Here is a 115,343-nt window from a genome sequence, read left to right on the forward strand (position 1 = left end):
CCTTGCGCCTGAGACGAGGCTATTTCTTAATTTACGCGATGCGCTTCGACAAGCACAAAGAACCGATCCGCGATGACTCTGTTACAAAAATCCGTGCGGGGAGTTAACGAACAGTTCCGTCACAAGGTTTTCGTTCGACGAGGTCTCGAGGCAGTTCATGGTAGGTTCAGGGATTGTCATTATCCTAATACTATTTCCCACTACGTTGAGTGACATTGCAAGATAACTTATTGAGAAACGGTATAAGGCCATCGCTAGGTGTCGATGGGACGCGCTTCCACCACGGTCGAAGGAGATCGCGATGAGCATGCAAGAGAACCAGCATCCTCCCGCTTCGGCGGGACGGGGACACCGCGCGATGCGGCGCGGTGCAGTCGCAGTGATCGTTGCAGTCCTGGCGAGTGGCGTGCTCGCCCTGCAACCCGCCACGGCTCAGAGACATTCTGGTGGACCGGACGGGCGACCCTTCCCACCCCACGGCGATGGGAGACCGGGCGGGCGACCCTTCCCACCCCACGGCGATGGGAGACCGGACGGGCGACCCTTCCCACCCCACGGCGATGGGAGACCGGGCGGGCGACCCTTCCCACCCCACGGCGACGTGGGTAGGCCCTGGTCGTCGCGCCCCAAGCCTCCTGGCGGTTGGCGGCATGCGCCACCGCCCCATTATGGCAGACCCTGGTCCGATCACCGCCGTTATTACTATTATTACGGCTGGGGTTGGCCCTGGTTTTGGCTGTCGTCGCCGCTCTATTACAGTCCTTGGCCACCGCCCTACCCCTATTATGAATACGAGCCTGATTACGGGTACGAGCCTGATTACGGGTACGAGCCTGATTATCAGCGTGTCCCTGACCCCTTACCACCCGACGACCAACGTGCGCCCGAGCCGGCGACGCCCCCACCTGAATACCCCCGTGAGCCTGAACCAATGTCATCTCCCAACGGTTGGAGCAGTCGGTAAAATTCCACGGCGGCTGTCGCACGGCAGTCGATAAGATAGCATCAGATGCCCGGAGATCCGGGCATCCCTACTCCACGACTGTTAGAGACTGTCGAAAAATTCCTCATTGATTTTTCTGAAAATTTTACATGGAGCCAGCCTTCGACCGGCTAGATCGGCCAAAAACCGGCTGGAAGCCATATCAACATTCATATTAATCAATGACTTATTTTTTAGACAGCTTCTTAGCCTGCGTCGCTGCCCATCGGTGAAACAACCCACCGTCTTCCCGTGAAATGGCCTGCCGTCATCCTGCGAAATACGCAAAAAGATCGCCAGATTCGTGACTTTGTCATCAACGTCTTACCGAGTGTCGGATGCACTGCTTCTAACCCGGCTTCGATTTCTGCCGTCAACGGCCGAACCGTTCCCCTCAAACGCCAAGCACAACGCACTAATTTAGTGCATAGTATCAAACGAATGATCTATCATAGCGCCTAGCCTGCGCGTTTTTTGCGCCAAACTAGCACATTAAGTTAACTGGTTCGATTATTGCTTAACCTATTCGATACTCACCGGGAGACCGAGCAAGGTGTTAAAAGACTACTACTATCGCCGGGTGGTGGAAGGTTTAAGCATCGCGGTGCTGGTGCTGGATCAACGCTTACGCTTGCTGTTCATGAATCCGGCAGCCGAAACGCTGTTTGAACTCAGCTTTCGCAAGGCCTGCAATCTCGCCTTATCGGAACTCATCGTTGGCGCCGAAGCCTTTATCACCGGGTTACAGCACTGTCTGGAGAGCGGCCATCCCTACATTGAACGGGAGTTGCAACTGACCTTCCTGCCAGACCGCGTGGTCACCGTGGACTGTACCGCCGCGCCCTTACTGGAACGCGATCCCACACGCGAACTGTTGCTGGAGCTGCGTCAGGTAGACTGGCGATTACGCATCAGCCGCGAGGAACACATTCTGGCCCAACATCATACGACACGCGCCCTAGTGCGTAATCTGGCGCACGAGATCAAAAATCCCCTGGGCGGCTTGCGCGGCGCGGCGCAATTGCTGGAGCGGGAATTGCCCGATCCGGCGTTGCGGGAATATACCGGCATCATTATTGGCGAAGCGGACCGGCTGCGCAATCTGGTGGATCGGCTGCTGGGTCCAAACCAGTTGCCCAATCACGGCGAGGTCAGCATTCATGAAATCCTGGAGCGAGTCTGTGGACTCGTGCAAGTGGAAGCCGATCCGGGCATTCGTATCGAGCGGGACTATGATCCGAGCATCCCGTCGCTGTGGGGCGATGCGGACCGGCTGATTCAAGCCGTACTCAATGTGGTGCGCAACGCCGCACAGGCCCTGAGTGGATGTGAGCAGGGCGTGATTACCCTGCGCACTCGCGTTCAGCGCCAGTACACGATCGGCGCTAAGCGCCACAGGCTGGTCGTCCGTCTGGACATTATCGACGATGGCCCGGGCATTCCGCCTGAACAACAGGAACAGATTTTCTATCCGATGATCAGCGGTCGGCCTGACGGCACCGGCCTGGGTTTATCCATTGCCCAGAGCATCGTTAACCAGCATGGAGGACTGATCGAATGCGTCAGCCGGCCGGGTGAGACGCTATTTACCCTGTTGCTGCCCCTGGAAAAAACCGGATGAGCAGGAAAGAACATATATGGGTCATTGACGATGACCACGCGATTCGCTGGGTGCTGGAAAAAGCCTTGCAGCGTGAAGAAATGATGGTGAACACCTTCGAGAGCGCAACCGGGGTGATTGAAGCCTTGCGCCAGGGCAAACCGGATGCAGTGATCGCCGATATCCGGATGCCGGGCATGAGCGGTCTGGAGTTGCTGTCTTCCCTGCGCGAGCGCCTGCCGGATTTGCCAGTGATCATCATGACCGCGCATTCCGATCTGGACAGTGCGGTTTCCGCCTATCAGGGCGGCGCGTTCGAGTATTTGCCCAAACCATTTGACGTAGACGACGCGGTAGCGCTGGTGCGTCGGGCCTGTTTAACCCATCGCCAGCAGAGCAGACCCAATGAACCGGCGGAACCCCCGCCGGAGATTATTGGCGAAGCGCCGGCGATGCAGGAAGTTTTTCGTGCGATTGGTCGGTTGTCGCGCTCCAACATTACGGTATTGATTACCGGCGAATCGGGCACCGGTAAGGAATTGGTCGCCCGAGCGTTGCACCGCCACAGTCCGCGCGCGGATCAACCGTTTATCGCAATCAATACCGCCGCTATCCCCCGCGATCTGTTGGAATCCGAATTATTCGGCCATGAACGCGGCGCGTTCACCGGCGCGCAAGCGGCTCGCCAGGGGCGGTTTGAACAGGCGAATGGCGGCACCCTGTTCCTCGACGAGATCGGTGACATGCCCGCGGAATTGCAGACTCGCTTGTTGCGGGTGCTGGCCGAGGGCGAATTTTACCGGGTGGGCGGCCACACGCCGACCCGGGTTGATGTGCGGGTCATTGCCGCGACTCACCAGAATCTGGAGCAACGGGTGCGTGATGGATTATTCCGCGAGGATTTGTTCCACCGCCTGAATGTAATCCGTATTCAACTGCCGTCGCTGAATCGGCGGCGCGAGGATATTCCGCTACTGAGCCGGCATTTCCTGGCGCAGGCGGCGCGCGAATTGGGCGTTGAGTCCAAGTTATTACGACCGGAAACCGAGAGCTATTTAGGCCGACTGGACTGGCCGGGCAATGTCCGACAATTGGAGAATCTGTGTCGCTGGCTGACGGTGATGGCCTCGGGACGAGAAATCCACCTGGAAGACCTGCCCGTTGATCTGCGTGAAAAAACACCTTCTGCAACCGATGGGTATAATTGGGAAACCGCGTTGCGGCTGTGGGCGAGCCAGACGCTGGCGCGTGGTGCGCAGGCTTTATTGGACACTGCTCTGCCCAATTTTGAACGGGTGTTGATTCGCGTGGCGCTGGAGCAAACCGGAGGACATCGTCAGGACGCGGCTCGTTTGCTGGGCTGGGGACGCAACACCCTGACTCGCAAGATCAAGGAATTACGAATGGAGTAACAGGTTGACAGAAAACAGGCGTTAGGAATAGAAAATTGCTGATTTCTGCCGGCTATTTTCTATGTTCTGTTTTGCTGTTTTCTTGAGAAATCGCCCCATGTTCGAGGTCATTCTGTTTGAGCCGGAAATTCCGCCCAATACCGGCAATATTATCCGCTTGTGCGCTAATACTGGGGCCAGGCTCCATCTGATTCAGCCGCTGGGCTTCCGGCTGGAGGATCGCCGGTTACGTCGGGCGGGGCTGGATTATCATGAATGGGCGCGAGTGCGCGAATATCCCGATTTGGCCGAGTGCCTGGCGGCGCTGGGTTCGCCGCGCCTGCTGGCCTTTACGACCCGGAGCGACCGTGCTTACCACAAGATGGTTTACCGGCCCGGCGATGCCTTGCTGTTCGGCCCGGAAACGCGCGGTCTACCCACGGAAATCCTGGAATCTCTCCCCGAAGAGCAGCGTTTGCGCATTCCCATGCTGACCGCAGGACGCAGTTTGAATCTGTCGAATACCGTAGCGATTGCGCTGTACGAAGCGTGGCGGCAGTACGATTTTCCAGGGGCGTGGTGAATTTCTCGCTTATGGGAGAGGATGAGGATGGAAACCCTTGTTGGGTTACGCTGACTAGGCCGGGCAGATGCGGCCAAATCGGATGGTCTTTTGTTGATCAATGATAAAGTATATACTTACTCGTATATATTTTATGGAGATCCTTCATGAGTACTGCCCGTATTTTCAAGTCTGGCAATAGTCAAGCGGTTCGTTTACCCAGAGAATTCCGTTTTAATGCTTCGGAGGTGGAAATTTTCCGTCGAGGCGATGAGTTGGTATTGCGTGAGAAGCGACGCGGCGCGGCTGAAATTCTGGAGATTCTCGAAGCCTTTTCCGCGGATTTCATGGCGGATGGCCGACAGGACACGCTTCCTCAGCAGCGAGAGGCATTGTGAAAAATCTCGTTTATCTGCTGGATTCCGATAGTTGTATTTATCTGATTAAGCAACGCCCGGTTGCCGTGGCGCAGCGGTTGGCGGACTTGCCGTCCGGGCAAGCGGGTATTTCGGTCATCAGCCATGGAGAATTATGGCGGGGGGCATTACGCAGCCAGCAACCGGAACGCAATTTGGCGGCGTTGGCGCAACTGGTTTCGGTATTGCCGGTACAATCTCTGCCGGTCGAAGCCGGAATGGCGTATGGTCAGATTCGCGCTGTGCTCGAAGGCATGGGTACGCCTATCGGCAATAACGACTGCTGGATTGCGGCGCATGCCGTTGCCGCTGAACTGATCCTGGTCACTAACGATATCCGCGAATTTGCGCGAGTCGAGAATTTGCGGTTGGAAAACTGGGTCTCATAGGACCAGAGCCATTCTGCCTGAAGGAACTGAGCTATGCTGGCAAAGCCGATGGCGAAGTAAGGTTCCGGTCGTTCGCCCCGGTCGAGGCTTTCCATGAGGTGGGCGGTGCGCTCAAGGTTTTCTTCGGGTAATTTTCCGACTTTGATATTTGAGAGTACGTTCGTCCATTGCCTAGATTATCTGATATCAGTCACCCGATGATGATTTCGATAAAGCCAGCACCGTAAGCGTCTTTGGTGCGGAAAAGTTCGATAGCTTTCATAGAGTATGTTACATCATAGGAAAATGGCGCTGTTAAGAACCTCGACTAGGGCATCGCCAGTCCGGCTCGATAGTTTGGCGCATTAACCAATGACGCTGTAAAATTTTTCAACTATCCCGCTTGAGCATTAGCGGGATTCGGGGTAGGTCATAGCCTGAACGAAGACAAAAAATATCACAAAAACAATTACTTAAATTTGCATAGTTGCTACTTAAAGACTTAAACTCAGAGCAGACTGTCTAAGTAGGTGTCGAATTTTTTTACAGCCCCGATTCCCTAAATGCTTAAAGAGTCTTATTTAATATAATGATTTATTTAGATTGTCTTCTCCAAGGACTGGATGTTTACTGTCAGAATTTTTTACACTTAGACTGAATATCTCTATAGTTGTTATTTAAGGTATTGATAATATTATTAATTTTTTTTGGAACGGAAAAAGCATAAATTTCAACACTTGAATGATTTGGCTGAGGTAATCTAATGAATACTAAATTTACAAAGCTCGCCGGAGTGCTGGTCTTAAGCGGTATGAGTTTGGCTTGGAGTCAAGGTGCTTTGGCGGTGCCTTCTACGACACCAGCTCCTCCGTGCGCGGTGAATGACGTCAAGTTTGGTGTGTATGACGATTCTACTCCAGCAGTCGAAAATCCAGCAGATGCCTGCTATGGGCCTACCTCAGGAAACGATCCTTGGAATGACCCATTCGGTCTTTATGGTTTTAGCGGCGATCCTTGGTCATTCAGCCTTGCAAAGTGGGATTTCGGTACTGGCTATACAGCGGGTTCTGCAATTACTATAAAAGCTGATACTAATAACGATACCGTCCTAGAGGATATTGGAAATATCGCTTTTACCCTGTCAGACGGAGTCCAAGACCTCGTAAATGGATACAATACTTTTAAACTAAATTGGACATATACGCTGTTTGATCCGAAGACTATAAATATTGGCTATATTCCCGTTACTATGGATCTGAATATCGTTACAAGCCAAGGTAGCGGTTATGCACAATACCTCTTTAGTGACGAAACACTTTCGGCGCAGCTAAACAGTGATCCGATTCTTGGTTATGGCACCGGGTCATTTGAAATTAATTATAAATGTACAGGTAACACTGGTCCACAGGCTGATTGCCAAAGTCAAAGCGATACTAATGCATTCTCTCATCTATCCATCTATGGGCGGAACGTAACAGCGAACACGCCCCCCAACCCAGACTCAGACCCAGACCCAGACCCAGACCCTATTCCCGAACCGGCTAGTCTAGGCTTGCTTGGTCTAGGACTCTTGGCTATGAACGCGATTCGTCGTCGGAAGGTAGTTCGGGGCTGAGTCATTAATTTCTTGTCATGCTTTGTGAAATGATGGCGCCTGATGGCGCCGTTTTCATGTAAGACCCTTCTATCCAAATGCTGGCTTAAGCTGGCTCAATTCCTGCCTCATTATTTTCGATACTCTAAGAAGAAACATTGTCAACTCAAAATTGCAGAATAGAGTCTCTTGCGGAGAAAATTGATGAGCACTAATAGATTATTGAAACCTTCTCTGGGCGTGGGCCTGGGGACACTCTTTTTACTAGCCAGCGGACCAGCTCTTGCGCAGGCTGGCGCCGGGCAAACCTCTGATCTTTTGTTTCGGTTATACAACCTGCCGGACTGGCTGCTGGTTGCCTTGGTCGTGGTTCTGTGCATGGGTCTGTCCTGGCTAGGACTTGCCCTTTATCGCTGGTTTCAACGCGGCGCGGCGGCCCAGCACAATCCCCGCGCCGGTTACTACGCCATCGCTGGCGGCGCGATAGCCGGCATCGTCGTCGCCCTGATAGCGGCTGGACCCTGGCAGAACTATATGTACGACCAGATTACCCGCCTGCCGCCCACCGCCGCCGGACCTTCGGCGAAGGCCCCCCAGGATCTTCTGGAAGAACCAGACGCCGTGGATGCCGGCAAGATTCCCGACAAACCACTCAAGGTGCGCAATGGTCGTGCCCGCCATGCGAAAGTCAGGATGAGCGCTCTTGATGCAGAAACGCTCAACCTCAATCTGTTCGACGACACCCACCTGACCGCTGTTCGCGATCGCGTTGTCGAGAACTTTCAAGGTAGCTCGGTCTTGGCAGCAAACCTATTCCCCTTAGCTTTCAAACGGACCGTTGTCGAGAACTTGCGAGGCGGTTTGGCCTGGGTGGGCCATATCGATGGCGAGAAAAACAGCGAAGTCGTGCTAGCGGCCAAAGGCAATGTCCTCATGGGCACAGTCAGAACACAAGATCGCTTCTTCGAAATCGTTTACGTAAACGGCAACACCCACGCCGTGCGCGAACTCGATCCGAACAAAATACCCGCGCAGTTCGAACCGCAAGAAGCGTTAATCCCTGCCGAAGAAGGCGATAAATCTGCTTCCACCGACTCGGTTACTACCAGCGGCGATATCACGACCAGCACCGGCCAGGTGATCGATATTGCAGTCGTGTACTCGCCCCAAGCGCGCAATAATGCCGGAGGCGCCACGGGCATCGAAACCAAGATCATGAATGCAGTGACCCGGGCCAATCAGGCTTATCTGAACAGCCAGATCGACATGCAGTTGAACCTGGTCTATATGGGCGAGGTCGCCTATACCGAAACCGGCAATATGTCAGATGCCTTGTCCCGTCTGAGAAGCACGACCGATGGCTATATCGACGATGTCCATAGCTTGCGTGACCAATATGCCGCCGATCAGGTGGTGCTGATTAGCGCCGATAGCAACTACTGTGGCATCGCTTACACCATGAACTCGTCCTGGATTTCCACGGCCTTTGCACCCTATGCCTTTGCCGTACTACATGACGATTCCGTTTATAACTGCTTGGGCAGCTACGACAGTTTTGCCCATGAACTCGGACATAATCAAGGCAATGCACATGATCCTGACAGTTCCAGTTCACCAGGCGCTTACCCCGACTCCTACGGCTACCGCATCTGCGGCCTATTTCGCGACATCATGTCCTATAATTGCAGCGGCGAACCACGCATCCCCTACTTCTCTAATCCGGATGTTCTCTACAATGGCCAGCCCATCGGCGTTCCAGGCTTTAACGACACCGCCCGCTCGATGACCGAAACGTCGCCGATCGCCGCCAGTTTCCGGACTCCGGCGAACATGCCAACGGTGCCGGCGACGCCGAGCAACCTGGCGGCAAGTACGGCGACGGCAGACTCGATCCAGGTGACCTGGAACGATGCCGCTACCGACGAAACTGGCTACAAACTACAACGGTCGATGAATGGCGGAACATGGACCGAAATTGCCGCTCTGGGTCAGAATGTGACCAGTTTTACTAACACTGGTCTTAGCGAAGGACAATATGCCTACCGGGCCTACGCCTACAACAGCGTCGGCAATTCCGGCTACTCCAACATGGACTCCGCGACCATCCAGGCGCAGGAACCCATCGCTCCGCCGCCAGCAGACACCACCGCCCCGGTAGTCACGATCGCCGACCCCAAAAATGGCGATCAAGTCAGCAAGAACGTCGCGATCAGCGTCATCGCTACGGATGAAGGTGGGATCAGCATGCTAAGGCTCTACATCGACAATGAACTGGTCAGTGCGACTAATAGCAGCTCCACGACCTATCGTTGGAACACCAACAAGATGTCGGGCAGCCATACCCTCCGCGCCGAAGCCGTCGATACCTCCAACAACGCCAGCAGCACGTCGATCACGGTGTCGATCAAGTAAATCTGGCGTAATCGTTCAGTTCTCCTCACACCAACCCTTCCTCCAAGGGGCTCCTCTCTCCTCTCCTACCGGGAGAGGGGATTTTTGTTTTCCGCACAGGACCGCATGGCATGTCATTATCCAGGCAACTACTGCTCTTGATCTCGGTGCTGTTCCTGCTGATCTTCAGCGGCAATTTCATCGCCAGCGTCAATAAAATTCGCGACTATCTGCAAACTGAAGCCAAGGTCCACGCCCAGAATACCGCTACTTCCCTCGGCCTGTCCCTCAGTCCGCACATCGCCGACCCCCACGACCCAATCCTGGAAACCATGATCAAAGCTATCTATGACATGGGCTATTACCAGGAAATCAAACTCACCGATATCGACGGCAACGCCTTGGTCTTACTGAACGACAGCAAAATTTTCGAGCAGGTGCCCAGAATATTTATCGAACTGCTGCCCATTGAAACCGCGACGGCCATGAGCGAAATCAACTCGGGCTGGAATATCGCCGGCATCGTTTACGTCACCAGCAATCCCGGCTATGCCTACCTCAAGCTTTATCAACAAATCAAAAACAGTTTCTACTACTCCTTCGCCGCCTTCCTCCTGTCTGTAGCGCTCCTGTTTCTGGTGCTGCGCTTCACCCTGCAACCGCTCAAAAAAATCGACCAGCTCGCCAAAACCATCGCCTCGGGAAGATTTGCCCGAATTGAAAAACTGCCCTGGACCCACGAAGTACGCAACGTCGCCCGCTCCATGAACTTCATGGCCGACAAAATCCAGGGCGTCATCGACAACCTGCATCAGAAACTGGAAACGCTCAGCCACAACTTGCTGCTCGACGAACTGACCGGCCTGCACAAAAAAGGCAGCCTGGAAACTGACATGGAGCAACTCCTCGCCACCCAGGAAGACGGCTACCTCTTCTACCTAAAAATTAACGAGTTCGCCGAACTGGCCAGAAACCGGGGCAATGCCGCGACCGACCGCCTCCTGCAAGCGTTCTCGGCCACTCTCAAGGAATGCGCCAGGGCACAACACCCCACAGCCCGCGCCTACCGCTTCTACGGCTCAGAGTTCGCCCTCCTGATGCCCGGCCTGCGCGCACCCGACGTAGAACCGGCCGCCCACGCGCTCCAGCACCAGATTAACGAACTCGGCGCGCAATATCGGCACACCGACATCGTCCACATCGGCATCGCGCCGCTCAACCCCCAGGGCAGCCCCACTGGCATCCTGGCCGCCGCCAACGACGCCTACGAACAGGCCACACTCATCGGCGCTAACAGCTACTTCATCCGCCCTAGCAATGAACAGGGCAAAAGCGACGAGGAATGGCGCGATCTGGTGTTCGACATCATCGACCGCCAGCGCTACCAAGTGTCCTATGTCGGTCCGGTCGAAGACTTACACAGCGGCGGCATTATCATGGAAGAAGCTTTTACCCAAGCCCGCGACGAGGCCGATCAACCCATCCCCATCGGCGTTTTCGTCGCCATCGCCGAAAAATTCAACAAAATCGTCGAACTCGACCAAGGCGTAACCCGCAAGGTCACTGAACATATTATCGAAGGCTCGCTAATCCACGGCATCATCGTCAACCTGTCTATGACGACCCTGAAAAACGCCGACTTCCGTTTCTGGCTCATCGATTTCCTGCGCCAGAACGCCCTACTGGCCAACCAGTTGGTCTTTAGCGTCACTGCCTACGCCGCGGCCAAGGACATCGAACTGTTCAAAAACTTCACCGACTTTGTTCGCCAACATGGGGCGCGCATTATGCTCAAACGCTACGACGCGCAATTCATTTCCGTGGAAGCCCTCAAGTCCCTGAAACCCGACTACATCCGTCTGACTCGCGAGCTGACGGTCGGCATCAGCACGGAAAACGGCAAAAAAGCCCTGGTCGAGGCCATCAAGGAAGTCGGCGAATTACTCGATATTTTCGTTATCGCCGAAGACGTTCAGACCAAAAGCGACTTCGATGTGGTGAAAGAAATTGGTCTCCCTGGAGCGATTATTAATCTTCGTAAATAACTCTGTTTTCTCTTGAAACTTAAAAATTAAAACTCATAAAAATCAGAAAGATTAACGCATTGCTAATACTGCCAAAGCAATTATGGGTAGCCCTGCTGTCCTGTTCCATGTTTACCCTGGCTTCGGCGGCGCTGGAAATCGGGCCGGAACTGTTTGCGCGCATTGAAAAAAAATACGGCGCACCCGCCGGCGAGCGAATCAGGAGCTGGCAACAGCTCATTACAGCGTCGAAGAATCTGCCGGAAGAAGAGAAACTCAAAGTCGTCAATGATTTCTTTAATCAGCTGGAATTCGTTGATGACCTGAAAAAATGGGGCGCCGAGGACTATTGGGCCACGCCACTGGAATTCATAGCTGTGAATGGCGGCGATTGCGAGGATTTTTCCATCGCCAAATATTTCACTCTGCTGGAAATAGGCGTTCCGGAAGAAAAACTGCGCATCACTTATGTCAAGGCATTGCAATATAATCAAGCACACATGGTGCTCACATATTTTTCTTCGCCGCAGACCACGCCCTCGGTGCTGGATAATCTGAATCCGCACATCCTGCCGGCCACCCAGCGCAAGGATTTATTGCCTGTTTACAGCTTCAATGGCGCTGGCCTGTGGCTCGCTAAATCCATTGGTAGCGGCAAGTCGATAGGGAGTCCGGAGCGCCTGAATCTTTGGCAGGATCTTAAAGCGCGAATGCAATCAAAAACAGGTGATATCCATATCAAATAGCGTGCTAGCGCAACGCAAGGTATGCCGCTTCGATCTCGTGGGCGAGTTATGCAGATCAACGCTCCACGATAAAGTTCGTAACCGGCGTTGCCTTGCGGGGTTGGGCTATACCCTTGAAGACTTTCTCCTGGTTATTGCGAATCAATCGGACTTGAAAGGGTGTTGGCCGAGGTTGCTGTTCATCCTTGCGCGGCGCGTAACGGACAATAATCCGATACACGCCTGGCGTTGCCCGGCCCGCTGGCCAGAACGCATTTTCCACTGGACGATTGCTCAAACTGTCACGGGCGGTGTTGGCATCCACATCCAAGGCGCCGCCACATTCCCGAGGATTCTGGTAGTCCATCATTTCACCCGACGGACACAACACGACCAGATCCAGATCGGCATTACCGTTCCACAGCAGCGTCGCGGTAATTTCGCCAGTCGCCGCGCCAGTGGCGGACAGACGGTTAGTAAACTCCTGACGCTCCTCGGGCGTGGGGTCGGACTGCGCCAATTCGACGGACGGTTGGGGCATTGGGACACTTAAAGGAGTTCCAGTGACTCCTACGGCGCTTACGGCAGGCCGAGAACCTTGCAACTCTTCTTCCAGGGTCCGCACTGGGGATGCTACCGGCGCTGGAGGCAGCGATGCGGCGCTCGCAGGCGCTCGGCTCCCGTCTAACGGACGATTGGCGTTGTTTGGCAGAAGCGTAGCCACGCCAGACCGAGCTTCAGGATTGGACGGAACAGGCGTAGTCACAGGTTCCTGATCTGACACGCTGTTTGGTTTCAGGGCAGTTACAACTTCTTTCATTGAAACGGGTGGCTTGACGTCAGTTTCTGAAAGGGAGGTCTCGGGCGCGGTTTGCGCTTCGTCCCGAGAAGTTGATTCCGCAGCGATAACACGGTCATTGCCCAGTGCTGCAACCGTGGGCAACCGAGAAGTTGATTCCGCAGCGATAACACGGTCATTGCCCAGTGCTGCAACCGTGGGCAACGTGGAGGCGCGCAACATCTGTTCTGTTTGCCCGGCCTGCTTCATCGCAGCATCAGGGGGGACGTCCGGCACTGCTTGCGCCGATTCGTCGATCAGCGGCGGCGTGGGAGTTTGGTTCGAAACCCAGAGAAAAATTCCCAGGGCAAGCAATATGGCCAGCACGGCCAGGCCCCAGAAATATCGAGAATGAGTTGCGATATAACGCGGCTCATCCGATTGTGGCGCGGCTGGAGAGGGATTCGATTTGAGGAGTGAAGGCGGTGGCTCGTCATCGGGCTCTAGCATCGGTTCTTCAGACGGCTTTCGGGGTTCGGAAATCGGCGGCGGTGCGGCGCTGGACGCCAGTTCAGGTATCGCAATGTCCGGCATGGCTACAGCCTGGAAGGTTTCAGCGGGTAGCGGCGGCCTAGGCGAACGGCGGCCCGTTCCGCCCATTTCCCAAGGGCGGTCGGTGGTAAAACCCCAGTGCGCCAACATCGGACGATCCCCAAGTAAAAAGATGTCGGTTTCCGTTGGCGATGATCCAAGGGCAGCCTTAAGCATCGCCCCCAGTTGCATTCGCTGAGGATCGCCGGAAGTTGTGTAACGCTCCGCCAGTTCCTGCCCGCGTTGCAGTTGCGCCTGGACCTGAGCCAGAATCGGCGGGCGCTGCTCTTCGGGCAAATCGCTTAACACGATGGGCTTACACTCAGGATCACCCTCGGTATACCAGTCAATCCGATCATGAGCGCGATCCACTACCGGTTCCGCTAAAAAATGCGCGGCGTCAGGTCCCAGTTCGTTAGCCAGCACTGCCTGGATTTGTGGGTAAAGCGTATGCAGCGGTTGGCCGAAACCACCCATTTCCCGTACTCGGTCAAACGAACCACTGCTGAGAAGAATTTGCTCGATCATGGGTTGCCGCGCCTCGCGGACTTTGAGAAATTGATATCCGTGGCGCCATCTATGGCGCAGAAGCTTTCTCCATCATTGCCGGAGAAGGTTCGGCGACGGACTCCGGTTCATCCAGCGTAATCGAGAATCCGCCGCCGCCCAAGGTTAGATCGAGACCATATTGCAGATTCTGTAAGTAGAGCATGACGCCCTTGCCGTTGCGCAACAGGGCGCTGCCTCCACCATGAACCAGGGTCAGTCCCCCCTCGACTACGGCATAGTTTCCAGAAAAATCAGTAATCTCCTGCAATCCATAAACCTGGCCGAGAGCGTTGACCCGGCTAACCCCTAAAGTGGCGACCTTCAGGCCGGAAACCGAGAAGGGGTATTGCCGTTCCTGGAAAAGCAAGGTTCCTTTGCCCTGGCTGTAACCCAATAAGAGGCCGAACGAGGTGCTGGAAAATTCCAGGCGCGCATCCGGCGGTTTATCCTGGGCCAGCGTCATATTCGTTCCAATCATGAGCATCAGCGTCAAAACCATCGCAGTGAATCGCATCAATTTTCTCCCTCAAGTCATAAAAACAGGGTTCAGGCTGCCGGAGTCATTCGGTACGGCCATTCTTGCCGATTCAGCAATATTTTTTCCAATTCGCGAGTGAGATCAATCTTCGAGTCGCCGCTTTTGGCCGAATCCCGCGAACAGGAGTCCAGCGACCAGATCCCAACTTTCTCATTGAGATTGACTTCCTTCCACTTAGGATGACCAGTTTGCTGCAGCGCGTCGAGATTGGCGCGGATCGCTTGGCCCAGCTTCGCCAATTGTTGGCAGCGTTGCGCGAAGTAGGCGCTGTGCTTGCCGGAAAAGTCAAAGCTCATCAGCACCGCTTTCACCGCAATCGTTGGCGTTTCACGATCCAACCATTCGTAATCCGACGGCCCAATCCGGGTGGCCACATATTCACGCAACATTTTGGGATCATCAAGCGGTACGAAATGGACATTCGCCAGCATCGCTGCAAATTCCGGTTTATTAATCAGATTACCTACTTTGGTGAACAGACTGACCGGCTTGCCGGCTACGTAAAACATCGCATCCGCCTCGCCCTTGAGAACGGCGGTCACCCCCGACAACGGCGCAATTTGCAGCAATTCCGCCGGCTTGACTCCGGTCAACTGTAAAAGGTTGATGGCGGTCAACCAGTTCCCACTACCTTCCTCACCGACGACGACTCGCTTACCCTGGAGATCGCCAAAAGATTGAATGGACTTGTTGGCAAACAAGTGGATTTCTTCATTGTAAAAAGGAAAAATCAAACGCAACCGCCCGGCGAGTTGGCGCATTTCCGGATTTTCGGAGCGACTCAGGAAACCCAGCACATCGGATTGCACAATCCCCAGCGCGGCATTTTCCTTGCTGTTCATGCGCCGGATATTGTCGATGGAACCCTTGGAGTCCTTCACCAGAATATCCAGACCCACTGTTTTCGCAACTCCGGCAATATCATTGCCAAATTGAATGTAGGTGCCGGTCTTGGAACCCGTGACCATGCCGACCGGTTGCGTGTTGACGTCAGCAGCCATGGCCAGCGTTCCAACGATCAGATTGAGCAGTAACAGCAGACGGCCAATGAGCAAACGATTCATAAAGATAAGGACTCCTGGAACGGGGAACAGCGAGTAGTGGGCAGTAATTTCCTGAAGCCTGATTTTCTCACACTCTCAAGGCGTTTTTCGACGTAACCGCTGCTCCAACTCTTGTGTGGTCGAATCGAATTGTGAGCTTAATTCTTCCTCCAGACTATGTTTGGAATCGGGGCGTGGCTTTGCCGTCGGCACAGGTTCCGGCGCAGGCGTGGGTTCCGGCGCAGGCGTGGGTTCCGGCGCAGGCGTGGGTTCCGGCGCAGGCGTAGGCTCTGGCGCAGGCGTCAGTTTCAAAGGTTCCCTCTGGATATCTACGGAATGCTCCGCAGGTTGGATCGCGAAGGCCGGCGCGGTGGCGTCACGCTGACCAAACCACCACCATCCGGTTACGCCCACCGCCGCCAGCACCGCTGCGGCGGCCAAGCCAGGGAACAGCCATCCGGTTTTACCGCGTGGCTTCCTGCTCCCATCTGCTGTACCCGGCGGTGGCGCGACTGGCAGGGGAGAGGGCGCTGGCGTGGAGGGCGGCAAAGGCGTAGCGGGTGACGGTGGCGACTGAGACGGGCGAAATTCCTTCACCAGTACTTCCGGCGCGCCGGTTGGCTTGCCAAAAACCCGTTCCTCGCTGCCTAAAGGTGTTGAGACAATTCGCCCATCCACTCGCCGGGTGGGTGTGGCGTCCCTGATCGCATCAGGATCCAAGGAAGACCGTTTGGATTCATGCGCTTTTATGCGGGTCGGCAGTTCCTCTCCTTCTGGGGGCGAGGACAAGGGGGGAACTGGACGAGTCGTTTCATCATCGTCCACATACTCCAGGCCGCAACCTAGCTCGGGGATCGGTAGATCGGGGATAGGCAGATCGACGTTTCGCATTTCCGGCAACGCAGATTCTGACACAGTTTTTGGACGCAGTTTAGGACGGGAACCCACGCGAGCGCCGCTTACTACGAGCCGTCGAGTCGTGGTTGCCATGTCTTCTTCGATCGCCAATTCCAAAGGCCAGACGAAAGTCACAGCAACGGTTTCATTCAATCCCTCACCGCGCACCGCTAGCTGGTAAGGCATGTTTTCCAACTGAAACGCCAGATCGGGATTGATCACGAATTTCAGAGAGTCACCGTCGTACCAAGCCTCTTCCGGTTGCAGCCAACATTCCGCGCCTTGCCAACCGTCTGTCCCAAGATGATTAGCGGCAAAACCATGGCGGTTAAGGGCGAATACGAAGGTCTCAAGAGTATGTGGCAGGCCATCAATTGTCACAATAGCATGCCCGAGTGGGCGATGGGGATCCTCCGAGACGCGAACCGCAAGCGTGGACATCGTCAATCTCCATAAGTCCGGACAAACAACGGGAAACCGGGGATTCGGTTCCCAAACCTTGTCTAATTGTAGGTTACTAGCCCGGTTTTTGCTGTAAGCAGACCTGCCGGTTTATTGATCCTTATAAGCTTTAATCAAGTCCAATATTATTGTATTAGACTCGTAAGCGTTCACCTCCCCCCTTTGGAAAAAGGGGCCGGGGGAGATTACGCACGAGCGACAGGGCCAAAATCCCCCCTCACCCCCCTTTGCTAAAGGGGGGGACTGAACGGTTACTTAGAGTCCAATTCGGGATAAGAACAGCGATGCCGGATTCGCCAAACATTAGTAATTATGCTGAAATACAAACACACCTTCACATTTCATTTATGAGGTCGTCCATGTCTTCGCCAACGCAACGCCCTGCTTCGCCTGATCTACCCACGGGGACGTTGCCGCAGGCGACTGACCCAGCGACCCCGCAGCATAAGGTTAATTCCGGTGAATCGCCCACCGTTCGCCTGGAAACCGCGTCCGTCGATTCCCAGGCAACTCTGCCTACTGTTCGCCTGGAATCAGCGCCCAATAAACCGCTTTCCGCCAACGATACCGGTTTGGAAATCGCCAAATTTCTGGTTGAAGACGGAATCATTACCGATCAGCAGTTGGCCTACGCGATGCGGGTGCGCGCCAAACTTTCCACGGAAAAACCCTTGCTTGGCGTTCTCAATGAAATTGGTTATGTCAGCCTGGAGCAACAGCGCAATACACTGCGCAAGCATCGGATTTTGGTGCGAATTGGCGCTTTGCTGGTGGAGCTGGGTTTCCTGCGGGAACAGGATCTGCGAGCCGCTCTGGCGTTGCAGCGAGAGTCTGGAAAAGGCAAGAAACTGGGCGATATCCTCCTGGAAAACCACTTTATCGAGGAAAACAAGCTGATTGATGTATTGGCTGATCAACTGGGGTTCCCCCAGGTCAAGCCCGACTTGAGCGACGTCGACCGCAAGTTGATGGAGAAAGCCAATCCCAACTGGTTTCTGCAACGTCATTTTCTGCCGCTGCACGTCAAGGATAACCAGGTTCTGGTCGCTTTTGCCGACCCTCTCGACCAACGCGCCCGTCGGGAAGCCGAGCGGCTTTTCGGATCTGACCTGACGCCATTGATTGCCAGCAAGCGGATTATTCGCGAAACGATCGAAGCGTATCAGCGGCATTACCAAGTATCGACAAGACCGACGATTCAAACTGATGATACTAGCCAGGTCATTGAACTGGTCAATACCATGTTGCTGGATGCGGTCCAGACCCAGGTCAGCGACATTCACATCGAACCGATGAAGAATGATCTGCGCATCCGGTTTCGCTGCGATGGCGTCCTGGGCGGTTACAAAACCATTAATAAGAAACTGGCCTCGGCGTTCATTAATCGCATCAAGATTCTGAGCAGAGCGGATATTGCCGAACGGCGGCGTCACCAGGACGGCCATATTACTTTCGAAGATCCGAATACCGGGCGAAATATTGATGTCCGGGTTTCCATCTATATCACGGTCTACGGTGAAAAAATCGTTCTGCGTCTACTGCGCAAGACCCAGTTGGTGCCATTGGATCAGCTTAATATGTTTCCGCGTACCCTGAATCATTTCTATGAGGATGCGCTTGAGTTGCCCAGCGGTATTATCCTCATCACCGGCCCCACCGGCACCGGCAAAACCACCACGCTCTACAGCGCCGTGAATTATCTGAATAGCATTGATCGTTGCGTGACCACCGCGGAAGACCCGGTAGAATTCGTCATTGAAGGCATCGCGCAATGTTCGCTCAATCCAAAAATCGATCTGACCTTTGAGACAACCCTGCCGCATATCATGCGTCAGGATCCGGACGTGATTGTTCTGGGTGAAATTCGTGACCGCTTCTCGGCGGAAGCCGCGATCCAGGCGGCGCTGACCGGCCACAAGGTGCTCACGACCTTCCATACCGAAGACAGCACTGGTGCTTTGTTGCGGCTGATGAATATGAATATTGAAACCTTCCTGATTGCCTCGACTGTAGTCGCCGTGCTAGCCCAGCGGTTGTTGCGCCGGGTTTGTCCCCATTGCGCCGAACTCTATCAGCCCAACTCCGGTGAACTGCAACGCTTAGGCTACAAGTATCATGATCTGAAGGGAACCAATTTCCAGCAGGGAAAAGGTTGTCCGGCCTGCCGGCACACCGGCTACCGAGGCCGCATCGGGATTTTTGAGTTGCTTATTCTGAATATCGCCGTCAAGGACGCTATGCTCCAGAAAAGCACGGCTCATGACATTCGCCGGATTTGCCTGGAGGAAGCGGGCATGGTGACCCTGCTGGAGGATGGTTTGGCCAAGGCGGCCCGGGGCGAAACCACCCTGACCGAAGCGTTCCGTTATTTGCCGCGTCTTGAAAAGCCTCGACCGCTGGCGGAAATCAAGCGCCTGGTAGGAATTACATGAAAATCAATCAACAGCGAAACAGCAGCACACGCATTGATGGGTGAGAATGAACACATGGCCCAGCATTCACTGCAAGACATGATCATCCAAGCGCTGATCACGGATACGCTGCAATTGCCGGCTTTCCCGGCGGTCGCGATGAAATTGCAAAAAGCCTTGCACGATGGCAACGTCCGGGTCGCTGACCTTGAAAAAATGATTATCGGCGACCAGGCGTTGGCCAGCCAAATCCTGCGCGTCGCCAATTCATCGTTCTACAAGGGATTGCAGCGAATTAACACCATTCAGAAGGCAATTATTCGTCTCGGCATCCGCAAGGTGGCCATGCTGGCGATGGCGGTTTCGCAACGCAGCCTCTATCTTACCCGCAGTCCACTATTGAGCCATTACATGGAGAAACTCTGGCAGCACGCTTTTGCTTCGGCCCTGAGCAGTCAATGGCTGGCCTATCACAGCGGCTGTAAACAACAGGCCGATGATGCGTTCATGGCCGGTTTGCTGCATAACATCGGCCAATTGGCGATTCTGCGCGTGATCGACGAGCTGTCGGCTACAAAACAGCTGACCGGCGCTCAAATGCAGAAAAATCTGGTGGAAGAATTGTTGGATAGCAACATGCATAATGCCCAAGGTTATGTGCTCATGAAGCGCTGGAACCTGCCCAATGAATACTGCGTTGTGGTCCGCGATCATCATAAGGAGCCTTACGATAGCGACAATATGTTGCTGGTCATTGTCCGCCTGGCCGATCAGGCTTGTGAAAGACTGGGAATCGGCCTGCATGCGGATCCAAATATTGCATTGGCCGCGTTGCCAGAGGCGCACACCCTGGGTTTGGGGGAAATTGCATTGGCTGAGGTAGAAATTTTACTTGAAGATAGTGTGATCATAGCGGGTTAAGTTCAACGGGGGCTTGAAAATCCCCTGCTCTTGTTAGAACAAATGCCTATACTCAAACCATAAAACGACTACGGTTGACTCTGACCCTTTGGTGCTTTTGTCATGACCGAACTAACCCTCCGTGAAGCTGAAATCACCCGCGCCAGCCTGCTGAACCGCACCATGTACAATCTCCGTGAAGCCTGGCGGGAAATGGCCGACTGGCGCGAAGGGCTGTTTTCAGCCGCCCCTGGCCCCAGCCTTCCCGAAAAGGACGCGGAAGCGCTGAGAGTCCAGATGCGGGACTGTCTGGAGGCGCGGGGCGGCGAGGTATCCGCCCGGGCGCGGGCTGCTAATCTGGGGCGCGCTTATCTGTCGCTAAATGCCCAAGGCCGACAGCGGTTTCTGCAAATTCTGGCGACTGAATTCGATATTGACCGCAAGGCGGTCGACAAAGCCGTCGCCGCCGTGCAACAGGCCGGGGATGACAGCAGGGAGCGCGCTAAAGCGGAGCGGGCGTTGCGTCAGGCGTTGCAACCGCCGAGAGTGCGGTTGCTGGCGCAGCTCAACGCTCTGCCCGAGGGATTCCTGTTTCTGGTCGATCTGCGCGAAGAATTGTTGAGCTGGAGCCGGGATGACCTGGCGCTGGCCGCGCTGGAACGGGATTTATTGTCGTTGCTGACCTCCTGGTTTGATGTCGGGTTCCTGGAACTGCGGCGTATTACCTGGGATTCGCCGGCCTCGTTGCTGGAGAAAATGATTGCCTATGAAGCCGTGCATCCGATCACCGGCTGGGGTGATCTGAAAAACCGGCTCAGTTCCGATCGGCGCTGCTTCGCCTTCTTTCATCCGCGCATGGCCAGTGAACCGCTGATCATCGTCCAGGTCGCGCTGGTGAATGGCATTGCCGACAATGTGCAAACCTTGCTGGATGAGACTGCGCCAGTGCTCGATCCACACATTACGGACACCGCCATTTTCTATTCAATCTCCAACGCCCACGATGGCCTGAGCGGGATCAGCTTCGGCAATTTCCTGATTAAGCGGGTGGTGGATGAACTGGCCAGTGAGTTCAAAAACCTCAAGACCTTTGCGACTCTATCACCCATTCCCGGGTTCCAGCGCTGGCTGGATCGCAAGTTGAGCGACTCGGACCAGGATGTGGAAGCGGAATGGTTGACCGCCACGGAACGCAAGGCGCTGGCCAGCGCGGCGGGAACCGGCAAGGAGCCGGCTTCTCTGAAAACCCTCCTGCAAACCCCGGACTGGTCGCAAAAACCGGAGCTGGTCAAGGCGCTCAAGCACCCGCTAATGCGGTTATGCGCGCGTTATCTGGTCAAGGAGAAGCGCGATAGCCTCACCGTTCTGGACCCGGTGGCCCGCTTTCATCTGGCTAATGGCGCCCGCATTGAGCGGCTCAACTGGTCAGGTGATACCTCGACCAAGGGCCTGGCTCAGTCCGCGGGCATGATGGTGAACTATCTGTACAAGCTTAACGATATTGAAGCCAATCATGAAGCGTATCGTGGCGAGGGCAAGGTCACGACTTCGTCGGTCATTCGTTCGTTGCTGAAAACCTGATTGTGGGTCGCTAGAACTTGACAGGCCGCTTGGCCAGCTTGCGTTGCAAGGTGCGGCGGTGCATCCCCAGTTGCCGGGCGGTCGCCGAGATATTGCCGTCGTTTTCACATAGCACCCGCTGAATATGCTCCCATTCCAGGCGATTCACACTCAGAGGACGCAGGTTGACCGAAGCGGCAGGATTGCCACGGGTCGATGCGAAGGCGGCTAAAACCTGATCGGCGTCCGCCGGTTTCGCCAGGTAATTCACGGCACCAAGTTTAATAGCTTCCACAGCGGTAGCGATGCTGGCGTAGCCGGTGAGCACCACGACGCGGGTCATGGAATCCAGCGCCAGCAGTTGCGGAATGAGGCTGAGACCTGAATCGCCGGCCAGGTTGAGATCGACCACCGCATAGTCCGGCGTCGTCCCTTGCGCCAATTGCAGGGCCGCTGCACAATCGTGAGCCGTTGCCACGGTAAAGCCCCGTCGCCTTAGCGCCAGTCCCAACACCCGGCAAAATGTGGCGTCATCGTCCACTAGCAGCAGGCAGGCAGGCTCAGACGGCGTGGTCCGGGATTCTATCGGCTCCATCAGGCGATGCCCATTCGCACCGGCAGGTCAATACGAGTGCAGATTCCACCTTGTGGATGGTTTAGTAAACTCACCTGTCCTCCCAGGCGCTCCAGCGCCGCATTCGCCAACAGTAACCCAATGCCAGCGCCGCCGTTCTTAGTGGAGAAAAAGGCTTCGCCAGCGCGGTCTTCCGCCTCTTCCGACAGACCCGGTCCCTGGTCGCGGATTTCGATGATAACGCGCTGCTGATTCCAGCGCCCGGTCAAGTCCACCCCGGTAGGGCAGGCGTCAGCCGCATTATTGAGCAAACTGATCAAGGTCTGGCCGATGGTCTGCGGCGCGGTGATAGCGGGGAGCGGGGGCGCACCGGCGCAACTGACCCGCAGCGGCACCTGGGGACGGAGCAACTGCCAGCGGTTGCGAGTGCGTTCCAGCAGCACATCCAGCGTCTGCGCGGCCTCGCGGTCAGACGCCAGATCGGCGCTGCGCAGCAAATCGCCAAGAATGGATTTGCACACTTCCACTTGCTGACGCAGGGTGCGTAAATCCTCCCTGAGCGGCAGGTCTTCCTCGCCATGCAACAGTTCCAGTTCCCGCGCCAGTATGGCGATGGTCGATAACGGGGTGCCCAGTTCATGAGCCGCGCCCGCCGCGAACATGCCCAGGGTCAGGATTTGCTCATCGCGCAACGCGCGTTCACGCAGTTGCGCCACCTGACGATCCCGGTTTCGCAGGGCCATCGCCAGTCGCGCGACGAAACCGGCAATCAGCAAGGCGCTGATGACAAACACCAGCCACATTCCCCACAGATGGGTCTCAAAGCCGGAGCCATGACCGCTGAGCGCGCCGGGCAGCGGTAAATGGTAAAACATCAATGCGGTGTAGATCACTACAGTAACGGCGGCAGTCGCCCAGACCTGCCCAGCGGGCAATAAGGCGGCGGCGATGACCAGTGGCAACAATAACAGTGAAACGAACGGATTGCTCGCGCCACCGCTGAAAAATAACAGCAAGGCCAGCGCTAGCGCATCGAATTGCAGGTAGGCGAACAGTTCCCAGGCAGTCACTGGCTTCTCGCGCCGGGCACTGCGGTGCAACGCGACGAACGCCAGCAGCGCCCACCCGAGAAACAGCGCTACCGGCCATCCTGGCATCGGCGCGGGCGGCGTCAAACCGAACCGCAGCCATAACAACATGATGCCCGGTCCCAGCACCACCAGGATGCGCAACAACAAGAGCCGTCTCAAATCTTCCATTTATTCAGTTCCGTTCATGCGGCAACAACGACCGTTGATAATTGGCGAGTGTGACAATATGCCGCATTCCTCATTAATCCATGATTGCATAGGATGCGCTGACTGTTTCATGCAATGGCAGCGACCGTTGCTATCCTGGAGATGACCCGGATGCCTGATATTTACCGACCCCTTCCCTTGCATCGTTTGGAAACCGGCGCTCAATACTTCCACCCCCAACAGCAATGGCCTATTGCTGTGACTCTCGACGATCCCGCCCAATGCGTCATGACCGATCTTGGCCAAGTGACCGCCTGTACCGTTGAACGAACCACATTGCTTAAGAAAGCATTGGAAATCATGATCAAGCGGCGGGTGCGAATGCTACTGGTGCGTAATGCGGACCAGCAGATCATCGGCGTACTCACCAGCCGCGACCTGGAAAGCGACCGGCCCCACCGGATTCTGACGAAAGCAGGCGGAAGTTGGGACGATTTACGGGTTGCCGACATCATGACGCTCAGACCAAAAATACAAGTTCTCCAGATACAGGATGTATTACAAGCACGGATAGGAGATATCATCGCCACCTTGCGGCAAGTCAATCGCCAACATGCGCTGGTCGTGGACACCGATCCCGAAACCGGCGTCCAGGCAGTGCGCGGTATCTTTTCGTTATCGCAGATTGCCCGACAGCTCGGCTTGACCATTGACCCCGCCCGGCGCCCGACGACATACACTGAATTTGCGCAAGCAGGCGGCGCATTATAGCGGTCACTTCTCGCATCAATCCGATAACCGGTTCTGTCGGTTCGCGCCAGCGAGAAATTCGTCATTAAAAGTCGGTTAGCAGGTGAAACTCCCCGACATAAGGCGTTTCACCGATCACAGCGACCGTGACCCGCCAATCCCGCCGTCCTGCTGAACAAACCGGCAAAATCGCCTGTCCCCGCCAGGTCTTTTCCGCCTGTCGACGTAGATCGAAACGGTTAAAGCCCATATCCATGTCCTGCATGGCGAAAGACACTGTGACTTTTTCAGCCTTAGAGGCGTCTTCTCCGCCAAGGTCAACCTGCACCGGAAATGCAGTCAAGGGTTGGATGCGATCTCCCAGGCCAAGCGTCACGGTCAATGCCGTATCCTTCACCAGACATGTTTTGCCCACCGGATTGCAGGCAGGATCAGCGTTTAAAACGATAGCATGAGTAGGAACAGGCTGTAGCTCCTGTTTCAAGCGGGGATAAAGCAGGCTTGCCAAGCTGCCCAACAAGAAAAACCCGGTCATAGTCCCGACCATTATCAGCCCGTCTCGCCGGGTCATCTTCATTAATTATCGCTTCATTGATCGCCAATTTGAATTGTAGCGGTTTTCCCGGTTCCGTGGATGCGACAATTTGTCGCATTCTCATACTGCTCCCAGCGATTTAGCATAAAAAGATGACCCCAGGCGGCGTGCTTGGCGAATCCATTTCATGGTGAATTGACTCAGGAGAATCCCTGCATGATTGATCCACGCAACCGGCGTTCATTACCTGCGCTGCGCAACGCTCTGATGGTCGGCGTCATTGGAGCGCTGGCGGCAGGCTGCGGCGGCGATGACGATGACGACAGTTCGTCGGCAGTGCGCCGCGCAGCGATCCAGTTCCAGGGCCAGGTTAACGGTCAGGACTTCGTTTGTGGGGCGACCTATGAAAACGTCGGCATCGGCCAACCTGGAACCTACCAGGTAACGGACTGGCGCTTCTACGTCCACGATGTGGAGTTGGTCAAGGCCGATGGCGCGCGGCGGACGCTCGATCTGGATCAGGACGGGGTCTGGCAATATGAAAACGTCGCCTTGTTGGATCTGCGCCGGGATTGCGGCAGCGGGGCGTTGCCGAGCAACGCTGAGCTGGTGGGCGCCGTATCTAACGAAAACTACACCGGCATCTGTTTCAAGGTCGGCGTACCCTACGCGCTGAACCATGTCAATGACGCCACGGCGCCTTCGCCTCTGAACAATTCCGGGATGCTGTGGAACTGGCGCGGCGGACGCAAGTTTATCCGGGTCGATGGCATGGGCGCGCCCGGCGACGGCGATAACGCTGTAGCTTTCGTCATACATCTGGGCAGCACCGAATGTCCTGGCCCTGATCCTAACTCGCCCCCTACCGCCGCCTGCGGTTATCCGAACGTCGCCGAGTTCTGCCTGGATAACTTCGACGCCGATCAAGATCGCATTGTCATGGATATGGGCGCGGCGCTGGAGGCATCCGATGTAGCGTTCAACACCCCCGATACAGCATCAGGTTGCATGTCTGGCAACGCCGATCCCGAGTGTATCGCCATCATACCGCGCCTGAATCTGGACTTCACCTATGTCGCCGGGGCGGGAGCAACGCCCGAGCAATATCCCAAAGTGGTCCCCCAGCGGCTGTTCCGCGTGCATAAACCATGAACTGGAGGTTGGGCGGTATCCTAGCGCTAGGTCTGGCGCTGGCGGTTGGGGGCAGCGCTGCGGTCGCTCAGGATCACCAGTCGCCCGCAGCGGCGCGAGCCAATCCTGCTCGTTCCACCTACGTGTGGTCCTTGCCAAAGGGTTTTCCAAAACCTCGGATGTTTAAGAAAAACCGACTTTCCGAGGCTAAGGTGGAATTGGGACGCCATTTGTTCTACGACCCGCGAATGTCGATCAATCAGACCATGGCCTGTGCTTCTTGCCATCAGCCGGCGCGGGCATTCAGCGATGGCCGCGTTACCGCGATCGGCGCTACCGGCGAGGCGCATCCACGCAACGCCATGAGTTTGACCAACGTGGTCTACAATGCCGCGTTCAATTGGGCTAACCCAGTCCTCACTAAACTTCATGTGCAAGCGTTGATCCCGATATTCGGCGAATTTCCGGTGGAACTCGGTTGGAGTGATCACGAAATGGAGATTCTGGATCGTTTTCGCCATGACGCTCTGTATCAAAAACTATTTGCCGAAGCCTATCCGGGTGAAACCGACCCCTTCAATGCGGGCCAGGTCGCCAAGGCTATCGCCGCTTTTGAATCCATCCTGATTTCGGGCAACTCACCTTTTGACCAGGCGACTTTTCAGGGCAATCGCGACGCCATGAGCGAAGCCGCGCGACGCGGGCAGGAGTTGTTTTTTTCCGAACGCATGGAGTGCTTTCACTGTCACGGCGGTTTCAATTTCACCCAGTCTGTGAGTCATTCCGGCACAACGATCTCCCAAGCAGAGTTTCATAATAATGGTCTCTACAATATCGGCGGTACAGGTGACTATCCACTAGACAATCGGGGACTGTGGGAATTTACCCAACGACCTGCGGACATGGGACGGTTTCGCGCCCCGACTTTGCGCAATATTGAACTCACCGCGCCTTACATGCATGACGGATCTATCGCTACTCTGGAAGAAGTGATCGATCACTACGCCCGTGGTGGACGGTTGATCAGCGAAGGACCATTGGCAGGGGACGGCGCCCGGAGTCCCTTTAGGAGCGAACTGATTGTGGGCTTCTCTCTGACTCCTCAGGAAAAGCAGGATGTTATCGAATTTCTCAAGAGCCTGACGGACTGGGAATTTCTCTGCGATACGCGCTTTGCTGACCCCTTTGGCAATTTCGAACGCCATCCCCGCTGCTATTGATCATTCTGGAACTCAATACCCATGTTTAACCTCCGCTCGCTAATTTCATCGCATCTATCCTTTCGGACGAACTGCCGCTCTAGCATTGCGGCGCCCTGTCGGGTAGCAGGAATCATTTTGGCTTTCGCTCTGCTCATGCCATTGCCGCATAATCCGCTCACCTTACCCGCAGCTTATGCCCATCATGGCGGCGGTGGTGCAGGCAGCGGCGGTAGCGGCAGCGGTAAGGGTGGTGACGGTGTCCAATCGGCAAAGCCGGGGGTTATTCGCGCAGTACCCGACGATGGTTACGGCAAAGCCGGACGTGGCAGTACGGGCCTTAAACCATGAAAAAGCGACCATCACGGGGCATGTGGTTGTTTTGGGCGCCGATCTGGGTTCTTGGGGGCTGCGCGAGCATCAATACACCAGCCCCGATCAATACAAATGGAGGAGACAGTTATGGGGCGGTGGCCTACGCGCCCAGTACTCAGGACTGGGTTTTACGCTGGCGGGTCATTAAGCCAGAGCGGGCGCGGCAACGGGCATTAGCGGACTGCGCTGTCGCCGATTGCCAAGTCATCCTGGAGTTTGGGCCGGGACAGTGCGGTACGCTTGCCTTGGGTCCAACAAGTTTTGGAGCAGGTCAGGGCGATACCCCAGCCGTCGCCGAGGCAATGGCGCTGGATGAATGCGGCCGTCAGGAGCAGAGTTGCCGAGTTGTTCCTGCGGAGTGCAATCGTTGAGAAACTCTATGCTCCAGCGCGCCTCTATCGGTTCCAGAAAATGGAACTTGCAACGGTTTTCCTTTCTCGTCGTGTTTTTATTGATGAGTTGGCCGGTTTGGGTGAACGCTCATGGCTATAAACTGAGCGATATAACGATTACTCATCCTTGGGCTACGCCTACTCACGGGAGCGCCGACGGCAGGGGTTATCTGGCGCTAAGAAACAAGGGCCACAAGTCGGATCAGTTGCTTTCCGCCACAACAGAGGTGGCTGCACGGGTTGAGCTGTACCGTGCAATTCAGGACCATGGCGCGCTGAAAATACATTCAGTCGACGCTCTTGAAATTCCCGCAGGAAAAACCGTCCGCCTGGAGCCAGGTAAATCGCATCTGATGTTGGTCGGTCTGAAAAAACCACTGCAGGACGGACAACACTTTCCTGTTGTTCTCCGGTTCCACCATGCTGGAACCATCACCGTGGACATGTTCGTGCAGCTTAATGCTGATGAATCGATCTACTGACGTTCAGCCACGAACGCCAGGATCAAACACCTGGCGCACCGTTTTATGTTGATCGATTCGGGGTTGCGCCGATGTGAACTTCTGCAGCAGGGCATATTGAACACCGATTTTCACGAGCTAGATAAACGTCTAAATTGGGTTAAAGTTTTTGTTATTATTCTGTTTATTAACAACGTAGAAAACCACGCCCTTAGGGCGTGGTCAGAGATCAACGGCTTTGCCAGTTGATCGACTCATGGGGTACTACTGGGCTGACACAGAAGTTTTGACAGGTTCAGAGGTTTCTAGGTCCACCGGGGTTTCAGAAGATTTCAAGGGAGGATAGAGGCGCTTGAGTTTGACCCGGGCCAAGTCGGTGCCGAACTGCCAGTGGATTTTGGTCTGACGTAGGTTGCGTGGGCCTTGCCAAGCGGCGATTTCCTTCCGCAAAGTTTCGAGGTTCGCAATGCGGCGATTCAAACACTGGCCGGCGAGAACAGCGAACTCACATTCCGCCATATTGAGCCAACTGCCATGCTTGGGGGTGTAATGAAATTCGAGCTTGCGGGTGATCCGGCGGGCTTCCTCTGGAGAAAAGACACTATACAAGGCCGCAGGAGTGTGGGTATTGAGGTTATCCACGACCAACCGGATTCGCTCCGCCTTCGGAAAGTACACATCAACGAGTTGCTGCATTTGCTGGGCAAAATCGCGTTTGGTGCGCTGTTTCGTGACATTAACATGACGCCACCCGCGCAAGGGTTGTACGAATAGAAATAAATTGGCGGTGCCTTCGCGTTTGTATTCACAGTCATAGCGCGCCGGTTGACCCGGGCGGGCGGGTTGAGGACAGCGGGTTTCGCTGGTCAATTGCACCGGACTTTCATCGAAGCACACTTGGGGGTATTGAGGATCATCGGGTTCGGCGTACAGGTCCAACACATCCTCCATATGCCAAACATAATCGGGACTGACACTGGGAATACACCATTCTTGACGTTGCCAGGGTTTGAGGTCGTTTTTTTAAGGATGCGCCGCACACTCTCACGGGAAATGGCTTCGATGGGCCGGAGTTCCATGAAGCGGTCCGCTAACAATTGGAGAGTCCACTGACAACGGCCAGCGGGCGGGGTACTACAGGCCAAGGCGACCAGAAAGGCGGCCTGTTTGCCGGTCAAGGCCGGGGGCAAACCGACTCGTGGCCGCTCGCTTAACGCCGCCAGCAACCCTTCGTCGACAAACCGTTGACGGGTACGATGAACGGTCGAAATCCCCAAGTGAAGGCTTTGGGCAATGGCCTCATCCGTCGCCCCTTCCGCAGCCTGCAGCAACACATGGGCACGGGCAACCTTGCGCGCCGCTGCCTTGCCTTTATGAATGACCTTCAGCAGGTCTTCCCGCTCCTCTTCAGTTAGATCAACCAGATACTTGTGGGCCATGGTGATTCCTCCTGTTGATCTCAACCATAGGGCACCCACCGCTACCTGTCAAAACTTCTGTGTCAGCCCACTACTACGGTTTGTTGTCCCCACAACAGATCGAGAGGAGTACTGACCATGAGTCGATTCAGAAAGTTATCACATACGATCTGGCACTGCCAGTATCATATTGTTTGGGTTCCGAAATACCGGTATCGAGTCCTCACAGGGCACATTGCAGAAGAGGTATCGCGATGTATTCACGCCTTTTCGGACTATCAAAAAGTGGAAATTGTTGAATTAAATATCCAGGTGGATCATGTTCATCTGTTGGTGATGATTCCGCCGAAGTTGTCGATTTCTAACTTTGTGGGAACGCTGAAGGGGCGGACGGCCATTCGGGTCTTCAATCGGTTTTGCGAACTGAAAAGGAGACCCTATTGGGGCAACCACTTTTGGGCGCGCGGCTACTGTGTGGATACGATAGGACTGGATGTCGAGAAGATTCGCAAGTATGTGCGGTATCAAGAGCGTAAGGAAAGAGACGCCGAACAGCGCGGTTTCGATTTCTAAAGTGAGAACCCATCCTGTGGGGACGACGCCCTTGCCTCCTCAGGGGGCAAGGCAGACTATCCCCTTTTAGGGGTTAACCAAAACCACCCGCTTTGCGGGTGGTTTCTTTACTTTTTAACTATTCGCTGTACACCCGCTCATGCAGGTTGTTTGAAACCGATGCGATGGTTTCCTCCGGTCTCTGAGCGGTCTCCAAACCTGCGAAACGATAGTAGGCATCAAGCCGATCATCATCGACCTGTGCCCGGTTGCCGGATCGGCCTCGAAGGAGTTCTCGCGCTGATGTGGCCGTGAGATCCAAGATGTTTCGTTTGAACCACATCGCTCCGTGAGCCGCGAGTTCAACATCGAGATGACTCAGGAGCAACAGGGACGACTCCACGTCATCCTCGAAGTCCACGCCACTGTTACGCCATTTCGCCTTGGCCGTGCCATGCAGGCGGTTATCGTTGGGCGAGAGGTGCTGATGCACCGGGGCCGGATACGACACATGCTTGGCGAATCCGAGCGATTCGAGCGCCGTCACACCCCCTGGAAAGAAGGACTTCCCGTTATCGGTGAAGACGACAACATTGGGCGGGAGGGGGTAGAGGGCAAAGAAACGGCGTAGAAGTTCGGCGCTCTCGCTGGCATAGAGGCGGGTTTCGTTCTTCTCGGCATCCAATATAAAGGATGCGTTTCGCATCGATACCGAAGCGGACGAGCGCATTGACCAGTTTCTCCCGCGCTTGGATCCACGTCTGGCGTCCGTCCCGATCGAGCCGAAATTTCCCATTGAACGTGAAGAGGGCCGGCGGTGTCCGATTGACACCGTCGGACCAGACCACGGTGACGATGCAGTTCGTGAATCCAGCGATCGCCGTGCTGGATTTCGGCTGAGCGCCACCTGCAGGCGCATAGGTCACGCGCCGATCCGGGCGGTGGCCCGTGAACGTGAAGTCAACGCTGGCCAGGAGCCCTTTCAAGTCTCGCGCACGCTGTCGCTCCCGCTTCCACTCCAACATCCTCTTCGCCAGTGCCTCGACATCTACTGTGAAGCCCCGGGTCTTGGTCTGCGAAACCGTTGAACTGAAACCGAGGCTATGCAGGTAATCATGCGCCGTCGTCTGCGCCAGCTCAACCCCAAAGGCTAACGCACAACACTTCGCGAACGAAGCGAGCGAGACGACCTGGTTCGCGTCGTTCTGAGACAGCACCCAACCGGCGGCAATCTCGCACTGTTCGTCATCCAGAAGCGGCGGCGCTCCGCTCGCCTTCTCCGCCGTGAAAACCCGGCCCCTCACCGCATGGGTATGCACCCAGCGGTCCAAAGACAACTTGGGCACGATGATCCCTGCGTCAACGAGAACATCACGAAAAACCAAGCGCGAGATCCCGCGCCTCTCCAGCGGGCCGACAAGACGTGCAACAAGATCACGCTGGTTCGTAGACAGCTCTGTTGATGGGTACTTGCGCTTCATTGCACATAGGGGACTCTTCCAGCGAAAACCATAAACTCAATTTTAGCCGAAACGCTGGAATCCGGCGGTTGTGCAGTGACAGCGTGCGTGCTTACCTGGGGAGATCTCGCGTGATGTCTGAAAGGGCAACGGTGTGGAGCTGGAGCGAGAAGTCAGCAGAAGCCGTAGTATAGTCAAACAGTTTTTTATTAGTTAATATATAATGAAGAAGTTAGCTCAATAAGGAGTACTGTAGGCTTGCCAACGATTATCCCTACATTATCAACGAACTGAGCGTTAATCAAATGGTCTAATAACTATAGAAAACCTCTTTAGATACTCTAAATTTATAGAGGAGGTGCGGCAATGAACGCGGAATGGATGTTTGATGCACGTAAAATACCGGATGAAGTGATGAATTACATCCGGCGTATTGCGGTTCGCGCGGTCGAAGAGAAGCATTATAGTCCGGAGCTTGTTGCTGATTTTTTGGGTATCGACCGAACGAGTATTTATGACTGGCTTCGCAACTATCGTTATGAAGGAGAAGAAGCCCTAGATACTCGCAAAGCGCCCGGTGCTCCGTGTGTGATTACTCCGGCTATTGATCGATGGTTAAAAGAAACGATCCTCAATACGACGCCGGCGGATCATGGTTATGATACGGTTTTATGGACTTTAGAGATTATTGTTCATTTATTGAAGGAGTCCTTTGGTCTCTGGGTATCGGATGCCACGGTACGCCTTCATTTGCATGATTTAGGGTTAAGTTGTCAAAAGCCTTGTTATCGAGCGATCAACCAGGATAAGGAGCAAGTTAAAACGTTTGTTAATGAAGGTTTCGAAGAAATTAAGAAGTTGGCTCAAAAACTTGGAGCGGATATTGCGTTTGAGGATGAATCGTGGGTGCAAGGCCATACGCGTTCCGGTCGGACGTGGGGGTTAGTGGGGCATCCTCCGGAAATTAAAGTGAGTGATGACCGGGGTGGGTTTCATATTTTATCGATGGTCACGGCGACCGGGGAGTTCATGTTTGAGGTGACCACTGAAAAATTAGTGAGTGCAGTTTTCATTGCGTTTCTGGAGAAGACATTAGAAGGTCGAAAGCGCCCATTAATTGTGATTGCGGATAACGCATCCTATCATACTTCAGGAGAGGTCAAAGCCTTTCTTGAGACGCATCGGCAACAAATTCGTCTCTTTTTTCTTCCGACGCATTCCCCCGAGTTAAATCCGGATGAACAGGTTTGGAATGAGATCAAAAATGGTCATCTGGAAAAAGAGCCGATTAAAAACCGAGCTGATTTCAGAGCGCGCGTTTATTCTGCTTTGGAAAAGCTAAAAGCATTTAAGGAGAGAGTCAAATCATTTTTTAGGCTCCCTGATACTCAATATGCTAATCCCGAAAAAGCTCCAGCATGATTTTTGTGGGGATAACTATTAGCAAGACAATGCAATGTCCAAGCCGTATAGTGAAGATTTAAGAACAAGAGTGATACAGAGCTACTTGAATGGCCTGTCGAAAATGGATATCGTTACGCTTTTCAAAATAGGGATGGACACCTTGAATCGTTGGCTTCGTCAGTATCTGCAAACCGGGGATATTAAACCAAAAAGAAGAACCCAATTTCGTGCAAGAAAATTTAGTGACTCTGATTTAACGGATTACATTAGAAACAATCCTTCGGTGACCCTCAAACAAATTGCAGAACATTTTTCTGTTAAACCCTCATCGATTCAAGCAAGATTGAAAGCCCTAAAAATAACCTATAAAAAAAACAATTTCTCTACGAAGAAAGGGATGAGCAAAAAAGAACGGAGTTTGTTCAACAATTAGCGGCGAATGCATCCCGAGGGGAAGAATCTCAACAAGTTGTTTATGTGGATGAATCTGGATTTCATAACAATATCAGAAATGAATATGGCTGGAGTCCAAGAGGCGAAATCATTTTTGGTGAAAGGAAAAGCAGGCCCACTGAAAAACTGAACTTATTGGGTGGACTACTCAACAATGAAATCATTGCGCCACTCGCCTATCAATCTTATACGGATACCGAGATATTTAATACTTGGCTTGAGAAATACTTAATCCCTGCACTTCCAAAGAATTGTATTATCGTGATGGATAATACCCGTTTTCATAAATCGGAAGAGACGAGAGAAATTATTGAAGACAATGGCCATCAATTGCTATTTTTATCTCCTTATTCACCGGATTTAAATCCTATCGAAAACCACTGGGCTATTCTTAAGGGAAAATTGAGGAAAATTATTGGAAATTTTCAAAGTCTCTTTGATGCGCTGGTTGCGGTTTTCCAAACTATCTAAAAACTGTTTGACTATAACCGCCGGTTTGGGGTGAAGGGCCGAACGAGGAGGAGAGCGAACGATCCTGTTGCTCGAACGTGTAGGGCACAGAAGCTCGGGAAACCGGGGCCGACCGGGGGCGGGTGGGGTGAAGCCCTACCGGAACCGATCGGTGATGAAACACGGGCGGTGGGGCATGAACCCGAACACTCGGGTGAAGAAGAAAGCCGCAACTAGCGTCAAATTGGCAGCGCGATGCCAATTTGGCGCACTGCAACTCAAGCACTGGCGTCGAGGCAAGGCGATGTATCGGGAATTGTTGGCGTTAGAAGCCTCAGTAACGGACGCTCAACACATCGCCGCGAATAGCTGCCGCTGGTGGCATAACAGCCGCCTGGCGTTGAATCGCACGATGCCAATCGCCTACTTTGACCGCCTCGGCATGCCGCGGCTCTCATCACCTTAACGGCTCGAACCGCCCGGTGCGGACCCGCATGCCGGGTGGTGTGGGAGTTGCGCCTTGCAAGCGCATGAAATACAGCAGCCTGAGATGGCTGCCCTGGTAAAGCCTAGCCAGCAGCCGGGTACCGAGTCTTGCGTGGTGAACCGGTGACGGGCACTGCGAAGCGTAGACAGGAAGATGATAGGCCGGAACGACCGTGAACGGGAACATAGCCCCGAAATCGAACGTGGTTGAAGTAGCCGACCCAGTCTCCCAATGGGGAAGGCGGAATTCCAGGAGGCGTATGGGCGAGTCTTCTGGGGTGCTTCCGGGGTTCGTACCGCCGGCATGTCATCCAAGGATTTCATGGGAACAAGGGAGATCCGCCGGGTTCAAGCGGAGCTTGTAGGGTCCAACAAGCGCCCAACGCGAGGACGACCCAATGGCCTGGCGGAAGTCAGACTGACTGATAGTACTCGGCGGTCGGGAGAGCCGACCACAGGGGGAAGCGGTCAGCGGAGTGTGAATCGTTCTTGGGCAACATGAGCTCCACCCAGAGGGAGGCAATGGTCTTCGATGCAAAGCGAAGAGCAACCCGTCATGGCAACGAGACTTGAACGAATAGCAGCGAAAGCTCGGTGTGAACCGAAGCTCCGGTTGACCTCGCTGGCGCACCACATCACGGCGGAACGGGTCTGGAAGAATCTCCAACAGATTCCCCATCACTCGGCCCCCGGCGTGGATGGCCAGACGGTCGCGGAGGCAAAGGAGGATTTTGCGGTCTGGATCGAGCCGATGCTCGAAGCGGTACACCGCCAAGGCTACCCGGCGCCGCCGATTCGGCGGGTGTACATTCCGAAGCCCGGTAAGCAGGAGAAGCGCCCCTTGGGGATTCCTTGTGTGAGTGACCGGGCGCTCCAGCGCAGCACAGCGGAGGTGTTATCGGCCATCTACGAGCAGGATTTTCTGCCCTGCTCGTTTGGTGGTCGGCCCGGGTTGGGTGCTCACCGCGCGATAGCGACCCTCCACGAGGTGATCGCCGGTCGCAAGGTGGGGTGGGTGTTGGAGGCGGATCTAAAGAACTTCTTTGGGAGTCTCGACCACGGATGGTTACTCCGCTTCGTGGAACATCGAGTCGGAGACCCGCGCCTGATCAGCCTGATCCGGCGCTGGCTGAAAGCGGGCATTCTGGAAGATGGGGAACTCCATCCGAACGAGGAAGGGACACCGCAAGGCGGATCGATCAGCGTACTACTGAGCAATGTGTACCTGCACTATGTGCTCGACCTTTGGTTTGAGCGGGTGGTCAAGTCTCGACTGCGGGGCGAAGCCTACCTGCTGCGCTATATCGATGACTTTGTGCTGTGTTTCCAATACCGCGAGGATGCCCTACGTGTCCAGGAGGTACTACGCAAGCGGTTGGGGAAGTTTGGCCTCAGCCTGGAACCGAGCAAGACCAAGCTGGCCGAATTCGGTCGCTTTGCCCAAGCCCACGCGGCCAAGCGGGGGAGAAATCGCCCGGAGACGATCTATTTTCTGGGCTTCACCCTCTATTGCACGCGCAATCAAAAGGGCAATTTCAAGGTGGGCATGCGCACGGAGAAGGCACGACTTCAGCGCAGTCTTGGTCAACTACGCGACCTGATGCGGCGGATGCGGCATCTGCCGCTACGGGAACAGGCGATCCATCTCGATCGTGTCCTGCGGGGTCACTATGCCTACTATGGCATCGCCGGCAACTTCCGAGCCTTGCAGAAAGTGCATCGGTTTGCGGAGTGGTATTGGCATAAGATGCTGAGCAGTCGGAGCCGGGAAGGGCACCTTTCTTGGGAGATTTTCCAGCAGATTAAGGTGCGCCATCCGTTACCGCGACCGAAGCTGCATCTTCCCTATCGGGAGTTGCAGGCACTCGCGGTGCTGTGAATCTTTCACGCTGCGAAGAGCGTCGTGCAGGAAATCTGCTCGCGACGTTCTGTGGGAGCCGGAGGCGGGTGACTGCCTCCGGCGACCCGGTGGGAACGGTCAGGTTATCCTGACCGCCCCTATCCCGATTCACTGGCTGCCTATAGGCTTGCCAACGATTATCCCTACATTATCAACGAACTGAGCGTTAATCAAATTGTCTAATAACTATAGAAGACCTCTTTAGAGACTCTAAATTTATAGAGGAGGTGCGGCAATGAACGCGGAATGGATGTTTGATGCACGTAAAATACCGGATGAAGTGATGAATTACATCCGGCGTATTGCGGTTCGCGCGGTCGAAGAGAAGCATTATGGTCCGGAGCTTGTTGCTGATTTTTTGGGTATCGACCGAACGAGTATTTATGATTGGCTTCGCAACTATCGTTATGAAGGAGAAGAAGCCCTGGATACCCGGAAAGCGCTCGGCGCCACGTGTGTGATGACTCCGGATATTGATCGATGGTTAAAAGAAACGATACTCAATACGACGCCGGCGGATCATGGCTATGATACGGTTTTATGGACTTTAGAGATCATGGTTAATTTATTGAAAGAGTACTTTGGTTTATGGGTATCGGATGCCACGGTTCGTCTGCATTTACATCAATTAGGACTGAGTTGTCAAAAACCTTGTTATCATGCCTTAAACCAGGATCAGGAGGAAGTTAAAAAGTTTATTAATGAAGAATTTAAAGAGATTCAGAAGCGGGCTCAAGAACTTGGAGCGGATATTGCGTTTCAGGATGAGTCATGGGTTCAAGGCCATACGCGTTCTGGACGGACGTGGGGCTTAGTCGGTCATCCGCCTGAAATTAAAGTGAGTGATGACCGGGGTGGGTTTCACATTTTATCGATGGTTACGGCGACGGGCGAGTTAATATTTGAAGTGACCACTCAAAAATGAGTGAGTGGGGTTTTCATTGCCTTTTTAGAGAAGGCATTAGAGGGTCGAGAGCGCCCATTAATTGTCATCACGGACAATGCGTCTTATCATACCTCGAAAGAAGTCAAAGCCTTTCTTGAGACGCATCGAAAACAAATCCGCTTGTTCTTTCTTCCCCCCCACTCGCCAGAGTTAAATCCGGATGAACAGGTTTGGAATGAGATCAAAAATGATCATCTGGAAAAGGAGCCAATTAAAAACCGGGCTGATTTCAGAGCGCGCGTTTATTCTGCTTTGGAAAAGCTAAAAGAATTTCAGGAAAGGGTCAAATCATTTTTTAGGCTCCCTGATACTCAATACGCTAATCCTGAAAAAGCTCCAGCATGATTTTTGTGGGGATAACTATTAGCAAGACAATAACAACCTGCAAGGGTAACCCAATCGTGCTCGAAAAAATTAATGCAACAGAACCGAATACGACGTGCCGTCAGCGCTGTTTGCCACCGCCGCCCGCTTCACAATCCGAGCTTTCCATGTTCAAGGTTTCGCTGTAGATGGCGCCCGATGCGCTGACGTCCGCAATCGTGAAGCACCAGTTCCCGCTGGGCCGTCTGACCACTGCGGAGGAGAACACCGCCCTGCCGTCAACGCCAGTGGTCACAGCGAGACTCTCATTGGTGGGACCGGAGAAATCGCCAGACACGGCAGCGCCCGCAACGGGCGCCAGATCCCTGTCAAGGATCGTTACGACAGCCTTCCCGTAGTATGACCTGCTCGACGCGCGTACGCGGGTAACATCAATGGCGCCCACAAGTACCTCAGCCTGAGCTTGAACATCACCTGGCATCAGACGCGCCGCCAAGGGTTGATAGGCAGTACCGTCGTAGTAGGCGCCAACGGCCCAAGTGTCGCAGGCGCCTGCTTTCGCCACGTCATGCCAGGAAATGGTGACTGCGTTGGGCAGGTCGAAGCGGGCGCCTTCGCTCCATGCCGCGCCATTCCAGTAGTAAAACGTGTCGCCGGCGGACAGAGAGTAAGGCATAGCCCAGGCGTTGCCGGGCTCCATGGTCATAATCTTGGACATGGCCGCGCCGGAAGCCGGACCCTGCGCCTGTGTCCATGCGCCGCCGTCCCAATGCAGCAGGATGTCCTGGGAATAGTTCGAGTGACCGGCCACCCAGATGTCGTTCGAGCCGCTACCGTCGATATCCAGGAGGAAGGTCTGGTCCTGGCCGTCGAAGGGTGTCGACACCTTGGTCCAACTAGAGCCATCCCAGTGCTGCGTGTAGCCGATGTAGGTGGCGCGACCCGAGCCGCCGTAGCCGACGGTCCAGACATCATTGGGTGCGGCGGCATAGATGGCCTTGGGATAGAGGCGCTGATCCGGCGAATAGACCGGCGGCACGTCCATCGGCTGCCAGGACGTGCCGTTGAAGTGAATGACATCGCCGCTGGCGGTCAGCACCCAGACATCGTCAGCGGACGAAGCGGCGATGTCCACCGGCGCGCCGGGGGTGTTGATCGAGCTGGGGTAGAGGAATGTGTCGATGCGGTCGACGCCTCCCCCGCGCACACGCATGAACAGGACCCGGATTTCATATACTGAATAGGCCCGCGTCGCGGCGAACCAAGCGTCGCCGTCCGGCGTGCTGCCGCTGGTGCTGAAGGCGAAGCCATCGGCCTCGGCCGGCAGGGACTGTTCGCTCCAGGCGTTGCCATCGAAGTGACGCAGAACGGGCGTGGCCGGGTTCGACGCTGAGCCACCGATGGCCCACACGGTACCATCGTCAAACGCGGCCAAGTGCGAGGTTATAGCGGGGATGGGCACGATTTCAAAAGTGCCGCAGCGTGGAACGGCGGATGCCGGCGATGTGGCCAACAAGCTGGCGATTGCGGCGAAGGCCACGATCAAACGGATCACTGGGATTCGAAGGACTTGCATGGTCAGTCTCCTTGCGGCAAAGATGCATATCGAAACTGTACTCAGTTTACTCTTTCGCGCACGCCAGGCTTTGTAACCGTAGTCACATAAGGTGATAAATTGTTTTTATTGCTTGGCAAGGATTACTGACTAGTCGATGTTCCTTGCATAACGAAACATACTAAGGTGACTACAACCCGTAGTTCTTGTGCTGGAAAAGGCACCTTCCTGATCCTGGACACTGGGCCATTCTTCCCGATTACACTGCCACTGACCCATAAGAATCGAAAATGGAAGCTCTTGAGATATTAGAGAAATTCAGCCTGTTTCTGAATGCGAAAAGCGACACGCGCGCGGAAATGATCACGACCGCTCGCCTGGCCATGTTCCCGCAGGGTTCGATGTACATCTGCGAGGGCGCGAACGTCGATCAGATTGCGTTAGTTGGTTCGGGCCTGATACGCGTCTACAAGACCAGCGAGTCTGGCCGCGCGATCACTCTCTACACGGTGAAACCCGGAGAACTTTGCCGACTGAATCTGCTTTGTGTGCTTACAGGAATCCAAGCCCCGGCTTCCGCGGAGATCGAACAGGACGTCCAAGTTGTTATGTTTCCCGGAAAAGACTTCCGCCGCTGGATCGGACTGGACAATGCGATCAGGACCGTCGTTTTTTCGGAGATGGGACAGAGCCTGATCCAAACCATGCGCCTAGTAGAGGAAATTGCTTTCAAAAAGATGGATACGCGGCTTGCCCAGTACATACAGTCGCGACTTGTGGCCATCAGTTCCTCGGATTGCAGCCTTAGCATTACTCACGAGGCGATTGCCTCGGAACTCGGCTCTGCCCGTGAGGTGATCAGTCGGCTGCTTAAAGAATTTGAGCAGCAGGGTGCAATCGCACTAGGCCGCGGGCGCATCAAGGTGTCTGACCAGACGTTGCTGCAGAAGATTGCGAAAGGAATCCGGTGAGAAAATGCAATGAGAGGATGACTGACTCATGGGGAATTCGCCCGCCGGTTCGATCAAGGCACTGGACTCAAGCGACTAGATTTACCCTTGCATCTGATGGTTGGGCGCGTTTTACTGGAACAATAGACCTATTCCAAAATATGTGAACATAACTTATTGAACTTGATAGCCGTTCCTTAGGTTGCAGGGTCCAGCGACGACCAATATAATCGGATCGCCTATATTCTTAGCTCGACTTTCCCCATTAGGGGTTGAGTAAGGGCCAAGAGATAACCATCCTGAAGAATCATCTTCGACCAAAAAGAGTTTCTGCGCATGGGTGGCTTACCTCCCGACGTGTTACTGATTATAAGTGTGTTTGCGCCGCTGTTCACCGAGACGGTGTGGCAACGGGTGCAAGTCTTACTGGTAGGGGCGATTCTGACCCCTGGGCGGCGCACGGTGGCGGCGGTATTGCGGGTGATGGGGTTGAGCGACGAGCGGCGGTTCAAGAATTACCATCGGGTGCTGAGTCGTGCGCGGTGGTCGGGAGTGGCCAGCAGCCGCATGTTACTGCAGTTGTTAATCAACGCGTTTGCTCGGCGGGGACCATTGGTGATGGGACTGGATGATACGATTGAACGCCGCTGGGGCCGCAAGATTGCCGCGCGGGGCATTTACCGGGATCCGGTACGTTCCAGTCGGGGACATTTTGTGAAAGCGAGCGGCTTGCGCTGGCTGAGTCTGATGCTGTTGGTGCCGGCCTCTTGGGCCGGGCGGGTGTGGGCACTGCCGGTTCTATAGTCGAACAGTTTTTGGATAGTTTGCCATGTGCTCAGGCCACTACAGTATTCCTTGCTGGAAGGGCAATCAACATAAAACTGTTTGACTATAACGCTACTGTGCCCGTCCGAGCGTTATTATCGGCGCTATCAGCGCGCGCATCGACCGTTGACCGAGCGAGCACGGCAGGTGTTGCACCGGGTACAGCGCTAGTTACCGCGTCGGTCCATGGTGGTGGTGGCCGATAGCAGCTTTGCGGTGTTGGAGCTGTTGGCGGCGGTCACCTGCGAGACGTTCAGCGTCGTAACGCGGCTGCGGTTGGATGCAGCGCTGTATGCGCCGGCACCGTCACGCGTGGCCGGTCGCGGGGGACGGCCGCGCAAAAAAGGCCAGCGTCTGCCCACACTCGCGCAGGTGGCCACCGACCCGACGACCGACTGGCAGCCTTGAACCGTGGCCCTGTGGTATGGCGAGGTCCACCGGATGGTGGAGATCGCTTCGGGCACAGCCGTATGGTACCACGCGGGCAAACCGCCGGTGGCCGTCCGCTGGGTGCTGATCCGCGATCCCCAGCAACGCTTTGATACTCAAGCGCTGCTATGCACCGATCCCAACGCGCTGGCAGCGGATGTCGTGCGCTGGTTTGTGCGTCGCTGGTCGGTTGAGGTTACCTTCCAAGAGGCGCGAGCGCACCTCGAGATCGAGACCCAGCGCCAGTGGTCGTGGCATGCGATCGCGCGCACCACGCCGATACTCCTCGGGTTATTCTCCCTCGTAACACTCATCGCCGATCGGCTCGTTGTCGGTTGTGCGATACCGGTACGCACCAGCGCTTGGTATCGAAAAACCCAGCCCACGTTTAGTGATGCGTTGGCGCTATAGTCAAACAGTTTTTATATAGTTTTGAAAACTGCCGCCAGCGCATCAAAGAGATTTTGAAAATTTCCAATAATTTTCCTCAACTTTCCCTTAAGAATAGCCCAGTAATTTTCGATAAGATTTAAATCCGGTGAATAAGGAGGCAAAAACAGCAATCGATGACCATTGTCTTCAATGATTTCTCGTGTTTCTTCGGATTTGTGAAAACGGGCATTATCCATCACGATCATGCAATTTTTTGGAAGCACAGGAATTAAGCATTTCTCAAGCCAGGTATTAAATATCTCGGTATCTGTATAAGATTGATAGGCGAGTGGCGCAATAATTTCATTGTTGAGTAGTCCACCCAATAAATTTAGTTTTTCAGTAGGTCTGCTTTTCCTTTCACCAAAAATAATTTCGCCCCTTGGACTCCAGCCATATTCATTTCTGATATTGTTATGAAATCCAGATTCATCCACATAAACAACTTGTTGAGATTCTTCCCCTCGGGATGCATTCGCCTCTAATTGCTGGGCAAACTCCGTCCTTTTTTGTTCATCCCTTTCTTCGTAGAGAAATTGTTTTTTTTATAGGTTATTTTTAGGGCTTTCAATCTTGCTTGAACCGATGAGGGTTTAACAGAAAAATGTTCCGCAATTTGTTTAAGGGTCGCCGAAGGATTGTTTCTAATGTAATCCGTTAAATCAGAGTCACTAAATTTTCTTGCACGAAATTTGGTTCTTTTTTTGGGTTTAACATCCCCCGTTTGCAGATACTGACGAAGCCAACGATTCAGGGTGTCCATCCCTATTTTGAAAAGCGTAACAATATCAATTTTCGACAGGCCATTTAAGTAACTCTGTATCACTCTTGTTCTTAAATCTTCACTATACGGCTTTGACATTACAGTACTCCTTATTGAGCTAACTTCTTCATTATATATTAACTAATAAAAAACTGTTTGACTATAGTACGCCGCCACCTCTGGAGTACCCAATATTTTTCCAGGTCACGGCCAAAGACTGACGTGAAAAACCGTTAGACCTATTACCGACGCACTTTATCGAGTTGTTGTGCTATGCCCACTAGTGGGCTGACACAGAAGTTTTGACAGGTTCAGAGGTTTCTAGGTCCACCGGGGTTTCAGAAGATTTCAAGGGAGGATAGAGGCGCTTGAGTTTGACCCGGGCCAAGTCGGTGCCGAACTGCCAGTGGATTTTGGTCTGACGTAGGTTGCGTGGGCCTTGCCAAGCGGCGATTTCCTTCCGCAAAGTTTCGAGGTTCGCAATGCGGCGATTCAAACACTGGCCGGCGAGAACAGCGAACTCACATTCCGCCATATTGAGCCAACTGCCATGCTTGGGGGTGTAATGAAATTCGAGCTTGCGGGTGATCCGGCGGGCTTCCTCTGGAGAAAAGACACTATACAAGGCCGCAGGAGTGTGGGTATTGAGGTTATCCACGACCAACCGGATTCGCTCCGCCTTCGGAAAGTACACATCAACGAGTTGCTGCATTTGCTGGGCAAAATCGCGTTTGGTGCGCTGTTTCGTGACATTAACATGACGCCACCCGCGCAAGGGTTGTACGAATAGAAATAAATTGGCGGTGCCTTCGCGTTTGTATTCACAGTCATAGCGCGCCGGTTGACCCGGGCGGGCGGGTTGAGGACAGCGGGTTTCGCTGGTCAATTGCACCGGACTTTCATCGAAGCACACTTGGGGGTATTGAGGATCATCGGGTTCGGCGTACAGGTCCAACACATCCTCCATATGCCAAACATAATCGGGACTGACACTGGGAATACACCATTCTTGACGTTGCCAGGGTTTGAGGTCGTTTTTTTAAGGATGCGCCGCACACTCTCACGGGAAATGGCTTCGATGGGCCGGAGTTCCATGAAGCGGTCCGCTAACAATTGGAGAGTCCACTGACAACGGCCAGCGGGCGGGGTACTACAGGCCAAGGCGACCAGAAAGGCGGCCTGTTTGCCGGTCAAGGCCGGGGGCAAACCGACTCGTGGCCGCTCGCTTAACGCCGCCAGCAACCCTTCGTCGACAAACCGTTGACGGGTACGATGAACGGTCGAAATCCCCAAGTGAAGGCTTTGGGCAATGGCCTCATCCGTCGCCCCTTCCGCAGCCTGCAGCAACACATGGGCACGGGCAACCTTGCGCGCCGCTGCCTTGCCTTTATGAATGACCTTCAGCAGGTCTTCCCGCTCCTCTTCAGTTAGATCAACCAGATACTTGTGGGCCATGGTGATTCCTCCTGTTGATCTCAACCATAGGGCACCCACCGCTACCTGTCAAAACTTCTGTGTCAGCCCACTAGTGGGGAAAGTCGAACTTAGAGTGAAGACCGGTGCATCATCTACGCAGCGAGATCGATCGCTCCAGGGCGGGTACGGCATCCGGTCTCCTTAGGGGGGCTGTCCTGTCATGAACAGCTTCAACAAAAGCATAATACAAGGGCGGGTTAGAGCGTCAGCCCGTAACCCGCCGATTCGGTTGTGGGGGAGTTTAGCGGTCGCCGAATCCCATTCTTTCAGCGCCGGGGAGTTCAGCGGCGCGTGGCGCAGGTTGTGGCCCTTCTGCGGTTCCCGAATCACAGCGGCTGGTTATGACTGACAATGGCCGATCAGGCGCTGGCGGCAAAGCGCCGCGTCCCTGCATAATGAAGTGGCTGCGTTCATCCGCATCACTCACGCTACAACGAGGGCTAATCTGACTGGAAATATCGAGGTAGGCGCCGTTGAGCGTGACCAGACTACCGCTAATATCAGTCGTCGGTGCATTGAGTTCGACTGTACCGTCATTCCCTTCGATGCGCGAGGAAGCATTGAGGACATCCTGAACGTCGGGAGCATCATGCAGGAACACCTCAGCATTGACGAGGATGTTACCACCACGCCCCTGATTTGCTTGCGCGCTTATGCGACTACCGTTCAAGGCGACGGCATTGATACTGTTGACTGTGACGTTGCCGCCATCGCTTAAATCCTTGCCTTGCACGAAGCTACTGATTTCGCTGCCATCAAGCAACTTCAGATGATTGGCGTAAATGGTGATGACGCCGCCGGTGGTTTTTTGAGCATTGCCGCTAATGCGCCCACTCTGCAGGGTCAGACTGGGCGTCGTGACCGTAATGGCGCCGGCCTGACCGGTCGCATGATCCTCGGCGCTGGCGTACAGACCCGCGTAAGCTTCGTTGTTGCGCCCCGCAATGAATACGGCCTCGCGGGCATTGATGGTGATGTTGCCGCTATCCCCGGCGCTAAACGTGGCTGTGGCGATTTGCCCACCCTCGGTCAAAGCCAGTCGAGGGGTGGTTACTATGATGTTGCCGCCATTGTTGCTGGAACCCGGTTCGGCGGTGGCAGATAAATCCGAATCAGCAATCGTGACTTCAGCACTCGCGTTGACCGTGATATCGCCGCCGCGTCCGGCGCTGGTCGTGGCTGTAGTGATCTGCCCACCCTCATTCAGCATGAGTCGTGGAGTCGTGATCGTGATCGAACCCGCATCGCCAGCAAGATCTTTACGAGCAGGTATAGCGCTGGCGGAGAGGCTGGAGGCGTTACGGTCACTGTACCCGGCGACGGTCACCGCTTCCTGGGCATTGATCACCAGATCGCTGCCGTGACCGTCTCCACGGGTGATCGCCACGATTTGCGCGCCGCCGGTTACAGTCAGGGTGTCGACGTTCAATACTATCGAATCCGTAGCATCCATGTTTCTGGTGACGTTGCGAATAACGCCGTTGCCGGTGAGGGTCAGGTGCGGCGTTGTGACCTGAATGCTTCCCGCTGCGCCGTTGGAGCGATCCACATCTTTGGCGCTGGCGGACAGCCCAGTGTAAGTTGCCGCTGCATCGCTGCCGGTGATGAGGACGGCTTGCCGGGCCGTAATGCGAATCGCGCCACCGCGTAACGCGCTCTCATTGTCAACGGTAATCACGCCACCCTCACTCAGATTCAGGGTATCAACGTCCAGGATAATCACGCCGGGTTGCCCACCGATCAGACTCCGCGAGTTGCTTTGCATCGAACCTTGCCGGGTGATTGTGACGACCGGGGCCGTGACCTTGATCGTTCCGGCTTGGCTCACGCTGGACGCACGCGCCAAGGTGTCCGCGAACAGGCTGGAAGGATCGTTATCGGGACCGATTCCGGCGAGGGTCACCGCCTCGCGGGCATTGACGGTGATATCGCCGCTGTTCCCCTGGGCATCGAACCAGGCCGCAGAGGACACAAAAGCGCCGTCGTTCAGCGTCAACGCGCCTACATCCAGCGTGACCACGCCGCCATTCCCTTGATCCAGCGTGACGGCGGTCAACCGTGAACCCTGCTCGAACTGCATGGCTCCGTTTAGGGCGACATGGATTTCCCCCGCGTTCCGGTCGCTGTAGGTGTCGCTGAAAACCCAACCGCCCTGGTTGAGCCATTGCCCGCCTCGAATGAAAAGGGTTCCGCCGCCCGCGCCGCTGACATCAAGGTTGCCCAGTTCAACATCCTGAAAGGTTCCGACCGCGTCGACATGTGGGCGCACCGTTCCGTCATGTTGTAGCTGGAAAGTTCCCAAGGCGCTAAAGCCACGCAACTCCAGACCGTTCAGCGTGGGCGTCACCTCTCCGGGAGAACCGACCGTGGCGATATTGATGCGTCCCACCGGAGCGTACAGCGTTCCGTTAGCGATGGTGAGATCGCCGCCGATCAGCGACAGGGTTTGCCCCTGCGGAACTTCCAGGAAACTACCTTTGATAGTGATGGGTGCAGGCGTATCGCTGAGAAACCCGAAGGCTTCCACCGGCGCGACAGTCAACAGGCTGTTGGCGGGAGTGCGGGCGTCAAATTGGCCACCATCGCTCAGGCGCAACGTATCGGCGGTGCTGAGATGCACCGATCCGGGTACATCCAGCCGGGCGTTTTTGCCGAACAAGACACCGGCAGGATTGAGCAGATACAGGCTTGCGCCAGGAATGGTGGAGCGCAAGGTTCCGTCAATTTGCGAGACCTGGCCGCCCGTGACCCGGCCAATGATGTTGTTCACCGAAGCCGGGCCGCTGAAAGTCGCGCTGGCCCCGGTTGGGATGGAGAATGTCCCGAAACTGTGGAACAGGTTGCCACCGACCTGCTGGCCGAGATCGGCGGTGATGGCGTAGTCTGGCCCCGGCAAAGCGCCTGCTTGGCCCAGTGTGCCATCCAGTGTCACTTGCGCCGGGAGGCTGCCGGCGTAAATGGTTAATGCCAGCGCCCAGCGCCACAGCTTGAATTGCATCATCTTTTATCCCCTGATTCCACAGCTATTAGTTTAGCATCCAAAATTCGCTTCAGGCTGGGCCTCTACTCGTCTTTTATCAGTTCTTATACTATACATAACGCTGACATATCGCAAAGAGGAGACTGCAAAGGAAGTTGCAAAAACAGTAGTTGCAATTGCAGGTAATTCCTACTTATTTTCGTACAAGGATTCCAATATGAAACCACATTTTTGGTACTGGTTAGTTGTGCGTAATGGACGGGCCAAAGCTATTGGCTTTTTCCTGATGCTGGCGCTGAACCTCTCCGTCGCCCAGGCCGCCACATTTACCGTCACCAGCCTCAACGACAGCGGCGCGGGTTCGCTGCGCAAGGCAGTCCTCGACGCCAATGCGGCTCCAGGCAATGACACGATTGCGTTTCAATCGGGCTTGACAGGGACGATTGTCCTGACCAGTGGGGAAATCGCGATCACCGACCGGGTTGCCATCAATGGTCCGGGGGCCAATGTCCTGGCGGTCAGCGGCAACCAGGCTTCGCGGGTTTTCAAGGTCTCCGGCTTGGGGGTGACGCTTCAAGGTTTAACGATTAAAGCAGGTAAGGTCAACAACGACTACGGCGGCGGGATTGACAACTCTGGCTTCCTGACGCTCAACAACATGACCCTGTCGGATAATGCTGCCGGTTACGGCGGCGGCGGAATTAACAACACCGGCTCCCTGACGCTCAGCAACATCATTCTGTCAGGCAATTCGGCCAACAACGGGAGCGGCACCGGCAACGGCGGCGGGATTTTCAACTGGGGTTCGTTGACCGCCACTCGTCTCACTCTATCGGATAACTCGGCCTATGGCTACGGCGGTGGGATTTATAACCAGGTGAGTGGCAGTGATGTTACGGTGACGATCGACAACAGCCTGTTGACCACCAATCAGGGTTCTCTAGGTGGCGGCATTGGTAACATGGGCGGCAGCATCATGATCGTCAGTAACAGCACTCTGTCCGGCAATCAGGCCACCGTCTATGGTGGTGGGATTCTCAACGGGGCTACACTCACTGTGAGCAACAGCACCCTGTCCGATAATGGAGCTTCTCAAGGCGGTGGGATTGCCAACTGGGGTTCGTCGGACGCTACTCTGACCGTGAACAACAGCACACTATCTGGCAATCTGGCCAGCGAGGAGGGCGGCGGGATTTCCAACCTGGCAGCAGCCTTCGTGACCCTGAGCAACAATACGCTATCGGGCAATGCCGCCCTCATCAGTGGTGGCGGCATTCAAAATCACAGCGACATCATAACCTTGGGCAATAACCTGGTGGTGGGTAACGCCGCGTCCACCGGCAAGAACATTAACCTGGCAGGTGGGGAAATTACCTCTCAAGGCTATAACCTGTTGGGCGAAAACGGCGTTCCAGGTGTTTCCGGCTTTACCCCAGCGGCCAACGATCTCGTTTTAGCCGGTTCGGTCAGCACCGCTATTGGCCCCTTGGCGGACAACGGCGGTTCCACGCAAACCCATGCTCTGGTCGCGGGCAGTCTGGCGATTAATGCCGGTAACAATGCGCTCATTCCCACTGGCGTCACCACCGATCAGCGCGGTGCAGGCTTTCCGCGCATCGTCGGCGGCACGGTGGACATCGGCGCGGTGGAAGGTGCGGGCGGCGGTAGTGGCGGTGCGACCTTCACCGTCACGGCCAGCGCCGGGGCGGGCGGCGCAATCAGTCCCGCTTCGGCAACCGTCAACAACGGCGCGACCGCAACCTTTACCGTCACCCCCAATACGGGCTACGCAGCGGATGTCACGGGCTGTAGTGGAACTCTCGCGGGCAACATCTACACCACCGGCCCGATCACTGCTAATTGCATGATCAGCGCCAGTTTCCACCCCAACACCAGCGCCTTCACCGTCACCGCCAGCGCCGGTCCGAACGGGGTCGTCAGTCCCGCCACGCAGAGCATTGCCCCCGGTGCGACCGCCACGTTCACCGTTACCCCCAACACCGGCTATGTCGCCACCGTCGCCGGTTGTAATGGCAGCCTTACTAGCGCCACCTACACCACTGGCCCGATCACAGCCCCCTGCACAGTGGTCGCGGCATTCAGCCCAACCGCCGCCGCCAGTGCTCCAACCATCACAACCTCCGTGCTGCCCGACGCCATCGTGGGTGTACCCTACGCCGCAGTGTTAACCGCCATTGGCGGCCAATATCCCTACACCTACACTGCAACAGATCTGCCGCCCGGCCTGACGCTGACGACCGAGGGGATTCTCCGCGGCACGCCCACCACCGGTGGCGCTTTTGCCGTGGCCGCCACCGTGACCGACGCCCTCGGGCATCGGGGTTCCCGCGGTTATGTGGTGACAGCCAGCGCCGGGTTGTCCCTGGTCACCGCGAATTTACCCGACGCCCTGGTCAATATCCCCTACACGCAGACGCTCGCTGCCGTCGGCGGGCAACCCTCCTACGTTTTTACGGCGTCGGGTTTGCCGACGGGTCTGAGTCTCACCCCGTCCGGTGTGCTGAGTGGGACACCGGTCGAACGCGGTGTAGCTGCGGTGCAACTGACGGTCACCGACACCTTCAACCAGCAGTCCACGAAGAACGCGGTTCTCACGGTTCGTGACTTCACCTTCACCGAACCCAACCCGGAACAACCGGACGAAAACATCAGCGGTGCCGCGGAATCCTGCCCGACGGCGAATATCGCAACGCGCACCCTGAAGCTGGGCGATCCTGGCGCACCCACTACCGGCCCTGACGGCGTGACGCTGCCTTACGGCCTGCTGGAAATCACCGTCACCGGCTGTGAACCCGGTCAAACTGTGCTGGCTCTGACCACCGTGTACCCGGAACCCCTACCTCCAGATGCGCAATACTGGAAATACGGTCGCACCCACGATAACGCCGAACCCCACTGGTACGTGCTACCCGGCGCGATCATTGAAGGTAACGCGATTACCCTGTTGATCGTCGACGGTGACATCGGCGATGCCGATCTGGCGGTTGATGGCAACATCCTCGATCCGGGCGGCCCTGGCATTACGCTCAACACCATTGACGGTGCCGTCCCCGCGGTCCTGCCGATTAGCGAACCCTACCGCGCTGACTTCCAGGCCCGCTGCAACGCAGGCGCCTGCCCCGCCGGTTCGGTTTATGACTGGAGTTTGGCGGCGGGCGCACTCCCCGACGGGCTGACGCTGACTGGTGCGGGCGCAACCGCCACCCTGAGTGGTACACCCACCCGTGTGGGGCGCTATCCGTTCACCGTGCAAGTGCTGACCCGAGGCGCGACGACCTTAACTTCTACACAGCAAAGCTATACCGTGCGTATCACCGATGGCAGCTCCGACCCGGCGGCCACGACGCTGATCACCCATTACTACGTCTCGATCCTCGAACGGGAACCGGAAGCAGAGGGACTGGCGTATTGGCAGGGCTTGATTGCTGAACTTCAGGGACGGGGTCAGGATGCTAAACCGGTGTTCCGGGATATGGCGAATTTCTTTTTCAACAGTCCCGAATATCTGGGCCGTAACACCACCGACCGGCAATTCATCACCAATCTCTACCTGACTTTCTTCCAGCGCGAACCGGATGAAGACGGCTATGCGTTCTGGCTGGCCGATCTGGCTAACCACGCCCCACGCAACGATGTCATGACCTTCTTCCTCTACTCCCAGGAATTTACCGACTTCATGGCGGCGCTGGGGTTCTGATAAGCGTTCACCGCCCCCCTTTGAAAAAAGGGGGACTGAACAACAGGCGAGGGACAGGAGAAGCTGTCAGGGTTCCAGACCGGCTTGCCGGAGTCGAGCAAGCAATTGTTCGACCTGCTGTTCGGCGGTCATGCGCGCCTGACGTTCCTGTTCTCTAGCCTGGCGTTCCTGCGCTGCTTGCTGTTCGGCGGTCGTGCGTGCCTGGCGTTCCTGCTCCGCCTGCCATTGCGCTGCTTTCCGAGCCTGTTCCTCCACAGCGCCCTCGCGCAACTCTTCACCCCGGTAATAGACGCGCACCTTGCGCCCCTCCGTCCATTCACCCGGCTCCCGCACTTCAATCTCCAGGCCCGGAATGGCTTGACTGCGATACCGCCGGTCGGGCGGCAAGGGGAGCGGTTGATACTGATCCGTCCGCGTATCGTAACGATACCAGACCACCGACCGGTCATCGTCCGGCTCCGGGTACACCAGTACGAATTCCGCAACGCCATGCAGCCGGTTATGTTCCCGCATTCGCACCGTATCCTTGAGTTCCTTTTCCCGCCGCGACGTGGTGACTACTTCCAGGGCGAAGAGTAGTTCTTTAGCGGTCAGCGCCCGAATGTCGGGATTAGCGGTCAGGGCATAGTCCGGGTAAAGAATTCGTTGCTCATTGCGGTCGGGAAACCAGTACCAGATCGGATAATCGCTGACGCCTTGCAGACCGGCGCGCTCGGCCACGCGATCGAGCAGAGCGCCCAGGAAATAGATCGTCTTGCGGTGGGCATGGGAGGCGGCCATGTCAAATTCTTCATCGTAGTAGGGAATACCATCCATGGATTCCGGACTGTGCGGAATCGGGATCAAGTGCGCCAGACGTGCGTCCCGGTCGGTGTACAACCGGGGTTCGGGCGGGGAAATCGCGAGTGAGGCCATGTTAGTTCCTTCGCATTGCAGACGAAGCGCCGTGGATTTCATTAAGTATACTGTTCCTCCCAGCGAGAGGCTGTTCTATATACCGGTTTTTTATTCTATCTTCATCTCCAGAATATAGATGATTCTTGAATGCTTCCACACAAAGGAACTTCACTATGAGACTCTCTTTATCGCGCTGTTTGACTGCGAACAACGGGTGCGTCAAGACCATCGGCCTCTGTCTCATCCTGTTTCTGAGCCTGCCCTTCGCGCACGCTGACACCTATACCGTGACTAACCTCACTGACAGCGGCGCGGGTTCATTGCGCCAAGCCATCCTCGACGCCAACATCAATACGGGTGTTAACAACACCATCGATCTATCCAGCCTGAGCGGACAGTTGCTCACCCAAGGCAACTTGAACATCACGACAGGGACGGTCGATATCAAAGGGCCAGGGGCCGATGTCTTGACGATTATCGGCAACGGCAACCAGCGGATTTTTGAAATCAGCAGCGGCGCAACCGCCACCCTTTCGGGATTAACGCTGACCAATGGCGGCGGCGCGATTCTGAATAACGGGACGCTCACGGTTACTAACAGCACGCTCTCCGGTAATACCGCAGCAAGCAACGACAACGGCGGCGCGATCTATAACTCTGGATCAGGCGCAACGCTCACAGTGGTTAATTGCCGCCTGGCCAACAATTCAGCAGAATGGGGAGGTGGGCTGGCTAATTCTTCTTCGGCAACGCTGACCTTGATCAATAGCACGCTGTCGGGCAATAACAGCGTTTCAGCGGGGGGTGGAATTTATAACAATTTCAATGGGTCGCTGACAATTACCAACACGACGCTATCGGACAATGTGTCGGGCAGCTATGGCGGCGCTATTGCCAGCAATACTGGGACGCTGACACTCACCCGCACGGCTCTCACCGATAATTTCGCTGCTTATCATGGCGGCGGGATTTACTTTTCAGGCAGCAGCGGCAGAGTGGCCGTCAGCGAAAGCACCCTGTCAAATAATATCACTGGAAATTTGTACTGTGGCGGTGGGATAAATATTGCGGGCGGCTCTTCTGGAGGCGTCACCGTTGTCCTGCACAACAACACGCTGTCGGGTAATACGGCGCGGGATGGCGGCGGCCTGTGTATCAGCAATGTAATTACCTGGTTTTTCGACAACACCGTCTCCAGCAATACCGCGACTCGGAACGGCGGCGGCATGTTCATCGGCACGGGGGTCACGCTGAACATGGGCAACAGCCTGATCACCGGCAACTTGGCGGTCAGCGGCAAGAGCATGTACGGCAGCAGCGGTCTTTTCTCCCGAGGTCACAATCTGTTGGGTGAGAATGGCGCTATGGATTTGGCCGGCGGTATCGTTGCCAGCGCCAGCGACCTGTCGGTAGCAGGCGCGAGCAGCGCCGTCATCGGCGCACTGGCCGATAATGGCGGCTTAACGCAAACCCATGCCCCAGTCACCGGCAGTCCGGCCATTGATGCTGGCGACAATAGTCTAATTCCTGCCGGCGTGACTACCGACCAGCGCGGAGCCGCCCGCATTTATAACAGCCTCGTCGACATTGGCGCCGTCGAAGTGGGGCCGATCCCGACCCCGACCCCGACCGTGACGACTCCAGCGATCACTACCCCCTTCTTGCCGGACGCCATTGTCAGCGTACCCTATGCCGCTGTATTGACTGCCATTGGCGGTCAGTACCCTTATATTTACACCGCCACCGGCTTGCCGCCCGGTCTGAGTCTCACATCCAATGGCATTCTGAGCGGCATGCCTACCGCTAGCGGTGACTTTCATCTCAGGGCCACCGTAATGGATGTCTTGGGCCAATACAGTCAACGCGACTATGGTCTAGCAGTCGGCCCCAGTCTGTCCCTGGCCCTAGTCACCGCTAATCTCCCGAACGCCCTGGTTAATGTTCCCTACACGCAGAATCTCGCCGCGCTTGGGGGGCAACCGCCTTATGTTTTCACCGCCACTGGTCTGCCAGCGGGCTTCAGTCTCAGTTCCAGCGGCGTCTTGCGCGGTACGCCAGTCGTACGCGGTCAATCGAATGTGTATCTGACAGTGACCGATGCGCTTGATCAGCGCGCCACAAAAGACCTGATTCTAACCATGCAGGACGCCACCTTTACCCAAACCAACCCGGAGCAACCAACGGAAACTATCAGCGGCGCAGCAGAACCCTGTCCGACAGCGAACATCACCACCCAAACGCTCAATCTTGGCGACCCTGGCGCACCCACCACCGGCCCCGACGGCGTGACGCTGCTTTACGGCTTGCTGGAGATCAAAGTCACCGGCTGTGAACCCGGTCAAACCGTGCTCGCCCTGACCACGGTGTACCCGGCTCCACTGCCGCCGGACGCCCAATACTGGAAATACGGTCGCACCCGCGACAATGACGAACCGCACTGGTACGTGCTACCCGGCGCGATCATCCAGGGCAACGCCATCACGCTGATCATCGTGGACGGCGACATTGGCGACGCTGATTTGGCGGTGGACGGCAACATTCTCGATCCGGGCGGCCCTGGCATTACGCTCAACACCATTGACGGCGCGGTGCCTGCCGTTCTGCCGATCAGCGAGCCGTACCGCGCCGACTTCCAGGTGCGCTGCGATCAGGGGCGCTGTCCCGCCGATTCGGTGTATGACTGGAGCCTGGCCGCTGGCGCGTTACCGGACGGGCTGGCTCTGACCAGCAACGGCGCGACCGCGACCCTGAGCGGGACACCGACTCGCACGGGACGTTACCCGTTCACCGTGCAAGTCCTGGCGCGCGGCGACAGCCCGACCCCCGTCCAACAAAGCTATACCGTGCGCATTAGCGACGGTAACCCCGATCCGGCGGCGGCCACCCTTATTACCCACTACTACGTCTCGATTCTGGAACGGGAACCCGAAGTCGACGGATTAGCTTACTGGCAAGGCTTAATCGCCGAGCGGGAAGCGCAGAAGATTGACATCAAACCGGTGTTCCGGGATATGGCGAATTTCTTTTTCAACAGTCCCGAATATCTGGGGCGCAACACCACCGACCGGCAGTTCATCACCAATTTGTATCTGACCTTCTTCCAGCGCGCGCCGGATGAGGGCGGTTATGCGTTCTGGTTGGAGCAACTAGCGAATGGCATGGTTCGCAATACCGCGATGGCCGGGTTCCTCTATTCCCAAGAGTTCACCGACTTTATGGCGGCGCTGGGGTTCTGAAAGAACGTGATCGTTGGGGTGAGGTGAAGAGCTTTAATGAGTGAGATGTGGAGAAATCAAGATGCAAATGCAGAGAATGTCAATTATTGACGACATCAAAAGGTTCATACTGGCGCTGGCGCTGGCGGCGATATTCAGCGCGCCGGTCGGCGCAGCGACCCTGACCGTGACCAAGACTGTCGACACCGGCGACGGGGTTTGCGATACGGATTGCTCCCTGCGCGAGGCGATCTCGACAGCCAGCGCTGGTGACACCATCAACTTCGCCTCCAGCTTGAATAACCAAACGATTACCTTATTGAACGGCACCATTCCGCTCGATAAAAATCTGACGATCCAGGGGCCGGGTTCGAGTCTGTTGACCATTCTTAATAATGCCAGTTATACCATAGCGTTCGTCACGAATGGAACCGGCGTCACCGTGACCTTTGATGACGTAACGCTGCGAGGAACCAGCACTAATGCTCTTCTTCACAACAATAGCGGCAACACAGTGACCTTCACAAATAGTGTACTGAGCGATTGTGGTGATGTGAACTCCGGAGCCAATGGCGGTGCAGTTTGGAATGAAGGGACGCTAACCCTCGCCAGCAGCACGGTGTCCAATAATGCAGCAAACCGGGCAGGCGCTATTTTGAACGATGGAATGTTAACGATCACCAATAGCCACCTGGAAAACAATACCGCTAACACCAACGGCGCTATCCTGAATCGGAGTACTTTAACGATTCAGAACAGTATCCTGACGGGAAATCAGACCAGCGAGTATGGCGGCGCTATTCACAATGACGGCGGCAGTCTGACCATCACCGACAGCACCCTGTCTAACAATGCTGCACCGTTTGGCGGCGGAATCCTCACTGGGAATGACGGAACAGTGACCATCAGTAATAGCACGCTGTCCAATAATAATGCCACTTATGATGGCGGTGCTATTTTGATTTTTGCCGGCACAGTTACCGTTACTAACAGTACTTTTTCCGGGAATACGGCCAATAATGGCGGCGGCATCGGCAACAGTGGCGCATTGGCCGTCACTAACAGTACCCTATCCGGCAATACAGCAGGGATCGAGGGCGGCGGCATCGCCAGCGACAGCGCAATCACCGTCCGCCAAAGCACGATCACCGGCAATAGCGCGACAACGGGCGGCGGCATCGCAAGCCATACACTGACTATTGGCAACAGCTTAGTGGCAGGTAATACTGCGACAACAGGACGCGAAATCAATGTCAAAGTTTCCTGGAGTTCGCAGGGCTATAACCTGATTGGATTCAGCAGCAGCACGGGGATGAGCGGTTCGGGCAACCCCACCTTAAGCGCCACGGATTTCACTCCCACGGTCGGGCTGGGCCAAATCATTGGTGCACTGATAGATAACGGCGGTCCGACTCAGACACATGCATTGGTAACTGGCAGTCCCGCGATTAACGCAGGCAGTGATGCTTTAGCGATCGCCGCCGGTTTAAGCACCGATCAACGGGGACAACCGCGCTTTTCCGGGACTGTCGACATCGGGTCTTATGAGGTACAGTCTGCCGTCGTCAATGGCGCCTGTGGCGCATCCGCCGGACAAACCTTCACCAGCGCCCCCAGCAGCAATCTGTGTACAGCAGGCTCGCCATCTTCGGTGACGACGAATCCCGGAACCTTCACCTGGAACTGCATGGGTTCTGGCGGCGGCAGCACGGCATCCTGTAGCGCCACCCGCGCTTTCACCGTCACGCCCAGCGCCAGTACGCAGGGCAGCATTAACCCGAATACCGCGGTGACGGTCGCCTACAATGCGACGCGCGCCTTCACCGTCACGCCCAACATGGGCTATACCGCCAGCGTCAGCGGCTGTAGCGGCAACTTATCCGGCACGACCTACACCACCGGTCCGATCACGGCGAATTGCACGGTTACCGCCAACTTTGTGGCCCAGACCTACACCGTCACCGCCACCGCCGGAACCGGTGGGACGATCAGCCCCGGCTCCGCGCTGGTCAGCTATAACCAAACCACAGCGTTCACCGTCACGCCGAACACCGGCTATACCGCCAGCGTCAGCGGCTGTAATGGCGCTCTCACCGGCACGACTTACACCACCGGCCCGATTACGGCGAATTGCGCCGTTACTGCTACTTTTAGTCCCGATAACTTCACCGTGACCGCCAGCGCGGGCGCCAATGGCGCGATCAACCCTGCCAGTCGGCAAGTCGCTCCTGGTGCAACCACGACCTTCACCGTCACGCCGAACACGGGCTATACCGCCAGCATCAGCGGTTGTAGCGGCGCGCTGTCCGGCACGACTTACACCACCGGCCCGATTACGGCAAATTGCACCGTCAGCGCCACCTTCGCGCTCAAGACCTACACCGTCGCCACCAGCGCAGGCGCAAACGGCAGTCTCACGCCTGCCTCCCGAACGGTCAATCACGGTGCGACCACGACCTTCACCGTGACCCCCAATAGCGGCTACACGGCAGCGGTCACCGGCTGTAGCGGCGCTCTATCCGGCACGACTTACACCACCGGCCCGATCACCGCCAACTGCACCGTCAGCGCCACTTTCAGTCCCAAAACCACCGATTTCACCGTGACCACCAGCGCGGGCGCTAATGGCGCGATCAGCCCCGCCAGTCGGCAAGTCGCTCCTGGCGCAACCACGACCTTCACCGTTACGCCGAACACGGGCTATACCGCCACCGTGGCCGGGTGCAGCGGAACGCTGTCCGGTGCGACCTACACCACCGGCCCGGTAAACGCCCCCTGCCTCGTCGTCGCCACCTTTACCCCGACCCTGACCGCAACGACCCCAGTGCTGACGACCCCGGTACTGCCAGACGCCATTGTTGGCGTGCCCTACGCCGCGGTGTTGACCGCCATTGGCGGTCAGTACCCTTATGCCTACACCGCCACTAATCTACCGCCCGGCCTGGCGCTGACAGCGGAGGGCATTCTGCACGGCGCGTTCACGACCAGCGGCGCGTTTGCCGTCACGGTGACCGTGACCGACGCCTTGGGCCAGCACAGCGCGCGCGGCTATGCGGTGACCGCCAGCGCGGGTTTAGCCTTGGTGACGGCTGATCTGCCCGACGCCCTGGTTCATGAATCCTACACGCAGACCTTGGCCGCGGTCGGTGGACAACCGCCGTATATCTTTACCGCGACCGGTCTGCCAGCGGGCTTCAGTCTCAGTCCGAGTGGCGCCTTGCGGGGAACGCCGGTGGAAGGTGGTCACGTTGCGGTGCAACTGACGGTGACCGATGCGCTTGATCAGCACGCCACGAAAGACCTGGTGTTGACCGTGCGCGACTTGACCTTCACTGAACCCAACCCGGAACAACCGGATGAGAATATCACCGGCGCAGCGGAATCCTGTCCGGCGGCGAATATCACGACGCGCACCCTGAAATTGGGCGACCCTGGCGCACCGGCGACTGGCCCCGACGGCGTGACGCTGCTTTATGGTCTGCTGGAAATTACCGTCACGGGGTGCCAACCGGGTCAAACCGTGCTCGCCATGACCACAGTCTATCCCGCTCCACTGCCGCCGGACGCCCAATACTGGAAATACGGCCGCACCCGAGACAATGACGAACCGCACTGGTACGTCCTACCCGGCGCGATTATCCAGGGCAATGCCATCACGCTGATCATCGTTGACGGCGACATTGGTGATTCCGATCTTGCGGTGGATGGCAACATTCTCGATCCGGGCGGCCCTGGCATTACGCTCAACACCATTGACGGCGCCGTCCCTGCGGTCCTGCCCATCAGCGAACCCTACCGCGCCGACTTCCAGGTGCGCTGCGATCAGGGACGCTGTCCCGCCGATTCGGTGTATGACTGGAGCGTGGCTGCTGGCGCGTTGCCAGACGGGCTGGCCCTGACCAGCAATGGCGCGACTGCGACCTTGAGTGGGACACCGACCCGCGCGGGACGTTACCCGTTCACCGTGCAAGTCCTGGCGCGCGGCGACAGTCCGACTCCCACTCAACAAAGCTACACGGTGCGCATTACCAACGGCAGCCCTGACCTGGCGGCCACGACGCTGATCACCCACTACTACGTCTCGATTCTGGAGCGGGAACCGGAAGCAGACGGGCTAGCCTTTTGGCAGGGCCTGATCGCCGAGCGGGAAGCGCAGAAGATTGACATCAAACCGGTGTTCCGGGACATGGCCAATTTCTTTTTCAACAGTCCCGAATATCTGGGGCGCAACACCACCGACCGGCAGTTCATCACCAATTTGTATCTGACCTTCTTCCAGCGCGCGCCGGATGAGGGCGGTTATGCGTTCTGGTTGGAGCAACTAGCGAATGGCATGGTTCGCAATACCGCGATGGCCGGGTTCCTCTATTCCCAAGAGTTCACCGATTTTATGCAGGGACTGGGGTTTTGAGGGCGCAGGTGTGTAGCCCGGATGGAGCGAAGCGAAATCCGGGAAAACCCTGAAGAAAGTAAAGATAAGGATTATCCTGAACGTAACCGTTCAGTCCCCCCCTTTGGCAAAGGGGGGTGAGGGGGGATTTTGGCCCCGTCGCCCGTGCGCAATCCCCCCCCGGCCCCCCTTTTTCAAAGGGGGGAGATGAACGCTTACCCTGAACCAATCGACAACCGGCGGCGGGTTGACGCATCCAATCCATCAAAAATGCTGTCATTAAGAAATTGCCGCTTCCAGAGAAAAGCCCGCTCAATTGCGGGCAACGCGGCCTGGTCACAAACGACCGGCCATTCACGAATGAGCGTATCCAATAATTGTTCGGCCATCAGGATTGCTTCGTCCCGCGACAGCATAAAACGCGGCGCTGCGGCAAAACACACCGTCAGTTGGCTGAGATTTTGTTGACCGTGCAAACGCATGGCTTGACTGGCTTCACGTCCGGTGCGCATCTGTGGGCAAATGTCGTAAGCCGGGGTTAGGGTCAACTGTTGGCCATCCCAGAAAGCGGCGTGATTACGCGCATGATCATCCGTGTTGCCCACCATGAGGTTAAACAGCATCCGCCGATACAGTTCGTGCAAGGTGGCGCGCGGGGCGGTGAAGCGGTGGCGAATCTCGTCAGCGAGCAATTCATAACTCGCGTAACGCGCCAGCATTTCATCGAGCGCCAGGATCGTCAGCGCGGAGACCATGCCCTTTCTTTGCCACTGTCCCGCCTGACGATAGCGGTCAAACCGTTCAACGAGCAATACATCCCGACCCGCCGCCTGCGTCAACTGCACACTCGCTGTCTGGATGCCCGCTAATGCGGCGAGTTGCATCGCGATATATTCGGCTTTGACGACATTGTACAAATCCGTGGAAACCGAAAATTTGGCGATAAACTTACGCTCATCAGCATCGATCAACGCTTTGGGGTGCGCGCCGCCTACGCTGGTTCCGTGCCGTAGCGCTAAATCCAGGGCGGGCGGCAACGATTGGCCAGCGCTGATCCGTGTCGTTGCCTCGCTGAGCATTTCCAACGACGCAGCGGCTTTATTCCGAGGTTCGTAATCCGTCGCGCTGCGTTGAAAATCCAGCGCGCCAATCCGGTCGGAACCGGATTCGAGCAGATAGGTGATTTCATCCAGATCCGCCGGGTCCGCGTCATGAGGGTGAGTGCCCAACAGGTGATGCATGATGACTCGCCGCCCCCAAGCGTCCGGAGACGCATCCCGAATGCAGGAGGCGATTGGGCCATTTGGCGTGAATTCGCCCCGGCGCAAAGGTAACTCCGGGGTGAATAACGCTATAGCGTCCGGTCGCTGCAGGTAGCGGGTTCCATAGGCAAAATGCGCCTTTTCGCCTTGGCGTTTCAGGGCGCCGGCCACCACCGGTTCAGCCGCATCCGGGAGCCAGATCCAGACAAAGACCTGCTCAGAAGTCATCGTCGATATCGGCTTTCGGCGGATGGATATGCTTGGGCAACAGGGCGAGGCGGGCTTCCAGCAGCTCCCGGTATTCCGTCAGGCGTGGATGGCCTGGCTCAATGTTGAAAAGCGGCGTTCCCAGCAAGGCGGCCACCTCAAACACCGTACCAATCGCCACTTGCGGCTCGCCTTTCAGCACCGCTTGTACGGTAGCGCGACTAATGCCCGCACGTTCGGCCAACTCCGCCTGAGACATTTGGCGTTCGCGCCGAGCGGTTTCCAGGAGGGTGGCAAAGAGCGCCAGGGCTTCATGAGATTGCAGGGAAAGTAAGGGAGATTTTTTCATCAGTGATCAATAAAGCAGGCATATTTTTAAAAATACCTTATTTAATGGTCAAGTGACTGCGAAAACCGGCTTGAGTTCCGTCATCGTTAAAGTTCCAATGATGACTATCACGGTCGACCTGCTACCGTCTGTTCTTGGAATTTTCCAATGGCGTGACTATAATACTAACTAATAATTGACATAAAATACTATAGCCACTTTCCAGGAGAAAATGACATCATGCTACGCTATCGAGCATTACCTATTTTTCTGTTATCTCTGCTTTTGTTCAGCTTGCCACTCAAGGCGGATGTCTCCACCGTCACTAATCTGGACGACAGCGTCACGTCCGCCCAAGCGCAGGTTCAGGTTCAGGAAGTGGAAACCCCGGTAACCTGTGAGGAAGGCGCTGTTCTTCAATTAAATTACGGTAACCATACTTCAGGTTGCAATATCGATACCGTAACTGACCTCGATACCTTTAGATTCACGGGTTCTGCTGGAGATGTTATTCGAACCATAGTCCGCTCACCATCGACTATGGACCCCATCCTGGAAGTTCGAGATCCTGAAGGCGCCTTGATTGTGGATGAACGCTGTGGTGGCTCCTGCGCCATCGTCATCGATAGCACACTCACTCTTTCAGGAACTTATTCAATATCGCTGTCAGAGTGGGGCGCTGATGACACAGGAGAATACACGCTTCAGTTGGAAAAAATACCATCCCTGAATCCAGTCAACGTTACTTATGACGCTCCCATCACGGGTGAAATCAATCCCACCACTGATGTGGATTTCTTTATCTTTCAGGGGTCAGTAGGATCTGAGATCCGAACCACAGTCCGCTCACCATCGACTATGGACCCCATCCTGGAAGTTCGAGATCCTGAAGGCGCCTTGATTGTGGATGAACGCTGTGGTGGCTCCTGCGCCATCGTCATCGATAGCACACTCACTCTTTCAGGAACTTATTCAATATCGCTGTCAGAGTGGGGCGCTGATGACACAGGAGATTATGAATTAAGCGTCGCGTGTCTTTTTGGAGATTGCTTTAATGTTGCGCCGCCGCCCTCGTTCACCGTCACCGCCACTGCTGGCGCGGGCGGCGCGATCAGCCCCTCTTTAACCACGGTCAACAGCGGCGGCGTCGCCACCTTCACTGTCACGCCCGACGCTGGTTACTTTGCCAGCGTCACCGGTTGTGGCGGGACACTCTCGGGCAATACCTACACCACCGGCCTGATTACCAGCGATTGCATGATCAGCGCCAGTTTCCATCCGAACACCAGCGCCTACATTGTGACGGCCATCGCCACTGCCAACGGCAGCATCACCCCCGCCACGCAAACCGTTAATCCGAACGCCACCGCCACCCTGACTGTTACCCCAGATACCGGATACACAGCCATCGTTGCCGGCTGTGGAGGAACCCTGACCGGCACGACCTACACCACCAGTCCGATCACGGCTGACTGTGCGGTGGTGGCCCGCTTCACGGCGACCGTCACCGCTGACGCGCCCACGGTGACCACGCCGGACTTGCCTGACGCCATCGCCCAAGTCCCCTACGCCACCTACCTCACTGCGATTGGTGGTCAATATCCCTATACCTACGCCGCGACTGGCCTGCCGCCCAGCTTGACCCTCACCGCCGAAGGCATTCTCCGGGGAACGCCGACCACCAGTGGCCCTTTCGTGGTCACAGTCACCGTGACCGACGCCCTCAGCCAGCGTGGTTCGCGCCGTTACTTGCTGACGGTAAGCACGGGCTTGACCCTGATCACCGTCCATCTCCCGAACGCGTTGGTCAATGTTCCTTACTCGCAAACGCTCGCCGCGCTCGGCGGGCAGCCGCCTTACATCTTCACTGCCGCCGGGTTGCCTACGGGCTTGAGTCTCACGCCGGGCGGTGTGCTGAGCGGGACCCCGGTCGAGCGCAACATCACCGCAGTCCAACTGACCGTCACCGACGCCCTGAATCAGCAGGCTACGAAAGAGACCGTGCTCACGGTGCGTGACTTTACCTTCACCGAACCCAACCCGGAGCAGCCGGAACAAACCCTCAACGGCGTCGCGGAAATCTGTTCGACCGCCAATGTCAGCACCCGCACCCTCAAGGTAGGCGATCCCGGTGCACCAGCGACCGGCCCCGACGGCGTCACCCTGCTCTACGGCCTGCTGGAAATCACCGTCACCGGTTGTGAGCCCGGCCAAACCGTCCTGACCCTGACCACGGTGTACCCGGAACCGCTGCCCCCCGATGCCCAATACTGGAAATACGGCTCCACTCGCGATAACACTGAACCGCACTGGTACGTCCTGCCCGGCGCAATTATCGAAGGCAACGCCATCACCCTGCTGATCGTCGATGGCGACATTGGCGACTCTGATCTTGCGGTGGACGGCAACATCCTCGATCCAGGCGGCCCCGGTATTACCCTCAACACCATTGACGGCGCCGTCCCCGCCGTCCTGCCCATCAGCGAACCCTACCGCGCCGACTTCCAAGTCCAGTGCGATCAAGGTCAATGTCCAGCGGATTCCGTCTACGACTGGAGCCTGGTTGCAGGCGCGTTGCCGGACGGATTAGCCTTGACCGGCAATGGCGCGACCGCGACCCTGAGCGGGACGCCCACCCGCGTGGGGCGCTACCCGTTCACCGTCCAAGTCCTGGCCCGCAGTGACGCCCCCACCCCGACCCAGGAAAGCTATTCCGTAGTGATCTCCGACCCGGCGGCCACCACGCTGATTACCCACTACTACGTCTCGATCCTCGAACGGGAACCCGAAGCGGAGGGGCTGGCTTATTGGCAAGGCTTGATCGCAGACCGCCAAGCGCAAGGGATGGATGTGAAACCGGTGTTCCGGGACATGGCCAACTTCTTTTTCAACAGTGAGGAATATCTGGGTCGCAACACCACCGACCGGCAATTCATCACCAACCTGTATCTGACCTTCTTCCAGCGCGAACCGGATGAGGACGGCTATGCGTTCTGGCTGGAGCAGTTGGCGGGCGGTATGCCGCGCAATACCGCAATGGCCGGTTTCCTCTATTCCCAAGAGTTCACCGACTTCATGCAGGGGTTGGGGTTCTGAAGAAACGACGGTCGGGTACTACACAGGCCGTACTCGATTCATTTACACGGTAAGCGCTGTCGGGCAACACTCTGCTTTTGCCCGACCTGCGTTTACGATTTTATACCGTTTCTCAATAAGTTTTGAATTCTGAGTTCCCCCCTTTGGCAAAGGGGGGCTAGTGGGCTGACACAGAAGTTTTGACAGGTAGCGGTGGGTGCCCTATGGTTGAGATCAACAGGAGGAATCACCATGGCCCACAAGTATCTGGTTGATCTAACTGAAGAGGAGCGGGAAGACCTGCTGAAGGTCATTCATAAAGGCAAGGCAGCGGCGCGCAAGGTTGCCCGTGCCCATGTGTTGCTGCAGGCTGCGGAAGGGGCGACGGATGAGGCCATTGCCCAAAGCCTTCACTTGGGGATTTCGACCGTTCATCGTACCCGTCAACGGTTTGTCGACGAAGGGTTGCTGGCGGCGTTAAGCGAGCGGCCACGAGTCGGTTTGCCCCCGGCCTTGACCGGCAAACAGGCCGCCTTTCTGGTCGCCTTGGCCTGTAGTACCCCGCCCGCTGGCCGTTGTCAGTGGACTCTCCAATTGTTAGCGGACCGCTTCATGGAACTCCGGCCCATCGAAGCCATTTCCCGTGAGAGTGTGCGGCGCATCCTTAAAAAAACGACCTCAAACCCTGGCAACGTCAAGAATGGTGTATTCCCAGTGTCAGTCCCGATTATGTTTGGCATATGGAGGATGTGTTGGACCTGTACGCCGAACCCGATGATCCTCAATACCCCCAAGTGTGCTTCGATGAAAGTCCGGTGCAATTGACCAGCGAAACCCGCTGTCCTCAACCCGCCCGCCCGGGTCAACCGGCGCGCTATGACTGTGAATACAAACGCGAAGGCACCGCCAATTTATTTCTATTCGTACAACCCTTGCGCGGGTGGCGTCATGTTAATGTCACGAAACAGCGCACCAAACGCGATTTTGCCCAGCAAATGCAGCAACTCGTTGATGTGTACTTTCCGAAGGCGGAGCGAATCCGGTTGGTCGTGGATAACCTCAATACCCACACTCCTGCGGCCTTGTATAGTGTCTTTTCTCCAGAGGAAGCCCGCCGGATCACCCGCAAGCTCGAATTTCATTACACCCCCAAGCATGGCAGTTGGCTCAATATGGCGGAATGTGAGTTCGCTGTTCTCGCCGGCCAGTGTTTGAATCGCCGCATTGCGAACCTCGAAACTTTGCGGAAGGAAATCGCCGCTTGGCAAGGCCCACGCAACCTACGTCAGACCAAAATCCACTGGCAGTTCGGCACCGACTTGGCCCGGGTCAAACTCAAGCGCCTCTATCCTCCCTTGAAATCTTCTGAAACCCCGGTGGACCTAGAAACCTCTGAACCTGTCAAAACTTCTGTGTCAGCCCACTAGGGGGGATTCTAGCCCCAGCGACCATGCGAAATCCCCCCCGACCCCCCTTTTTCAAAGGGGGGAGGTGAATGCTTACGAACCAACTAGACTTTTGACATGATTGCTGCCTAAGCATTTACCTCCCAGATTTTATCATCACGGATTTAAGGAGACGATTCATGTCCAAAGCGATTCGCATCCATGAGTACGGTGGTCCGGACGTTCTGCGTTGGGAAGACGTTAACGTCGACGAACCCAGCGCTGGTCAACTACGCATCCGCCAGGCCGCCATTGGCCTGAACTATATCGATGTTTATCATCGTACCGGTCTGTACCCCTTGCCGTCATTACCCTGGACGCTCGGTATGGAGGGCGCGGGGCGCGTGGAGGCGGTCGGCGAAGGCGTGACGGAATTCCAGGTTGGCGACCGGGTCGCGTACGCCAGTCCTCCGGTTGGAGCCTATGCAGAGGTCCGGTTGATTCCCGCTGACCGGGTGGTAGCGCTACCCGAAACCATTGACGATCAGACCGCCGCCGCCATGATGCTGCAAGGAATGACTGCCCAGTATTTATTACGACGCACCTACCGGGTGCAACCCGGCGACGCTATTTTGCTTCATGCCGCCGCCGGGGGAGTCGGTTTGATCGCCAGTCAATGGGCGCGACAACTGGGGGCATTGGTGATTGGCACGGTTGGTAGCGACGAGAAAGCGGAAATCGCCCGCGCCCACGGTTGTCACCACGCCATCGTTTACAGCCGCGAGAACTTTGTGGATCGGGTTCGCGAGATCACCAACGGACAGGGCGTCGCGGTCGTTTATGACTCAGTGGGCAAGGAGACGTTCATGGGATCGCTGGATTGCCTGCGGCCCTTGGGCATGATGGTCAGCTTTGGCAATGCATCCGGCCCGGTGCCACCGTTCGAACCGGGGATACTCGCCGCCAAGGGTTCGCTGTTCCTGACGCGGCCAACGCTGATGACCTATACCGCTAAGCGGGAGGACCTGGTGGCGACTGCGGCGGAATTATTCGAGGTCATCGCGATTAACGCGGTCAACATTGAAGTGCGGCAAACCTACCCTCTGGCTGAGACCGCTCAAGCGCACCGCGATCTGGAAGCGCGCAAGACGACCGGTTCAACCGTGCTGTTACCTTGAGAGGGGCTTGTCGCTTTTCCGCCCCGGTAGAGAAGCCTTCAAGCCGCGTCGGTCACTGGTTGGGCGCTGACCGTGCGTTCCAGCCAGTGGAATAAGACATTCGCCGCCTCGCGCCAATTGCTTTCCAGCATCATGGCGTGAGCCATGTTCGGAATAATCTGCGCCTCGGTGCGATAGAAGCGCGCGGTTTCCCGCACCATGGCCGGTGAAACAAATATATCGTTCTGCGCGCCCATCACCAGCAGTGGCAGCCATAGCTGACCGGATTTCAACCGCAGCGGGTTAAACCAGATCATGTCCATCGCCACCATCTGCGATTCTGCTTGCACCAGATTGAAGTATTCCTGCAATTTTGACTGGGGCGTTTCCGGGGAAAACAACAGGCGGCGCATCATATCCGGCGAGCCGTAACGGGGACCCATCAGCGAAAACATCACCATCTGCTGGAACAGGATGGGATGACGCATAGCCATGTGCAAGTTGCTGGGCAACAGACCCTGCGGCGGCACGGAAGCCATCAAGACCATCCCGGCGATCCCGGTATGGTTTTCCAGGTATTTCTGAATCACCATGCCGCCCATCGAGTGACCGATGAGCATCGGCGGATTGGGCATGGCGCTCACCGCCTTTTCCAGATCGGCAATGTAATCGGCCAAGCGCCAACTGTGTAGCCGTTCATGCCCCTCGCTCAGACCATGACCGCGCAGACTGAACGCGTGTGCCTCATAACCCTGATGGGCAAAGTAGGGCAAAAAGTTTTGATCCCAAACCCGAGCATCGGAAAATGAACCATGCACGAACAGCAACGGCGTCGATTTGGGTGTGGTTTCTGGGTAGTGGCTGATCGTGTCCAGTTTCATGAGGGTCAATCCTGTCAAGTGGGCCGGGAAAGGCGCATAGGATAGCCGATTACCCTGGGATCGTGCTTGACATGAATGGTTGGCGATGAAGAAGATATTGGCGAATTATCGATCTTCTCATCTCATGGCGTGCGATTCTAACGCAGCGATTACGACCACATCGGATAGTGGTTGAGCAAATAGCGTTGTTCGACAAGCAGGATGTTGAAAGGAATTTCCTTGTGGAGATAAAGCGCGATTTGCTGGTTTTGATTGCGCACTACCGTCCCTTCAATAGGGATCTTCGCGCCGCGCCGAAAGTGGAGAACCCCTTTAATCGGTTCATGCAGGCTCGGCAGTTGATGATCGGGACAGGCATAGAGCAAACCGTGTCCTGAAACGTCCAGTACGGGATGCGCATTCTTTCCCTCTGGGAAAAACGAAGGGCGTTCTGCGCGAGGATACCGGATGCGATGAAACCTGCGTCGTTCTTCCTCTGATGAGATCATTTCTGGAGATTTAGCCGCTTGGACCAAGATGTTTCTCCTGTCAGTATTTTTTTCATTTAGCGATAGGTTAGGCCGATCAAGGTGGCCACATCGGGTAGTTTTTATGTAAATACTCATTAGTTGCAGGTAGTTCTATGACATAGCTGTTGAATAAGCTACACTAATCACTATGCAAAACCGCTCCTTCACCCTAACGCTACCCGAGATCGCTGAAAGCGACCAGACCCCGGTCGTGCGGAGTCTGTTGCAGGTGATTGGCGAGCAGCAAGCGCATATTCAACGCTTAGAGGATGAACTGCGGCGGTTGCAGGGCGGTCCCCCCCGTCCGCAGTTAAAGCCGAACACGCTGCAAGCCGCCGTCAAGGCGGCGCTCAATCCCGGGACGGAGGAACCGCCTCGTCGAGGTCCCCAGCGGGCCAAGACCGCCGAACTCGTCATTCATGAAACCCGTCGGGTGATCCTGGAGGACCTCCCGCTCGGGGCGCGGTTCCAAGGCTACCGGCGGTATGTCGTCCAGGATGTCGTTATTGAACTCCATAATACCTGCTATGAGTTGGAGCAATGGCGGTTCCCTACCGGCGAATACGTCACGGCGTCCGTGCCGGTCGTGGTGCGGGGTGGGCACTATGGCCCCCAGTTCGTGACTTATGTTTTGCATCAATATTATCAAGCCCATGTGACCCAACCGGTCTTGCTAGCCCAAGTCCGGGAATGGGGGGTTGAGATTTCGTCGGGGCAACTGAATCGTCTGCTGACGGAAGGTTATGACGACTTTCACCAGGAAAAGGACGCAATCAAGGCAGTCGGCTTGACTGTTTCGTCCTACGTCCAAACGGACGATACCGGCGCCCGCCATCAGGGGCAAAACGGCTACTGCACGTACTTGGGTAATGAGTGGTTTGCCTGCTTTGCCAGCACCGATGCCAAGAGTCGCATCAACTTCCTGGAGGTCTTGCAGACCGAGCGCCGCTATGAAATCAATGCCGAGGCCCTAGCGTACATGGCCGACCATGGCGTGGCGGCCGGCCACCGGGAACGGCTGGCGCAACGCCCGATCGTCGCGACCGACCCCCAAGCGTGGGCCGCCTATTTGCGGCGGAACCGGGTCGATAGCCCCCGGGCGATGACCCTCGTCACGGAAGGCGCGCTCATCGGCGGGCTGGCCGCGCAGGGGTTTCCGCTGGATCTGCGCTTGCTCAGCGATGACGCCGGGCAATTTGCCCTGTTCACCCACGCCTTGTGCTGGGTGCATGCGGAACGTCCTCTGCAACAGATTCTCCCGCTGAACGAAGCGGATCGGGTCGCCATTGATGACGTGCAAGAACAGATCTGGACGATCTATCGGAACTTGGCAACCTACCGCTTATCACCCACCCAGGCAGCGAAAGCCGCCATCAATGCCCAGTTTGATACACTGTGCGCGACCGCCACCGCCTGTGAACCGCTTAACCATGTTTTGCGGAGCTTCCAACGCAACCGGGAGGAGTTGCTCCGGGTGCTCGATTACCCGGAATTACCGCTGCACAACAACCGCAGCGAGAACGATATCCGGGATATGGTGAAGAAACGCAAGATCAGCGCCGGCACCCGCAGCGAGGACGGACGACGATGTCGCGACACCTTCCTCAGTCTCAAGAAGACCTGCGTTAAACACGGTCTCTCCTTCTGGGAATACCTGTACGATCGGGTGTCCGGTCAAAACACGATCCCCCCGCTCACGGATTTGATTCGCCAAGCTGCTGCGGCTTGATTGTTCCCGCCTGCAGTTAATGAGCATTTACGTTTTTATGCAATTGGCGTTGCTCAGTCAAGAGAATGTTAAGGGGAATTTCCTGGTGAAGATAAAGCGCGACTTCGTCGTGTTGCGCACGAATCACCGTGCCTTCGATGTTGACCTGGGGACCGCGCTGGAAATGGAGGATACCCTTAACCAACTGGGACAGGCGAGGGGCTGGAGCCTTGGGAGCTGCGTAGCGCAGGCCGCGCACCGAAATATCCACAATCAGAAAAGCTTTTTTCCCCTCCAGGAACAGGGAAGGGCATGCGGTGATTGGATAATAGACACGATGGAATTCGCGTCGTTCCTCGCCTTCCGTGGTCTGGGTCGCAGCGGATGAATCAGGCAGGGACGGGGTTATAACGCGAGTTATGGTTTTAACCAGGTTTTCGGCGGATGCCTTGAGTAGATGTCGTTCCTCGCTGCGCAGGATCGGGGAGGGGATCTCCCGGTATGGGATATGGAGAACAATTTCACCCCCTTCAACGCGCATCACCACGCCCAGCACCGGAGTTTGCGCTCCATGGCAAAAGCACAGCAGCCCTTTTATGTGTTCGCCAGGGGCTGGCGGGGTTCCGGGAGAAACAGTATAGCGAACACCGTGAGCTGAACAGTCTACAACAGCATGACGGTTATCATTGATCAGGAATTGCGGACGTTTAGCGGAAGAGAACTGGAGTCGATAAGACTCGCGTCTTTCCTGGTCGATCAGAATCGTCGGCATGATTATCGAAGATTTGGCGGTAACGATGGAATCGGGTTCTAAATCACTTATCCAGATTTTGCGCGAAAGACCCCGTCCTTTAGGGCGGGGATGTAGAGTGACCGTGCTTCGCACGGTCACTCTGGTGTGCGTTGCTGCTCAATGTACTGGCGCAAGACATTAATCGGCGCACCGCCACATGAAGCAGTAAAGTAACTGGCGGACCACAATCCACCGCGCCAATACCGGTTTGCAATATCCGAGCGTTCCTGACGCAAGCGCTGCGCCGAAACACCCTTGAGCGAATTGACCAGCGTCGAAATCGCCACCTTGGGCGGGTAATGTACCAACAGGTGGACGTGATCCGGTTCACCATTAAATTCTTCCAAGGTTGCGCCAAAGTCTGTACAGACCTTGGCAAAGGCGGTTTGCAATCGCGCCAGCGCATCCGCATCAAAGACGTTCCGCCGGTAGCGCGGAACAAAGACCAAATGCACATGGAGCGTGTAAACCACGTGCCGACCGCGTCTAAACTCATCTTGCATTGCCATAGACCCATGAATAGAATGGGCCTATGGTAAAGACCTTTCACTATCGAATCAAAGAGTCCAGCGCCGCGCCCAAACTGAACCACTTGGCGCGATCCGTCAATCAGGTCTGGAATTTCTGCAACGAGACGCAGGAACATGCGCTGCGTTGGAACCAGCGATGGCCGACCGGATTCGATCTCAACAAACTGACCGCTGGATGCAGCAAGGAACTGCGCCTGCATTCGCAAACGGTTCAAGCGGTCTGCGAAGAATACGCTATGCGCCGCAAACAGAGCGGCAAACGGAAATTGCGCTGGCGCGGTAGGCAATCGTTGGGTTGGATTCCGTTCAAGGCATCGGGCGTCAAAGTGGTTGAAGACACCGTGACCTATTGCGGTCAAACCTTCCGGTTTTGGAACAGCCGTCTGTTGTCCGGCCCTATCAAAACCGGCAACTTCGCTCAGGATGCACGTGGGCGTTGGTACGTCAATTTCGTCGTGGACGTACCGGACGAAGCACCGACCACCGGTACGAAACACATCGGCGTTGATCTGGGACTGAAAACGCTGGCAACCTGTTTGGATGGGCAGGCGATTCCCGTGCCGCGTTTCTATCGTCGCCAGCAACAGCATTTGGCGAATCAGCAACGCCGTCGTAAGTCCCGCCGGGTACGGAATCTCCACGCCAAGATTGCCAATCGCCGCAAGGATTTTCTGCACAAGGAATCGACGCGGCTGATTCGGGAATGTGAATTGATTGTGGTCGGCAATGTCAGCAGTTCCAAACTGAACAAAACGAACATGGCGAAATCGGTGAATGATGCCAGTTGGTCGATGTTCCGCCGCTTTCTGGACTACAAAGCGATTGCGCAGAAGGTGGTGTATCGTGAGGTGTCTGAACATCTCACAACCCAAACCTGTTCTCACTGCCATGCGGTGAGCGGCCCAAAAGGTCGAAAGGGTCTTGGGGTTAGAGAGTGGGTGTGTGGCGAATGCGGAACCCAGCATGACCGGGATACCAACGCGGCGCTGAACATTCTCCGATTGGGGCATCAATCGCTACTCGCTGAAGTGCAGTAGAAATCCCCGGTCTTTAGGCCGGGGAGGATGTCAACGAGTCGAGTCTAGCGCAAAAATCGCCTGAATTTCACATTTCAGGCGACCTTCGCCAAGCAGTATATCGACCCGATCGCCCATGTTAACCTGGCTGGCCTGGCGCAGAATCTCTCCATCTGGATAGCGGCGCGCAATAGCATAGCCGCGATTGAGCGTCGCCAGTGGACTCAGAGCCTGTAAATGCGCGCTCAAACCTTGCAAGCGTCGAGCGTCCGTTTGCAGACGCTGGCGGGTGGCGACCAGCAGACGCTGATCCAGTTCGTCAAGCCGCTGGGCGCGATCGCGCAAACGCTGGCGAGGATGCAGCCGCTCCAGCCGGTGGGCCAGTGCGTTCAAGCGTTGGCCCTGACTTTCCAGATGCTGGCGCAGCGCCCGCGCCAGCCGTTCATCCAGCAACCGAACCTGGCGCAGCCATTCGCGTCGATCGGGACTGGTCAGTTCTGCCGCTGCGGTTGGTGTGGCAGCGCGTTGATCAGCAGCGAAATCAGCAATGGTCATGTCGGTTTCATGACCAATGCCGGTTACCAGCGGAATCGAGCAAGCGTGAATGGCGCGCGCCACAGCTTCTTCGTTAAACGCCCACAGATCCTCCAGCGAACCGCCGCCGCGCACCAGCAACAGCACATCGCACTCCCGCTGCTCGGTAGCCTGTCGAATAGCCTGGGCAATATGCGCTCCCGCCCCAGCGCCTTGCACCGGAACCGGGTAAAGCAATACCGGCAGACTGGGGAAACGGCGGCGCAGCGTCGTGAGCACATCGCGCAGCGCAGCGCCCGTTGGTGAAGTGATGACGCCGATGCGTTGGGGAAGGCGAGGCAGAGGTTGTTTATGTTCTGGGGCAAACAGTCCTTCCCGTTCCAGCCGCAACCGCAATTCGTCATAGGCTTGGCGCAGCGCACCAACCCCGGCTTCTTCGAAATACTCGATGATGAGCTGGAAATCGCCGCGCGGCTCGTACAGACTGATCCGACCCCGCGCTAGCACTTGTTGCCCACTGCGCAGACCGTCGCGGAATAGTCCGGCGCGATTCTGGAACAACGCGCAACGGATTTGCGCCTTGGCGTCCTTGAGCGAGAAGTAGAGATGTCCGGAAGCAGGGCGGGACAGATTGGAAACTTCGCCTTGTACCCAAACGCTCGGAAAGTGGTTCTCCAATAGTAAACGAGCGGTTTGCGTCAGTTCGGAAACGGTATGGATCGTTTGGACAGGAGAGAGCATGGCGGTTTTCGATGAGGATTGTGCATTGTTTACGATAGTCAGAATCGATAGCCGCTCGGCATTTTCGACGTCGGCGTAGTTCTGCAGGTTGTGGTGAACCTTTATGCAGCAGAGATCGGCAAGGTTTTGTTGTAATGATGGATAAAATACCAGATCGTTCCAATATGATTTTCGATCTTTTTTGAAAAAGAGAGGGCTTGCCTGACCAGCGGCGTAGCGGCGTAGCGGCGTAGGTCGGGCAAAAGCGCTGCGTTGCCCGACGGGTTCATCGGATTGGATGAGAGCATGTCGGGCACAGGATGTGCCCGACCTACCTGGCTTCTCGGTATTTTTTCCTCGGATAATAACGATATGCAACGCCGATCATGGTAACGTAGGGTACGCACCGCGTACCATCATGCCGCCGTCGTCAGGAAAAGGTACGCAATGCGTACCCTACCTGGCTGTGCCCGACCTTGTATCTTGGCGGGGGTGGTGATGAACGGCCCCCCAGAGGTTGAGTGAGCTTGAGCCCGACCTAAGGGCGCGACCCTGATGCGTAGATGAAGCCCTCGACCGCTGTGGTTCTGCCTGCTGAAACACTGAACGGTAACCGAGGACCCGCCCGGTGCGGTGATCCTGAATGCACAAGGCCGGTGTAGCGCAGAGCGTTAACACTTTCGGAGAACCCTGATGTATCACCTCGGTATTGATGTTGCTAAAAACAAGCTGGATGGCTGTCTGCTCAATCCGGAGAACGATCAACGCCGCGCCAAGACCGTGCCCAACACCCCAGCGGGTTTTACGGAATTGCGCGATTGGCGGATCCGGCAAAAAGTCCCTGATCTGAGTCAGGTTCATCTGATTCTGGAAGCGACTGGGGTCTATCATGAAGCGGCCACCCTTTGGTTTATTGAGGCCGGCGCCGGGGTGTCCGTCGTCAATCCTGCCCAAGTCAAAGCCTTTGGTCAGGGTGTGGCGGTGCGCACAAAAACCGACGCCCGCGACAGCCCGGTGCTGGCCCGGTACGGGGCCTTGGTCAACCCGCCCCGTTGGCAACCCCCGGCCCCGGAGATTCGGGAATTGAATGCCCTGATCGCCCGCCTGGATGCGGTCGAAGCGGATCTGCGCCGGGAACAGAACCGTCTGGAGAAAACCGCGGCGGTTCCCGCACCCGCCACCGTCCTGGACTCGCTCCAACAACACATCGCCTTTTTGAGGCAGGAGCAAACCCGCGTACAGACGGCGATTCACGATCACATCGAACGCCATCCCCGCCTGAAACAGGACCACGACTTGCTGGGCTCGATTCCTGCCGTGGGCGAGAAAACCGCCCAGCGGTTGCTGGCGGTGCTGCACGGCCACGACTTTACCTCCGCCGATCAAGTGACCGCCTTCCTCGGCTTGGTCCCCATCGAAGGTCAATCGGGCAGCAGCCTGCATCGCCGCCCCCGCCTGTCCAAAGCCGGAGCACCCCGGATTCGGGCAGCGCTGTACATGGCCGCCGTCGTGGCGACCCGCCATAACCCGCACATCCAGGCCTTATACCAGCGCCTGCTGGCCCGGGGCAAAGCCAAAATCGCCGCCTTGGGCGCAGCCATGCGCAAATTGGTGCAATTGGCGTTCGGTGTCCTTAAACATCAGCAACCCTATCAAGCAAATTGGACCCTCGCCCCTTGACCGCCAAGATGGTATCTACGGCGTGATTTCCACAAGAACCCTCGAAGAGCCAAAAAATTTCCAATCGGTTACTATGATTCCATGCACTTCCAACTCCTTCAAACCGACGGTGCGGCGCGGCGCGGTCGGCTGATCTTTCCCCGGGGCACGGTGGAAACGCCGGCGTTCATGCCAGTCGGCACTTATGGCACGGTCAAGGCCATGACCCCGGAAGAAGTGCGCGCCGGCGGCGCGGAAATCATTCTGGGCAATACCTTTCACCTGATGTTGCGGCCCGGTACGCCCATTATTGAGCAACACGGCGGATTGCATGGTTTCATGCACTGGAACGGACCGATTTTGACCGATTCCGGCGGTTTTCAGGTCTTCAGCCTGGCGGCGATTCGCAAGATTACCGAGGCCGGGGTGAAATTTCAGTCGCCAGTGGATGGCGGTATAGTGTTTCTGGGGCCCGAGGAGTCGATGGCGGTGCAGCGGGCGCTGGGCGCTGACATCGTGATGATCTTCGACGAATGCACGCCCTATCCTGCGACGGAAACCGAAGCGCGCCAGTCCATGGAACTGTCGTTGCGCTGGGCGCGGCGCAGCAAGATTGCTCACAGTGATAATCCTTCAGCGTTGTTCGGCATTGTGCAAGGCAGCATGTACTCTCCCCTGCGCCGCATATCCGCCGAGGGGTTGCGAGAGATCGGCTTTGACGGTTACGCCATTGGCGGACTGGCGGTTGGCGAACCGCTTGCGGAACGGCTGGCGATGCTGGAATGTACTACTCCATTATTACCGGAAAATGCGCCCCGTTACCTGATGGGGGTCGGCAAACCAGAGGACATCGTTGAAGCTGTGCGCCGGGGCGTCGATCTATTTGACTGCGTGATGCCGACGCGCAACGCCCGCAACGGTCATCTGTTCACCCGCCAAGGCGACATTCGCATCCGTAACAGCACATACCGCACCGATACCCGGCCATTGGATGAGAACTGCGGTTGCTATACCTGCCAACACTATAGCCGGGCTTACCTGCGTCATCTTGACCGCTGTAATGAAATTCTCGGCGCGCGGCTGAACACCATCCACAACCTGCGCTACTACCAGGATTTGATGCGCGACTTACGGGCGGCGATTGTTGCGAAGCGGTTGGAAAAGTTCGTAGCGAATTTTTACGAAATGCGGCAAAAACGGATCGTCAAGCGTGAGGACTGAAGCGAATCCAGCTTTGCGGCGTCCAGTTGGGATCAACAGCGGTCTCATCATCGCCGGTGGGATGTAAACCGCACTTCCGAGCAAAATAGCGGTGAAACGCCAGGCTGGGCGTCAGCTCGGGATGGAAAACCGTGACCAGAATCCGGTCATCCTCGGCAGCGGCGACATAATCCTGCATGGACAGCAGCACTCGCACGTCGGGACCCGTCCGCACAATCTTCGGCGCGCGAATGAAGGTCAGGGGAATCGGTTCTGGAGCGACCGCCGGGGCCAGCGCTGCGCATTGAAAACTGTCCAGTTGGCTGCCAAAGGCGTTGCGGTTGACCGCAATGTCCATCAGGCCAAAAAAGGGTGTTTCGCCCACATTCTCCCGCGCCAGCAAAATCGCCCCGGCGCAGGTGCCCCATAGTTTCAATCCCCGGCGATAATACGCTTCAATTTCCGCGCGCAGACCGAAAATATCTAGCAGCCGCGACAGGCAGGTGCTTTCCCCACCGGGGATGATCAGCCCGGCCAGGTTTTCCAGCTCCACGGCGCGTTTAACCGGTCGGCCCGCGATCCCGATCCGTTGCAGGTGATCCAGATGCTCCTGTACGCCGCCTTGCAGATCGAGAACGCCGATCACGCCGGAGTCAGCGATGACCGAACTCATTACCAACCGCGACCCGCCAAACGCTCCTCGGCAGGCATCGAAGCGACATCCAGACCCGGCATGGCGTCACCGAGATCCAGGGAGGCTTCCAGCACTTTTTCCGGATCGTTGAAATAAGCGGTGGCCTTGACGATGGCTCGTGCGCGCCGCGCCGGGTCACTGGACTTGAAGATACCAGACCCTACAAATACGCCGTCACAGCCCAATTGCATCATCAGCGCAGCGTCCGCTGGGGTCGCAATGCCGCCGGCGGCGAAGTTGACCACGGGCAACCGACCCAGCTTTTTGACGTCCAGCGCCAGTTCGTAAGGCAACCCATTGTTCTTAGCGAAGCTCACCACTTCCTCGACTGGCATGTTGACCAGTTGGCGAATTTCCCGGTTCATGGTCCGCATATGCCGCACCGCTTCCACGACATTGCCGGTGCCAGCCTCGCCCTTGGTGCGAATCATCGCCGCACCCTCAGCGATCCGCCGCAACGCTTCGCCCAGGTTGCGCGCCCCGCAAACGAAAGGTATCTCGAAGCGGGTCTTGTCGATATGGCACTCCTCATCCGCCGGAGTCAGCACCTCGCTTTCATCAATATAATCGATCTTGAGCGCTTGCAGGATCTGCGCTTCGACAAAATGGCCGATGCGCGCCTTGGCCATGACGGGAATCGTGACCGACTCCTTGATCGCCTTGATCAAATCGGGGTCGGACATACGCGCCACCCCGCCCTGCTTGCGGATATCCGCCGGCACCCGCTCCAGGGCCATAACCGCCACTGCGCCGGCCTCCTGGGCGATTTGGGCCTGTTCCACGTTCACCACATCCATGATGACGCCGCCCTTGAGCATCTGCGCCAATTGCGTGTTCAGGAGATAACGATTTTCTGCCATGCTGCTGCCACTCATCTAAAATGTCAGGGGATCGGCGGTATTGCAATGCGCCGTCCGAACTGCCGGTTCATGTAAGGGAACGAAGTATATCACCATCCGGGTTTGCCACTGTATTGCAAGAGACCCTTGGAGCGGGGCAATTCGTAAGCATTTACTTTTCTCCTTTCCGTAGAATTTAACAGCCTTGTCCCTACAGGACACTGACCCGGTTACGACCCTGTGCTTTGGCGGCATACAGCGCCTGGTCAGCTTCATGGAGCATTTCATAACATACGTCCTTGGATTTGGCCTGCCTCGACGTGAGACCGATACTTATCGTCACATGATCTGCGACTGACGAGCAGGCATGAGGGATATGCAAACCAGCAATTTGCTGCTGCAAATATTCTGCAATGACAACCGCCCCGGCCTGATCGCAGGCGGGGAGAATGACGATAAATTCTTCTCCGCCATAGCGTCCCACAAAGTCACCCGGACGCCGTAAACCCCTTTCGAGCGCATGCGCTACACGTATTAGGCATTCGTCACCTGCACCGTGGCCATAGCAGTCATTAAAGGCTTTGAAATGATCGACATCGACCATCAGGATAGAAAGTGGCGCCCGGTGGCGGTGCGATTGCGCGCACTCACGTTTCAGCGTCTCCTCCAATGCACGCCGGTTGGGGATATCTGTCAGGCCATCCAGGAGCGCCAATTGCTCCAGGCGTTCCGATTTGAGCTTCAGGCGGACATGAACGCCGACTCGCGCCCGAACCAACGGTATTTCGATAGGTTTCGTAATGTAGTCGACAGCACCGAGATTGAACCCTCGTTGCTGATCAACACTATCCCCTTTCGCCGTGACAAAGATCACCGGAATATCCCACAGTGCCGAGTCTTGCTTGATACGCCGGCAGACTTCGTACCCATCCATTTCCGGCATCATCACATCAAGGAGAATAAGATCGGGTCTATTCGTTTTTTGCAGAAGCTCCAGAGCGGCCATGCCGCTGGTGGCTACTCGAATGTCATACTGGTCCATCAAACCCTGCGCAAGAATCTGAATATTCGCCGGTGTGTCGTCAACAATCAGGAGGATGGGGCGACGGCGCGGGGCGAGAAGTTCTTCATCCGGAGACATGGAATCAACCTTCGCTATCCTTTTGGCTCAGGGCAGCCAGTTCGATCAGCGTGGCTTGGGCGGCAGCGTAGTTGAAGACATCCACCTGATTTTTGAATTTCTGAAAAAGCGCGCGCTGTTTCGGTTGGGCGCAATGCTGGCCTAGCGCATCGATCAAGGCGGGAGCCACGAAACCGGACAACGCTAGGGTAGCTTGTATTTCGTTGACCAGCGTCTTCATTTGCGCATTGTTGGGGTCACTCAACCCAGCCGATTCGGTTTCCGGCGCGGCGGCGATCTTGGCCAGCGTCTCGGTCAGGACAGCCTGAAAGCGTGCTTTGGAGCGACATTGGGTCGCCTCCAGTTCCTGTTCAAACTGCTCGGCGATTTCATGCAGGGGATGGGCTTCGATGGAAAGCGCCATGCCCTTGATCGTATGGACCAGACGCCGGGCTTCCGGCCAGCGGCCTTGGGCAAGATATTCATCGAGTGCGGTGGCGCTGCCGGCAAAGTCACGCGCGAAATTGTGCAAAGTACGGCGCAGTAACGCCCAATCCCCTCCCAGGCGCATGACCGCTTGCGCAAGATCCAGTCCGGCCATCGAAAAGGGGGATCCTGCGTTGCCCGTAGCTGTCTTAGGCGGAATAGGCGACTTGTCATCCGTCATCGGCGGAATCCATCGCAGCAATATAGAGGTCAGTTTATTGACATCAATGGGTTTGGTTATAAAGTCGTTCATGCCCACCGACAGGCTGGCTTCACGATCAGCGCTCATCACCGCCGCAGTCATGGCGATAATCGGCACTGTTTGCCCTTCGGGCAAAGCGCGAAGGCGTTTTGTCGCTTCAAGACCATCCATTTCCGGCATCTGCAAATCCATCAGAATGACATCGAAACGCTGAACCGACGCTTGTTCGACTGCCTCGCGACCGTTATTCGCAATGGTGACAGACAGACCCATCTTCTTCAACAAATCCTGCGCGACCAGTTGATTGGTTAGATTGTCTTCGACCAACAGGAGCCGGGAACCCTGAAGCATCCGCAGACGATCGCGGCCATCCTGTAGATCGTCGCATTGGGAGCACTCAGAATCCAGTCTTCCAGATTGTCGACTTCCAGATTGCAAGTCATTGACCAGATTAAAAAGCCGCGAAGGTATGACCGGCTTTTCCAGGATAGCGTCGATCTGAAGATCCTGGGCTGCTTGCTGAATCTCTTGGTGCCGGTAGGCGGTCGCCATGACTACGATGGTCTGACAAATACTCGTAGATAGTTTTGCCTCTTCCTCTCGAAGTCGGCGAACGAATTCAATACCGTCGACGCCCAGCAGCTTCCAACTGACAAGAACCAGTTCGTAAGGTTGTCCGCTGCGGCACATATCCACGGCCTTCGCCAAACTCTCCTCTATTGAGTGGACGACATCGACCTGGAAAGACCAGCCAGCCAGAATACTATGCAACACATCGCAGGAAACCGCGTGGTCCTCCACGATCAGAGTTCGCATGTTGTGCAGAGCAGTGGCGATGTGACGCTGGGCTGAGTTGGACGGAGTTTTCAGACACACGGTGAACGCGAAGGTGCTGCCCTGTCCCCACTCGCTCTCGACCGAAAGGTTCCCCCCCATCATTTCGACCAGGCGCTTGGTGATGGCCAACCCCAGTCCACTGCCGCCGAACTGGCGGGTGGTCGAAGCATCGGCCTGTTCGAAAGCCTGGAACAGCCGACCGACTTGTTCGGGCGTCATGCCAATCCCGGTGTCGTAGATCGAGATCTGCAGAGTTATGTCGTCACCCTGCCTCTGTAACTGTTTTATTGTTACCTGGATATAACCTTGGTAGGTGAACTTGATAGCATTACCCAGCAGATTATTGAGAATCTGCTTGAGGCGCAAGGGATCGCCAACCAGCACCGGCGGAATATCCGGAGCCACATCAAAAACCAGTTCGATATCTTTGCCTTCTGCGGCCAAGCTAAACAAGCGAGACGTGCTCTCAAGGAGTTCAGCAAGCTCGACCTCAACCGTTTCGAGATCCAGTTTACCGGCCTCAATCTTGGAATAATCGAGAATATCGTTGAGGATACCCAGCAGCGAACGGGCCGAATGGTGCAGCTTCGTCAGGTAATCGCGCTGATGGGAGGTCAGTTCGGTATCCAACAGCAACTGCGCCAGTCCCAGCACCGCGTTCATTGGCGTACGAATTTCGTGGCTCATATTCGCCAGAAAATCTGACTTTGCGCGATTTGCAGACTCGGCCTTAGCGCGCGCTTCGATAAGAGCTGTTTCTGCCCGTTTGCGCTCGGTAATGTCCCGCGCCGAGGCATACAAGTAGGTCTGTTCGCCCAATCGGATGCCCTTGGCATTGATCTCGGCATCGAAAATCACGCCGTTTTTGCGGCGGTGTTGAGTCTCGAAAGTGCGCGGTTCGCTGATGAGCTTGTGCAACTCGATCATCAACTGTTCACGCGGGATCTGAGCATCCCAGTCGGCTACGTTCAACCGCGCCATTTCTTTGGGGGTATAGCCCAGCATGCGCGCGAAGGACTGGCTGAATTCAACCACATCGCCGTCCTCATCGAGAATGTGAATGCCGTCGCTGGCGGTGTCGAGCAGCGTTTGCAGGCGCTCCGTGGTATTGCGCAATGTGGTGATGTCGAACAGCGTCATCAGGCTCATACCGTCACCGAGGTCCGGCAGGGCCTTGGCTTCTGCCTGCACGATGCGCATGCTGCCGTCTTTGCAGCATAACCGCATCTCTATCGGAGAGAACGGCGCTCCCTGGCAGGATTGCTCGACCCGGATCAACCAATCCTGCCTGATCTGTTCCCGATATTCTGCGTCGGGGCAGGTTTTGGACCACCAGTAATCCAGTGTCGGGATGTCTTCGAGACAATAGCCCAATGTTTGACTGAACGCGGGGTTGATATAGACCAGGCGCTCACCTTCACTCAGCGCCTTAGGCGCGGGCGAAGCGGCAATGATCGCCCGTAACTGGTGTTCGCTTTGTTTCAACCGCGCTTCATTGCGCCTCTGCTCCGTCAGGTCACGATTGATGCCCACGAAGCGACAGGGCTTGCCGGATTCGTCCGCCTCAACAAGCGCCGCCGACTGAATATAGCGAATCGATCCATCTGGCCGCACAATCCGGAAGTCGCTGTCGTAGGGTTTTTCTCCTCGGATCGCCACCGTAAGTTCCTGCTCGACGCGCTCCAGATCCTTCGGGTGAACACACAAACGCCAGAAATCGTAACAGATGCCCGTCGCCTTGATTGCTTCGGGTACTTGATAAAGTTCGTACATCCGTTGATCCCAGATCAAGGTATTGTCGACCAAGTCCCAAACCCAGATACCGATTCCCGCTGCTTTGGTCGCTACTTCCAGGCATCTCATTGCTGAAGCGCGCGCGTCCTCGGCTGCTTTTCGTTCGGTGATATCAGCCACGGAAACAACCACATATCGGGTCTCGCCAGCGGTTAAAGGCGCCAGCGCGACTTCGACCGGTATCTCATGTCCATCCTGGTGTAAGCCATAGAGATCCCGCCCTGTGCTCATGGGTCGTATGGCTGGATCGGCCGTATATCCCTGGCGCAAGCCTGCATGGGTTGCACGGAAACGTTCCGGAATCAGCATCTCCACGGGCTGGCCGAACAAAGCCGTCTGTTCGTAGCCGAATATCTGTGCTGTGCGTTGATTCGTCCGCTGGATGCGCCCTTGCTCGTCGATCAACAGTACCGCATTGGGCATGATGTCGATAATGTGACTGATCTTTGCTTCGCTTTCCTGCAACGCTTTCTCAGCTTGCTTGATATCGTCGATATCCGTATTGCTGCCAAACCACTTGGCGACATTGCCTTGCTCATCACGCAGCGGCACGGCCAACGTGCGAAACCAGCGATAGGCGCCATCGTGTCGGCGGATACGAAACTCAATAGCGAAGTGACGCCCTTGCGCGGTGGTGGCTTGCCATTCGTTGATCGTTCGCTGGCGATCGTCGGGATGGAGTTGCTCCAACCAGCCGTCGTTCAGCAGTTGCTCAGCCTCGCTTTTGCCGGTGTAACGCACCCATTGTGGGCTGAGGTAGTCGCATGAGCCATCAGCCGCACAGGTCCAGATCAACTGCGGCAAGGATTCAGTTACTTGCCGGAAACGTTCTTCGCTGTCTCGCAATGCCTGCTCGGCCTCATGCTGGATCGTGATATCCTTAAAAACGAGCACAGCGCCGGTAATAGCGCCTTGCTCTTGGCAATAGGGCATGATGTTCAAGCTATAGATGGAGCCTTTCTCGGAACGGACCGTGGTCCGATGTTGTTGACCGTCCTTGAGAACGCTACGCACCTGGCCGTTTAAGCCAGCAACCTCCACCTGCCATTGCACGCTGTTGAGAGCACTGCCCTCCAGAGGGGCGTCTATGACGACGATGGCGCTGCACGCCGCGTTGACCTGAGTAATGCGTAGTTGCTCGTCGACCACGATCAAGGGGAAAGTCAGGCTCTCCTTGACGTTGATGAGGTCGCTAGCGGTGATTTCCAGTTCCGCCGATTTGACCTGCAGCTCCTCGTTGACCGTCAGCAACTCTTCGTTGGTGGACTGCAATTCTTCGTTGGCGGTTTGCAGCTCTTCGTTGGCGGATTGCAGCTCTTCGTTGGTGGACTGCAATTCCTCATTGAGCGATTGCAGTTCCTCGTTAGAAGTCTCCAGTTCTTCCACGACGACATTGAGATGGGTGCGGGTGTTAGCCAGCTCCTGCTCCAACTCTCTGATAATGAGGTTATCCCGCTCATCGCTCGTGGCGCTCACCACAGCCCGTTTGCCTTCTTCTTCCAAGCGGGTGACCGGGAATGAGATCAGGAGCAGCGCCTTCCGGCCGACATCCAGGGGACTCACCACCGGGGTTACGGTGTAGCGCTGGCCATTGATCTCGATAGGCCAGGCGCTACCTTGGGCTAGTTGCAAGTCACGGCGGCAGCGGTAGACCAGCGCCCGCAACTCGGCGCGCAGAGCGGGTTCCACCAGCTCGAACAGATACAACTCCGCTCGTCCCTTGGGGAAATTGAGCAAAGGCTTCAGATTACCGTGGAAATGCACCACATTGTCCTCGGCATTGACCACCAGGGAGGGGGGTGCGTAACGCTCGGCTAACTGCTCCAGAGTGTGCATACTGACCAAATCGGTGCTGGTGGTGATCGTGCGCCCACCCTCCTGATTCCCGGACTGATCCCGGACACCGATGGGTAGCACATAGTGAGGTATCCCCTCCAGGCGTTGGTGAAGGCGGGTGCGGCGGTCCACGACTTTGAACAGGTCATTGTGCTGATCGATCGTTTCGGATTTACCGAGAAACAGCCAGCCGCCAGGATTGAGGGCGTAATGGAAAATTTCCAGAACCCGCTTCTGCACCGGTGGATTCAGGTAGATCAGCAAGTTGCGGCAACTGATCAGGTCCAGGTGGGCGAAAGGCGGGTCTTCAATGACGTTCTGTCGGGCAAAGACGATACGATTGCGGATGCTCTTGATGATGCGATAGTGATCCCCCATGATCTGCATGTAGGAGTCACGCAAGGATTTGGGCACATTCTCCAGTTCACTCACCGGGTACAGGGCGGCTCGCGCCCGGTCGAGGGCGTTGTCGTCCAGATCGGAAGCAAAAATCATATACTGCAAGCTCGCCTTGCCCTGGTTACGCAGGGCTTCCTCAAACAGCATGGCGATGCTGTAAACCTCTTCGCCCGAAGCGCAGCCTGGCACCCAGCAGCGGATGACCTCGCTGTTTTCGCGTTCCTGTACAACCTTTTTGATCATCTGCGCCAGGACGGAAAAAGCATCCTGATCGCGAAAGAAGGCGGTCACGCTGATAAAGGCGTCACGCATCAAGGCATGCGATTCTTCCCGATTTGCCTCCAAATATGCGATGTACGCCTTGAGTGTGTCGACGCCAACGATATTCATCCGTCGGGCGATGCGCCGCCGCACCGTGGCCGGTTTGTAGTCATTGAGCTTGAAGGCCGTGTTTATCCGCACCAGATTGCTAATCTGGGTGTATTCGTCGGTGTCTGACGCGTCATCGGCGTCGAGCGGCAGACCTCGAGGCAGAGACAGCAGGCGTTCGAGGGCGGGGCCGATCTTGCTTGGGGCCAGGATGAGATCCACATTGCCGGTATGGATAGCAGCCTTGGGCATGCCGTCATATTTAGCCGTCTCCGGTTCCTGGGCGATGGTGATGCCGCCTGCCGCCTTAATGGCGCGGATGCCTGCCGCCCCGTCGGAACCCGTGCCGGAGAGAATGATGCCGATGGCTTGTTCTCCCACTTCGTCGGCGAGGGAGTGAAAGAAATGGTTGACCGAAGGCTTGGGGCCAATTGCAGCTTGGGGTTCCGTGAGGCGCAGTTGACCCTGCTCCAGAATAACGTCCTTGTTAGGCGGGGTGATGTAGACGACGCCCGGTTCAGGCGACTGGCGGTCCACCAGGTCTTTCACTTGCAGTTTTGTCATCGGCGAGAGCAGGCTCATCAACATGCTGATGTGGGTGGGCGAGACATGCTGGGCGATGATATAGGACAAGGCATTGGAGTCGGGCAGCGATTCCATCAGTTCGCGCAACGCTTCCAACCCACCAGCAGATGCGCCAATGCCCACCAGCCTCACGTCAACAGCGCCAATCTTCGCTTGCTGATTTGTCTTGGATTTGGTTTCCTTCATCGAATCTCCTAACTGATCGACGCCGATTACCAGGATGGAAAGCGCTCCCTGGCAGCGGTTTTATTAACCCTATATATTGGTCTTTCCAGATGGAAGCCGGATAAATTCGGGAACAACTCCCTGTTTCCGTTCCTGAAACCTGACACTTGGAACCTGTATTAATTATAGGGTAATGATGCAGGAAAAGAAGTCTCTATTAAGCTCATAAAGTATTCATTCGATACTCGATATGAATGCACAGTCCTGGTATAAAACCAAATCTGCACACTATTGTCGCTCACTGCCTACGCTATGCATCGTGAAACTTACGCTGTTTTATTGAATAATCTGGAAAAAATCATGATCGGTCAGCGCCGGACGATTCGCTGGCTGTTAGCCGCTTTCATTGTCGGCGGTCATGTGTTGCTGGAAGACTTGCCGGGAACCGGTAAAACCACTCTGGCCAAAGCCTTCGCTCGTTCGCTGACTTTGAAATTTCGGCGGATTCAGTTCACTCCCGACTTGTTGCCCTCTGACTTGCTGGGTGTCTCCATTTTCGATCCGCAGCGGCAGGAATTCCGCCTGCATCGCGGCCCGGCGTTCACTGAGGTCTTGCTGGCCGATGAAATTAACCGCGCCTCGCCGCGCACTCAGGCCGCCTTGCTGGAAGCAATGGGCGAACGGCAGATCAGCCTGGATGGCCAGCGTCATGACCTGGGAGAGTGGTTCTTTGTCATCGCCACCCAGAATCCGATTGAATTTCACGGCACCTATCCGCTGCCGGAAGCGCAAATGGATCGGTTCGCCCTGCGCTTTGGTCTGGGTTATCCCGATGTGGCGGGGGAAATCGCCGTGTTGACGGCGCAACGGGAGCAACATCCGCTGGATACGCTGCTCGCCTGCGCGGACCGTGCAGCGTTGGAAAGCTTGCGACATGCGGCTACAGCGATCCGCATGAGTGACGAAGTGAGTCGTTATCTGGTGGAACTGGTGGTGGCTACCCGCACCGCGCCGGGCGTTGCAATGGGCGCCAGTCCGCGCGCCTCGCTGACGCTGATGAAAACCACGCGGGCGCTGGCCTTGTTCGACGGGCTGGATTTTGTTACGCCCGATCATGTGCAGGAACTGGCGGTTCCGGTGCTGGCCCATCGTCTGAAGCTCGACCCCCAGGCGCGGTTTAGCGGCCTGACGGCGGAAGCGGTGGCAAGTGAAGTCCTCCGGCAGGTTGCCGCGCCGGTTTAACCATGTCTCATCCGCTGCTTCGTCTGTATGCTGCGGTCTATCGTCCCGGACATTTTCTCCGGCAACATTTGACGCCGCTGGGCGGCTGGCTATTCGGCGGCTGGATCGCGGCGGGCGCGTTTGGCGTCAACACCCAGGTTGGCATGACCTACCAGTTGCTCGTGTTGCTGACCGTCTTTTTTATAATCGCTTTTCTTATCAGTCGCTTTGGCAAACTGACGGTGACTGCCAGGCGTCAATTACCGCGCTTTGCCACCGTCGATCAACCGCTGCGCTACCGATTAGCGTTGCACAATCACGGCGCTCGGGTGCAACATGATTTGAGCGTGTTCGACGAACTGCGCGATACGCCGCCGTCTTCCGCGACCTTTGGACGCTTGCCCACCTATCGCCAGTGGCGTCACTGGACTACTTGGGCGCGCGGAGCCAATAGCGCCGCCCATGCGCTGCCGGTTCTACCGCCAGAGGCGACGACTGAAGCGGAATTGATGCTGACCCCACTGCGCCGGGGCTGGCTGGAATTTGCCGCACTGCATTTTGGACGACCTGACCCGCTGGGACTCTGGAAACGCTTGTTCCACCAACCACTGGCTGACCGGCTGCTGGTCCTGCCGCGCCGCTATCCGGTTTCCCCGCTCCACTTTCACGATGGGCGGCGCTATCAGCGTGGCGGGGTTAATCTGGCGCAATCGGTCGGCGAGGAAGATGAATTTGTTGGTTTACGCGAGTACCGTCCGGGCGATCCGCCGCGCCGCATCCACTGGCGCAGCTTCGCCAAGCGCGGTGAACCGATTGTCAAGGAATTCCAGGATGAATTTTTCGTGCGCTACGGCCTGCTGCTGGACAGCTTTGCCGCCGGCGTGGATGACGCACGATTTGAAACCGCCGTATCCGCTGCTGCCTCGATTGCGACCGCTGAACGCGGCCCGGAGGCGCTGCTGGATTTACTGTTCGTCGGCGACCGGGCTTACTGCTTTACCACCGGACGGGGTTTAGGCCAGACGGAACAGTTGCTGGAAATTCTGGCGTGCGTGACCCCGCGCCGGGATCAGGCGTTTTCCCAACTGCGGTCTATGGTCGCCAGTCACGCGCCGGAGTTGAGCGCCTGCGTGTGTGTACTGCTGAATTGGGATGCGGAACGGCGGCAGTTGCTGAACCTGTTGCGGGGACAGGGCGTGGAAACCGTAGCGCTGGTCATTGGTCCTCTGGCCGCGCCGCCCGAGCCGGGAATCCGCGTAGCGACTGCGGAAACACTGGCGATGGAATTGGCGAGGCTGACGTCATGACCCTGACTCTCCCGTTTGGATTGTTGACCGCCACCTTGTTGTTCTGGGGCTGGCGCACTGAATTGTGGCCGCTGGCGTTACCGATGGCGCTAATTTTGGAACTGGCGCCGCGCGTGGGCTGGCGCTGGGCGCTGGGCGATAAGGAATTGGCGCGGGTCATCGATCTAACCGCCCTGCTCTGGGTTGGAGCGCTGATTCTGCTGTTCACCCGCTATCTCAATCAGCCGCCGCTGGCAACGCATCTTTACACTCTGGCCAGTTGGTTTCCACTCTTGCTGTTCCTGCCACTGGCGATTCAACGCTATTCCACAGCGGGAGCCTTCCGCTTGGGGCATCTGTTCTACTCCCTGCGCCGTTCGGGAAGCGAGCTGGCCGGGCGACCGCTGAAGCTGGATCTGTCCTATTTCGTTGTCTGCCTGCTGGCAGCCAGCGTCACTGCACAGCCAGGGTATCTACTGGGGGCGGGACCGTTGCTGTTCTGGTTGCTGATCGCTGCGCGGCCTCGGCGTTATCGCTGGCCGTTGGCCGTAGTGTTAATCACAGCTGCTGGCCTGGCCGCCTGGCCGCTGAGCCTGGGTCTCCACCGCTTGCAACTGGATATGGAAGACCGCTTTGCCGAGTGGTTTCAAGACTGGTTGGTGGATTTCGATCCTTACCGCAGCAGCACCTCGCTGGGCGATATCGGCAAGTTGAAATTATCAGATCGGGTGGTTCTACGCCTCAAGCCCATGCCTGGCGACCGGGGGCCGTGGTTACTGCGCGCCGCCAGTTATAACAGCTATTTCGATGGCGTATGGCTGGCTAAGGGTGTTCGTTTCACTCGCCTTGATCCCCAGGGCGACGGGCGGGAATGGCGGCTGAGTAACCCATCGGACAGCGAAATCCGGCAGCTAAACATCACGCTGGCGCTGCATCGAGGTACGGGTATGTTGCCGCTACCGGCGAACGCCTGGCGGCTGGAACGGTTGCCGGTAGGTGAACTGCAACGCAGCAGTCTGGGCGCGCTCAAGGCCAGCGAAGGACCGGGACTGGTTGATTACCAGGTCGAATATCAACCAGAAATTCCAGTGGGGGAAGAGGGCGGGGAATTCGATCTGGCTCTGCCTCGCCGGGAACAGGCTACCCTGCAACGTCTGGCCAGCGAGCTGGGATTAACCGGCCAACCGCCTGCAGTCGCCGCCGCCAAAATACGCGCCTTCCTGCTCGGCCAGTTTCGTTATAGTTTGGATTTGCCCACACCCGCAAAGGGCATGACCGCCCTGGAGACCTTTCTGCTAAAGGTACGCGCCGGGCATTGCGAATATTTCGCCACCGCCGCCGTGTTGCTGTTACGGGCAGCTGGCGTCCCTGCCCGCTATGCCACCGGTTTTTCTGTATCCGAATACAGTCCTCTGGAGGGAACCTACGTTGCCCGCCGTCGTCATGCGCACGCCTGGGCGCTCGTCTGGCTGGACGAGCGCTGGCAGGATTTTGACGCCACACCACCGGATTGGACCGGTTTCGAGGAAGCAAGAACACCCTGGTATCAAACGCTGGGCGATCTCTGGGACTGGTTGACTTATCAGTTCAGCCGCTGGCGCTGGCGAGAAGTCACCGGCGACGAAGAGGATAATCGCTGGCTGTGGGGATTGGCGGGACTGCTGGCGGCTATTCTGTTCTGGCGTCTGCTGCGACGGCAGCGCATGCGCCGATTGCCCGTTAAAAAACCAGCGTCGGTCGTTATCCCGCCCGGCGCGGAATCGCCTTTCTATCAGATACTCGACCGGATTGCCCTCCAGCGAGGCCCTCGTCCGCCCGGCGAAACCCTGGAACACTGGCTGCGCCGAATCGGGGCTTGGGAAATCGCCGGCATGACCGAGATGGTCGGCTGGCATCAGCGCTGGCGTTTTGATCCCGCAGGCTTGCCGAAGGAAGAACAACAGCAACTGGCCAGGGCTGTGACCTCTACCAATAATTCTCCACTGCCATATTGCCAGGTTTGCCGCGCAGGCTCAGAGTCAAACCGCGATCGATCAGCAGTTGCCGGGTTTCCTGCACCATATCCGGGTTGCCGCAAATCATGATTCGCGATCGTTCCTGATCAATCGGCAATCCAACATGCGCTTCCAGTTCGCCGTTGATCAGCAAACTCGTGATGCGGTCATTGAGCGTGGACCGCTCGGCCTGTTCCCGAGTGACGACTGGCACGTACTTCAGCTTGTGAGCGCATTCGGCGAATAACTCATTCTCCTTGAATGAATCGATGAACTCCTGATAGGCCAACTCATGCCGGTAACGCACGCTGTGAACCAGGACAATGTTTTCGTACTGCTCCCAGGTATCAAACTCCTGTAGGATCGACAGAAACGGCGCCAGCCCAGTGCCAGTGGACAGCAGCCAGAGATCCTTGCCGCACTCAAAGCGGTCGGTAGTCAGATAGCCATAGTTTTTCTTCTCGACCATCACCGGGTCGCCAATCTTCAGTTTTGACAACCGCGAAGTAAACGCGCCGTCGGGCACAACGATCGAGTAGAACTCCAAAAATTCATCATAGGGCGCCGAACAGATGGAGTAAGCCCGCCACACTAATTTATCCTGGTCATCTACGACGCCCAACCGGGCAAACTGGCCGGCAATGAAGCGGTAGGACTGGCTGCGGGTGGTTTTGAAGGAAAACAGATTGGACGCCCAGGTCCGAATCTCCGTAATCGTTTCCACAGTGTACTTGTCGCTGGCCTTCATCGGGGTCGATCCTGTTGCGGGTTGATCTCAGTTATCAATGAGAAGCAGGGAATACCTGAGTATTGCGCTCAGTTTTAATGACTAGCTTATAAGGAGAATTCACGAATTAAAAGGAATAAAAATTCATTTATTTATAGCTAAAATTTATGATTGGATTCTGTTACCAAAACCAGCAGAATACGAGGAACTGCATCTCCATAAAATCATCCTACTGGTTTTCATCCATTCTCCGAGGGCATGAAACCTCCTACTCTCCCTCTCAGCGACCTGCGTGGCGGACTGATCGCCGCCGCTGTCGTTTTGCCGCAGGCGACTGCTTTCGGAGTCACGGTATTCGCCCCCTACCTTGGGACCGCCCCTGGAGCGTTGGCCGGTTTGGCTGGGGCGATTGGATTGCTGTTAATCTCCGGCGGGGCGGGTGGAACGATTGGCTTGATTAGCGGCCCTACCGGCGCCAGCATGGCGCTGCTCAGTAGCACGGCTGTGCTTCTCACCGCCGCTGGCGTCCCACCCGGAGTGATCGCGCCTGCCCTGTTCACCATCACCGTGCTGGCCGGTCTGTTTCAGTTAATGATCGCCTTCGCCGGGGGCGGGCGGCTGATGAAATTCATTCCCTACCCGGTATTCGCCGGTCTCGCCACCGGCATCGGCCTGTTGCTCATCAAATCCCAGATCAAACCCTGGCTTGGCATTAGTTACAGCGGCCTGTGGATGCGCTGGTATTGGCTACCCATGGTCACCACTGTGGTCGCCTTCTGCGCCGTTCGTTACGCGCCGCGCTTCATGCCGAACATTCCCGGACCCTTGATCGGCCTGATCGGCGGTACGCTATTTTATCAATGTATTCTTTATCTTACCAATCCCCCTTCCGTTCCGTCCCATTGGGTGATCGGCGCACTGCCCCGCTGGTCGGATTTTGACCTGGCGCTCGATCAATTCACCGTCTGGTCTTCCCTGCCCTGGTCTCTGATCCTGCATGCGGCTTTCACCTTGGCGGTGCTCTCCTCCCTGAACACCTTGTTGACCGCAGTGATCGCTGACACCACCACCGGCCAGCGCCACAATGCCCGCCGCGAATTGCTGGCGCAGAGTATCGGGCAGATGGTTGTTGGTTTGATCGGTGGCCTGGCCGGCGCAGCCAGCGTGGGCGGCACTACTACGGCGGTTCAGGCCGGCGCTCGCCGCTGGGCGGCGCTGACCGCGGGCGTCTTTTTGCTCCTCCTTTTGCTGTTCGCCGGCTCCGCTGGTGAATGGCTGCCAACCAGCGCACTGGCCGGCATTATCATCGCTTCCGCCTTGAATCTTATGGAAAAAGACATCATCGCCTGGGCGCAACAGCGACGAACCCGACTGGATGCGGCGGTTGCACTGCTGGTCACCATTGTCACTTTCGCTCAGGATTTGATGATCGCGGTGTTAGTCGGTCTGAGTATTGCCATCCTGCTCTTCATCCGCAGTCAGAGTCGCCTGCCGGTCATCCAGCGCCGGCTGACTGCTCTCGAACGGCCCTCGGTGCGGCAACGACCTGCGGATCAAGTGGAATGGCTGGCTCATCATGGTGACCGGATCGTACTGTATCATTTAAGCGGCGTTCTATTCTTCGCCAAGACCGATCAATTGTTCGAGGAAATGTTGCCCGATCTCGACCGGCGGTCCTGGGTCATCCTGCATCTGCGCCGAGTCATTCAGATCGATCTGTCCAGTGTGCGGTTGTTGCAACAGATTGCCGCGCGACTGGAAGCGCATCGCGGGGAATTGCTGTTTTGCGAAGTCCCTGAGCAACTGGGCCTGGGCCGGGATGTGGAGCGCACCCTGCGCCGTCTCACCTTGCGCCCAGGACGACTCAATGTCCGCACCTTCGCCGGGGCCGATCAGGCGTTGGAATACGCTGAGAATGCCCTGCTCAAAGCGCTGAATATTGACACCACCGCTCTGGACAAGGACATTACCTTGGCGGAGCTTGATCTGTGCCGTGATATGAAACCTATGGAATTGGCAGAGTTCGCCTCGGTGCTTCGCCCGCTGACCCTGGAAGCCGGCGAGCGGTTGTTCGACGCCAACCAAACAGGATCGGATCTGTATCTGGTGCTTCGCGGCCGGATTGACATCCGGCTGCATGTCGCTGATGAACGATACAAACGCCTGGCGGTTTATGGGCCGGGTACTGTGTTTGGCGAAATCGCCTTCCTCGATCCTGGTCCGCGCGCCGCCGAGGCCATCGCTATCCGCCGTAGTGAGCTGTGGGTATTGAGTCGGGCGGATTTTGACCGGCTGCGAGCGATTTATCCTGATGCCGCCATTGCGCTGCTCCTGGCGTTGGGCCGCTTGCAAAGCCGGGCGCTGCGCTGGAGCGCCCGGGAAATCAAGCGTCTGATTCAGTGGTAGAGTCCAGGTTGGGCAGTCCCAACCACGTTTTCATCACGATGCGGAATACGCGCGGATCGGCAGGTCAAAACCAAATTGTGTTCCCCGATGCAATTTGCTGGCGACCCACAAGGTACTGCCATGCAATTCCACAATCCGCTTGGCGATCGCCAAACCCAATCCCAAATGATTGCCGTCATCCTTGGCTTTGCTGGAACCGCGATAAAACCGGTCGAAGATGCGCGGTAAATCCTCCGGCGCAATGCCCTGTCCGGTATCGGTAATCGCAAAGGTCACGGCCTGGCCGGTACTGCGCAGCTCCAGGGCGACAATTCCCTCTGGCGGCGTATGATAGAATGCATTGAGAATGAGGTTGTCCAGCACCCGTTCGAGCAATCCGATATCCGCCTCGACAAACAGCGTCGCCGCCGGCAGACGCACCATAAAGCGAATCCGATGTTCGCGGGCCGGCAACTGGTATTTCTGCGCGATATCCTGCACCAGTTCGGCGGCGGGAAAGCACTCCCGGCGTGGCTGAATCGCGTGGGCGTCAAGTTTGGCTAATTCAAACAGGTCGCCCACCAATCGACCCAAGCGTCGCGAATGGCGTAAAGCAGCATCGAGATACAGCACCTGATCAGCGGGCGATAAGCGGTCGGCCTTGAGTTGCAAGGTCTCCAGATAGCCGTGCAACGCCGCCAGGGGGGTGCGCAGATCGTGAGAAACATGGTTCACCAACTCACGCCGCAGCGTATCCCGCTCTTCGAGATGGGCAATCAGGGTCCGCAAGCGCCGCGCCATCCGGTCGAAATACGCGCCCAGTTGTTCGATTTCATCGCCTTGAACGCCCTGCCCCTGATAGGGTGTGTAAACGGTAAAATCGCTTCCCTGAAAATCGTTGACCCGGATTGCCAGACGCCGTAACCGGCGGGTCAGGACGTGAAACAGCAGCAACCCGATCAACAATCCCGTCAGTAAGCTGCCCGCCAGCACCCAACCGCTGAGCTGCAACAGCAAGCTGTCCTGGTAGATGCGCTCGAAAGATTCATACATCTGCCCGCGCAGCACCACGTACAGATAACCGTCAGCGCCTTCCGTCGCGGGGACGGGCGTTACCGAAAAACTCTTGCGGGCGTCATGACTGCGCGGGTCATCGCCGAAAATCGGCAAGGCAGCGCCAGCGAGAAACGCCCGGATGGGTTCCAGCGCCACCCGATTGCGCTTGACAACAGACGGCTCCGCCGAATAAGCCAGGATCCTCCCCTGAGCGTCCAGCAGATAAATCTCGATGCTCGGATTGATCATCATGTACCGCATAAACGTGGCTTTCAGCGCTTTAAGATCGAGTTGACCGCCGGCGACCAGTCCTTGATCGACGACCAGGTTGCGGGCGAGATCGCGATTAAAACCCTGCTGCGCTTCCTGCAGATAACGCTGGGTCAGGGAATGGCTGATCAATCCGTAACTCAAACCGATGGCGGCGAGTAGCGCCGCCAGCGCCAGGGCCAGTTTGCCGTAGAGGGTTTTTAGCATGATTCGGCGAATTTGTAGCCTACGCCCCAGACGGTGAGGAGGTAGCGGGGTTCCGCCGGATTAGGCTCCAGTTTGGCGCGCAGGCGGTTGATATGCGAATTGACCGTGTGTTCATAACCCTCGTGGCCATAACCCCAAACCTGATCGAGGAGTTGGCCGCGGCTGAATACTCGTCCTGGATGACGAGCGAAGTGCAACAACAGGTCAAATTCCTTGGCGGTCAGCGACAGCTCCTGACCGGCGAGGGTAACCCGGCGCTTGTCGGTTTCAATCATCAGCGGGCCACGAGTAATACATTCACTATCCGACGATGGACTTTGGCGACCGCCCAAAGCCTCAGCCCGCCGCAACAACGCCTTCACCCGCGCCAGCAACTCCGGGAAGCTGAACGGTTTGGTCAGATAATCGTCCGCGCCCAGTTCCAGACCCACTACCCGGTCGATTTCCGACGATTTGGCGGTCAACATCAAAATCGGCACGTAGTCGTTGCCCGTACGCAGCTTTTGGCAAACCGCCAATCCATCCAGATCCGGCAACATCAGATCCAGAATCACCAGGTCGTAACGCTGGCGGGCGTAATGGATCAGGGCATCCTGTCCGCAAACGGCAATATCCGCCTCGCAGTGGATGTCCTGGAGATGTAGCTTGACCAGCGCGGCGATGTCGCGGTCATCCTCAACCAGAAGTGCTTTGCGCGCCATCGGGTTTAACTCTGCTTCAATGTTGGTCCACATGCAATTGTCCTCCGCCGCCAATCGGTGTCCGATAGACCATGATCCGCCGCGGAGGCCGCGCTTTCATCACGAATTCATCACGATTCACTCATCGGTTCGTCAGTCAGGCAGCTACATTACTTGTTCCAGGCCCAGGGCGTCCACCCATTCGCCAAAGCTATTTGACCCTGCCGTTTTTAAATGCCATATTGCGCCGCCTCATTAACGAGATCGTTCCTATCCAACCTGTCTCAAGCAGCTCCGCAGAAATCGCCCGATGAAACGAGAACCGATCAGTCCCTATTTTGACATCAAGCAGGACGCCGAAGGCCGTGAATACATGGAAGTTTACCTGGAAGGGATCGCCCTGCTGCGGCTGGTGCTGAGCAACAAGGGTACGGCCTTTACCGAAGACGAGCGGGTCGCGTTGGGGCTGGACGGTCTGCTGCCGCCCCAGGTCAACACGCTGGAACAGCAGGTTGCTCGCGTCTATCGCGGCTTTCTGCGCGAACCGGACCCAATCGCCAAGTATCAGTACCTGCGCGCCTTGCAGGAGCGCGCCGAAACCCTGTTCTACGCCTTGCTGGAACAGCATCTGGAAGAGATGATGCCGATCATCTACACCCCGACTGTGGGTCAGGCGGTGCAGCAATTCAGCCATCTTTATCAGAACCCGCGCGGACTGTCGTTCTCACCGCTGAACATTGATCGTGCCGCTCGGGTGGTCGAGAACTTTCCCTGGAACGACGTGCGCATGATTGTTGCTACCGATTCCTCGGCGATTCTTGGCATTGGCGATCAGGGTTATGGCGGACTGGCCATCGCCATCGGCAAGCTGGCCATCTATAGCATCGGCGGTGGCGTCAATCCGTTGCACACTATGCCCGTCAAGCTGGATGTCGGCACCGACCGGCTGGAACTGTTGAACGACGAATTCTATCTCGGTGTCCGCCAGCGGCGCTTGCGCGGGGAGCGGTATCTGACGTTTCTGGACAAGTTTGTCAAGGCCATTCATGCGCGCTGGCCACGCGCCATCATCCAGTGGGAAGATTTGGCCAAGGAGGTCGCCTTTACTGTTCTGGAGCGCTATCGCAAGCAAATTCCTTCCTTTAACGACGATATTCAAGGCACCGGCGCAGTGGCGCTGGCCGGCCTGTTATCCGCCAGCCGACTGAAGGGAGAGTCGCTGCGCGATCAGCGCATCGTGATTCACGGCGCCGGCGCCGGCGGTGCGGGGGTTGCCTGGGCCATCACCCAGGGACTCATCCGCGAAGGCTTGAGTCAGGAGGAAGCCCGCGATCGGGTGTGTGTGATCGATTCGCGTGGTCTGCTGGTGGAGGGGCGCGCAGTGGAAGCTTACAAGCATTACTATCTGCAACCCCACGAAAAAATCGCCGGCTGGTCGATAGTCAATGAAATTCCCACTCTGATGGAGACGATTGAGCACACCAAAGCCACTGCCCTGTTGGGTTTGAGCGGCCAGACCGGTTCGTTCAATCATCCGATTGTGCAGACTATGGCGCGTAACACTGCCCGCCCCATTATCTTTCCGCTGTCTAATCCCACATCGGCCTGCGAAGCGTTGCCACAGGATATCCTGGAATGGAGCGAAGGCCGGGCCATCGTCGCCACCGGTAGTCCATTCCCCGATGTCGTCCGCGACGGTCAAACGCATCACATCGGCCAGGGCAACAACGCCTTCATCTTTCCCGGTCTGGGTTTAGGCGCCATTCTGGCCGAATGCCGGGAGATCACGGACAGCATGGTGCTGGAAGCCGCCTATGCGCTGGCCGACTACACCGCTGCCGCGCACTTGCGGGCCGGCAGGGTCTATCCGCCGGTGGGGGAATTGCGGGAGGTCAGCATCCGGGTCGGCGTGCGAGTCATCGAGCAGGCGTTGCGCGAGGGTGTTGCCGAAAAGACTGATCTGGCGGGACGCGATCTCGATGCTTACCTGCGCTCGCGCTTCTGGAAACCACGCTATCTACCCATCGTGCGTGGCGATCATACCGCGATGATTGATCATCCTGGTTATTAACGTCTCTCTTCCCCAGCCTCTCTCCCGCAAGCGGGCGAGAGGAGGGCAACCTCCTTATTCCACCGACACATCGAAGCCGGATCGTTCGATCTGACTGCGGGTCACCAGCGGAATCGAGCTTTCATACGTCCGCCGCAGCCGCCGGCTGACGCGCGCCTGTAATTGCGCCGATCCTGACGCCGCATTGCGCACCACAAAACTTAAGGTGATTCCCGTAGTACGATAGGCCTGCATCGCCGCATTCAACAAGCTGTCGCGGTTAACCGTCTGACCCATGTAGCGGTTCAACACCCGTTGCACTTCGTTGCGATCAACACCGGTGATTGAACCGTCAATCTGAATCGAGCCAATTCGCCAGGCGCCTGCTTGCGAAGGCGGGGCAGGCGCTGGAGTGGGAGGGGTTGGCGGAGCCGCTGTGGCAATCCGCTCCAGACTGATCGACTCGGTCACATCGCGATTGGCAATTCGCACCGAGACCTGTTTCGTTTCGTAGCCGCTCCGGCTGACCTCCACCGTGTACTCGCCTGGCGGCAGGCGCACCCCTGGGCGGTAGGTAAACGAGGAGTTGACCAACCGCACGCGCGCCCGAGACGGATCGGTGCGCACGGTCAACCGATAGGTGGCTGGTTCGGGCGGTTGAACCGGCGCGACCGGTTCCGGTTCCTTAATCAGCGTTACCGGTGCGATCACGTCAGCATTGGCAATGCGCACGGTCAACCGCTGGGTTTGATAACCGGAGCGGGAAACCTCTACCGTGTAGCTACCCGGCTCTAATGCGATGCCGGGTTGATAACGAGGTTTAATTCCCAGTAACCGAACCTGAGCGTCAGCGGGATCAGTTCGCAGCGTGAGCCGGTAGGATGGCGGCGGTTCTGGTTCAGGCGTCTTGACCAGCGTCACCGGCATCGTCACATCTGCATTCACGATGCGCACCGTAAGCACCTGGGTTTCATAGCCCGATCGGGAAACCTCCACCGTATAATTGCCGGATTCCAACTGAATACCCGGTTCATAGCGAGGTCTGATATTCAGTATGCGAATTTGCGCATTGGACGGATTGGGACGAACAGTCAGCCGATAGAGCGTCGGTTTCTCCGGTTCAGGCAATTTTACGAGCTTCACCGGCATGGTCACATCGCTATTAATGATCTTGACCGGCGCCTTCGAAGGTTCGTAGCCGTCCGCGCTGACCTCCACCGTGTATTCGCCAGGCGGCAGCTCCATGCCGGGTTGATAGGGGGTCTTTACATTCAGCAACCGAATCGTTGCTTGAGCAGGATCGGTCTGCACGGTCAGATGATACTGTTCTGGCGGTGGCGGTGGCGGTTGTTTTTCCAGCTTCACCGGCACAGTCAGATCACTATCAGCAATCCGTACGGGCACTTTGCGCGAGACGTAGCCTTCACGCGCAACTTCGATCTCATAATTGCCCGGCGCCAGTGGCATTCCTGGTTGATAAGCGCCTGAAACACCCAACAACCGAACTGTCGCGTCCGCCGGTTCCGGGCGAATTGTTAAACCATGCCTGGTTTTTTCCAGTTCGACATCGATTGCTACGTCACGATCCTCAATCCTGACGCTTTTCCGGCTTGCGGCATACCCGGTCTGGCCGATTTCAATTTCATAATTTCCCGGTGGCAACCGCACACCGGGCTGATAGGGAATTGGACTGTTCAGTAAGCGAACGCTGGCCTCGGCCGGTTGGGTCCTGACCGTTAACCGGTAGGTTTGCGGCGGTTCCGGCGGCGTCGTAATCATCGCCGCCAGTTCGTTGACCTTGATCTGGATGGTGTCAATATTTCTGCCCTGAATCTGGCCGCTGCGCAACAGGGAAGCCGTTCGGGTATCGATCAGGCGCGCTGTGACAGTGATCAAGTCCCCCAGTTTGTTGACTGCGCCGGTGACTACCGCGTCCACGCCATAGCGTCGGCCCAATTCAGCCGCAGTTTTTGGATCGAGCAAACCCGTGGAGCCGAGTTCCTGCTGTTTGGCGATCTTGGCCGCCGCCGACAACGCTAACCGGTCCTTGAGGGTGAAACGTCCGGTATTAGCGAGCGCCGACATCATCAGGTCGGCAAGGATGGCGCCGGCTTGTTCATGCAGATCGCCCCGCACGCTGAACTCGATCACCGTGGCGGTCATCTTCGCTTCGGGCGTTCCAGAAGCGGCTTGCGCCAGATGGAACGGTAACCAACCAATTAACATCCATACCAGCATCAGTCCTTTCAACAGGATCTTGCTCATGGCGCTTCCTCAATTACTCTTCCCCAACCAGGGTTCCAGCACCAGGCGAAATCCGATGTCGGATCGCCATTTCCCATACTCCGGAGCCGCAGGGAACCGATAGGCGAACCGCACCAGTCCCGGATAATCAGACCAGGATCCCCCGCGCAGCACACGGCGTCCAGCGGATGAGACGCCCTCATCGGCGCACCGGGTTTCACCTCCGGCGTAGTTGCTGTCATAGTCGGAACAGGTCCATTCCGCGACGTTGCCTAGCATATCGTACAAGCCAAAGGCGTTGGCCGCGTACTGACCGACTGGCGCTGCCGCCGCTTGCTGATCTTCACAGGGATAGTTGGCCCAGTTAAAAGGCTTGGCCCGGCGCGCAGTTTCGTCATAGATATTGGCGTAATGGCACGCCTGGTTCGGATCATTACCCCAGTATCGGGAACCGGTCTGACCGGCGCGCGCGGCGTATTCCCATTCCGCTTCGGTCGGCAGGCGATAGTGCAGACCGGTTTTTTCCGACAGCCAGTTTGCAAAGGCGACCGTCTCCTGCCAACTCACGCGAACCACCGGCTGGTCCAGTGCATTCAGCGTGTAGGATTCATAAGCGCCGCTATCGTGATCACTCTGAAATTTTCGATATTGACCATTGGTCACTTCGGTTTTGCCCATCCAGAATCCCTTCGGGCAAACCTGATGCAGCATTTCATTGGCGCTGCGATCCGGCTCGGTTTCAGGACTGCCCATGTTGAAACATCCAGGGGGAATCCAGATAAACTCGATTCCCGTCAGGGGATCAGTATAAGTTTGACCGGCTTTGGGATTAGTGGACGGCCCATTTTTCACCGGTTCAGTCGGTGGCGTTTCAGCCGGTGGTTGTTCAATCCGCGGTGGTTGTGGCGATGGCGTTGGGGTCCGCATCAGCCAAAGGCCGCCTCCGATAGCCATCGCGATGACGAACGTCGACCCACCGATCGCCAGCCAGCGCCGGCCTCCTCCCCTGGGTGAAACCGGCATCGGAGAGGGCTTCGAACCCGATTCATCGATAGCCGATCGCAGCTTGTCGCCGCCGCGGTGTAATTCCGAACGCAGCGGCAACTCCAGTTTGACCGTGCATTCTTCCTCTGTTTCGAGGGGCGTTTCCAGCATCGCCCGCATTTGGCTGATGGTCTGAAAGCGCTTCTCGGGACGAACTGCAATCGAGCGGTCGATCAAGCGCAGCAATGCCGAACTGTAACGTCCGGCGGCGACTTCCTCCGCCGGTTGCAGTGGATCATCGAGGACGCGCGCCGGCGCTTCAATCGGTGCTGCGCCAGTCACGCAATGATATAAAACCGTACCCAGCGCATAAATGTCCGTCCAGGGACCATAACCCCGGCCATCAATCAAGTATTGTTCAATGGGCGAATAGCCGGGCGAGAAGACGCTGGTGATGCTCTTGCTGCGCCGGCCCAGCGCCTGACGGGCCGCGCCGAAATCAATCAGGATGGTTCGTCCATCCGAGCGGCAATAGAGATTGGCCGGCTTCAGATCACGATGCAGGTAACCCTGGGCATGAACGGCGTCCAAAGCCGGCAGCACATCGTCAACCAGTCGGCGCACCCGTTCTTCCGAAAGGGTTTTCTCCCGTTGAAGAATCTGGCTGAGCGGTTCGCCATCGACATAATCCATCACGATATAAGCCGTGCCATTGGCCTGGAAGTAGTCCTGCACCCGCACCACGCCAGGATGTTCGACCCGAACCAGGGTTTGCGCTTCGTTGAGAAATCGTTCCAGACCCCAAGTGTAGCAGGCGTCCTCACCCGCCTCGGAAGTAGGCAATCCGCCCTGGGTATTGGCCAGAACATGGTCGCCATCCCGATAGGACCATTCCACCGGGAAATATTCCTTGATAGCGACCCGCTTGAGCAATGCTTCATGCACCGCCATGTAAGTAATCCCAAACCCACCCGCGCCCAGCACCGCTTCAATACGGTATTTGTCAAGCAGGCGATAACCAATGGATAGCGTGTTGGATTTTTTGATCATGACGCAAACCACTCAGGGCAATTCCCGAACCAGCCTGAATCCCAGGAAATAGTCCTGGAAATCGAACCGACTCCGGTGCCGATCCGCTGAACGCACATTGCGCGGTTCGTCGCTCCAGGAACCACCGCGCACCACAATCTCTTGTTCCCCAAAAGGTTCCTGGCAGCGTTGAATCGGCGCTTTCGATTCCTTGTCATAGACTGAACAGGTCCATTCCAATACATTGCCCGCCATGTCGTACAAACCAAAATCATTACTCCGATAGCTGCCAACCGGCGCCGTATAGACCTGGCCGTCGTGACACTGCATCACCGTCCAGCCTACGAAAATCTTTTTACCATCCACATCCGCCGCATTGGCAAAGGCGCACCCCTCATCCGGATCATCGCCCCAATAGCGACTGGTCGTCGTCCCGGCGCGCGCTGCGTACTCCCATTCCGCTTCAGTGGGCAAGCGATAGCGCTGACCGGTTTCCGCGGACAACCAATCAGCATAAGCCGTGGCGTCCGCCCAGCTCACATTGATGACGGGCCGCCGACCACGCCCCCATTCGTGATCATTCGGTAACGGCTTACTTTTTGCTGAAGTAAATCGTTCATATTCGTAAAACATCACTTCATACTTGCCGATAGCAAATGGTTTGGCGATACGGACCGGGTGGGAAGGTTCATCGTTGTAGCGGCCCGTTTCCGAAGAGGGCGATCCCATCTGAAATTGGCCCGCGGGAATCACGACCATCTCCGGCCCCTGCGAACCATCACTCAGTCGGTCGCGCAGCACGGGATTAGCAGGGGCTAACCGGGCCAGCGCCGCCTCTGCTTCTGCGCGGTGCTGGCAATCTGCCGCACAACGCTCAAGGTAGGCCCAATAAGCGTGGCGGGTATCGGCGCGCCGGGCGGCGGCAAAGGCCTCGGCATCGGTCTGCCTGATCCGCTCTGCAGCCTCGGCCTGCTTCAGCGCCTGCTTCAACGCCGCCAGTTCGGGCAGATCCGGAGATGCTGATTCCGCTTTTTTCAACCACTGACGGGCTTTGCCAGGATCGGATTTATTAAGACTCATCAGCGCTATTTTGGCCCAACTGCGCGCCAGCCGTTGTCGTCCCGCGGCGACTGCGGGATCATCAGGCGCCAGCTTCGCCAAGGCTTCCAAACGGGATAGCGCTTCATCGCTTCGCCCCTCGTGGCCTTCTTCCAGCGCCGAGACCAGTGCCTGGACGTCGGTCTTGAGCGCTTCCACTTTTTTCCGAGTTTCCAGATTCTGAATAGCGGCTCGCACTTCCTTCCCATAGCCGCACAGCGGACAGCGCTGCAGATAAAGTCGATAAGCAGCAACGGTATCGACCCGTTGCGCGGCTTCGAAAGCGCGCAAGTCCGTCTCGCGTTCAGCTTCCTGTAATAACGCGCCTTCCTCAGCCGGTATCTCATCCCTCGAGGTTTCCGCAGAAGAAGCAACCTTGTCGGGTTCAACTTGCAGCGTCTCGGGAGTGGTGCCGGTTCCAGGTTCGACGGGTTTCCGCAATCCATAAACCCCCAAACCGATTGCCAGGACTAGCCCTGCTGCGAGTCCCCATACCCATTTGGGCAATGGACCACGGCCTGATGGCGCCGCGATTGCCGGTCGCTGGACGGCATCCAGGTTTTGGATGAACTGGCCGGCGTCCATCGGGCACAGCTCGCTGGGATAAGCCAGTCCCCGTCGCAAAAGTTGCCAGGCATCATCGGTCAATCCGGGCGGCCGCGGCGCAGCGCCTGGCGACTCGCCCTGAGCTTCATGGATGCCTCGTCCCTGCAGCAAGTGGTAAATCAGTAACGCCAGCGCAAAGACATCACGGCGAAAGGCCGTTTCGGCGGCCACGGCTTCACTCCCTTCGCCAGCGGTTTCGCGTCCCGCTCCCCCAGTGCTGAACAAGACGCTACGCGGTTCGCAGATTTCCGTCGCCAGACCAAAGCCCAGCAGTTTGACCGCCCCCTGATCGGTGACAAAGACCGTATCGGCATCAAGATGTTGGCAGGCGAATCGATACGCATGGCGCGCGTAATCCAGAGCAGCAGCCACGGGGCGCAACCATTTAGCGATCACTTCCCAGGACAAGCCATGTTGTCCTTCCTGGTCGAGCCATTGCGCCAGGGTGCGACCTTGGCGGGGATCAACATAGTCCATCTCGGCGAATGGCCAGCCATCGGCGCCCTGGCGCCATCCGTATGTGCGAGCGATGGATGGGTGGTCCAGCTTGCTGGCCAATTCCACCCGTGCTCTGACCTTGGCGAGGTAGGAGCGCAGGCCGATCAAATCCGCTCGTGACGCCCGTTCATCGCGCTCTGCCTCGCGTGAGCCGGTCTCATAGCCGGTGGGCAGGAAGAGCTTGATGGCCCGGAATTCATCCGTTGCGCCATGACTCTCTGACGCTGGTGTAATAACACGCGCCAACCAGACGCGTCGCTTACCGCTGAGATCATGCACGAGTCGCATTGATCGCTCCGGGGGGCCAATGATCCTTCCGATCTCCAGGACTTCCGAAGCGACGGATCCGGGAGAAGGATGCCTTTCCTGTGCGGTTTCCTGGAGAGTGTTTGCATCCAAATCGCCGACTGACGATTGTGGATCCTGGTCATCCCCGTTCATGGTGCGCAAAGCTTCTTCCTGGAGGCGCGCCAACTCGGTCTCGTTCAACCGACCGGCGGCATAAGCTTGCGCAAGTTCCTCAAGACGCATTTCGATATCCATAAGCCATCCAATTGTCAGATGGTTCCAAAAGATTTATTTGGATTAACAGCCGTAAGACGAATTATGATCTAGTCTAGCAGAAGGACAAAACGCGGGGGCGCCTATTCATCAGCAAGCCGACAGCACTGAAAGGCTCAAACCGCGCCGACTTTTGAGGCTTGACGCCTGTTACTTTCGACCATGATCTGACCACCGATGCACACTGACCACCATCTATCTCTCACTCACGCGGGATCAACAACATCCCCTGCAATATCCCGTTGTCGTGGTCCCCGGCTGGAAATCGCCTTGCGCTCGATATGCTCGCCGACAGGGCAGGGACGTCACGAAAATCAGGATAACTTTTTGCTCATCAATAGCCGGGGACGCGCCCGGTTTCTCTGGAACGAAAAGGACACCCAATTGCAACTGCCTGACTGGCCCCATGGACATCGGCGAATCGCGGTGCTCGATGGAATGGGGGGGCATAGCCACGGACGGGAAGCCGCTGAAAAAACCGTTGAGGGTTTGCTAGAATTATCTGCAGCTACCGACCTGGCGCAACTATCCAATGAATTAAATATTCTGCACCGGCGACTTTACCAGGAATTTCGGGCCGTCGGGTTGGAAACCGGTTGCACGCTCATTCTCCTGGAAATCCCGCCCCGTTCCCCGGCGATGTTGTTCCATGTGGGCGATTCGCGCATGTACGCCATCGATTCGAGCAACGTTCAGTGTCTGACAGTGGATCATGTGCCGGCCACGCATCTAGCCATGCTGGGCCTGCTGGACAGCGCTCAATGGTTGCAACAGGTGCATGTCCAAACCAGTTCGCAAATCAGTCAGGCTTTTATCCTGGGCAGCACCCTGGGCGCGACAAATTTTTATACTGAGGCCATTGAAGAGGAACTCTATGAGTTGCACGAGGGCAATCTGCCGCTATTTCTGCGCGGGTTGAACGATCGTCGTCTCTTGAACCTGGAATCCGATCGGGTTTACCTGATCGCCAGCGATGGCCTCTGGCACTTGCGATATCCACAGGTATTTATCCAGCGCTGGCCGGTATTGCTGGCGCAACCGCATCGTCCTCTTGAGGAACTTCTCAATGAGTTGCTGGACGAATTGGCGGCGGCGATTCAGCAACAACAGCACCAACCGGATGATAACTGCACGGTGATTCTCTTACGCAAATCCAGCGAGGCCGGGGCTTCCCCTGACGAATCCTGACCTCGATTTTAATGGAGGTCTCCCTGTTGAAAATTCGACATATTCTTCTCGCATTGGTGGCCGTACTGGCGATTGCGTTCATGCAGCCACTGGTTTTCTTTGTGGGTGGATTGACCCTGTTATGCGGCGTCGGCGCGCTCATCTTCCGGGATTTGTCGCCTGCGGGTCAGGATGCCATGGAGCGCCGCGTTCTGGGCTGGCTGCGTCGGGCGCGTTCCAATCCAATGCAGGACATTGAGTTTCCGGCTGTTCGCCGCCGGTCTTCATCTCCGGTCATGTCCGCCACTGGACCGAGTTCCCCAAAACCTGAACGGATCCGTCGTGCTCGCCCCAGAACCCCTATACTCCAGAACGATCCTTTCCCGGACATCGCCGAGCCGCTGACTCACGATGAAACAACGCCCAGCGCCAATCGTTATGCAGAACCCCGCCAGCAACCTGATGAGGCGGTTTAATGCCAGATAGCCAGCGGTGTGGGATTTCCAGGGTCGACGCCCTGCCTTCAAACCAGCGCCTCAGCGCGCGCTTTGGCTCGCAGGACCGCATAAATTTCATCCTTGAGATGCAAGCGCTTCTTTTTCAGGGTTTCCGTGTAAAAATCAGAAGGCGTCTCGATCTGTAATTCAATTCGCTCCACTTCGTCGTTGACGGTATGATATTCGTCGTATAACTCGGTGAAATGGGGATCAGCGGCTTTCAGTTCAGCAATACGGTTCTGGTATTCGGGAAACTCATGGAATAGATCGTGACTCTCTCCAAGCATGGGGGACATCCTCCTATTACTCAATTGTTAAATTTTTTCACCTTGGCAAAGGCGAAGCTTGCCATTTTGGTATACAAGTCCCTGCGTATTATTTCAATGCTATTTCAGCGTGGGCGTCAAATCAAACCCGCCCAGCTCGTTGTCAATCCTCAAGGAAAAGAGGCCAAGCACTGCGACGCCGCGCCTCCCCTTGATGATTCATGGCATGGATCGCACCCATTGTGGGATGACCCGCATGGCGTTGCCTGATGCAAAGCATTGGCCCGATGGCTGGAGCCGTCTGCGCGAGGCGTTGCTCAATCCGCGCGTCAACCCGGAAAAGCTTGAAGAGGCCCTGCGCGAAGCGCGGACGAGGCAACCACTGCCAGTCGTATGGCTGATCGGCAAAACGCAAGCCGGCAAGACCTCGATTATCCGTGCGCTCACCGGTAGCGCCGCCGCCGGGATTGGCAACGGCTTCCAACCCTGTACCCGCACCGCCCGGTTTTATGACTTCCCCACTGAAGCCCCGGTTGTGCGCTTTCTCGATACCCGTGGTCTGGGCGAAGTCGCCTATGACCCGGCTGAGGACATTCACTATTGTGAGTCGCAAGCGCATCTGGCGCTGGGAGTCATGAAAGTCGCCGATCTTCAGCAGGACGCGGTATTCGAGGCGCTGCGCCAAGTCCGCAAGCGCCATCCGGAATGGCCGGTGCTGATCGCTCAGACCGGTTTGCACGAAGTCTATCCGCCGGGCGCCAACCACATTTTGCCTTATCCCTATGATCAGCAACCGTGGTCGTTGCAAATTTCACATGATCTGCGCCGTGCCTTGCAGGTGCAAAGGGATCGTCTGGGAAATTTGCCGGGTTCGGCGCCGGTACGTTGGGCAGCAATCGATCTGACCTTGCCAGAGGATGGTTGGGAGCCAGTGAATTATGGGTTGGAAGCGCTCTGGACCGCGATGGGCGAAGTCTCGGCATGGGGCTTGCAAGCGCGGTTGCAAAGCGATCCCGGGGTGCGTAACGCCTACGCCCGCGCCGCGCATCCACAGATTGTCGGTTATGCGCTGGCCGCCGCCGGTATCGGCGCATTGCCGATCATCGACCTGGTTGGGGCGCCGGCGATACAGGCCAAACTGCTGCATGGCCTGGCAACCTTGTATGGACAGAATTGGGATCGTCGAACCGTTTCCGAATTTATTGGATTGTTGGGTGTAGGCGTGGGCGCCAGTTATGTCGCCCGGTCGCTCGGTCGTGAAGTGATTAAACTTATCCCGGGTTGGGGGCAGACGGCTGGAGCAATGTGGGGGGCGACCGCCAATGGAGCGACTACCTACGCCCTGGGCCAGGCGGCCAGCGCCTATTTTTTCAAGCGGCGGCGCGGCGATCCTGTAGATGCCGAGGCCATCCGCCGCGTTTACGCCGAGGCGCTGACGAGCAGCAGGAATGTCCTAAAGTTCTTTCCGTGATGACGTTTACACGCGGATTCATTTCCGTCCAAACGAGTCCCATAATTTTTGCGTCCATGATTTCTTGGATAATTCAGGTTTAATCCCCTGCTCCAGGAAATAGGGACTGTACCGCCTATCCGATTCCATAATGTGCCTGGTCAGCCAGACCTTGAGAAAATGCGCCAATTCGAAGCTGATCGAGTTTTTGCCCTCCTGAAGTTTGGCGCGAAACCCGTTCAACTGCTCGATCAGCCGGTCATGCTCGTCCTTATGGCGTTCATATTCAGAATAGTGCAAAATCCGCATCAGACTCTCTTCAACTGCGAAATGAATCCGGGTGTATTCGCCAAGCTGTTCGACAATTTCGTTAGTGACCTCTACGCCGTGCCGCTGCTGAATCGCCTCATGGACCTGGTTGAGCAGGTCTACCAGCACCTTATGTTGAGCATCGATTTCTTCAATGCCCACGCTGAGCGCATTCGACCACTCGATAAATTTAACCATTACCAAAATACCTCGCTGCATTTATACAGATCGAACCAGAGAGCTGAAAAGTCATCGAAGTTATCCGAAGCTTTAAAGGGATTAAGCGGCTTAGAATGCAATCCAAGCGCTTGATCCTCGCTTCTTGCTCTAGGCATGATGGATTCCCCGGAAACAGAAAGCCCGGACGTTACTGGGTAATGGTCTGATAGTTGCTCGGTTTTTTGACCACTGCTCAAAGGCGGTTCGATAACGGCGGTTCGGTGCTTAACCTCCGCTCAGTGAACGCCAGAACCGCTTTGCCCATGAACCTTTCGACAGTTCTGGCCGGATGCCTTGCGCCAGAAAATGAGCGGTGTAGCGCTTATCCCCTTCCATGATGTGTTCGGTCAGCCAATTCTTGAGAAAATGAGTCAGCTCAATACCAACCGCGCCCTTGCCTTTCTCCCATTTGGCATGCACATCCGCCAATTGAGCAATCAGCTTATCATGCTCTTCCTTATGTCGCTCATAATCTGGATAGTGCAGAATGCGCATTAGGCTTTCCTCAACAGCAAAGTGAACGCGCGTATACTCGCCAAGCCGATCAATAATGCCCTTGGTCGCTTGCACCGTTCGTCCCTGCTGTATCGCTTCATGGATCTCGTTCAATAAATCCACAAGCACCTTGTGTTGAGCATCGATCTCTTCGATGCCGACACTCAGCTCATCAGACCACTCAACAAATTTGCTCATTAAGTACACCACTGGTGTTTGTATGATCGAATCCGGGATATCCGAGGGTCATTCCGTCCATCACATCGGAGGAATTATATGCCACCCGGCACTGCTTGGCAGGATTATGGTCTTATGCCAGCGTGATCGCGCATTGGCGATCACTTATCATTGCGGAATAAAAACCCGCGCCACACTGAGTTTTCCATGGCTGAAACCGCTGCTTCTCCCCGTTCACCCTACCGGATATGGTTGCTAAAAGCCGGTCTCCCACTCGCCGTCCTGGGTCTGGCCATTGTCGGCTTCACGCTGCTCAAGGCGACCCGTGCAGTGACGCCACCAGTTGCCGCTCAAGAAAAATCCTGGAGAGTCAGTGCGATCAAGGTAGCGCCTGGGCGTTTAACTCCCAATCTGCTGCTCTATGGCGTGGTTGAAGCCCCAAAGCAAGCGGAAATCCGCGCCGCGGTGACTGCCGACGTGGCGCACGTCGAAGTCCGCGAAGGCCAGACCGTTGCCGCTGATGCTCCTCTAGTGATCCTGGATGAACGCGATTTAGCGTTAAGCCTGCGCCAGCGTGAAGCGGATCTACGCGAAATCGAGGCCCAGATCGCCAGCGAACAGGCGCGCTACGCGGCGAACCAGGACGCGCTCAAGCGGGAGGAAGCCTTGTTGGAGTTAGCGAAACGGGCAGTAACACGCGCGCAGAATCTCAATACCCGCAAGATGATTTCCGAATCGGCGCTGGATGAAGCCTTTCAGGCGGTGGAGAAACAGGCGCTGGCGTTGAACGCCCGCCAATTGGAAGTTGATGATCACACCGCGCGGCTGGCACAGCTTCAGGCGCGTCGCGCGCGCGCCGAGGCGCTGCGGGATCAGGCGCGACTGGATCTGACCCGCGCCAGGATCACCGCGCCCTTTGCCGGTCGCGTGGTCCAGGCGCCGGTTGCGCCAGGTGATCGAGTGCGGCCAGGCGACCTATTGCTGGAAATGTACCCCCTGGGCGACCTGGAGATTCGCGCCCAAATTCCGTTCCGCGCTTTGCCGGCTGTGCGCACCGCCCTGGCGGAAAATCAGTCGCTGTCTGCAATAGCCACCGTGGGCGGTCAGTCGATCACTGCTCAATTGGATCGCCTGGGTGGGGAAGCCAGCCAAAATAGCGGTGGACTGGATGCGCTGTTTCGGATCGCCAGCGGTGCCCAATGGTTGACGCCCGGTCGAGTGCTGACGCTGCAGATGAATTTGCCGCCGGAAGAGGGTGTGGTGGCGCTGCCGTTTGAGGCGCTGTATGGCCTGGATCGTATTTACCGTCTGGAAAATGGCCGCATGGCTGCTGTGAACGTTGAGCGCGTTGGCGAACAGCGCAATGCTGCGGGTCAGGCGCAAGTGCTGGCGCGTAGCCCGGATTTAAGAGCGGGCGACCGCGTTATCACCACTCAGTTGCCCAACGCCATCACCGGTCTCAAAGTCGAGGTGAGAGAGTAAACCCATGCCCTTCAGCCACAAAAATGACCTGATTGGCATCTTCGCTCAGCACAAGGTCGCCGCCAATCTGCTGATGGTCATGATGATTCTGGCAGGCGTATGGGCGCTGGCCAAGCTCAATACCCAATTTTTCCCCAACTTCGCCCTTGACCGGGTCACCGTGCGGGTGGTGTGGACCGGCGCCGCCGCCGAGGATGTTGAGGAATCGATCACGCATCCTCTGGAACGAGAGTTGCGCTATCTGGATGGATTGAAGAATCTGACCTCAACTTCGTCCAACGGTATTGCTTCGCTGAGCCTGGAATTCGAAGAAGGCAGTGACATTGGCCAGGCCCTGGATGATGTCAAGCAGGCGGTGGATCAGGTGCGTAATTTACCCGCCACTGCCGAGAAACCTGAAATCGTTCGGGTGATTCGTTACGACTCCATCGCCCGGGTGGTGATTTCCGGCCCCAGCGACCGCACCGAACTGCGCCACCTTGCGCGGCGCTACGAGCGAGAGTTGCTGGCGCGGGGGATTGCCCGGGTGGATATCACCGGCTTGCCCGAAGAGGAAATCGCGATTCAAGTGCCGACCGCCGCCCTACAGGAGTTGGGTTTGTCACTTCCCCAAATAGCTGAGCGGGTGGGAGAATTGAGTCGCGATCTGCCAGCGGGCACGGTAGGCCGCAACGATGTCGCTCGCCAGTTGCGCAGTCTGGATCAGCGCCGTGATGAAGCGGCTTTTACCACGCTGCCGTTGAAAACCGCGCGGGAGGGGGCGCTGGTAACCTTGGGCGATGTCGCGACGATCGAACGGCGTCCCCGGAACGGCGAGGTATGGCTGAGTTTTCATGGCCGTCCAGCGGTGGAATTACGCTTGCAGCGCACGGAAACGGCTGACTCTCTTAAATCCGCCCGGATACTGGAAGACTGGCTGGCGGAAACCCGGCCTCAGCTCCCGGCGGGCGTTGAATTGACGGTTTTCGACGAATCCTGGCGACTTATCAAGGACCGTATTTTCCTGCTGGTCAAAAATGGCGGCAGCGGTCTGGCGCTGGTTGTGGCTATTCTGTTCCTGTTCCTCAATGGTCGCGTCGCCTGGTGGGTAGCGCTGGGCATCCCGGTATCGTTCATGGCCACGCTGGGCGTGCTGTACGCTGTGGGCGGCAGCATTAATATGATCAGCCTGTTTGCCTTGATCATGGCCCTAGGCATTATCGTTGACGACGCCATTGTGGTCGGCGAGGATGCGTTGACGCACTATCAGACTGGCGAGCGCTCGTTGGAATCGGCTGAAGGAGGCGCCCGGCGTATGTTGGCGCCGGTCATGGCGTCTTCCCTGACCACCATCGCCGCCTTTCTGCCACTGATGCTGGTGGGTGGGCCGATTGGCAATATTCTTCGCGATATTCCGCTGGTCATTGTCTGCGTGATCCTAGCCTCGCTGGTCGAGAGCTTTTACGTGCTGCCCGGCCATCTGCGTCATAGCTTTCATCGTTTGCATCACGCCGAGCCGAGTCCGTTGCGTCAGCGATTGGATGCGGGTTTCAACCACTTCCGCGATCAATGGTTTCGGCCACTGGTCACGCTGGCAGTGGATCATCGCTGGACGACTTTGGCCGGGGCGGTTGCCGTGCTGATTCTGGCAGCCGGGTTGCTGGCTGGCGGCCGGCTCGGTTTCAATTTCTTTCCGACACCGGAGGGGACGAGGCTTAACGCTAACGCCAGCTTTGTCGCGGGTACGCCGCCGCAGCGAGTGCGGGCCTTCATGGATCAGGTGAACGCGGCGCTGTGGGCGACTGAACAGGAATTAGGTGGAAATTTGGTGGTGGCCGCGCAAACCCGGTACGGCCAGGGCCAGTTAGCCAGCGCGGGCAGCTTGCAAGGCGATCAACACGCTTCCATGCTGATCGAATTAACCCAGCCCGATACACGCGAGGTGCGGATCAACGACTTCATTAAGACTTGGCGCGCGAAGGTGCAATTACCTGCCGGCATTGAGAATTTCACCTTGTTCTCTCGCACTTCCGGTCCGCCGGGCCGGGATGTCGATATTCGCCTGATGGGGGAAAATGTTGATCAGCTCAAGGCCGCCGCCAACGAACTGGCCCAAACGCTCTTCACCATCCGGGGCGTCTCGGCTATCGAGGACGATATGCCATACGGCAAGGAGCAATTGATCTACCGTTTAACGCCAGCGGGCGAGGCCCTGGGTTTGACGGTGGACATGATCGGTCGTCAATTGCGGGCAGCGTTTGATGGCCAATTGGTGCAAATTTTCCAGGATGGCGATGATGAGGTGGAAGTGCGGGTGATGTTGCCCGACGCCGAGCGCGATAATCTCATCGGTCTGGAGCGTTTCAATGTGTTGTTACCCAATGGCGAGTCCGTTCCGTTAAACAATGTGGTGAATCTGCAAGCGCGGCGCGGCTTCGAGGCGGTGCGTCACGCTGAGGGCAAGTTAGCGGTGCAGGTTTCTGCGGATGTCGATACGACAACGGTTAAACAGGGGGAGGTCATTGCTGCGTTGGAGCAGGGGGTGCTCCAGGATTTACGACAGCGCTATGGCATCAACTATTCGCTGGAAGGCCGCAGCGCGGATCAGCAGGAGACCCTATCGGACATGCGACGCGGCGCTCTGTTCGCCTTCGCTTTCATCTATCTGATTCTGGCCTGGGTGTTCGCGTCTTATGGCTGGCCACTGGTGGTGATGACCGCGATTCCCTTCGGGATTGTCGGGGCGATTGTCGGCCATTGGGTCATGAATATCGATTTGACGGTTTTATCGCTGTTTGGCCTGTTTGGTCTATCGGGCATTGTGGTTAACGATTCGATTATCCTGGTCACGTTTTACCAACAGTTACGCGCCAAAGGTCTGGCGGTTCGGGAAGCGCTGGTTGAAGCGGCCTGCCAACGCCTGCGGGCGGTGTTGCTCACTTCGCTGACGACGATTGCCGGGTTGACGCCACTGCTGTTCGAGAAGTCGTTGCAGGCGCAGTTTTTGATCCCGATGGCTACATCCATCTCCTTCGGGCTAGCTTTCTCAACGATTCTGGTGTTGTTTTTCGTGCCTGCCCTCCTGTCCGTGCATGAGAGCGTCGCACATCGATTAGGTGGTCGGTCAAATGCCTTATCCACCTTGCACGTTAAACCTACCGAGTGATCTGGAATCGCATTACTATTTTGGAACAGGTCTATTTTTCAGCTTTTTCCCGCCGGGCGCGGAAGAATTCCCGCAATACGGTCCCGCACTCCCTGGCGAACACGCCGCCCATGATATCAACGCGGTGATTGAGAAAATCAGTTTGCAGAAGATTGCACACGGTTCCAGCGGCGCCGGCGCGGGGATCGGCAGCGCCGAACACCAGCCGGGCGATGCGGGCATGAATCATCGCCCCCGCGCACATCGGACACGGCTCCAGGGTGACATAAAGCGTGCTGTTCACCAGCCGGTAATTGCCGATCCGCGCCGCCGCCGCCCGCATGGCCATAATTTCGGCGTGAGCAGTAGGATCGCAGGCGCCGATGGACTGGTTCCAGCCCTCGCCGAGGCATTCGCCATCGCGCACTAAAATCGCGCCGACCGGCACTTCGCCCATCGCCGCCGCGTTCCGCGCCCGGTCCAGCGCCCGGCTCATCCAGTAATAGTCCCGTACGCCGTCCAGTGCAGGCGGCCCGGTCATGGCCTCATTATTCCCATTCAATGGTCGCCGGGGGCTTGCCGGACACGTCATAGACCACCCGGGAGATACCGCGCACCTCGTTAATGATGCGCCGCGAGACCCGATCCAGGAACGCATAAGGCAAATGCGCCCAGCGGGCGGTCATGAAATCCACGGTTTCCACCGCGCGCAAGGCGACTACGTAGTCATAACGCCGCCCATCTCCCATGACGCCAACTGACTTGACCGGCAGGAACACGACAAACGCCTGACTGGTCTGGTCATACAGTTCCGCCTGCCGCAACTCCTCGATGAAGATGTGGTCGGCGCGGCGCAACAGGTCGGCGTACTCCTTGCGCACTTCGCCGAGAATTCGCACACCCAGGCCAGGACCGGGAAAGGGATGACGGTAGACCATTTCGGAGGGAAGACCCAACTCTACCCCCAACCGGCGCACCTCGTCCTTGAACAGTTCCCGCAACGGCTCTACCAGCTTGAGGCGCATCATGGCCGGCAAGCCGCCGACATTGTGGTGGGATTTGATCACATGCGCCTTGCCAGTTTTCGCGCCCGCCGATTCGATCACATCGGGGTAAATGGTGCCCTGAGCCAGCCATTGCACGTTTTGCAGCTTAGCTGCTTCTTCCTCAAAGATTTGCACGAACAATCCGCCGATGATCTTGCGCTTCTGCTCGGGATCGGTCACGCCAGCCAGCAGATCCAGGAACCGCTCTTCGGCATCCACCCGGATCACGCGCACGCCCAGATGTTGCCCGAATGTCGTCATCACCTGGTCGCCTTCATGCAAGCGCAGCAGTCCGGTATCCACGAACACGCAAGTCAATTGCGCGCCAATCGCCCGATGCAACAGCGCCGCCACTACCGAGGAATCCACGCCGCCGGACAGGCCCAGCAACACTTCATCGTTTCCCACCTGAGAACGGATCGCGGTGATGCTGTCTTCGATGATATTGCCGGTGGTCCACAGCGG

At 56.6% G+C, this 115,343-nt stretch carries 80 protein-coding genes and 8 pseudogenes (1 of these 88 only partly in view); 49 read left to right on the plus strand and 39 right to left on the minus strand.

Translation table 11 applies throughout. From position 1 onward, the window contains the following. Positions 1–301 precede the first annotated feature (301 nt). The 10 genes from H6973_10210 to H6973_10255 all read left to right on the plus strand — a co-directional run bounded on the left by H6973_10210 (position 302) and on the right by H6973_10255 (position 12,074). Positions 302–964, plus strand: coding sequence for a hypothetical protein (locus tag H6973_10210; protein MCP5125982.1), 663 nt, complete (start codon positions 302–304; stop codon positions 962–964). Positions 965–1,535: 571 nt separating this feature from the next. Further along, positions 1,536–2,603, plus strand: coding sequence for a nitrogen regulation protein NR(II) (glnL, locus tag H6973_10215; protein ID MCP5125983.1), 1,068 nt, complete (start codon positions 1,536–1,538; stop codon positions 2,601–2,603). Continuing rightward, complete coding sequence (gene ntrC, locus H6973_10220) at positions 2,600–3,994, plus strand: nitrogen regulation protein NR(I) (protein ID MCP5125984.1); 1,395 nt, start codon at positions 2,600–2,602, stop codon at positions 3,992–3,994. The genes glnL and ntrC overlap by 4 nt, the downstream gene beginning before the upstream one ends. A 97-nt stretch (positions 3,995–4,091) precedes the next feature. Further along, complete coding sequence (locus H6973_10225) at positions 4,092–4,556, plus strand: tRNA (cytidine(34)-2'-O)-methyltransferase (protein ID MCP5125985.1); 465 nt, start codon at positions 4,092–4,094, stop codon at positions 4,554–4,556. Between the two features lie 146 nt (positions 4,557–4,702). Then, positions 4,703–4,933 carry an AbrB/MazE/SpoVT family DNA-binding domain-containing protein gene (locus tag H6973_10230; GenBank protein MCP5125986.1) on the plus strand — a complete coding sequence of 77 codons (231 nt, stop codon included), beginning with the start codon at positions 4,703–4,705 and terminating at the stop codon, positions 4,931–4,933. After that, positions 4,930–5,340 (plus strand): type II toxin-antitoxin system VapC family toxin, encoded by a 411-nt coding sequence (locus tag H6973_10235; GenBank protein ID MCP5125987.1) that lies wholly within the window; start codon positions 4,930–4,932, stop codon positions 5,338–5,340. Before H6973_10230 ends, H6973_10235 begins: the two co-directional genes overlap by 4 nt. A gap of 742 nt (positions 5,341–6,082) precedes the next feature. Further along, positions 6,083–6,934: a PEP-CTERM sorting domain-containing protein gene (locus H6973_10240; GenBank protein MCP5125988.1), complete on the plus strand. Its 852-nt coding sequence runs from the start codon at positions 6,083–6,085 to the stop codon at positions 6,932–6,934. Positions 6,935–7,117: 183 nt separating this feature from the next. After that, complete coding sequence (locus H6973_10245) at positions 7,118–9,325, plus strand: fibronectin type III domain-containing protein (GenBank protein MCP5125989.1); 2,208 nt, start codon at positions 7,118–7,120, stop codon at positions 9,323–9,325. A 110-nt stretch (positions 9,326–9,435) separates the two neighbouring features. After that, positions 9,436–11,349, plus strand: coding sequence for an EAL domain-containing protein (locus H6973_10250; protein MCP5125990.1), 1,914 nt, complete (start codon positions 9,436–9,438; stop codon positions 11,347–11,349). 107 nt (positions 11,350–11,456) lie between these two features. Next, positions 11,457–12,074, plus strand: a complete 618-nt coding sequence (locus H6973_10255) for a transglutaminase-like cysteine peptidase (protein MCP5125991.1) — start codon at positions 11,457–11,459, stop codon at positions 12,072–12,074. Positions 12,075–12,129: 55 nt separating this feature from the next. Here H6973_10255 and H6973_10260 read toward each other — a convergent pair whose 3' ends face one another. The 4 genes from H6973_10260 to H6973_10275 form a co-directional block, all read right to left on the minus strand. Next, a complete protein-coding gene (locus tag H6973_10260; protein ID MCP5125992.1) occupies positions 12,130–13,950 on the minus strand; it encodes a hypothetical protein in 1,821 nt (606 codons plus the stop codon). A 49-nt stretch (positions 13,951–13,999) separates the two neighbouring features. After that, the gene (locus tag H6973_10265) at positions 14,000–14,485 is read right to left on the minus strand and encodes a hypothetical protein (protein MCP5125993.1); all 486 of its coding nucleotides are present in this window, start codon (positions 14,483–14,485) and stop codon (positions 14,000–14,002) included. A gap of 32 nt (positions 14,486–14,517) precedes the next feature. After that, complete coding sequence (locus tag H6973_10270; GenBank protein ID MCP5125994.1) at positions 14,518–15,573, minus strand: TAXI family TRAP transporter solute-binding subunit; 1,056 nt, start codon at positions 15,571–15,573, stop codon at positions 14,518–14,520. A gap of 75 nt (positions 15,574–15,648) precedes the next feature. Beyond that, positions 15,649–16,890, minus strand: coding sequence for a hypothetical protein (locus H6973_10275; protein ID MCP5125995.1), 1,242 nt, complete (start codon positions 16,888–16,890; stop codon positions 15,649–15,651). 380 nt (positions 16,891–17,270) lie between these two features. Between H6973_10275 and tadA (H6973_10280) the strand changes: the two genes are divergently transcribed. The 3 genes from tadA (H6973_10280) (at position 17,271) to H6973_10290 (ending at position 21,803) form a co-directional block, all read left to right on the plus strand. Continuing rightward, positions 17,271–19,343 carry a Flp pilus assembly complex ATPase component TadA gene (tadA, locus tag H6973_10280; GenBank protein MCP5125996.1) on the plus strand — a complete coding sequence of 691 codons (2,073 nt, stop codon included), beginning with the start codon at positions 17,271–17,273 and terminating at the stop codon, positions 19,341–19,343. Positions 19,344–19,397: 54 nt separating this feature from the next. Beyond that, positions 19,398–20,243, plus strand: a complete 846-nt coding sequence (locus H6973_10285; GenBank protein MCP5125997.1) for an HDOD domain-containing protein — start codon at positions 19,398–19,400, stop codon at positions 20,241–20,243. Positions 20,244–20,345: 102 nt separating this feature from the next. Further along, positions 20,346–21,803, plus strand: coding sequence for a malonyl-CoA decarboxylase (locus H6973_10290; GenBank protein ID MCP5125998.1), 1,458 nt, complete (start codon positions 20,346–20,348; stop codon positions 21,801–21,803). Between the two features lie 10 nt (positions 21,804–21,813). Here H6973_10290 and H6973_10295 read toward each other — a convergent pair whose 3' ends face one another. Next, positions 21,814–22,377, minus strand: a complete 564-nt coding sequence (locus H6973_10295; protein ID MCP5125999.1) for a response regulator transcription factor — start codon at positions 22,375–22,377, stop codon at positions 21,814–21,816. Continuing rightward, positions 22,377–23,615 carry a HAMP domain-containing histidine kinase gene (locus H6973_10300; protein MCP5126000.1) on the minus strand — a complete coding sequence of 413 codons (1,239 nt, stop codon included), beginning with the start codon at positions 23,613–23,615 and terminating at the stop codon, positions 22,377–22,379. The genes H6973_10295 and H6973_10300 overlap by 1 nt, the downstream gene beginning before the upstream one ends. Before the next feature lie 150 nt (positions 23,616–23,765). On the opposite strand from H6973_10300, the gene H6973_10305 reads away from it, so the two are divergent. Beyond that, positions 23,766–24,365 (plus strand): CBS domain-containing protein, encoded by a 600-nt coding sequence (locus H6973_10305; protein MCP5126001.1) that lies wholly within the window; start codon positions 23,766–23,768, stop codon positions 24,363–24,365. Between the two features lie 64 nt (positions 24,366–24,429). Here H6973_10305 and H6973_10310 read toward each other — a convergent pair whose 3' ends face one another. Further along, the gene (locus H6973_10310; protein MCP5126002.1) at positions 24,430–24,921 is read right to left on the minus strand and encodes a hypothetical protein; all 492 of its coding nucleotides are present in this window, start codon (positions 24,919–24,921) and stop codon (positions 24,430–24,432) included. Positions 24,922–25,095: 174 nt separating this feature from the next. Between H6973_10310 and H6973_10315 the strand changes: the two genes are divergently transcribed. From H6973_10315 to H6973_10335, 5 genes are all read left to right on the plus strand, one after another. Further along, positions 25,096–26,031, plus strand: coding sequence for a metallo-mystery pair system four-Cys motif protein (locus tag H6973_10315; protein MCP5126003.1), 936 nt, complete (start codon positions 25,096–25,098; stop codon positions 26,029–26,031). Further along, on the plus strand, positions 26,028–27,230 hold the full coding sequence (locus tag H6973_10320) for a di-heme enzyme (GenBank protein MCP5126004.1): 1,203 nt from the start codon (positions 26,028–26,030) through the stop codon (positions 27,228–27,230). The genes H6973_10315 and H6973_10320 overlap by 4 nt, the downstream gene beginning before the upstream one ends. 117 nt (positions 27,231–27,347) lie before the next feature. After that, positions 27,348–27,560 carry a hypothetical protein gene (locus H6973_10325; GenBank protein ID MCP5126005.1) on the plus strand — a complete coding sequence of 71 codons (213 nt, stop codon included), beginning with the start codon at positions 27,348–27,350 and terminating at the stop codon, positions 27,558–27,560. Between the two features lie 119 nt (positions 27,561–27,679). Next, positions 27,680–27,955 (plus strand): DUF4189 domain-containing protein, encoded by a 276-nt coding sequence (locus H6973_10330; GenBank protein MCP5126006.1) that lies wholly within the window; start codon positions 27,680–27,682, stop codon positions 27,953–27,955. Between the two features lie 8 nt (positions 27,956–27,963). Further along, positions 27,964–28,458, plus strand: coding sequence for a copper chaperone PCu(A)C (locus tag H6973_10335; GenBank protein MCP5126007.1), 495 nt, complete (start codon positions 27,964–27,966; stop codon positions 28,456–28,458). Positions 28,459–28,701: 243 nt separating this feature from the next. Here H6973_10335 and H6973_10340 read toward each other — a convergent pair. Continuing rightward, positions 28,702–29,876 (minus strand): annotated as a pseudogene (locus H6973_10340) (IS630 family transposase). 117 nt (positions 29,877–29,993) lie between these two features. Between H6973_10340 and tnpA (H6973_10345) the strand changes: the two are divergent. Next, a complete protein-coding gene (gene tnpA / locus H6973_10345; GenBank protein ID MCP5126008.1) occupies positions 29,994–30,428 on the plus strand; it encodes an IS200/IS605 family transposase in 435 nt (144 codons plus the stop codon). A gap of 118 nt (positions 30,429–30,546) precedes the next feature. On the opposite strand, the gene H6973_10350 is transcribed toward tnpA (H6973_10345), so the two are convergent. Together H6973_10350 and H6973_10355 are read right to left on the minus strand one after the other, a co-directional pair. Further along, entirely contained in the window at positions 30,547–30,918 is a 372-nt protein-coding gene (locus H6973_10350) for a hypothetical protein (GenBank protein ID MCP5126009.1), read from the minus strand. 61 nt (positions 30,919–30,979) lie between these two features. After that, positions 30,980–31,888, minus strand: coding sequence for a hypothetical protein (locus H6973_10355; protein MCP5126010.1), 909 nt, complete (start codon positions 31,886–31,888; stop codon positions 30,980–30,982). Positions 31,889–32,233: 345 nt separating this feature from the next. Between H6973_10355 and H6973_10360 the strand changes: the two genes are divergently transcribed. The 7 genes and pseudogenes from H6973_10360 to H6973_10390 all read left to right on the plus strand — a co-directional run bounded on the left by H6973_10360 (position 32,234) and on the right by H6973_10390 (position 37,851). Continuing rightward, positions 32,234–33,289, plus strand: a complete 1,056-nt coding sequence (locus H6973_10360) for an IS630 family transposase (GenBank protein ID MCP5126011.1) — start codon at positions 32,234–32,236, stop codon at positions 33,287–33,289. Positions 33,290–33,323: 34 nt separating this feature from the next. Beyond that, positions 33,324–33,704, plus strand: a complete 381-nt coding sequence (locus H6973_10365) for a transposase (GenBank protein MCP5126012.1) — start codon at positions 33,324–33,326, stop codon at positions 33,702–33,704. Continuing rightward, positions 33,659–34,195 (plus strand): annotated as a pseudogene (locus H6973_10370) (IS630 family transposase). The gene H6973_10365 and the pseudogene H6973_10370 overlap by 46 nt, the downstream one beginning before the upstream one ends. 247 nt (positions 34,196–34,442) lie before the next feature. Next, positions 34,443–34,640: pseudogene (locus tag H6973_10375) on the plus strand (group II intron reverse transcriptase/maturase). A 576-nt stretch (positions 34,641–35,216) separates the two neighbouring features. Continuing rightward, a complete protein-coding gene (gene ltrA / locus H6973_10380; GenBank protein MCP5126013.1) occupies positions 35,217–36,539 on the plus strand; it encodes a group II intron reverse transcriptase/maturase in 1,323 nt (440 codons plus the stop codon). A gap of 256 nt (positions 36,540–36,795) precedes the next feature. After that, positions 36,796–37,485 (plus strand): IS630 family transposase, encoded by a 690-nt coding sequence (locus H6973_10385; protein MCP5126014.1) that lies wholly within the window; start codon positions 36,796–36,798, stop codon positions 37,483–37,485. Continuing rightward, a complete protein-coding gene (locus tag H6973_10390; protein ID MCP5126015.1) occupies positions 37,486–37,851 on the plus strand; it encodes a transposase in 366 nt (121 codons plus the stop codon). It begins immediately after the preceding gene. Between the two features lie 100 nt (positions 37,852–37,951). On the opposite strand, the gene H6973_10395 is transcribed toward H6973_10390, so the two are convergent. After that, positions 37,952–39,406: a hypothetical protein gene (locus H6973_10395; protein ID MCP5126016.1), complete on the minus strand. Its 1,455-nt coding sequence runs from the start codon at positions 39,404–39,406 to the stop codon at positions 37,952–37,954. A 269-nt stretch (positions 39,407–39,675) separates the two neighbouring features. Here H6973_10395 and H6973_10400 point away from each other — a divergent pair, with 269 nt between their 5' ends. Both H6973_10400 and H6973_10405 read left to right on the plus strand, forming a co-directional pair. Then, complete coding sequence (locus tag H6973_10400; GenBank protein ID MCP5126017.1) at positions 39,676–40,356, plus strand: Crp/Fnr family transcriptional regulator; 681 nt, start codon at positions 39,676–39,678, stop codon at positions 40,354–40,356. Positions 40,357–40,671: 315 nt separating this feature from the next. Continuing rightward, positions 40,672–42,000 (plus strand): annotated as a pseudogene (locus H6973_10405) (transposase). 11 nt (positions 42,001–42,011) lie between these two features. Here H6973_10405 and H6973_10410 read toward each other — a convergent pair. The 4 genes and pseudogenes from H6973_10410 to H6973_10425 form a co-directional block, all read right to left on the minus strand. Then, positions 42,012–42,548, minus strand: a pseudogene (locus tag H6973_10410) (IS630 family transposase). Continuing rightward, positions 42,503–42,883 (minus strand): transposase, encoded by a 381-nt coding sequence (locus H6973_10415; protein ID MCP5126018.1) that lies wholly within the window; start codon positions 42,881–42,883, stop codon positions 42,503–42,505. The pseudogene H6973_10410 and the gene H6973_10415 overlap by 46 nt, the downstream one beginning before the upstream one ends. 181 nt (positions 42,884–43,064) lie before the next feature. After that, a pseudogene (locus H6973_10420) lies at positions 43,065–44,239 on the minus strand (IS630 family transposase). Positions 44,240–44,501: 262 nt separating this feature from the next. Continuing rightward, positions 44,502–47,261 (minus strand): filamentous hemagglutinin N-terminal domain-containing protein, encoded by a 2,760-nt coding sequence (locus H6973_10425; GenBank protein ID MCP5126019.1) that lies wholly within the window; start codon positions 47,259–47,261, stop codon positions 44,502–44,504. A 196-nt stretch (positions 47,262–47,457) separates the two neighbouring features. On the opposite strand from H6973_10425, the gene H6973_10430 reads away from it, so the two are divergent. Further along, positions 47,458–50,958, plus strand: a complete 3,501-nt coding sequence (locus tag H6973_10430; protein MCP5126020.1) for a DUF4214 domain-containing protein — start codon at positions 47,458–47,460, stop codon at positions 50,956–50,958. A 66-nt stretch (positions 50,959–51,024) separates the two neighbouring features. Here H6973_10430 and H6973_10435 read toward each other — a convergent pair whose 3' ends face one another. Beyond that, positions 51,025–51,873 (minus strand): hypothetical protein, encoded by an 849-nt coding sequence (locus H6973_10435; GenBank protein MCP5126021.1) that lies wholly within the window; start codon positions 51,871–51,873, stop codon positions 51,025–51,027. Between the two features lie 155 nt (positions 51,874–52,028). On the opposite strand from H6973_10435, the gene H6973_10440 reads away from it, so the two are divergent. After that, the gene (locus H6973_10440; protein MCP5126022.1) at positions 52,029–55,091 is read left to right on the plus strand and encodes a DUF4214 domain-containing protein; all 3,063 of its coding nucleotides are present in this window, start codon (positions 52,029–52,031) and stop codon (positions 55,089–55,091) included. Positions 55,092–55,152: 61 nt separating this feature from the next. Next, a complete protein-coding gene (locus H6973_10445) occupies positions 55,153–59,481 on the plus strand; it encodes a DUF4214 domain-containing protein (protein ID MCP5126023.1) in 4,329 nt (1,442 codons plus the stop codon). 194 nt (positions 59,482–59,675) lie between these two features. Here H6973_10445 and H6973_10450 read toward each other — a convergent pair whose 3' ends face one another. Beyond that, on the minus strand, positions 59,676–60,950 hold the full coding sequence (locus H6973_10450; protein MCP5126024.1) for a HipA domain-containing protein: 1,275 nt from the start codon (positions 60,948–60,950) through the stop codon (positions 59,676–59,678). Further along, positions 60,940–61,278: a helix-turn-helix transcriptional regulator gene (locus H6973_10455; protein MCP5126025.1), complete on the minus strand. Its 339-nt coding sequence runs from the start codon at positions 61,276–61,278 to the stop codon at positions 60,940–60,942. Before H6973_10455 ends, H6973_10450 begins: the two co-directional genes overlap by 11 nt. Positions 61,279–61,497: 219 nt before the next feature. Between H6973_10455 and H6973_10460 the strand changes: the two genes are divergently transcribed. From H6973_10460 to H6973_10470, 3 genes and pseudogenes are all read left to right on the plus strand, one after another. Beyond that, positions 61,498–64,353 carry a DUF4214 domain-containing protein gene (locus tag H6973_10460; GenBank protein ID MCP5126026.1) on the plus strand — a complete coding sequence of 952 codons (2,856 nt, stop codon included), beginning with the start codon at positions 61,498–61,500 and terminating at the stop codon, positions 64,351–64,353. Between the two features lie 231 nt (positions 64,354–64,584). Next, positions 64,585–65,759, plus strand: a pseudogene (locus tag H6973_10465) (IS630 family transposase). Positions 65,760–65,917: 158 nt separating this feature from the next. Further along, positions 65,918–66,895 carry a quinone oxidoreductase gene (locus H6973_10470; GenBank protein MCP5126027.1) on the plus strand — a complete coding sequence of 326 codons (978 nt, stop codon included), beginning with the start codon at positions 65,918–65,920 and terminating at the stop codon, positions 66,893–66,895. A gap of 38 nt (positions 66,896–66,933) precedes the next feature. Here the strand turns inward: H6973_10470 and H6973_10475 are convergent, their stop codons facing one another. Beyond that, the gene (locus H6973_10475) at positions 66,934–67,755 is read right to left on the minus strand and encodes an alpha/beta hydrolase (protein ID MCP5126028.1); all 822 of its coding nucleotides are present in this window, start codon (positions 67,753–67,755) and stop codon (positions 66,934–66,936) included. 149 nt (positions 67,756–67,904) lie between these two features. Beyond that, a complete protein-coding gene (locus H6973_10480) occupies positions 67,905–68,270 on the minus strand; it encodes a PilZ domain-containing protein (protein MCP5126029.1) in 366 nt (121 codons plus the stop codon). A gap of 430 nt (positions 68,271–68,700) precedes the next feature. Between H6973_10480 and H6973_10485 the strand changes: the two genes are divergently transcribed. Then, positions 68,701–69,993, plus strand: coding sequence for a transposase (locus tag H6973_10485; protein MCP5126030.1), 1,293 nt, complete (start codon positions 68,701–68,703; stop codon positions 69,991–69,993). Positions 69,994–70,009: 16 nt separating this feature from the next. Here H6973_10485 and H6973_10490 read toward each other — a convergent pair whose 3' ends face one another. Together H6973_10490 and tnpA (H6973_10495) are read right to left on the minus strand one after the other, a co-directional pair. After that, on the minus strand, positions 70,010–70,744 hold the full coding sequence (locus H6973_10490; protein ID MCP5126031.1) for a PilZ domain-containing protein: 735 nt from the start codon (positions 70,742–70,744) through the stop codon (positions 70,010–70,012). Between the two features lie 116 nt (positions 70,745–70,860). Then, entirely contained in the window at positions 70,861–71,274 is a 414-nt protein-coding gene (gene tnpA / locus H6973_10495; protein MCP5126032.1) for an IS200/IS605 family transposase, read from the minus strand. 23 nt (positions 71,275–71,297) lie between these two features. Between tnpA (H6973_10495) and H6973_10500 the strand changes: the two genes are divergently transcribed. After that, positions 71,298–72,332 (plus strand): transposase, encoded by a 1,035-nt coding sequence (locus H6973_10500; protein MCP5126033.1) that lies wholly within the window; start codon positions 71,298–71,300, stop codon positions 72,330–72,332. Between the two features lie 30 nt (positions 72,333–72,362). Here the strand turns inward: H6973_10500 and H6973_10505 are convergent, their stop codons facing one another. After that, a complete protein-coding gene (locus H6973_10505; GenBank protein ID MCP5126034.1) occupies positions 72,363–73,586 on the minus strand; it encodes an exodeoxyribonuclease VII large subunit in 1,224 nt (407 codons plus the stop codon). A 101-nt stretch (positions 73,587–73,687) separates the two neighbouring features. Continuing rightward, positions 73,688–73,801 (minus strand): annotated as a pseudogene (locus H6973_10510) (IS1 family transposase). A 457-nt stretch (positions 73,802–74,258) separates the two neighbouring features. On the opposite strand from H6973_10510, the gene H6973_10515 reads away from it, so the two are divergent. Next, a complete protein-coding gene (locus H6973_10515; protein ID MCP5126035.1) occupies positions 74,259–75,245 on the plus strand; it encodes an IS110 family transposase in 987 nt (328 codons plus the stop codon). 81 nt (positions 75,246–75,326) lie between these two features. Further along, positions 75,327–76,445, plus strand: coding sequence for a tRNA guanosine(34) transglycosylase Tgt (gene tgt / locus H6973_10520; protein MCP5126036.1), 1,119 nt, complete (start codon positions 75,327–75,329; stop codon positions 76,443–76,445). Here the strand turns inward: tgt and pdxT are convergent. The 4 genes from pdxT to H6973_10540 all read right to left on the minus strand — a co-directional run bounded on the left by pdxT (position 76,429) and on the right by H6973_10540 (position 85,771). Continuing rightward, positions 76,429–77,097: a pyridoxal 5'-phosphate synthase glutaminase subunit PdxT gene (gene pdxT / locus H6973_10525; GenBank protein MCP5126037.1), complete on the minus strand. Its 669-nt coding sequence runs from the start codon at positions 77,095–77,097 to the stop codon at positions 76,429–76,431. The two genes, tgt and pdxT, sit on opposite strands and share 17 nt — an antisense overlap. After that, on the minus strand, positions 77,097–77,978 hold the full coding sequence (gene pdxS / locus H6973_10530) for a pyridoxal 5'-phosphate synthase lyase subunit PdxS (protein MCP5126038.1): 882 nt from the start codon (positions 77,976–77,978) through the stop codon (positions 77,097–77,099). The genes pdxT and pdxS overlap by 1 nt, the downstream gene beginning before the upstream one ends. Before the next feature lie 190 nt (positions 77,979–78,168). Beyond that, complete coding sequence (locus H6973_10535; GenBank protein ID MCP5126039.1) at positions 78,169–79,098, minus strand: diguanylate cyclase; 930 nt, start codon at positions 79,096–79,098, stop codon at positions 78,169–78,171. Positions 79,099–79,102: 4 nt separating this feature from the next. Next, positions 79,103–85,771, minus strand: coding sequence for a PAS domain S-box protein (locus tag H6973_10540; GenBank protein MCP5126040.1), 6,669 nt, complete (start codon positions 85,769–85,771; stop codon positions 79,103–79,105). A gap of 291 nt (positions 85,772–86,062) precedes the next feature. Here H6973_10540 and H6973_10545 point away from each other — a divergent pair, with 291 nt between their 5' ends. From H6973_10545 to H6973_10555, 3 genes are read left to right on the plus strand one after another with little or no spacing between them, the layout of a single operon-like run. Continuing rightward, the gene (locus H6973_10545) at positions 86,063–86,992 is read left to right on the plus strand and encodes a MoxR family ATPase (GenBank protein ID MCP5126041.1); all 930 of its coding nucleotides are present in this window, start codon (positions 86,063–86,065) and stop codon (positions 86,990–86,992) included. Between the two features lie 2 nt (positions 86,993–86,994). Then, on the plus strand, positions 86,995–88,278 hold the full coding sequence (locus H6973_10550) for a DUF58 domain-containing protein (GenBank protein MCP5126042.1): 1,284 nt from the start codon (positions 86,995–86,997) through the stop codon (positions 88,276–88,278). After that, positions 88,275–90,341 carry a transglutaminase domain-containing protein gene (locus H6973_10555; GenBank protein ID MCP5126043.1) on the plus strand — a complete coding sequence of 689 codons (2,067 nt, stop codon included), beginning with the start codon at positions 88,275–88,277 and terminating at the stop codon, positions 90,339–90,341. Before H6973_10550 ends, H6973_10555 begins: the two co-directional genes overlap by 4 nt. On the opposite strand, the gene H6973_10560 is transcribed toward H6973_10555, so the two are convergent. Next, entirely contained in the window at positions 90,223–90,999 is a 777-nt protein-coding gene (locus H6973_10560; GenBank protein ID MCP5126044.1) for a ferredoxin--NADP reductase, read from the minus strand. The two genes, H6973_10555 and H6973_10560, sit on opposite strands and share 119 nt — an antisense overlap. A 237-nt stretch (positions 91,000–91,236) precedes the next feature. Here H6973_10560 and H6973_10565 point away from each other — a divergent pair, with 237 nt between their 5' ends. Beyond that, positions 91,237–93,384 carry an SLC26A/SulP transporter family protein gene (locus tag H6973_10565; GenBank protein MCP5126045.1) on the plus strand — a complete coding sequence of 716 codons (2,148 nt, stop codon included), beginning with the start codon at positions 91,237–91,239 and terminating at the stop codon, positions 93,382–93,384. A 33-nt stretch (positions 93,385–93,417) separates the two neighbouring features. On the opposite strand, the gene H6973_10570 is transcribed toward H6973_10565, so the two are convergent. Together H6973_10570 and H6973_10575 are read right to left on the minus strand one after the other, a co-directional pair. Next, a complete protein-coding gene (locus H6973_10570) occupies positions 93,418–94,896 on the minus strand; it encodes a sensor histidine kinase (GenBank protein MCP5126046.1) in 1,479 nt (492 codons plus the stop codon). Beyond that, a complete protein-coding gene (locus tag H6973_10575) occupies positions 94,890–95,597 on the minus strand; it encodes a response regulator transcription factor (GenBank protein ID MCP5126047.1) in 708 nt (235 codons plus the stop codon). Before H6973_10575 ends, H6973_10570 begins: the two co-directional genes overlap by 7 nt. A gap of 289 nt (positions 95,598–95,886) precedes the next feature. Here H6973_10575 and H6973_10580 point away from each other — a divergent pair, with 289 nt between their 5' ends. Continuing rightward, a complete protein-coding gene (locus H6973_10580; GenBank protein MCP5126048.1) occupies positions 95,887–97,647 on the plus strand; it encodes an NAD-dependent malic enzyme in 1,761 nt (586 codons plus the stop codon). A gap of 54 nt (positions 97,648–97,701) precedes the next feature. Here H6973_10580 and H6973_10585 read toward each other — a convergent pair whose 3' ends face one another. From H6973_10585 to H6973_10595, 3 genes are read right to left on the minus strand one after another with little or no spacing between them, the layout of a single operon-like run. Continuing rightward, positions 97,702–99,891 (minus strand): hypothetical protein, encoded by a 2,190-nt coding sequence (locus tag H6973_10585; GenBank protein ID MCP5126049.1) that lies wholly within the window; start codon positions 99,889–99,891, stop codon positions 97,702–97,704. Between the two features lie 9 nt (positions 99,892–99,900). Beyond that, positions 99,901–101,904: an SUMF1/EgtB/PvdO family nonheme iron enzyme gene (locus tag H6973_10590; protein MCP5126050.1), complete on the minus strand. Its 2,004-nt coding sequence runs from the start codon at positions 101,902–101,904 to the stop codon at positions 99,901–99,903. Positions 101,905–101,916: 12 nt separating this feature from the next. Beyond that, a complete protein-coding gene (locus tag H6973_10595; protein ID MCP5126051.1) occupies positions 101,917–104,628 on the minus strand; it encodes an SUMF1/EgtB/PvdO family nonheme iron enzyme in 2,712 nt (903 codons plus the stop codon). A gap of 345 nt (positions 104,629–104,973) precedes the next feature. On the opposite strand from H6973_10595, the gene H6973_10600 reads away from it, so the two are divergent. Together H6973_10600 and H6973_10605 are read left to right on the plus strand one after the other, a co-directional pair. Next, on the plus strand, positions 104,974–105,834 hold the full coding sequence (locus tag H6973_10600) for a protein phosphatase 2C domain-containing protein (protein ID MCP5126052.1): 861 nt from the start codon (positions 104,974–104,976) through the stop codon (positions 105,832–105,834). A 26-nt stretch (positions 105,835–105,860) separates the two neighbouring features. After that, positions 105,861–106,289, plus strand: coding sequence for a hypothetical protein (locus H6973_10605; GenBank protein ID MCP5126053.1), 429 nt, complete (start codon positions 105,861–105,863; stop codon positions 106,287–106,289). Between the two features lie 47 nt (positions 106,290–106,336). Here the strand turns inward: H6973_10605 and H6973_10610 are convergent, their stop codons facing one another. Further along, a complete protein-coding gene (locus H6973_10610) occupies positions 106,337–106,597 on the minus strand; it encodes a DUF465 domain-containing protein (protein ID MCP5126054.1) in 261 nt (86 codons plus the stop codon). A 235-nt stretch (positions 106,598–106,832) separates the two neighbouring features. Here H6973_10610 and H6973_10615 point away from each other — a divergent pair, with 235 nt between their 5' ends. Further along, a complete protein-coding gene (locus H6973_10615) occupies positions 106,833–108,047 on the plus strand; it encodes a DUF697 domain-containing protein (protein ID MCP5126055.1) in 1,215 nt (404 codons plus the stop codon). Between the two features lie 18 nt (positions 108,048–108,065). Here the strand turns inward: H6973_10615 and H6973_10620 are convergent, their stop codons facing one another. Both H6973_10620 and H6973_10625 read right to left on the minus strand, forming a co-directional pair. Further along, positions 108,066–108,533: a hemerythrin family protein gene (locus H6973_10620; GenBank protein ID MCP5126056.1), complete on the minus strand. Its 468-nt coding sequence runs from the start codon at positions 108,531–108,533 to the stop codon at positions 108,066–108,068. Positions 108,534–108,779: 246 nt separating this feature from the next. After that, entirely contained in the window at positions 108,780–109,247 is a 468-nt protein-coding gene (locus tag H6973_10625) for a hemerythrin family protein (protein MCP5126057.1), read from the minus strand. A gap of 186 nt (positions 109,248–109,433) precedes the next feature. Here H6973_10625 and H6973_10630 point away from each other — a divergent pair, with 186 nt between their 5' ends. Together H6973_10630 and H6973_10635 are read left to right on the plus strand one after the other, a co-directional pair. After that, positions 109,434–110,708: an HlyD family efflux transporter periplasmic adaptor subunit gene (locus H6973_10630; GenBank protein ID MCP5126058.1), complete on the plus strand. Its 1,275-nt coding sequence runs from the start codon at positions 109,434–109,436 to the stop codon at positions 110,706–110,708. A 4-nt stretch (positions 110,709–110,712) separates the two neighbouring features. Next, positions 110,713–113,853, plus strand: coding sequence for an efflux RND transporter permease subunit (locus tag H6973_10635; GenBank protein ID MCP5126059.1), 3,141 nt, complete (start codon positions 110,713–110,715; stop codon positions 113,851–113,853). 31 nt (positions 113,854–113,884) lie between these two features. Here the strand turns inward: H6973_10635 and tadA (H6973_10640) are convergent, their stop codons facing one another. Continuing rightward, positions 113,885–114,373, minus strand: coding sequence for a tRNA adenosine(34) deaminase TadA (tadA, locus tag H6973_10640; protein MCP5126060.1), 489 nt, complete (start codon positions 114,371–114,373; stop codon positions 113,885–113,887). 7 nt (positions 114,374–114,380) lie between these two features. After that, positions 114,381–115,343, minus strand: partial view of a glutamine-hydrolyzing GMP synthase gene (gene guaA / locus H6973_10645; protein ID MCP5126061.1) — the 3' portion only. 618 nt of this gene lie beyond the right edge of the window; the window shows 963 of its 1,581 coding nt (coding positions 619–1,581); its start codon lies off the right edge, out of view — the gene reads right to left on this strand; the stop codon is at positions 114,381–114,383.

This window comes from Gammaproteobacteria bacterium, from assembly GCA_024235095.1.
GTDB lineage: Bacteria > Pseudomonadota > Gammaproteobacteria > Competibacterales > Competibacteraceae > UBA2383.

Excerpts from the sequence above, each read along its gene's own strand:
- H6973_10210 (MCP5125982.1), top strand. The coding sequence starts at position 302 with ATGAGCATGCAAGAGAACCAGCATCCTCCCGCTTCGGCGGGACGGGGA.
- ntrC (MCP5125984.1), top strand. The coding sequence starts at position 2,600 with ATGAGCAGGAAAGAACATATATGGGTCATTGACGATGACCACGCGATT.
- H6973_10225 (MCP5125985.1), top strand. The coding sequence starts at position 4,092 with ATGTTCGAGGTCATTCTGTTTGAGCCGGAAATTCCGCCCAATACCGGC.
- H6973_10230 (MCP5125986.1), top strand. The coding sequence starts at position 4,703 with ATGAGTACTGCCCGTATTTTCAAGTCTGGCAATAGTCAAGCGGTTCGT.
- H6973_10240 (MCP5125988.1), top strand. The coding sequence starts at position 6,083 with ATGAATACTAAATTTACAAAGCTCGCCGGAGTGCTGGTCTTAAGCGGT.
- H6973_10245 (MCP5125989.1), top strand. The coding sequence starts at position 7,118 with ATGAGCACTAATAGATTATTGAAACCTTCTCTGGGCGTGGGCCTGGGG.
- H6973_10250 (MCP5125990.1), top strand. The coding sequence starts at position 9,436 with ATGTCATTATCCAGGCAACTACTGCTCTTGATCTCGGTGCTGTTCCTG.
- H6973_10255 (MCP5125991.1), top strand. The coding sequence starts at position 11,457 with ATGTTTACCCTGGCTTCGGCGGCGCTGGAAATCGGGCCGGAACTGTTT.
- H6973_10260 (MCP5125992.1), bottom strand. The coding sequence starts at position 13,950 with ATGATCGAGCAAATTCTTCTCAGCAGTGGTTCGTTTGACCGAGTACGG.
- H6973_10265 (MCP5125993.1), bottom strand. The coding sequence starts at position 14,485 with ATGCGATTCACTGCGATGGTTTTGACGCTGATGCTCATGATTGGAACG.
- H6973_10270 (MCP5125994.1), bottom strand. The coding sequence starts at position 15,573 with ATGAATCGTTTGCTCATTGGCCGTCTGCTGTTACTGCTCAATCTGATC.
- H6973_10275 (MCP5125995.1), bottom strand. The coding sequence starts at position 16,890 with ATGTCCACGCTTGCGGTTCGCGTCTCGGAGGATCCCCATCGCCCACTC.
- tadA (MCP5125996.1), top strand. The coding sequence starts at position 17,271 with ATGTCTTCGCCAACGCAACGCCCTGCTTCGCCTGATCTACCCACGGGG.
- H6973_10285 (MCP5125997.1), top strand. The coding sequence starts at position 19,398 with ATGGCCCAGCATTCACTGCAAGACATGATCATCCAAGCGCTGATCACG.
- H6973_10290 (MCP5125998.1), top strand. The coding sequence starts at position 20,346 with ATGACCGAACTAACCCTCCGTGAAGCTGAAATCACCCGCGCCAGCCTG.
- H6973_10295 (MCP5125999.1), bottom strand. The coding sequence starts at position 22,377 with ATGGAGCCGATAGAATCCCGGACCACGCCGTCTGAGCCTGCCTGCCTG.
- H6973_10300 (MCP5126000.1), bottom strand. The coding sequence starts at position 23,615 with ATGGAAGATTTGAGACGGCTCTTGTTGTTGCGCATCCTGGTGGTGCTG.
- H6973_10305 (MCP5126001.1), top strand. The coding sequence starts at position 23,766 with ATGCCTGATATTTACCGACCCCTTCCCTTGCATCGTTTGGAAACCGGC.
- H6973_10310 (MCP5126002.1), bottom strand. The coding sequence starts at position 24,921 with ATGAAGATGACCCGGCGAGACGGGCTGATAATGGTCGGGACTATGACC.
- H6973_10315 (MCP5126003.1), top strand. The coding sequence starts at position 25,096 with ATGATTGATCCACGCAACCGGCGTTCATTACCTGCGCTGCGCAACGCT.
- H6973_10320 (MCP5126004.1), top strand. The coding sequence starts at position 26,028 with ATGAACTGGAGGTTGGGCGGTATCCTAGCGCTAGGTCTGGCGCTGGCG.
- H6973_10335 (MCP5126007.1), top strand. The coding sequence starts at position 27,964 with ATGCTCCAGCGCGCCTCTATCGGTTCCAGAAAATGGAACTTGCAACGG.
- tnpA (MCP5126008.1), top strand. The coding sequence starts at position 29,994 with ATGAGTCGATTCAGAAAGTTATCACATACGATCTGGCACTGCCAGTAT.
- H6973_10355 (MCP5126010.1), bottom strand. The coding sequence starts at position 31,888 with ATGAAGCGCAAGTACCCATCAACAGAGCTGTCTACGAACCAGCGTGAT.
- H6973_10360 (MCP5126011.1), top strand. The coding sequence starts at position 32,234 with ATGAACGCGGAATGGATGTTTGATGCACGTAAAATACCGGATGAAGTG.
- H6973_10365 (MCP5126012.1), top strand. The coding sequence starts at position 33,324 with ATGTCCAAGCCGTATAGTGAAGATTTAAGAACAAGAGTGATACAGAGC.
- ltrA (MCP5126013.1), top strand. The coding sequence starts at position 35,217 with ATGGCAACGAGACTTGAACGAATAGCAGCGAAAGCTCGGTGTGAACCG.
- H6973_10385 (MCP5126014.1), top strand. The coding sequence starts at position 36,796 with ATGAACGCGGAATGGATGTTTGATGCACGTAAAATACCGGATGAAGTG.
- H6973_10395 (MCP5126016.1), bottom strand. The coding sequence starts at position 39,406 with ATGCAAGTCCTTCGAATCCCAGTGATCCGTTTGATCGTGGCCTTCGCC.
- H6973_10400 (MCP5126017.1), top strand. The coding sequence starts at position 39,676 with ATGGAAGCTCTTGAGATATTAGAGAAATTCAGCCTGTTTCTGAATGCG.
- H6973_10415 (MCP5126018.1), bottom strand. The coding sequence starts at position 42,883 with ATGTCAAAGCCGTATAGTGAAGATTTAAGAACAAGAGTGATACAGAGT.
- H6973_10425 (MCP5126019.1), bottom strand. The coding sequence starts at position 47,261 with ATGATGCAATTCAAGCTGTGGCGCTGGGCGCTGGCATTAACCATTTAC.
- H6973_10430 (MCP5126020.1), top strand. The coding sequence starts at position 47,458 with ATGAAACCACATTTTTGGTACTGGTTAGTTGTGCGTAATGGACGGGCC.
- H6973_10435 (MCP5126021.1), bottom strand. The coding sequence starts at position 51,873 with ATGGCCTCACTCGCGATTTCCCCGCCCGAACCCCGGTTGTACACCGAC.
- H6973_10440 (MCP5126022.1), top strand. The coding sequence starts at position 52,029 with ATGAGACTCTCTTTATCGCGCTGTTTGACTGCGAACAACGGGTGCGTC.
- H6973_10445 (MCP5126023.1), top strand. The coding sequence starts at position 55,153 with ATGCAAATGCAGAGAATGTCAATTATTGACGACATCAAAAGGTTCATA.
- H6973_10450 (MCP5126024.1), bottom strand. The coding sequence starts at position 60,950 with ATGACTTCTGAGCAGGTCTTTGTCTGGATCTGGCTCCCGGATGCGGCT.
- H6973_10455 (MCP5126025.1), bottom strand. The coding sequence starts at position 61,278 with ATGAAAAAATCTCCCTTACTTTCCCTGCAATCTCATGAAGCCCTGGCG.
- H6973_10460 (MCP5126026.1), top strand. The coding sequence starts at position 61,498 with ATGCTACGCTATCGAGCATTACCTATTTTTCTGTTATCTCTGCTTTTG.
- H6973_10470 (MCP5126027.1), top strand. The coding sequence starts at position 65,918 with ATGTCCAAAGCGATTCGCATCCATGAGTACGGTGGTCCGGACGTTCTG.
- H6973_10475 (MCP5126028.1), bottom strand. The coding sequence starts at position 67,755 with ATGAAACTGGACACGATCAGCCACTACCCAGAAACCACACCCAAATCG.
- H6973_10490 (MCP5126031.1), bottom strand. The coding sequence starts at position 70,744 with ATGCCGACGATTCTGATCGACCAGGAAAGACGCGAGTCTTATCGACTC.
- tnpA (MCP5126032.1), bottom strand. The coding sequence starts at position 71,274 with ATGGCAATGCAAGATGAGTTTAGACGCGGTCGGCACGTGGTTTACACG.
- H6973_10500 (MCP5126033.1), top strand. The coding sequence starts at position 71,298 with ATGGTAAAGACCTTTCACTATCGAATCAAAGAGTCCAGCGCCGCGCCC.
- H6973_10505 (MCP5126034.1), bottom strand. The coding sequence starts at position 73,586 with ATGCTCTCTCCTGTCCAAACGATCCATACCGTTTCCGAACTGACGCAA.
- H6973_10515 (MCP5126035.1), top strand. The coding sequence starts at position 74,259 with ATGTATCACCTCGGTATTGATGTTGCTAAAAACAAGCTGGATGGCTGT.
- tgt (MCP5126036.1), top strand. The coding sequence starts at position 75,327 with ATGCACTTCCAACTCCTTCAAACCGACGGTGCGGCGCGGCGCGGTCGG.
- pdxT (MCP5126037.1), bottom strand. The coding sequence starts at position 77,097 with ATGAGTTCGGTCATCGCTGACTCCGGCGTGATCGGCGTTCTCGATCTG.
- pdxS (MCP5126038.1), bottom strand. The coding sequence starts at position 77,978 with ATGGCAGAAAATCGTTATCTCCTGAACACGCAATTGGCGCAGATGCTC.
- H6973_10535 (MCP5126039.1), bottom strand. The coding sequence starts at position 79,098 with ATGTCTCCGGATGAAGAACTTCTCGCCCCGCGCCGTCGCCCCATCCTC.
- H6973_10540 (MCP5126040.1), bottom strand. The coding sequence starts at position 85,771 with ATGAAGGAAACCAAATCCAAGACAAATCAGCAAGCGAAGATTGGCGCT.
- H6973_10545 (MCP5126041.1), top strand. The coding sequence starts at position 86,063 with ATGCATCGTGAAACTTACGCTGTTTTATTGAATAATCTGGAAAAAATC.
- H6973_10550 (MCP5126042.1), top strand. The coding sequence starts at position 86,995 with ATGTCTCATCCGCTGCTTCGTCTGTATGCTGCGGTCTATCGTCCCGGA.
- H6973_10555 (MCP5126043.1), top strand. The coding sequence starts at position 88,275 with ATGACCCTGACTCTCCCGTTTGGATTGTTGACCGCCACCTTGTTGTTC.
- H6973_10560 (MCP5126044.1), bottom strand. The coding sequence starts at position 90,999 with ATGAAGGCCAGCGACAAGTACACTGTGGAAACGATTACGGAGATTCGG.
- H6973_10565 (MCP5126045.1), top strand. The coding sequence starts at position 91,237 with ATGAAACCTCCTACTCTCCCTCTCAGCGACCTGCGTGGCGGACTGATC.
- H6973_10570 (MCP5126046.1), bottom strand. The coding sequence starts at position 94,896 with ATGCTAAAAACCCTCTACGGCAAACTGGCCCTGGCGCTGGCGGCGCTA.
- H6973_10575 (MCP5126047.1), bottom strand. The coding sequence starts at position 95,597 with ATGGCGCGCAAAGCACTTCTGGTTGAGGATGACCGCGACATCGCCGCG.
- H6973_10580 (MCP5126048.1), top strand. The coding sequence starts at position 95,887 with ATGAAACGAGAACCGATCAGTCCCTATTTTGACATCAAGCAGGACGCC.
- H6973_10585 (MCP5126049.1), bottom strand. The coding sequence starts at position 99,891 with ATGAGCAAGATCCTGTTGAAAGGACTGATGCTGGTATGGATGTTAATT.
- H6973_10590 (MCP5126050.1), bottom strand. The coding sequence starts at position 101,904 with ATGATCAAAAAATCCAACACGCTATCCATTGGTTATCGCCTGCTTGAC.
- H6973_10595 (MCP5126051.1), bottom strand. The coding sequence starts at position 104,628 with ATGGATATCGAAATGCGTCTTGAGGAACTTGCGCAAGCTTATGCCGCC.
- H6973_10610 (MCP5126054.1), bottom strand. The coding sequence starts at position 106,597 with ATGCTTGGAGAGAGTCACGATCTATTCCATGAGTTTCCCGAATACCAG.
- H6973_10615 (MCP5126055.1), top strand. The coding sequence starts at position 106,833 with ATGGCGTTGCCTGATGCAAAGCATTGGCCCGATGGCTGGAGCCGTCTG.
- H6973_10620 (MCP5126056.1), bottom strand. The coding sequence starts at position 108,533 with ATGGTTAAATTTATCGAGTGGTCGAATGCGCTCAGCGTGGGCATTGAA.
- H6973_10625 (MCP5126057.1), bottom strand. The coding sequence starts at position 109,247 with ATGAGCAAATTTGTTGAGTGGTCTGATGAGCTGAGTGTCGGCATCGAA.
- H6973_10630 (MCP5126058.1), top strand. The coding sequence starts at position 109,434 with ATGGCTGAAACCGCTGCTTCTCCCCGTTCACCCTACCGGATATGGTTG.
- H6973_10635 (MCP5126059.1), top strand. The coding sequence starts at position 110,713 with ATGCCCTTCAGCCACAAAAATGACCTGATTGGCATCTTCGCTCAGCAC.
- tadA (MCP5126060.1), bottom strand. The coding sequence starts at position 114,373 with ATGACCGGGCCGCCTGCACTGGACGGCGTACGGGACTATTACTGGATG.